At 53.6% G+C, this 115,343-nt stretch carries 110 protein-coding genes, 5 tRNA genes and 3 pseudogenes (2 of these 118 cut by a window edge); 67 read left to right on the plus strand and 51 right to left on the minus strand.

The features are described 5' to 3' along the window. The 3 genes from ldtD to FD737_RS00510 form a co-directional block, all read left to right on the plus strand. Positions 1-1,241: the 3' portion of a L,D-transpeptidase gene (gene ldtD / locus FD737_RS00500; RefSeq protein WP_370522984.1), read on the plus strand. Its footprint begins 550 nt before the window's first position; the window shows 1,241 of its 1,791 coding nt (coding positions 551-1,791); its start codon lies off the left edge, out of view; its stop codon occupies positions 1,239-1,241. Between the two features lie 188 nt (positions 1,242-1,429). Continuing rightward, positions 1,430-1,981: a YcbK family protein gene (locus tag FD737_RS00505; protein WP_034820522.1), complete on the plus strand. Its 552-nt coding sequence runs from the start codon at positions 1,430-1,432 to the stop codon at positions 1,979-1,981. Between the two features lie 36 nt (positions 1,982-2,017). After that, positions 2,018-2,647 (plus strand): MBL fold metallo-hydrolase, encoded by a 630-nt coding sequence (locus FD737_RS00510; RefSeq protein ID WP_097119313.1) that lies wholly within the window; start codon positions 2,018-2,020, stop codon positions 2,645-2,647. Between the two features lie 42 nt (positions 2,648-2,689). On the opposite strand, the gene FD737_RS00515 is transcribed toward FD737_RS00510, so the two are convergent. The 4 genes from FD737_RS00515 to pncB all read right to left on the minus strand — a co-directional run bounded on the left by FD737_RS00515 (position 2,690) and on the right by pncB (position 8,311). Beyond that, the gene (locus tag FD737_RS00515; RefSeq protein WP_160832436.1) at positions 2,690-3,880 is read right to left on the minus strand and encodes an amino acid aminotransferase; all 1,191 of its coding nucleotides are present in this window, start codon (positions 3,878-3,880) and stop codon (positions 2,690-2,692) included. Positions 3,881-4,079: 199 nt separating this feature from the next. Beyond that, entirely contained in the window at positions 4,080-5,255 is a 1,176-nt protein-coding gene (gene ompF, locus FD737_RS00520) for a porin OmpF (RefSeq protein WP_304622093.1), read from the minus strand. Positions 5,256-5,555: 300 nt separating this feature from the next. Beyond that, complete coding sequence (gene asnS / locus FD737_RS00525; RefSeq protein ID WP_160832437.1) at positions 5,556-6,956, minus strand: asparagine--tRNA ligase; 1,401 nt, start codon at positions 6,954-6,956, stop codon at positions 5,556-5,558. A 149-nt stretch (positions 6,957-7,105) separates the two neighbouring features. After that, positions 7,106-8,311, minus strand: a complete 1,206-nt coding sequence (gene pncB / locus FD737_RS00530; protein ID WP_202404429.1) for a nicotinate phosphoribosyltransferase — start codon at positions 8,309-8,311, stop codon at positions 7,106-7,108. A gap of 244 nt (positions 8,312-8,555) precedes the next feature. On the opposite strand from pncB, the gene pepN reads away from it, so the two are divergent. Then, entirely contained in the window at positions 8,556-11,171 is a 2,616-nt protein-coding gene (gene pepN / locus FD737_RS00535; protein WP_160832439.1) for an aminopeptidase N, read from the plus strand. A gap of 101 nt (positions 11,172-11,272) precedes the next feature. Here the strand turns inward: pepN and ssuB are convergent, their stop codons facing one another. The 5 genes from ssuB to ssuE are packed head-to-tail and all read right to left on the minus strand — an operon-like array spanning position 11,273 to position 15,538. Then, positions 11,273-12,064, minus strand: a complete 792-nt coding sequence (gene ssuB / locus FD737_RS00540; protein ID WP_058959672.1) for an aliphatic sulfonates ABC transporter ATP-binding protein — start codon at positions 12,062-12,064, stop codon at positions 11,273-11,275. Continuing rightward, positions 12,061-12,849 (minus strand): aliphatic sulfonate ABC transporter permease SsuC, encoded by a 789-nt coding sequence (gene ssuC / locus FD737_RS00545; RefSeq protein ID WP_034820490.1) that lies wholly within the window; start codon positions 12,847-12,849, stop codon positions 12,061-12,063. The genes ssuB and ssuC overlap by 4 nt, the downstream gene beginning before the upstream one ends. A gap of 10 nt (positions 12,850-12,859) precedes the next feature. Further along, positions 12,860-14,005: an FMNH2-dependent alkanesulfonate monooxygenase gene (gene ssuD / locus FD737_RS00550; RefSeq protein ID WP_160832440.1), complete on the minus strand. Its 1,146-nt coding sequence runs from the start codon at positions 14,003-14,005 to the stop codon at positions 12,860-12,862. A gap of 11 nt (positions 14,006-14,016) precedes the next feature. Then, complete coding sequence (locus FD737_RS00555; protein WP_160832441.1) at positions 14,017-14,976, minus strand: sulfonate ABC transporter substrate-binding protein; 960 nt, start codon at positions 14,974-14,976, stop codon at positions 14,017-14,019. 10 nt (positions 14,977-14,986) lie between these two features. Beyond that, entirely contained in the window at positions 14,987-15,538 is a 552-nt protein-coding gene (gene ssuE, locus FD737_RS00560; RefSeq protein WP_097119308.1) for an NADPH-dependent FMN reductase, read from the minus strand. 744 nt (positions 15,539-16,282) lie between these two features. Between ssuE and FD737_RS00565 the strand changes: the two genes are divergently transcribed. The 5 genes from FD737_RS00565 to FD737_RS00585 all read left to right on the plus strand — a co-directional run bounded on the left by FD737_RS00565 (position 16,283) and on the right by FD737_RS00585 (position 21,526). After that, positions 16,283-17,089, plus strand: coding sequence for a hypothetical protein (locus FD737_RS00565; protein ID WP_160832442.1), 807 nt, complete (start codon positions 16,283-16,285; stop codon positions 17,087-17,089). Positions 17,090-17,184: 95 nt separating this feature from the next. Next, positions 17,185-18,702, plus strand: a complete 1,518-nt coding sequence (locus FD737_RS00570) for a lipopolysaccharide biosynthesis protein (RefSeq protein ID WP_034820480.1) — start codon at positions 17,185-17,187, stop codon at positions 18,700-18,702. A gap of 2 nt (positions 18,703-18,704) precedes the next feature. Beyond that, positions 18,705-19,706, plus strand: a complete 1,002-nt coding sequence (locus FD737_RS00575; RefSeq protein ID WP_237448717.1) for a glycosyltransferase — start codon at positions 18,705-18,707, stop codon at positions 19,704-19,706. Positions 19,707-19,823: 117 nt separating this feature from the next. Next, entirely contained in the window at positions 19,824-20,834 is a 1,011-nt protein-coding gene (gene pyrD, locus FD737_RS00580) for a quinone-dependent dihydroorotate dehydrogenase (RefSeq protein WP_160832444.1), read from the plus strand. A gap of 149 nt (positions 20,835-20,983) precedes the next feature. After that, positions 20,984-21,526, plus strand: a complete 543-nt coding sequence (locus tag FD737_RS00585) for a cell division protein ZapC (RefSeq protein ID WP_034820471.1) — start codon at positions 20,984-20,986, stop codon at positions 21,524-21,526. Positions 21,527-21,530: 4 nt separating this feature from the next. On the opposite strand, the gene FD737_RS00590 is transcribed toward FD737_RS00585, so the two are convergent. Continuing rightward, entirely contained in the window at positions 21,531-22,640 is a 1,110-nt protein-coding gene (locus FD737_RS00590) for a YcbX family protein (protein ID WP_160832445.1), read from the minus strand. 97 nt (positions 22,641-22,737) lie between these two features. Here FD737_RS00590 and rlmKL point away from each other — a divergent pair, with 97 nt between their 5' ends. From rlmKL to rmf, 6 genes are all read left to right on the plus strand, one after another. Then, entirely contained in the window at positions 22,738-24,855 is a 2,118-nt protein-coding gene (rlmKL, locus tag FD737_RS00595; protein WP_160832446.1) for a bifunctional 23S rRNA (guanine(2069)-N(7))-methyltransferase RlmK/23S rRNA (guanine(2445)-N(2))-methyltransferase RlmL, read from the plus strand. Between the two features lie 5 nt (positions 24,856-24,860). Further along, the gene (locus tag FD737_RS00600; RefSeq protein WP_160832447.1) at positions 24,861-26,774 is read left to right on the plus strand and encodes an ABC transporter ATP-binding protein; all 1,914 of its coding nucleotides are present in this window, start codon (positions 24,861-24,863) and stop codon (positions 26,772-26,774) included. A gap of 16 nt (positions 26,775-26,790) precedes the next feature. After that, complete coding sequence (pqiA, locus tag FD737_RS00605; protein ID WP_034820456.1) at positions 26,791-28,074, plus strand: membrane integrity-associated transporter subunit PqiA; 1,284 nt, start codon at positions 26,791-26,793, stop codon at positions 28,072-28,074. Further along, positions 28,046-29,689, plus strand: coding sequence for an intermembrane transport protein PqiB (gene pqiB, locus FD737_RS00610; protein ID WP_160832448.1), 1,644 nt, complete (start codon positions 28,046-28,048; stop codon positions 29,687-29,689). The genes pqiA and pqiB overlap by 29 nt, the downstream gene beginning before the upstream one ends. Further along, a complete protein-coding gene (gene pqiC / locus FD737_RS00615; RefSeq protein ID WP_034820450.1) occupies positions 29,686-30,252 on the plus strand; it encodes a membrane integrity-associated transporter subunit PqiC in 567 nt (188 codons plus the stop codon). The genes pqiB and pqiC overlap by 4 nt, the downstream gene beginning before the upstream one ends. Positions 30,253-30,521: 269 nt before the next feature. Next, positions 30,522-30,689: a ribosome modulation factor gene (gene rmf, locus FD737_RS00620; protein WP_007887362.1), complete on the plus strand. Its 168-nt coding sequence runs from the start codon at positions 30,522-30,524 to the stop codon at positions 30,687-30,689. A gap of 66 nt (positions 30,690-30,755) precedes the next feature. Here the strand turns inward: rmf and fabA are convergent, their stop codons facing one another. Beyond that, the gene (fabA, locus tag FD737_RS00625; protein WP_034820448.1) at positions 30,756-31,274 is read right to left on the minus strand and encodes a bifunctional 3-hydroxydecanoyl-ACP dehydratase/trans-2-decenoyl-ACP isomerase; all 519 of its coding nucleotides are present in this window, start codon (positions 31,272-31,274) and stop codon (positions 30,756-30,758) included. Between the two features lie 67 nt (positions 31,275-31,341). Further along, a complete protein-coding gene (locus FD737_RS00630) occupies positions 31,342-33,204 on the minus strand; it encodes a Lon protease family protein (protein ID WP_160832449.1) in 1,863 nt (620 codons plus the stop codon). Between the two features lie 53 nt (positions 33,205-33,257). Between FD737_RS00630 and matP the strand changes: the two genes are divergently transcribed. Next, positions 33,258-33,725, plus strand: a complete 468-nt coding sequence (gene matP / locus FD737_RS00635; RefSeq protein ID WP_141399037.1) for a macrodomain Ter protein MatP — start codon at positions 33,258-33,260, stop codon at positions 33,723-33,725. Between the two features lie 91 nt (positions 33,726-33,816). On the opposite strand, the gene ompA is transcribed toward matP, so the two are convergent. Beyond that, positions 33,817-34,890, minus strand: coding sequence for a porin OmpA (ompA, locus tag FD737_RS00640; RefSeq protein ID WP_160832450.1), 1,074 nt, complete (start codon positions 34,888-34,890; stop codon positions 33,817-33,819). Positions 34,891-35,239: 349 nt separating this feature from the next. After that, the gene (gene sulA / locus FD737_RS00645) at positions 35,240-35,731 is read right to left on the minus strand and encodes an SOS-induced cell division inhibitor SulA (protein WP_097119300.1); all 492 of its coding nucleotides are present in this window, start codon (positions 35,729-35,731) and stop codon (positions 35,240-35,242) included. A 221-nt stretch (positions 35,732-35,952) separates the two neighbouring features. On the opposite strand from sulA, the gene FD737_RS00650 reads away from it, so the two are divergent. Then, on the plus strand, positions 35,953-36,576 hold the full coding sequence (locus FD737_RS00650) for a TfoX/Sxy family DNA transformation protein (RefSeq protein WP_097119299.1): 624 nt from the start codon (positions 35,953-35,955) through the stop codon (positions 36,574-36,576). 1 nt (position 36,577) lies between these two features. On the opposite strand, the gene yccS is transcribed toward FD737_RS00650, so the two are convergent. After that, complete coding sequence (gene yccS, locus FD737_RS00655; protein WP_160832541.1) at positions 36,578-38,716, minus strand: YccS family putative transporter; 2,139 nt, start codon at positions 38,714-38,716, stop codon at positions 36,578-36,580. Positions 38,717-38,728: 12 nt separating this feature from the next. Beyond that, a complete protein-coding gene (locus FD737_RS00660; RefSeq protein ID WP_034820431.1) occupies positions 38,729-39,172 on the minus strand; it encodes a YccF domain-containing protein in 444 nt (147 codons plus the stop codon). Positions 39,173-39,295: 123 nt separating this feature from the next. Here FD737_RS00660 and helD point away from each other — a divergent pair, with 123 nt between their 5' ends. Next, the gene (gene helD / locus FD737_RS00665; protein ID WP_160832451.1) at positions 39,296-41,350 is read left to right on the plus strand and encodes a DNA helicase IV; all 2,055 of its coding nucleotides are present in this window, start codon (positions 39,296-39,298) and stop codon (positions 41,348-41,350) included. Between the two features lie 3 nt (positions 41,351-41,353). Here the strand turns inward: helD and FD737_RS00670 are convergent, their stop codons facing one another. Together FD737_RS00670 and FD737_RS00675 are read right to left on the minus strand one after the other, a co-directional pair. Then, complete coding sequence (locus FD737_RS00670; protein ID WP_034820416.1) at positions 41,354-41,815, minus strand: methylglyoxal synthase; 462 nt, start codon at positions 41,813-41,815, stop codon at positions 41,354-41,356. Between the two features lie 67 nt (positions 41,816-41,882). Then, positions 41,883-42,509, minus strand: coding sequence for a DUF2057 family protein (locus tag FD737_RS00675; protein WP_160832452.1), 627 nt, complete (start codon positions 42,507-42,509; stop codon positions 41,883-41,885). 175 nt (positions 42,510-42,684) lie between these two features. Between FD737_RS00675 and FD737_RS00680 the strand changes: the two genes are divergently transcribed. Beyond that, positions 42,685-43,107 carry a CoA-binding protein gene (locus FD737_RS00680; protein ID WP_160832453.1) on the plus strand — a complete coding sequence of 141 codons (423 nt, stop codon included), beginning with the start codon at positions 42,685-42,687 and terminating at the stop codon, positions 43,105-43,107. 32 nt (positions 43,108-43,139) lie between these two features. On the opposite strand, the gene hspQ is transcribed toward FD737_RS00680, so the two are convergent. Together hspQ and rlmI are read right to left on the minus strand one after the other, a co-directional pair. After that, positions 43,140-43,457 carry a heat shock protein HspQ gene (hspQ, locus tag FD737_RS00685; protein WP_034820407.1) on the minus strand — a complete coding sequence of 106 codons (318 nt, stop codon included), beginning with the start codon at positions 43,455-43,457 and terminating at the stop codon, positions 43,140-43,142. A gap of 58 nt (positions 43,458-43,515) precedes the next feature. Continuing rightward, entirely contained in the window at positions 43,516-44,706 is a 1,191-nt protein-coding gene (gene rlmI, locus FD737_RS00690; protein WP_160832454.1) for a 23S rRNA (cytosine(1962)-C(5))-methyltransferase RlmI, read from the minus strand. 82 nt (positions 44,707-44,788) lie between these two features. On the opposite strand from rlmI, the gene yccX reads away from it, so the two are divergent. Further along, a complete protein-coding gene (gene yccX, locus FD737_RS00695) occupies positions 44,789-45,067 on the plus strand; it encodes an acylphosphatase (protein WP_160832455.1) in 279 nt (92 codons plus the stop codon). Here yccX and tusE read toward each other — a convergent pair whose 3' ends face one another. Further along, positions 45,068-45,394, minus strand: coding sequence for a sulfurtransferase TusE (gene tusE / locus FD737_RS00700; protein WP_038647738.1), 327 nt, complete (start codon positions 45,392-45,394; stop codon positions 45,068-45,070). Between the two features lie 100 nt (positions 45,395-45,494). Then, positions 45,495-46,151: an FtsH protease modulator YccA gene (gene yccA, locus FD737_RS00705; protein WP_160832456.1), complete on the minus strand. Its 657-nt coding sequence runs from the start codon at positions 46,149-46,151 to the stop codon at positions 45,495-45,497. Between the two features lie 224 nt (positions 46,152-46,375). On the opposite strand from yccA, the gene FD737_RS00710 reads away from it, so the two are divergent. From FD737_RS00710 to agp, 3 genes are all read left to right on the plus strand, one after another. Continuing rightward, positions 46,376-46,463: transfer RNA gene (locus FD737_RS00710), tRNA-Ser, on the plus strand. Between the two features lie 35 nt (positions 46,464-46,498). Beyond that, positions 46,499-46,586 (plus strand) — tRNA-Ser (locus FD737_RS00715). Positions 46,587-46,842: 256 nt separating this feature from the next. Then, positions 46,843-48,465, plus strand: coding sequence for a bifunctional glucose-1-phosphatase/inositol phosphatase (gene agp, locus FD737_RS00720; RefSeq protein WP_160832457.1), 1,623 nt, complete (start codon positions 46,843-46,845; stop codon positions 48,463-48,465). Between the two features lie 48 nt (positions 48,466-48,513). On the opposite strand, the gene FD737_RS00725 is transcribed toward agp, so the two are convergent. The 3 genes from FD737_RS00725 to wrbA are packed head-to-tail and all read right to left on the minus strand — an operon-like array spanning position 48,514 to position 50,791. Next, on the minus strand, positions 48,514-49,887 hold the full coding sequence (locus FD737_RS00725; protein ID WP_160832458.1) for an NAD-dependent succinate-semialdehyde dehydrogenase: 1,374 nt from the start codon (positions 49,885-49,887) through the stop codon (positions 48,514-48,516). A 53-nt stretch (positions 49,888-49,940) separates the two neighbouring features. Next, complete coding sequence (locus tag FD737_RS00730; RefSeq protein WP_038647733.1) at positions 49,941-50,171, minus strand: YccJ family protein; 231 nt, start codon at positions 50,169-50,171, stop codon at positions 49,941-49,943. A gap of 20 nt (positions 50,172-50,191) precedes the next feature. Beyond that, complete coding sequence (gene wrbA, locus FD737_RS00735; RefSeq protein ID WP_034820354.1) at positions 50,192-50,791, minus strand: NAD(P)H:quinone oxidoreductase; 600 nt, start codon at positions 50,789-50,791, stop codon at positions 50,192-50,194. A gap of 311 nt (positions 50,792-51,102) precedes the next feature. Here wrbA and FD737_RS00740 point away from each other — a divergent pair, with 311 nt between their 5' ends. Beyond that, a complete protein-coding gene (locus tag FD737_RS00740) occupies positions 51,103-51,267 on the plus strand; it encodes a general stress protein (protein ID WP_071845623.1) in 165 nt (54 codons plus the stop codon). A 110-nt stretch (positions 51,268-51,377) separates the two neighbouring features. Beyond that, positions 51,378-52,292, plus strand: coding sequence for a DMT family transporter (locus FD737_RS00745; protein ID WP_160832459.1), 915 nt, complete (start codon positions 51,378-51,380; stop codon positions 52,290-52,292). Here FD737_RS00745 and rutG read toward each other — a convergent pair. From rutG to rutA, 6 genes are read right to left on the minus strand one after another with little or no spacing between them, the layout of a single operon-like run. Further along, positions 52,289-53,614, minus strand: coding sequence for a pyrimidine utilization transport protein G (gene rutG / locus FD737_RS00750; RefSeq protein ID WP_160832460.1), 1,326 nt, complete (start codon positions 53,612-53,614; stop codon positions 52,289-52,291). The two genes, FD737_RS00745 and rutG, sit on opposite strands and share 4 nt — an antisense overlap. Positions 53,615-53,659: 45 nt before the next feature. Continuing rightward, positions 53,660-54,181, minus strand: coding sequence for an NADH-dependent FMN reductase RutF (gene rutF / locus FD737_RS00755; protein ID WP_160832461.1), 522 nt, complete (start codon positions 54,179-54,181; stop codon positions 53,660-53,662). A gap of 16 nt (positions 54,182-54,197) precedes the next feature. After that, positions 54,198-55,001, minus strand: coding sequence for a pyrimidine utilization protein D (rutD, locus tag FD737_RS00760; RefSeq protein ID WP_097119572.1), 804 nt, complete (start codon positions 54,999-55,001; stop codon positions 54,198-54,200). Then, the gene (gene rutC, locus FD737_RS00765) at positions 55,001-55,396 is read right to left on the minus strand and encodes a pyrimidine utilization protein C (RefSeq protein WP_058959636.1); all 396 of its coding nucleotides are present in this window, start codon (positions 55,394-55,396) and stop codon (positions 55,001-55,003) included. Before rutC ends, rutD begins: the two co-directional genes overlap by 1 nt. A gap of 44 nt (positions 55,397-55,440) precedes the next feature. After that, positions 55,441-56,151, minus strand: coding sequence for a pyrimidine utilization protein B (gene rutB / locus FD737_RS00770; protein WP_160832462.1), 711 nt, complete (start codon positions 56,149-56,151; stop codon positions 55,441-55,443). Next, a complete protein-coding gene (rutA, locus tag FD737_RS00775; protein WP_160832463.1) occupies positions 56,151-57,242 on the minus strand; it encodes a pyrimidine utilization protein A in 1,092 nt (363 codons plus the stop codon). The genes rutB and rutA overlap by 1 nt, the downstream gene beginning before the upstream one ends. Before the next feature lie 308 nt (positions 57,243-57,550). On the opposite strand from rutA, the gene rutR reads away from it, so the two are divergent. Continuing rightward, positions 57,551-58,186, plus strand: a complete 636-nt coding sequence (rutR, locus tag FD737_RS00780; protein WP_034820328.1) for an HTH-type transcriptional regulator RutR — start codon at positions 57,551-57,553, stop codon at positions 58,184-58,186. A 23-nt stretch (positions 58,187-58,209) separates the two neighbouring features. Further along, positions 58,210-59,184: a metal-dependent hydrolase gene (locus FD737_RS00785; RefSeq protein ID WP_160832464.1), complete on the plus strand. Its 975-nt coding sequence runs from the start codon at positions 58,210-58,212 to the stop codon at positions 59,182-59,184. A 42-nt stretch (positions 59,185-59,226) separates the two neighbouring features. Here FD737_RS00785 and cycA read toward each other — a convergent pair whose 3' ends face one another. Continuing rightward, a complete protein-coding gene (gene cycA, locus FD737_RS00790) occupies positions 59,227-60,618 on the minus strand; it encodes a D-serine/D-alanine/glycine transporter (RefSeq protein ID WP_058959632.1) in 1,392 nt (463 codons plus the stop codon). Between the two features lie 284 nt (positions 60,619-60,902). On the opposite strand from cycA, the gene FD737_RS00795 reads away from it, so the two are divergent. Next, positions 60,903-61,601, plus strand: a complete 699-nt coding sequence (locus tag FD737_RS00795; RefSeq protein WP_160832465.1) for an extensin family protein — start codon at positions 60,903-60,905, stop codon at positions 61,599-61,601. Here FD737_RS00795 and FD737_RS00800 read toward each other — a convergent pair whose 3' ends face one another. Beyond that, entirely contained in the window at positions 61,602-62,276 is a 675-nt protein-coding gene (locus FD737_RS00800) for a DUF4396 domain-containing protein (RefSeq protein WP_160832466.1), read from the minus strand. Between the two features lie 551 nt (positions 62,277-62,827). On the opposite strand from FD737_RS00800, the gene sdiA reads away from it, so the two are divergent. Both sdiA and FD737_RS00810 read left to right on the plus strand, forming a co-directional pair. Further along, a complete protein-coding gene (gene sdiA / locus FD737_RS00805) occupies positions 62,828-63,550 on the plus strand; it encodes a transcriptional regulator SdiA (protein ID WP_034820310.1) in 723 nt (240 codons plus the stop codon). Positions 63,551-63,672: 122 nt separating this feature from the next. Beyond that, a complete protein-coding gene (locus tag FD737_RS00810; protein ID WP_034820307.1) occupies positions 63,673-64,284 on the plus strand; it encodes an acyl-homoserine-lactone synthase in 612 nt (203 codons plus the stop codon). Positions 64,285-64,315: 31 nt separating this feature from the next. Here the strand turns inward: FD737_RS00810 and FD737_RS00815 are convergent, their stop codons facing one another. Further along, positions 64,316-64,543 (minus strand): DUF2594 family protein, encoded by a 228-nt coding sequence (locus FD737_RS00815; protein WP_034820303.1) that lies wholly within the window; start codon positions 64,541-64,543, stop codon positions 64,316-64,318. A 429-nt stretch (positions 64,544-64,972) separates the two neighbouring features. On the opposite strand from FD737_RS00815, the gene uvrY reads away from it, so the two are divergent. The 6 genes from uvrY (at position 64,973) to FD737_RS00845 (ending at position 68,504) form a co-directional block, all read left to right on the plus strand. After that, the gene (gene uvrY, locus FD737_RS00820) at positions 64,973-65,632 is read left to right on the plus strand and encodes a UvrY/SirA/GacA family response regulator transcription factor (RefSeq protein ID WP_034820300.1); all 660 of its coding nucleotides are present in this window, start codon (positions 64,973-64,975) and stop codon (positions 65,630-65,632) included. After that, positions 65,625-67,457 (plus strand): excinuclease ABC subunit UvrC, encoded by a 1,833-nt coding sequence (gene uvrC / locus FD737_RS00825; RefSeq protein ID WP_034820298.1) that lies wholly within the window; start codon positions 65,625-65,627, stop codon positions 67,455-67,457. The genes uvrY and uvrC overlap by 8 nt, the downstream gene beginning before the upstream one ends. 68 nt (positions 67,458-67,525) lie before the next feature. Then, the gene (pgsA, locus tag FD737_RS00830; RefSeq protein ID WP_034820295.1) at positions 67,526-68,074 is read left to right on the plus strand and encodes a CDP-diacylglycerol--glycerol-3-phosphate 3-phosphatidyltransferase; all 549 of its coding nucleotides are present in this window, start codon (positions 67,526-67,528) and stop codon (positions 68,072-68,074) included. A gap of 141 nt (positions 68,075-68,215) precedes the next feature. Further along, positions 68,216-68,291 (plus strand) — tRNA-Gly (locus FD737_RS00835). 42 nt (positions 68,292-68,333) lie between these two features. Next, positions 68,334-68,407, plus strand: a tRNA-Cys gene (locus tag FD737_RS00840). An 11-nt stretch (positions 68,408-68,418) separates the two neighbouring features. Next, positions 68,419-68,504, plus strand: a tRNA-Leu gene (locus FD737_RS00845). Between the two features lie 522 nt (positions 68,505-69,026). On the opposite strand, the pseudogene FD737_RS00850 reads toward FD737_RS00845, so the two are convergent. Together FD737_RS00850 and FD737_RS00855 are read right to left on the minus strand one after the other, a co-directional pair. Continuing rightward, a pseudogene (locus tag FD737_RS00850) lies at positions 69,027-70,523 on the minus strand (SulP family inorganic anion transporter). 151 nt (positions 70,524-70,674) lie between these two features. Then, on the minus strand, positions 70,675-70,932 hold the full coding sequence (locus FD737_RS00855) for a biofilm/acid-resistance regulator YmgB/AriR (protein ID WP_097119577.1): 258 nt from the start codon (positions 70,930-70,932) through the stop codon (positions 70,675-70,677). Between the two features lie 486 nt (positions 70,933-71,418). Here FD737_RS00855 and FD737_RS00860 point away from each other — a divergent pair, with 486 nt between their 5' ends. The 23 genes and pseudogenes from FD737_RS00860 to FD737_RS23660 all read left to right on the plus strand — a co-directional run bounded on the left by FD737_RS00860 (position 71,419) and on the right by FD737_RS23660 (position 93,269). Beyond that, on the plus strand, positions 71,419-71,850 hold the full coding sequence (locus tag FD737_RS00860) for a MarR family winged helix-turn-helix transcriptional regulator (protein ID WP_034820286.1): 432 nt from the start codon (positions 71,419-71,421) through the stop codon (positions 71,848-71,850). Between the two features lie 2 nt (positions 71,851-71,852). Further along, positions 71,853-73,532: an MFS transporter gene (locus FD737_RS00865; protein WP_160832467.1), complete on the plus strand. Its 1,680-nt coding sequence runs from the start codon at positions 71,853-71,855 to the stop codon at positions 73,530-73,532. After that, positions 73,529-74,617, plus strand: a complete 1,089-nt coding sequence (locus FD737_RS00870) for an HlyD family secretion protein (protein WP_160832468.1) — start codon at positions 73,529-73,531, stop codon at positions 74,615-74,617. The genes FD737_RS00865 and FD737_RS00870 overlap by 4 nt, the downstream gene beginning before the upstream one ends. Beyond that, entirely contained in the window at positions 74,614-75,984 is a 1,371-nt protein-coding gene (locus tag FD737_RS00875) for an efflux transporter outer membrane subunit (RefSeq protein WP_160832469.1), read from the plus strand. The genes FD737_RS00870 and FD737_RS00875 overlap by 4 nt, the downstream gene beginning before the upstream one ends. A gap of 231 nt (positions 75,985-76,215) precedes the next feature. Next, positions 76,216-76,608 carry a hypothetical protein gene (locus tag FD737_RS00880; protein ID WP_097119582.1) on the plus strand — a complete coding sequence of 131 codons (393 nt, stop codon included), beginning with the start codon at positions 76,216-76,218 and terminating at the stop codon, positions 76,606-76,608. A 197-nt stretch (positions 76,609-76,805) separates the two neighbouring features. Further along, entirely contained in the window at positions 76,806-77,537 is a 732-nt protein-coding gene (locus FD737_RS00885) for a beta-ketoacyl synthase chain length factor (RefSeq protein WP_097119583.1), read from the plus strand. After that, positions 77,527-78,327, plus strand: a complete 801-nt coding sequence (locus FD737_RS00890; protein WP_160832470.1) for a 1-acyl-sn-glycerol-3-phosphate acyltransferase — start codon at positions 77,527-77,529, stop codon at positions 78,325-78,327. The genes FD737_RS00885 and FD737_RS00890 overlap by 11 nt, the downstream gene beginning before the upstream one ends. A gap of 3 nt (positions 78,328-78,330) precedes the next feature. Next, positions 78,331-78,588: a phosphopantetheine-binding protein gene (locus FD737_RS00895; RefSeq protein WP_034820252.1), complete on the plus strand. Its 258-nt coding sequence runs from the start codon at positions 78,331-78,333 to the stop codon at positions 78,586-78,588. 11 nt (positions 78,589-78,599) lie between these two features. Next, positions 78,600-78,854 carry an acyl carrier protein gene (locus FD737_RS00900; protein WP_034820249.1) on the plus strand — a complete coding sequence of 85 codons (255 nt, stop codon included), beginning with the start codon at positions 78,600-78,602 and terminating at the stop codon, positions 78,852-78,854. An 8-nt stretch (positions 78,855-78,862) separates the two neighbouring features. Continuing rightward, on the plus strand, positions 78,863-79,423 hold the full coding sequence (locus tag FD737_RS00905; RefSeq protein ID WP_160832471.1) for a hypothetical protein: 561 nt from the start codon (positions 78,863-78,865) through the stop codon (positions 79,421-79,423). After that, positions 79,420-80,745, plus strand: coding sequence for an AMP-binding protein (locus FD737_RS00910; protein WP_160832472.1), 1,326 nt, complete (start codon positions 79,420-79,422; stop codon positions 80,743-80,745). The genes FD737_RS00905 and FD737_RS00910 overlap by 4 nt, the downstream gene beginning before the upstream one ends. Continuing rightward, positions 80,732-81,079 (plus strand): hydroxymyristoyl-ACP dehydratase, encoded by a 348-nt coding sequence (locus tag FD737_RS00915; protein ID WP_160832473.1) that lies wholly within the window; start codon positions 80,732-80,734, stop codon positions 81,077-81,079. Before FD737_RS00910 ends, FD737_RS00915 begins: the two co-directional genes overlap by 14 nt. Beyond that, complete coding sequence (locus FD737_RS00920) at positions 81,073-82,767, plus strand: glycosyltransferase family 2 protein (RefSeq protein ID WP_160832474.1); 1,695 nt, start codon at positions 81,073-81,075, stop codon at positions 82,765-82,767. Before FD737_RS00915 ends, FD737_RS00920 begins: the two co-directional genes overlap by 7 nt. Beyond that, complete coding sequence (locus tag FD737_RS00925) at positions 82,760-83,176, plus strand: thioesterase family protein (RefSeq protein ID WP_097119589.1); 417 nt, start codon at positions 82,760-82,762, stop codon at positions 83,174-83,176. The genes FD737_RS00920 and FD737_RS00925 overlap by 8 nt, the downstream gene beginning before the upstream one ends. Next, positions 83,173-83,784: an outer membrane lipoprotein carrier protein LolA gene (locus tag FD737_RS00930; RefSeq protein WP_097119590.1), complete on the plus strand. Its 612-nt coding sequence runs from the start codon at positions 83,173-83,175 to the stop codon at positions 83,782-83,784. The genes FD737_RS00925 and FD737_RS00930 overlap by 4 nt, the downstream gene beginning before the upstream one ends. Then, the gene (locus tag FD737_RS00935; protein WP_160832475.1) at positions 83,750-86,071 is read left to right on the plus strand and encodes an MMPL family transporter; all 2,322 of its coding nucleotides are present in this window, start codon (positions 83,750-83,752) and stop codon (positions 86,069-86,071) included. Before FD737_RS00930 ends, FD737_RS00935 begins: the two co-directional genes overlap by 35 nt. Then, complete coding sequence (locus FD737_RS00940; protein WP_097119592.1) at positions 86,068-86,643, plus strand: DUF3261 domain-containing protein; 576 nt, start codon at positions 86,068-86,070, stop codon at positions 86,641-86,643. Before FD737_RS00935 ends, FD737_RS00940 begins: the two co-directional genes overlap by 4 nt. Further along, complete coding sequence (locus tag FD737_RS00945) at positions 86,640-87,797, plus strand: beta-ketoacyl-[acyl-carrier-protein] synthase family protein (protein ID WP_160832476.1); 1,158 nt, start codon at positions 86,640-86,642, stop codon at positions 87,795-87,797. Before FD737_RS00940 ends, FD737_RS00945 begins: the two co-directional genes overlap by 4 nt. Beyond that, on the plus strand, positions 87,790-88,263 hold the full coding sequence (locus FD737_RS00950) for a hotdog family protein (RefSeq protein ID WP_160832477.1): 474 nt from the start codon (positions 87,790-87,792) through the stop codon (positions 88,261-88,263). The genes FD737_RS00945 and FD737_RS00950 overlap by 8 nt, the downstream gene beginning before the upstream one ends. Next, positions 88,260-88,991, plus strand: a complete 732-nt coding sequence (locus FD737_RS00955; protein WP_034820202.1) for a 3-ketoacyl-ACP reductase FabG2 — start codon at positions 88,260-88,262, stop codon at positions 88,989-88,991. Before FD737_RS00950 ends, FD737_RS00955 begins: the two co-directional genes overlap by 4 nt. Beyond that, positions 88,991-90,223: a beta-ketoacyl-ACP synthase gene (locus tag FD737_RS00960; RefSeq protein WP_058959612.1), complete on the plus strand. Its 1,233-nt coding sequence runs from the start codon at positions 88,991-88,993 to the stop codon at positions 90,221-90,223. The genes FD737_RS00955 and FD737_RS00960 overlap by 1 nt, the downstream gene beginning before the upstream one ends. A 486-nt stretch (positions 90,224-90,709) precedes the next feature. Beyond that, positions 90,710-92,779 (plus strand): annotated as a pseudogene (locus FD737_RS00965) (TonB-dependent receptor); the annotation flags it as partial. Positions 92,780-93,095: 316 nt separating this feature from the next. Continuing rightward, the gene (locus FD737_RS23660) at positions 93,096-93,269 is read left to right on the plus strand and encodes a hypothetical protein (RefSeq protein WP_166931874.1); all 174 of its coding nucleotides are present in this window, start codon (positions 93,096-93,098) and stop codon (positions 93,267-93,269) included. Here FD737_RS23660 and FD737_RS00970 read toward each other — a convergent pair. Beyond that, complete coding sequence (locus FD737_RS00970; protein ID WP_160832478.1) at positions 93,266-94,414, minus strand: beta-glucosidase; 1,149 nt, start codon at positions 94,412-94,414, stop codon at positions 93,266-93,268. The two genes, FD737_RS23660 and FD737_RS00970, sit on opposite strands and share 4 nt — an antisense overlap. A 155-nt stretch (positions 94,415-94,569) precedes the next feature. Here FD737_RS00970 and FD737_RS00975 point away from each other — a divergent pair, with 155 nt between their 5' ends. Further along, complete coding sequence (locus FD737_RS00975; protein ID WP_160832479.1) at positions 94,570-96,027, plus strand: phosphatidylserine/phosphatidylglycerophosphate/cardiolipin synthase family protein; 1,458 nt, start codon at positions 94,570-94,572, stop codon at positions 96,025-96,027. A gap of 64 nt (positions 96,028-96,091) precedes the next feature. Here FD737_RS00975 and mdoC read toward each other — a convergent pair whose 3' ends face one another. Next, entirely contained in the window at positions 96,092-97,243 is a 1,152-nt protein-coding gene (mdoC, locus tag FD737_RS00980) for a glucans biosynthesis protein MdoC (RefSeq protein ID WP_160832480.1), read from the minus strand. Between the two features lie 279 nt (positions 97,244-97,522). On the opposite strand from mdoC, the gene FD737_RS00985 reads away from it, so the two are divergent. From FD737_RS00985 to FD737_RS00995, 3 genes are all read left to right on the plus strand, one after another. Continuing rightward, positions 97,523-99,058 carry a glucan biosynthesis protein G gene (locus FD737_RS00985; RefSeq protein ID WP_202404433.1) on the plus strand — a complete coding sequence of 512 codons (1,536 nt, stop codon included), beginning with the start codon at positions 97,523-97,525 and terminating at the stop codon, positions 99,056-99,058. Further along, positions 99,051-101,600 (plus strand): glucans biosynthesis glucosyltransferase MdoH, encoded by a 2,550-nt coding sequence (mdoH, locus tag FD737_RS00990; RefSeq protein ID WP_160832482.1) that lies wholly within the window; start codon positions 99,051-99,053, stop codon positions 101,598-101,600. Before FD737_RS00985 ends, mdoH begins: the two co-directional genes overlap by 8 nt. Positions 101,601-101,738: 138 nt before the next feature. After that, positions 101,739-101,978: a YceK/YidQ family lipoprotein gene (locus FD737_RS00995; RefSeq protein WP_058959606.1), complete on the plus strand. Its 240-nt coding sequence runs from the start codon at positions 101,739-101,741 to the stop codon at positions 101,976-101,978. A gap of 3 nt (positions 101,979-101,981) precedes the next feature. Here the strand turns inward: FD737_RS00995 and FD737_RS01000 are convergent, their stop codons facing one another. The 3 genes from FD737_RS01000 to FD737_RS01010 form a co-directional block, all read right to left on the minus strand. Continuing rightward, the gene (locus FD737_RS01000; protein ID WP_034820175.1) at positions 101,982-102,380 is read right to left on the minus strand and encodes a MysB family protein; all 399 of its coding nucleotides are present in this window, start codon (positions 102,378-102,380) and stop codon (positions 101,982-101,984) included. A 118-nt stretch (positions 102,381-102,498) separates the two neighbouring features. Beyond that, the gene (locus FD737_RS01005) at positions 102,499-102,765 is read right to left on the minus strand and encodes a hypothetical protein (RefSeq protein WP_034820172.1); all 267 of its coding nucleotides are present in this window, start codon (positions 102,763-102,765) and stop codon (positions 102,499-102,501) included. 558 nt (positions 102,766-103,323) lie between these two features. Further along, positions 103,324-104,247: a Kdo(2)-lipid IV(A) acyltransferase gene (locus tag FD737_RS01010; protein WP_034820169.1), complete on the minus strand. Its 924-nt coding sequence runs from the start codon at positions 104,245-104,247 to the stop codon at positions 103,324-103,326. Positions 104,248-104,515: 268 nt separating this feature from the next. Here FD737_RS01010 and FD737_RS01015 point away from each other — a divergent pair, with 268 nt between their 5' ends. Further along, complete coding sequence (locus FD737_RS01015) at positions 104,516-105,571, plus strand: rhodanese-related sulfurtransferase (RefSeq protein WP_160832483.1); 1,056 nt, start codon at positions 104,516-104,518, stop codon at positions 105,569-105,571. Positions 105,572-105,615: 44 nt separating this feature from the next. Here the strand turns inward: FD737_RS01015 and FD737_RS01020 are convergent, their stop codons facing one another. From FD737_RS01020 to mdtH, 10 genes and pseudogenes are all read right to left on the minus strand, one after another. Next, positions 105,616-106,191 carry a YceI family protein gene (locus FD737_RS01020; RefSeq protein WP_097119600.1) on the minus strand — a complete coding sequence of 192 codons (576 nt, stop codon included), beginning with the start codon at positions 106,189-106,191 and terminating at the stop codon, positions 105,616-105,618. Between the two features lies 1 nt (position 106,192). Then, on the minus strand, positions 106,193-106,765 hold the full coding sequence (locus tag FD737_RS01025) for a cytochrome b (RefSeq protein ID WP_160832484.1): 573 nt from the start codon (positions 106,763-106,765) through the stop codon (positions 106,193-106,195). A 294-nt stretch (positions 106,766-107,059) separates the two neighbouring features. Next, positions 107,060-108,175 (minus strand): N-methyl-L-tryptophan oxidase, encoded by a 1,116-nt coding sequence (gene solA, locus FD737_RS01030; protein WP_160832485.1) that lies wholly within the window; start codon positions 108,173-108,175, stop codon positions 107,060-107,062. A gap of 107 nt (positions 108,176-108,282) precedes the next feature. Next, entirely contained in the window at positions 108,283-108,537 is a 255-nt protein-coding gene (gene bssS, locus FD737_RS01035) for a biofilm formation regulator BssS (RefSeq protein ID WP_013508627.1), read from the minus strand. Between the two features lie 288 nt (positions 108,538-108,825). Continuing rightward, the gene (locus FD737_RS01040) at positions 108,826-109,095 is read right to left on the minus strand and encodes a hypothetical protein (RefSeq protein ID WP_034820140.1); all 270 of its coding nucleotides are present in this window, start codon (positions 109,093-109,095) and stop codon (positions 108,826-108,828) included. A gap of 143 nt (positions 109,096-109,238) precedes the next feature. Further along, positions 109,239-109,484, minus strand: a complete 246-nt coding sequence (dinI, locus tag FD737_RS01045; protein ID WP_097119603.1) for a DNA damage-inducible protein I — start codon at positions 109,482-109,484, stop codon at positions 109,239-109,241. Positions 109,485-109,552: 68 nt separating this feature from the next. Beyond that, complete coding sequence (gene pyrC, locus FD737_RS01050; RefSeq protein ID WP_097119604.1) at positions 109,553-110,599, minus strand: dihydroorotase; 1,047 nt, start codon at positions 110,597-110,599, stop codon at positions 109,553-109,555. 135 nt (positions 110,600-110,734) lie between these two features. Further along, positions 110,735-111,298, minus strand: a complete 564-nt coding sequence (locus tag FD737_RS01055) for a lipoprotein (RefSeq protein WP_038647632.1) — start codon at positions 111,296-111,298, stop codon at positions 110,735-110,737. A 110-nt stretch (positions 111,299-111,408) separates the two neighbouring features. Continuing rightward, positions 111,409-112,056: pseudogene (gene grxB / locus FD737_RS01060) on the minus strand (glutaredoxin 2). A 91-nt stretch (positions 112,057-112,147) separates the two neighbouring features. After that, a complete protein-coding gene (gene mdtH / locus FD737_RS01065; RefSeq protein ID WP_034820128.1) occupies positions 112,148-113,350 on the minus strand; it encodes a multidrug efflux MFS transporter MdtH in 1,203 nt (400 codons plus the stop codon). A 244-nt stretch (positions 113,351-113,594) separates the two neighbouring features. On the opposite strand from mdtH, the gene rimJ reads away from it, so the two are divergent. The 3 genes in view from rimJ to FD737_RS01080 are tightly spaced (at most 12 nt apart) and all read left to right on the plus strand, a layout consistent with a single transcriptional unit that may run on beyond the window. Beyond that, a complete protein-coding gene (gene rimJ, locus FD737_RS01070) occupies positions 113,595-114,188 on the plus strand; it encodes a ribosomal protein S5-alanine N-acetyltransferase (RefSeq protein ID WP_034820126.1) in 594 nt (197 codons plus the stop codon). A 12-nt stretch (positions 114,189-114,200) separates the two neighbouring features. Beyond that, positions 114,201-114,842: a DUF480 domain-containing protein gene (locus FD737_RS01075; protein ID WP_034820121.1), complete on the plus strand. Its 642-nt coding sequence runs from the start codon at positions 114,201-114,203 to the stop codon at positions 114,840-114,842. Between the two features lies 1 nt (position 114,843). After that, a protein-coding gene (locus FD737_RS01080; RefSeq protein ID WP_160832486.1) for a Gfo/Idh/MocA family protein crosses the window boundary here: on the plus strand, positions 114,844-115,343 show its 5' portion. Its footprint extends 421 nt past the window's final position; the window shows 500 of its 921 coding nt (coding positions 1-500); the start codon lies at positions 114,844-114,846; the stop codon falls past the right edge of the window.

Here is a 115,343-nt window from a genome sequence, read left to right on the forward strand (position 1 = left end):
ATGCGCCGATGCACAGTGCGCTCAAAGCGCTGCTGACCGATAACCGTCCATGGCCACAACTGCGCGACAGCGGGACGCTCCGCCCCGGCCAAATTAGCAACGATGTGCCTGCGCTCAGAGAGATTTTGCAGCGGACCGGCATGCTGACTGCCGCAATGCACAGCAGCACACCGACGCCAGCTGATGATGCCGTGCCGACAGCACCTGTGCCGGTCAGCCAGAGCAATCAGCCGATCGCGGTGAGTCCATCGGCGGCCAGCGTCAATGATTTGTCTGCACAGGCACCTGCGGCAACCGGCAACGTGGTGGCGAATACCACGCCTGCTGGTGATAATGTGTATGACGCCGCGCTGGTGGAAGGGGTAAAACGCTTCCAGCACTGGCAAGGTCTGGCAGATGATGGGGCGATAGGCCCTCGCACGCGTGAGTGGTTGAATGTGTCACCGCAGATGCGCGCATCGTTACTGGCACTGAATATCCAGCGCCTGCGTCTGCTGCCGGATGATATGCATAACGGCATTATGGTGAACATTCCCAACTATTCACTCACCTATTACAACAACGGAGCCACGATTTTGTCATCGCGGGTGATTGTCGGTCGTCCCGATCGTAAAACGCCACTGATGCGCAGTGCGTTGAACAATGTGGTGCTCAATCCACCGTGGAATGTACCTACCACTTTGGTGCGTCAGGATATCGTGCCGAAGGTCAAACAGGATCCCGGATACCTCTACAAGCACGGCTATACCTTACTGTCGGGCTGGAGTGCGGATGCCGAAGTGATCGATCCGTCGATGATTGACTGGCATATGGTTTCTGCAGCCAGTTTCCCGTATCGCATTCGTCAGGCGCCGGGCGCGATGAACTCGCTGGGTCGATATAAGTTTAATATGCCGAGTTCCGATGCCATCTATTTGCACGACACGCCTAACCATGGCTTGTTCCAGCGCGATATTCGCGCACTGAGCTCTGGTTGTGTGCGCGTGAATAAGGCCTCTGAACTGGCCGACCTGCTGCTGCAGGATGTGGGTTGGAATGACAGCCGCATCACCGACACGCTGAAACAGGGCGACACGCGCTATGTGCCGATTCGCCACCGCATCCCGGTTAATCTCTATTATTTAACCGCATGGGTCGCGGCGGATGGACAGCCGCAATATCGTACAGATATTTACAATTATGATAACCCTGCGCGCTCCGGTAGCCAGGTTCTGTCAAAAGCAGGAAAACTTCTCCTCTAGTCATTGATTTGCCGGATTTCACCTCTCTTCGAAAAGATCAGGGCCCGTCGCAAAATTTCGGTTTTGCGCGGGTTTTGGTCATTCTGTGACACATTGCGGGTTGACTGACCTCCAGGCTGCGGTTACTGTTCGGCCTTGTGTACTTTTTACACATTTTTTTATCGCTTTAGATTAGGTAACCCCGCTACATGGCTAATTTTGATTCTCAACGTCGTCGATTGCTCCTGATTGGAGGCGCAGCGGCAGGTTTGTCTCTGCTTCCTGGTTCAGCGCTGGCTTCGCTTTCCACCTCGCGCCCCCGAGTATTGACGCTTAATAACCTTCACACCGGTGAAACCCTTAAAACGGAGTTTTTTAACGGCAAGAGTTATGACAAGGATGAGTTAGCCCGCTTAAATCACTTCTTCCGTGATTACCGCGCCAATCAAGTGAAACACATCGATCCGCATCTGTTTGATCAGCTCTATCGCTTACAGATGGTGCTCAACACCCGCAAACCGGTGCAGCTTATCTCAGGCTACCGTACGCTGGCCACTAACAATATGCTGCGTGAATCGGGTCCTGGCGTGGCCAAACACAGTTATCACACCAAAGGGCAGGCGATGGATTTCCATATCGAGGGAATTTCATTGAGCAATGTTCGCAAAGCGGCGTTATCTATGCGCGCCGGTGGTGTAGGATATTACCCGCGCAGCAACTTCGTACACATAGATACCGGGCCTGCAAGGCACTGGTCCTGATACCGGCAGCGCTGCGTGTGTCGGTCATGGAGCGCTATGAATTACCACATTATTCCGGTTACGGCCTTTTCTCAAAACTGCTCGGTCATCTGGGATGACGAAACTCAGCAGGCGGCGCTGGTGGATCCCGGCGGCGATGCCGAGACGATTATTGCCGTATTAGCTGAGCGGGGATTAACCCCCGCGCAAATTCTGCTGACGCATGGTCATCTTGATCATGTGGGGGCCGCTGCTGAACTCGCCGCACACTATCAAATTCCTATTGTTGGCCCTCACAAGCTGGATGCGTTCTGGCTGGATAATTTGCCGACGCAAAGCCGTATGTTTGGCCTGCCGGAATGTGCGCCACTGGCGCCGGATCGCTGGCTGGAAGAGGGCGAAACGGTTCAGGTTGGCAATGTCACGCTGGAAGTGCTGCTGTGCCCGGGTCATACGCCGGGACACATTGTTTTCTTTGACCGGGCTGGGCGCTTATTGATATCGGGTGATGTGATTTTCAATGGCGGTGTCGGACGTACCGATTTCCCGCAGGGCAGCCACAGCGATTTAATCAATGCGATTAACACTAAGCTGTTACCGCTGGGTGATGATGTGACCTTTGTGCCGGGCCACGGTCCGATTTCCACCTTGGGTCGGGAGCGTATCAGTAATCCGTTCCTGCAATAAAAAATGGGCCATTAAGGCCCATTTCTCATTCTACTGACTTGTTTAAAGTACAGCGACAATCGCTTCACAGAGCGCAGACATATTGTCTGGCGTCATCCCGGCCACGTTCACACGACCAGAGTTAACGGCATATACGCCGAACTCGTCACGCAGGCGCACAACCTGATCTTTGGTCAGGCCGCTAAACGAAAACATGCCATTCTGCTTAATGATAAAGCTGAAGTCCTGTTTCGCGCCTTTCTCTGCCAGGGTATTCACGAACAGCTGACGCATGCGCTGGATGCGCTGACGCATGTCTGTCAGCTCCTGCACCCAGATGGTACGCAACGCGTCGTTACCGAGGATGGTGGCGACCACAGCGGCACCGTGTGAAGGTGGGTTAGAGTAGTTAGCACGGATGCTGTATTTCACCTGGCTAAAGGCGGTTTTCGCGACATCGCTGTTGGCGGCAACCAGCGTCAGTGCACCGACACGCTCGTTGTACAGGCCAAAGTTCTTGGAGTAAGAGCTGGCAACAATCAGCTCCTGATGAGACGCGGCGAAAATACGCAGACCTTCTGCATCCTCATCCAGGCCACGTGCAAAGCCCTGGTAAGCGAAGTCGAACAGTGGCAGCCAGCCTTTTTCCTGCGATAGCTTCGCCAGCTGTTGCCACTGGTCCGCGGAAGGATCGACGCCAGTCGGGTTGTGGCAGCAGCCGTGGAAAAGAACCACGTCGCCGGCTTTGGCTTCCTGCAACGAAGCGATCATGCCTGCGAAATTGAGGCTATGGTTGGCCGCGTCGTAATACTGGTAATCACAAACTTCCAGACCCGCCGCGTTGAATACGTTTTTGTGGTTCGGCCAGCTAGGGTTGCTTACCCACACACGCTTCACATTGGTCTGCGTCGCGAGGAAATCCGCAGCGACGCGCAATGCACCGGTGCCGCCTGGAGTTTGTGCTGTGCACGCGCGGCCCGCTGAAATCAGCGCGCTCTCTTTGCCGAACAGCAATTCCTGAGTGCAGCGAGCAAAGTCGGCCAGACCATCAATGCTCAGATAATTTTTGGTGGTTTCATTTTCCAGCAGATACTGCTCAGCTTTTTTAACACTGGTGAGTACCGGTGTTTTACCGGTTTCATCTTTATAGACACCAATGCCAAGGTTGATTTTATTCGGGCGGTCGTCGGCGCGAAACAGGTCAGCCAGTCCCAGAATAGGATCGGCGGGTGCGGCAGAGATCGATTCAAACATGAGTCAGTTCCGTTTGGGTGAACTTTAGCGAAATGAGCTATCAGGTTAGCGTCAGATGATACGCTTGCCAACCGCTGACATAAAAAAGAAATAAGCCGCGTGTATAAAGTAGAGGCGCTAATTGAGAAGCTGATCACTGAAAAGCAAAACGGAGCCCGAAGGCTCCGTTTTTAGGCGATACACATATCTAATCGAGAGATTAGAACTGGTATACCAGGCCTACAGCAACTACGTCGTCGGTAGCCAGACCCAGAGGGTTGTTGTCATCCAACTGGTTGATTTTGTAATCAACGTAGGTAGCCATGTTTTTGTTGAAGTAGTAGGTTGCGCCCACATCGATATATTTAACCAGGTCAGCATCGCCGATACCTTCGATGTCCTTGCCTTTAGACTGGACATAAGCGATGGATGGACGCAGACCGAAGTCGAACTGGTACTGTGCAACAACTTCGAAGTTCTGTGCTTTGTTAGCAAAGCCAGTGATAGAAGCATTGGAGTAGGTGTTACCGTTCTGAGCAACAAAAGTACCAGAGCCTGAAGCTGAAATTGGTGTGGAGTTACGGGTTTCACCGTACATCGCTGCTAAGTAGATGTTGTTCGCATCATACTTCAGTGCAGCAGCCCAGTTTTCAGCACGCTTACCAGCGCCTTCACCTGTTACATCAGTAACTGTAGCTCCGCCAGTTGTGCTGTTGGTGTAAGTAGTCTGAGCACCAGCTGACTGCGCATTAGTACGATCACTGCTGCTATATGCTGCAGCTACACCCAAACCAATTGGTGAGGTGTAAGAGGTGGAGATACCGTAGCCGTCACCGTTGGCACGACGAGTATCAGTACGATCATTTTTGCCCTGATACTGTAATGCGAAGTTCCAACCGTCGACCAGACCGAAGAAGTTGGTGTTACGGTAAGTCAGCAAACCGGTGCTACGACCGTTCATGAAGTTATCTGAGTAACCAGAGTCACCACCGAATTCTGGCAGAACGTCAGTCCAGCCGATTGCGTCGTATACAACGCCGTAGTTACGACCGTAGTCGATTGAACCTGCATCACCGAATTTCAGACCCGCGAAGCCCAGACGGGTTTTGTTACCGTCTTGCGCGTCAGAACCTTCAGAGTTGTTCGCCTGAACGTTGTATTCCCACTGGCCGTAACCGGTCAGCTGGTCGTTAATCTGGGTTTCACCCTTGAAGCCAAAGCGAACATAAGTCTGATCGCCGTCATCGCCAGCGTTGTCAGAGAAGTAGTGCAGACCAACAGCTTTACCGTACAGATCCAGTTTGTTGCCGTCTTTGTTATAGATTTCTGCTGCGTTTGCTGCGCCTGCAGCTAACAGAGCAGGGATAACCACTGCAAGAATGTTGCGCTTCATCATTTTTTATTACCCTCATTGGAGTTATTTGGACATCTGCCACTGCCGTCAAGAAACCTTTACGGGAACCTTGAAAGAAGTTTGATGTCTCCTGTGTCTGCACGCATCTTTCCATCACAGGGTTGCTATTTCTAGCCCGAAAATGATTCAAATCTCGCAATTACGTATCAAAAAGAAATTTTGTATTACAATTTGTAAAATATCGGGAACTTTGTGAGAGAACTCAAAATTTACAAAAATAAAAAAAGGCCGGCTAGGCCGACCTCGTTATATATATGAATTACTTATATTTAATCGCGAATTTTAGAAATTAGCGTTACGTGGAGTACGTGGGAAGGGGATAACATCCCTTACATTTTGTACGCCGGTGACATAGGCAATTAATCGTTCAAAACCCAATCCAAAGCCAGCATGTGGCACGGTGCCGTAACGACGAAGGTCACGATACCACCAATAATCTTCTTTATTCAGACCCATTTCAGCCAGACGCGCATCCAGTACATCCAGACGCTCTTCACGCTGTGAACCACCGATGATCTCGCCAATGCCCGGCGCCAGGACATCCATCGCTGCAACGGTTTTGCCATCTTCATTCATGCGCATGTAGAACGCTTTGATGTCTTTCGGATAGTTCTTCACCACCACCGGCGCTTTGAAGTGTTTCTCCGCCAGATAACGTTCGTGCTCGGAGGAGAGATCCACACCCCATGACACTGAGTTCTCAAACGTCTGACCGCTTTTCAGCAGAATGTCGACGGCATCGGTGTAGTCTACCTGGGCGAAATCGGTTGTGACAAAACGTTCTAAGCGCGCAATCGCATCTTTGTCTACGCGTTCAGCAAAGAACGCCATGTCGTCAGCACGCTCTTCAAGCACCGCCTTGAACACATACTTCAGCATGGCCTCAGCCAGTGCAGCAGCGTCGTCAAGGTTAGCGAAAGCGACTTCCGGTTCCAGCATCCAGAATTCCGCTAAGTGACGGCTGGTGTTGGAGTTTTCTGCGCGGAAGGTCGGGCCAAAGGTATAGACTTTTGACAATGCACAGGCATAAGTCTCAGCATTCAGCTGGCCAGAAACGGTCAGGAAGGCTTCTTTACCAAAGAAATCTTTGTCGTAGTCAACTTTGCCCTGCGGATCGCGCGGCAGGTTTTCCATGTCCAGCGTAGAGACGCGGAACATCTCGCCCGCACCTTCTGTATCCGATGCGGTGATCAGCGGGGTAGAAACCCAGAAATAGCCATTTTCGTGGAAGAAGCGATGCAGCGCCTGCGCCAGAGTATGACGTGTACGCGCTACGGCACCGACCAGATTGGTGCGCGGACGCAAGTGTGCGACTTCACGCAGGTATTCGATACTGTGGCGTTTTGCCGCCATGGGATAGGTATCCGGATCGTCTACCCAGCCGGTGACTTCTACGTTGGTCGCCTGCAGTTCAAAGGCCTGGCCTTCGCCCGGTGATTCCACCACTTTACCGGTGACAATCACAGAACAGCCCGTGGTCAGACGCAGCACTTCATCCTGATAATTATTCAGAGAATTATTGACGACGGCCTGAACGGGATTAAAGCAGGAACCGTCATAAACGGCGATAAAGGAAAGACCGGCTTTGGAATCTCTTCGGGTACGCACCCAACCACGTACGGTGACCTCACTGTCAACCGCGACACGGCCGTGCAGTACATCCGCTACAGGCACTACGCTCATAAATATCTCTCTATATATAGAAGTGGATAAAAGCCCCATTTCGGGGTTTTGCTATGTTACTTGCGAGCCATCAGGAAACAAGCAATTTTGCAGGGGAAAAAGGGAGATTTGTTGTGAAAGAGCAGGGTGCGGGCACCCTGCATCCATGATTAGCTGGCTCTTTTCACCAGCGGGAGGTCGAATGCTTTACGCAGGGCGCGCACGAAGGCTTTGTCCTGGCAGATAGTTTTGCCTGGGCTGTCAGAGAGTTTCGCCACCGGTTTGCCATTGCAGCTCACCAGTTTAATCACGATGTTCAGTGGTGTGACGCCAGTAATATCGCAGGTCAGGCGCGTACCAATGCCAAATACCACGTTGGCGCGTTGACCAAAGTGACGATATAACGCCAACGCTTTATCCAGATTGAGGTTATCTGAGAACACCAACGTTTTACTCTTCGGATCGATATCCAGACGCTGATAGTGCGCAATGGCTTTTTCACCCCATTCCACGGGATCCCCCGAGTCATGGCGCAAACCCTGATAGAGATGGGCAAAGCCCGGGCCGAAATCACGCAGGAAGGCATCCATGGTGATGCAGTCTGTCAACGCGATACCGAGTTGGTCATCATACTCATCCAGCCAGGATTGCAGCGCCGCGCGTTGGCTATTCGCCAGCACCGGGCTGATCTGTTGATGTGCCTGGAACCACTCGTGGGCCTGAGTGCCCACCGGATTGAGCTGTAAGCGCCGGGCGAGATCGTAATTGCTGGTGCCCACTAACCACGGGAACTCCGCTTTTAACGTACTGACGATCGCTTCCTGAACCGCTTTGGAGTAGCGGCGACGGGTGCCAAAATCCATCAGCTGGAAGCGGGACATATCGAGATCGCCCACCTGCTGACGGAAATCGACCAACTTCTGCTGTAACTGAGTGACCGCTTGTTCCACACCGATCTCCGGTGTGCGATGGCGATGCACCACTTCACTGATCAGCGCCAGCAGCGGCACTTCCCAAAGAATAACTTCGCGCCATGGCCCGCTGATCTGAATAGACAAACGGCCATTCTCATTGCGCACCCTGACCTGAGAGGGATCAAAGCGGAATTGACGCAGCCAGTTGAGGTAATCGGATTCAAAGAAAGGTAAGCCGCTGAGATAGTGATATTCGTTGTCGCTCAGGGCAAGAGAAGGCAGCGTATCGAGTTGCGCGCGAATTTCATCGGCATACTGGCCGAGCAATTCATCGCCGCGACAACGAAATTCTGCCGTTACCGGGACATCGTAGTAACGATGATAAACGGCCTGCTGCATATGAAGCTTATACGCATCGGTATCAAGCAGCGTGGTCAAAATCGGGGAAGCATGTCCAGTCATGGTGCGTTTCAGCATCCTCTTCCGCGGAGCAGAGCCCGGTGTCAACAAAGTCATAAAGACGCAGGAGTATAAAACAGTAATGACCACGATCACACCATAATTGCGGGTGGCAGGTCGAGGGTCATTTGTGCCATTGTTAATGAATTGTAGCCTTTTGCACGAAGGCACGCATTGTGCGTGGCAACGAAGGCACAACCCGCTTAGACTTTGACGGGTCAACATATTAACGATGCGAGAAGGACTTATGACGCAACAGCCGCAAATCAAATATCGCCACGACTACCGTGCGCCGGATTACACCATCACCGATATCGACCTGACTTTTGACCTCGATGCCGCCAGCACGCGCGTGACGGCGGTGAGCCAGGTGAAGCGTCTCGGTGCTGCGGATGCCGAACTGCGTCTGGATGGCGAAGACCTCACGCTGGTGTCGCTGGCGGTGGATGGCCATCCCTGGTCACACTATCGTGAAGAAGAGGGCGCGCTGGTCATCAGCCAACTGCCCGACAACTTTATCCTGACCATAATTAATGACATCCATCCGGATACCAACACCGCGCTGGAAGGGTTGTACAAGTCGGGTGATGCACTCTGTACCCAGTGTGAAGCTGAAGGCTTCCGCCATATCACCTGGTATCTGGATCGCCCGGACGTGCTGGCGCGCTTTACCACCACCATCATTGCCGATGCGGCAAAATATCCGTTCCTGCTCTCCAACGGCAATAAGTTAGAGAGCGGTCGTCATGAAGATGGTCGCCACTGGGTGAAGTGGCAGGATCCGTTCCCGAAACCGTGCTATCTGTTTGCGCTGGTGGCGGGCGATTTCGACGTGCTGCGCGACAGCTTTACCACGCGTTCCGGCCGTGATGTGGCGCTGGAGATCTTCGTCGATCGTGGCAATCTCGATCGTGCCGACTGGGCGATGACCTCTTTGAAAGCCAGCATGAAATGGGATGAAGAGCGCTTTAACCTCGAATATGACCTCGACATATTTATGATCGTCGCGGTGGATTTCTTCAATATGGGCGCAATGGAGAACAAAGGCCTCAACGTCTTCAACTCCAAATATGTGCTGGCGAAAGCCGAGACCGCCACTGATAAAGATTATCTCGGTATTGAGGCGGTGATTGGTCACGAATACTTTCATAACTGGACCGGTAACCGCGTCACCTGCCGTGACTGGTTCCAGCTCAGCCTGAAAGAGGGCCTAACCGTGTTCCGCGACCAGGAGTTTAGCTCTGACCTGGGCTCGCGTGCGGTTAACCGCATCGACAACGTACGCGTGATGCGCGGCGCACAGTTTGCCGAAGATGCCAGCCCAATGGCGCACCCGATCCGCCCGGATCAGGTGATCGAGATGAACAACTTCTATACCCTGACGGTGTACGAAAAAGGCTCTGAAGTGATTCGCATGCTGCATACCCTGCTCGGCGAAGCCAATTTCCAGAAAGGCATGCAGCTCTACTTTGAACGTCACGATGGCAGCGCAGCCACCTGCGACGATTTTGTGCAGGCGATGGAAGATGCCTCTAACGTTGATCTGTCACAGTTCCGCCGCTGGTACAGCCAGGCGGGTACGCCAGTGTTGACGGTACGTGACGACTACAATCCTGAGCTGGAACAGTACACGCTTCATGTCACGCAGCACACGCCACCGACGGCCGAACAGAAAGAGAAGCTGCCGCTGCATATCCCGCTGGATATCGAATTGTACGATAACGAAGGCAAGGTGATTCCGCTGCAGCATAACGGCCATCCGGTGCATCACGTGCTGAATGTCACCGAAGAGTTCCAGACTTTCATCTTCGATAACGTGCATTTCCAGCCGGTGCCTTCGCTGCTGCGTGAATTCTCGGCGCCGGTGAAGCTCGATTATAAATGGAGCGATGCGCAGCTCACCTTCCTGATGCGCCACGCCCGCAACGATTTCTCGCGCTGGGATGCGGCGCAAAGTTTGCTGGCGACTTATATCCGTCTGAATGTCGCGCGCCATCAGCAGGGACAACCGCTGTCGCTGCCGTTGCACGTGGCGGATGCCTTCCGCGCGGTGTTACTGGAAGAGCAGGGCGATCCGGCGTTAACCGCGTTGATTTTGTCACTGCCTGGCGAGAATGAAATCGCCGAGCTGTTTGACGTGATCGATCCGCTGGCGATTTCTGCGGTGCGTGCGGCGCTGGTGCATGCGCTGGCAACCGAACTGAGCGATGAATTGTATGCTGTGTATCTGGCGAATCAGAGTCACGAATACAAGGTTGAGCATGCGGAAATCGGCAAGCGTGCATTGAAAAATGTCTGCCTGAGCTATCTGGCGTTCGCCGATGTGGAGCAAGCAGATAAACTGGTACAGGCGCAGTATTATCAAGCCAACAACATGACGGATGCGCTGGCCGCGCTCTCGGCAGCGGTGTCAGCGCAGTTGCCGTGCCGTGAAGCCTTGCTGGCCGCCTACGACGAGCGCTGGCATCAGGATGGTCTGGTGATGGACAAATGGTTTGTGCTGCAGGCCACCAGCCCGGCGGACAACGTGTTGAGCAAGGTGCGTGAACTGCTGAACCACCGTTCCTTTACCATGGGTAACCCGAACCGCATCCGCTCGCTGATTGGGGCTTTTGCTGCCGGCAATCCTGCGGCGTTCCACGCCAAAGACGGCAGCGGCTATCAGTTCCTGGTGGAGATGCTGACCGATCTCAACACGCGTAATCCGCAGGTGGCGGCGCGCATGATCGAGCCATTGATCCGTCTGAAGCGTTACGATGCCGATCGTCAGGCGTTGATGCGCAAGGCGCTGGAAACCCTGAAAGGGCTGGATAAGCTGTCGGGCGATCTGTACGAGAAGATCACCAAAGCGTTGAATGCCTGATAAGGTGTAAGCCGCATCACGATGATGCGGCTTTTACTGAATTCACCGCCACTTCCTCTGGTTGCGTGGAGTAACAGTGGCAATATCCCGCTCGACTTCGACTAACGCTGCTGGGCGAATTTCAGCGGCTGATCTGCCGGACTGCGCTTCATCACGCGATCCAGCACTTCTGCTTCCAGCTCCGCCAGACGCGCCGATCCGCGGCGACGTGGTCGCGCGAGATCCACGGTTAAATCCAGCCCAATCTGTCCCTCTTCAATCAGCAATACACGATCGGCCATCGCCACCGCTTCACTGACATCGTGGGTGACCAGCAGCACGGTAAAGTTATGCTGTTGCCATAATGATTCGATTAATCCCTGCATCTCAATACGCGTCAGTGCATCCAGCGCTCCGAGGGGTTCATCCAGCAGCAACAAACCGGGTCGATGAATCAACGCGCGAGCCAGCGCCACACGCTGCTTTTGCCCACCCGATAGTGCCGCTGGCCACTCGTTAGCGCGATCGGCTAAACCCACCGCCTCCAGAGCTTCCAGTGCGGCAGCCCGCCATTCACGCCCCTTTAAACCTAGGCCCACATTATCGATAACTTTTTTCCACGGCAGCAGACGTGCATCCTGGAACATGAGACGTGTGTCTTCGCGTGCTTGCGCTAACGGCGCAGTGCCTGCCAGCAGCTCGCCACGCGAGGTAGATTCCAGTCCTGCCAGCAGGCGCAGCAGGGTACTTTTTCCGCATCCGCTGCGGCCCACCACGGCAACAAACTGCCCGGCAGGGATATGCAGATTGATATTGTTGAGGATGGTGCGGTCGCCATACTGCTTACTGACGCCGTTAACGCCAACGGGGGTGCCGCTGTTCAGACGCGACGGGCTCAAAGTTGCGTTGCTCATGCGTTCTCCTTCAATTGATAAGCCGGATGCCAGCGCAGCCATACGCGCTCCAGCAGTTGAGCGGCGACATCGGCCAGTTTGCCGAGCAGCGCATAGAGAATGATGGCGACCACCACCACATCGGTTTGCAGGAATTCGCGTGCGTTCATCGCCAGATAGCCAATGCCAGAGTTGGCCGAGATTGTTTCAGCCACAATCAGCGTCAGCCACATCAGGCCGAGGGCAAAGCGTACGCCGACCATGATCGAAGGCAGCGCACCTGGCAGAATCACCTGAATAAACAGACTCCAGCCAGAAAGACCATAACTGCGCGCCATCTCCACCAGACCACGATCGATATTACGGATACCGTGATAAGTGTTGAGGTAAATCGGGAATAAGGTGCCGAGTGCTACCAGGAAAATCTTGGCCGACTCATCAATGCCGAACCACAGAATCACCAGCGGGATCAGTGCCAGATGCGGCACGTTGCGCAGCATCTGCACCGAAGTATCCAGCAAGCGCTCACCCACGCGTGAGGTGCCGGTGATCAAGCCGAGCACCAAACCGATCGAGCCGCCAATGGCAAAACCAATCGCTGCGCGCCAGCCACTGATGGCGAGGTTTTGCCACAGTTCACCACTCACCGTCAGCTTCCAGAACGTAATAATGATGTTTTCCGGTGATGGCAGAATGCGTGTTGAGAGCCAGCCCACCTGAGAGGCAAGCTGCCACACCGCAACCAGCAGCACCGGTAAAGCCCAGGGCAGTAGGGCATTACTCAGCTGTTTTTGAAACTTTGCCATCCTGAACTCCTTAGCTCTGAGACACTTTCTGCGGGGTGAAATCATTGGCTACCGCTTCACCGTGCGCTTGCACCACACGAGGTTTCGGCACTTCTGGGATGGCCAAATCAAGGTGTGGGAACAGTAGCTCACCGACACGATAGGCTTCTTCAAGATGCGGATAACCTGAGAGAATAAAGGTCTCGATGCCGAGGTCGCTGTACTCCTGCATACGTGCAGCCACGGTTGGGCCATCGCCCACCAGCGCAGTACCGGCACCGCCACGCACCAAACCCACGCCTGCCCACAGGTTCGGGCTGATCTCCAGCTTGTCACGGCGGCCACCATGCAGCGCAGCCATGCGCTGTTGTCCGACAGAATCGGTACGGGCAAAGGCCGCCTGCGCTTTGGCAATAGTGGCATCGTCAAGATGAGCAATCAGGCGATCCGCTGCCTGCCAGGCTTCTTCATTGGTTTCACGCACGATGACGTGCAGACGAATGCCAAAGCGCACTTTACGGCCCTGTGCCGCCGCTTTGGCACGCACTTGATCAATTTTCTCTTTGACTAATGCCGGAGGCTCGCCCCAGGTGAGATAAACATCGACCTGCTCAGCGGCGAGATCCTGCGCGGCATCGGATGAACCGCCAAACCACAGCGGTGGACGTGGCTGTTGTACCGGTTTAAACATCAGGCGTGCACCGCGCACTTTGACGTGTTTACCCTCGTAATCCACGGTTTCACCTTCTGAAACGCGACGCCATACGCGGGTGAACTCCGCTGATTCTTCATAACGCTCCCGATGATCGAGGAACACGCCGTCCCCCGCCAGCTCTTCAGGGTCGCCGCCTGTGACCAGGTTAAACAGCGCGCGCCCGTTGGACAGACGATCCAGCGTCGCGGCCTGGCGCGCTGCCTGCGTCGGTGAAATCACGCCCGGACGCAGCGCCACCAGAAAGCGCAAACGTTGCGTCACCGGAATCAGTGACGCGGCCACCAGCCAGGCATCTTCGCAGGAGCGGCCGGTGGGGATCAGCACGCCGCCAAAGCCAAGGCGATCGGCGGCCTGAGCAATCTGCTGCAGATAACCGTGATCGACAGGACGCGAACCTTCGGCGGTGCCAAGATAGTGCCCATCACCGTGGGTGGGAAGAAACCAAAATAGGGATATGCTCATGATTCAATTCCTTATGGCTGGGCGGACTGTGGATGCCAGATGCGGTCAGTGATGTTCACTTTTACCGGCATCAAATGATTGGCATAAAACAGGTCGGCCGTTTGCTGTTGGGCCTGCGCAGTATGTGCGCTGACCGGCGTAATCGTGGTGGGTGGACGATGGTCGAGATAGCTGGCAATCACCGGCTTGGGTAAGCCCATCGCTTGTGCCAGCAGATCAATACTTTGCTCGCGTTGGCTGCGGGTGAGCGCGTCAGCATCGCTGAAGGTTTGCAGCACTTGCTGGATAAATGGACCGTTGGCTTCGGCATATTTGCGTGTGGCTAAATAGAAGGAACCGGTCTGGTTGAGCTTGCTGCCATCAGCCAGTACGCGCACGTTGCCTTGCAGTAAGGCGGCAGAGTAGTAGGGATCCCAAATAGCCCAGGCATCGACATCGCCCTGCTGGAAAGCGGCTCGCGCATCGGCGGGGGTCAGATAGGTGGGCTGGATATCTTTAAAGCTCAGGCCAGCCTGCTCCAGCGCACGCAACAATAAGTTGTGTGAACTGGAGCCCTTCTGAAAGGCCACTTTATGACCTTTCAAATCGGCAACACGCTTAATCGGGCTGTCTTTGGGCACCAGAATCACCTCAGCCTGAGGTTTCGGTGGTTCGGAACCGACATACAGCAGATCCGCGCCTGCTGCCTGTGCAAACAGCGGTGGAATATCACCGGTGCTGCCTAAATCAATGCTATCGACATTCAGCGCCTCCAGCATCTGCGGGCCCGCGGGAAATTCAATCCATTTGATCTGGGTATGGGGGAAACGTTGTTCCAGCATCTGGTGAGATTTTGCTAACACCATGCTCACCGAACCTTTTTGATACCCCACACGCAATTGCGCCGGGGCATCAGCGGCAACGGCGTTGGCACTCAGGGCAAATAGCGCAGCAAAGGCTGGCAGCAGTAAACCCGTAAACATCCTTTTCATGATTCTTCCTTTATACCGCTTGAGCGTAAGGTTGATGGCGACGATGCAGTGCATGCCAGAAGGTGTCGAGCGCATCATCAATGCGATCGGCCAGTTGTTGATCCAGCTCTGGCTGGCGGTCGTAATTCACAATTTGCGTATCGGTGGCAAACACCCCATGCAGCACTTCCTGGGCTTTCAGCGCATTCAATACCGGCTTGAGCGCGTAATCCACGGCCAGTAAATGGGATGCACTACCGCCGCTGGCCAATGGCAACACCACTTTGTGTTCCAGGGCACGTTCTGGCAGTAAATCAAGCAGGGTTTTCAGCGCACCCGAAAATGAAGCTTTATAAATAGGGGTGGCAACAATCAGTCCGTCTGCCAGCGCCAGGTCGGCTTTCAACGCGTTGAGGGCTGGGGAGTCAAAGCGCGCATAGAGCAGATCGTCCGCCTGAAAGTTGTGAATATTCCAGGGAATGACTTCAACACCGCGTGCTTCCAACGCGTGTTGGCAAAGGCTGAGCAGTGCAGTAGAGCGCGATGGGAAGCGAGGGCTGCCCGCCAGCGTAATAACTCGCATGGTCACTCCTTATAACTGAAAGTTATTGATTATCTGAAATTGAGAACTGATACGTTCAATACTGGCAGAGCGCGTGCGCGGGTATAAATGATTTATCTGGCAAACTTAAGCCGAAATATGGGATTGGCGGGGGAGGAGATGTTAGTGAAAGGCATGCCGTGTTCTGGGCTAAGGATATTCTGAAAACTCAGTGAGGTGAATGCTTCTCACTTAAGCACGGGCGTGAGTATCACTCAGGGGAATGATTAATTTGGATGAAGTTTCTTATTAATAGAGTGTTTGAGAGAGAAAATGAAGGATGAATCAACCTTTCAAACGATAAAAGAATATTTTTCTTTTACGAATGAAAGGGTAGTGGGGGAGCGAACACACCGAAGTGTTTTTTTGAGCGGCAAGTCATTTCAGGAGGGGGGGGGGGCACTCTCGTAAATAATGGATTGATTCGTGATTAAGTGTTTCCAAAAGCGTGCAAACATTAAAAACAAGGCATGCCTTACTTCTGTTCTGGCTAAAAATTGTTATCTTTATTCTCGATGCTTTAGCCCTGGTTCAGAAAGTTTTAACAATTAAGATTAGGGTGACGTCTGGAAGGCCGATAAAAAATGAATTCTCTGCCCTTAGCCTGTTTATAATCTGTTGAGATTAATTGCGCTAAAAATCTTCATCAGCTTGTCTGTTATTTTTTTACTTGAGCATTTCATTGGGAAAGGTTCAGGTTTTCATCTTTTATTGGGGATATAAAATATGGAACGCTTTTCTCCGGATCACGATGTGTCTGGCCCAGCGATGAACGCAGGGCAAGAAGATCGACTGCTATCAGATTCAACCCTTCGCTGCTATGAGCTCCAATCGGTTATCACCTCTCAACGCTTTAATTTGGTCAATACAGACCCTGACAGGATTGCAGGTTTGAATGAGGATGACTTCTTACTGTTTGCACCCGCTGGCTTTACGCCTGCAGACGCACTGTTGCTGGAGGTCGCTAAATGCAACGATCAGCGTCCTGAGCTAAACTGTTTTATCCAACCTCTGTCCCCTCAGCACACCCTTAAAACGGGATTGCAGTCTTCATTACAACTCTTTCAGCAGTTACAGACCGGGCAGCATTGGTGCCAACATTACCTCGTCATCCTGCGTGTTGCGCTTGTTTACGCCGCAACACCTTTGAATCGCATGCGGGATGTGATGCTTGCTGGGTTGATTAATACGGAGTCCGTCTGGGTACTGGATACCTTAAATAGCGCCAGTGACGAGAAAGAGTGTGCCACGTTAAGCTATCAACAGTTTATGCAAGAGTATGAAAAATTGACCCGAATGACGCATTATCTGCCTGAAAGGAATGCTTATCGGCAAAGTTATTTAAGGGGCGGATTATTGAACCTGATTCAGCAGGACTTAAATCATACAGACAAACTCTCTGATAATGTGCGGCACGCCATTCACTATTTCTCAGAGCAGTTTCCTGCACAGGGTGTCATGGAAAAACTCATGTTGAAACAACCGGACATCTATTTCAATCTGATGAAAGTCAGAAAAACCTCTGTTGTATGAGACCAACGTTGGTTTTAAGAATTAGTCCCGTGTGCGCCGAGCTTTTTTTATGCCACGCTAATTCTCCTTGAGAAAAAACTGACACCAAAACACTTATGTCGATTAAACGTAACGCGATTGCCAACTATGTTGGCCAAATCTATCTGACGCTGTCAGGTATTTTGGTGGTACCACTTTATATTCAACATTTAGGAATGGAAGCCTACGGTCTGGTCGGCTTCTTTTCTATTTTATTGACGTGGTTACAACTGCTGGATGCCGGGGTTTCTACTACCTTGATGCGTGAAGCTGCGCGCTATCGTGCCAATCAAGCCGAATTTGTCTGGTTCCCGGCGCTGTTTGCCACCTTGACGCGATTCTTTCTGATTTCAACGCTGATCCTTGTGGTACTGGGTTGGATTGCCACGCCGTGGATTGCCGCTCATTGGCTAAATGCGCAACATCTGCCAGCCAGGGATGTGGTGATTGCGGTTGGCATTATGGTCATTACCGCGGCCATACGCTGGCGTACCAGCCCGTATCGTAGCGTGATTGTCGGATTTGAACATCAGGTCTGGCTAAATGGCGTTAACCTGATCATCACCACATTGCGTACTTTTGGTGCCGTGGTGGTGATTCAGTTTTTCCCTAACCCTGTGCTGACCTTCTTTATCTGGCAATTGCTGGTATCGATTGCCGAAGCGGCATGCTGTATCTACAAATCCTGCCAACTGGTCCCACGTTCCGCGCGCAAAGAGAAGCGTGATGACCTGAAAGGAGTATTGCGGCCCTTTATTCGTTTTGCGCTCAGCGCGGCCTACTCCAGTGCGGTCTGGACCTTTATTTCACAGATTGACCGACTGGTCCTGTCCAAAACCCTGCCGCTGAGCCAATACGGTTCGTTTACCGTGGTGGCGACCGCGGCTACCGGCATCCTGCTGCTCAGCAGCCCGATCATGCAGGCGATTGTGCCGCGCATGACCGGCATGAAAACCCGTAATGAAGGCGATGCGGAAGCGCTCAAACTCTATCGCTATACTACTCAGGCCGTCGCGATATTTATGGCGCCGCTCAGTATCACCATTGCCTGCTATGCCGGACCGCTGCTTTGGGCCTGGACCCAGAAAACCCAGATTGTTGATGAGATGTCATTTGTGCTCAGTCTTTACGCGCTGGGCAGCGGCATTCAGGCCATCTGTGGCCTGCTGTATCACCTGCAATACATCAACGGCAATCTCAAATTGCATATGCAAGGCTTCAGCGTGTTCGCATTGATTTTGGTACCGCTCAACATCTGGTGCGCGATGCATTTTGGCGCGCTGGGTACCGGATGGTTGTGGCTGGGGCAAAACATCTTCTATTTAGTGGGTTGGGCATGGCTGGTACACCGCCGTTTCGCGCCCGGTCTGCATTTCACCTGGCTCACGCGTGATGTGATGTTGATTTGGGCGGCATCCGCGCTGATGGCCTGGTTAAGCACCTTCTTGCCTATCGACTGGAATCAAAACCGTTGGATCAACCTGCTGTGGTTAGGCCTGATTGGCGCAATCAATCTTGGTGTGTGCTGTTTGCTGCATAGCCTGGTGCTAAAGCGCCTGCGCTTGCCGTTATTCAATGTTGAGGAGAGAGGATGAGAATGTTGACATCTCGCCGCGTGCCGACCGTTTCTGTCATCGTGCCAAACTGGAACTGTGCCCCGTGGCTGCCAGAGGCGATGGGTTCGTTGTTACGTCAATCATCACCGCCCGATGAGATCATTATCATTGATGACGGATCAAGTGATAGCAGTGTGGCCTGGCTCACCGCTTTCGCTGCTGCGCATCCGCAGATCACTCTGCTGAGCGGTGAACGCGGCGGCGTCAGCGCCGCGCGTATGAAAGGACTCGCCGCAGCCACCGGTGATTTTGTCTATTTCATGGATGCGGATGATTTCGTTTCGACTGAACTGTTTGCTGATTTTCGACGGGTACAGGCCAGGCATCAGGAGATTGATCTGTTCTGTTTTGGCGCGAAGATGTTTCTTGATCTGCCTGTGGCGCAGCGCCAGTATCAACGTATTCATCAACGTCATGTCAGTGGTTTATTGCCCGGGGGCAGGGCAAGTCTGCACATTTTGCTGCAACACCAGTCGGCACATCGCGTGGTGTGGAGCTCGATCATGTCGCGACGTTTAATCGATCAGCTGGCGTTGCAGTTCCTTCCCATTCAGAACCATGAAGATGCGCCCTGGATGTTTGCGCTCTATATGGCCGCGCGTCAAATCTACTGCACCAGCCAAAGCTACTACTACAAGCGCTTCATGCGCAGTTCATTGTCACAGAGCACGCGTGACTTTTCGTGGGTAAAAAATTACTTCATTGCGCGACAAAGCAGCGAGCAGTTTTTACGCGACCAGCAGCAACCCGTTGATGAGTTGTTGTTGGATGATTACTACCAGACGGTGATGAAGGGCTGTCTCGCGCAAATCCGTAAAAATCACATGACCGTGCCCAATGAATGGCAGGCTCCGGTGAATCAAGTGGTAAGTAAGATGCTGCAACAGGATGCGCGCCTGAAGCTGCTGTGGTATTGCCCGTCGATTTACCTCGGATTGCAAAATGTTCGTGAACAAGTCGGGCGCTATTCTGCACGTCGCTGACCGTGATCAATTCTCCCGCTGCTGATTAAATTTACTTTTGCGCCAGAGGCCTTTACCATTCTGGCGCACAAATTTCCGTGCACCCGACTTCTTCGCTTCCGCCATTCAGGAGAGTGCATGTTATATCCTATCGTCCGGCCGGCGCTGTTTAAGCTCGATCCAGAGCGTGCGCACGAACTCACCTTTCAACAATTACGTTTTATCAGCGGAACGCCGCTGGAAGGACTGATTCGCCAGTCGCTGCCGTCACGCCCGGTGACCTGCATGGGATTGACTTTCCCTAACGCGCTGGGGCTTGCTGCAGGCCTCGATAAAAACGCAGAGTGCATTGATGCCTTTGGTGCGATGGGTTTCGGCTTCGTGGAAGTCGGGACGGTGACGCCACGTCCACAGCCTGGCAATGATAAGCCGCGCATGTTCCGTCTGGTGGAAGCGGAAGGGATTATTAATCGCATGGGCTTTAATAATCACGGCGTCGATCACTTAGTCGAGAACGTTAAAAAAGCGCGTTTCAAAGGTGTCCTCGGTATCAATATTGGCAAAAATAAAGAAACGCCAGTGGAGCAAGGCAAAGACGATTATCTGATCTGCATGGAAAAGGTGTATGCCCATGCCGGTTATATCGCCATCAATATTTCATCGCCAAACACACCTGGATTACGCACGCTGCAATATGGCGAAGCGCTGGACGATCTGCTTTCGGCGATCAAATTAAAACAAAAAGAGCTGCAGGAACGGCACCTTAAATATGTGCCGGTCGCGGTGAAGATCGCGCCGGATCTTTCTGAAGAAGAATTGATCCAGGTTGCCGACAGTTTGGTGCGCCATGAAATTGACGGTGTCATTGCCACGAATACCACGCTCGATCGTGCTTTAGTTGCTGGACTTAAATATGCCGATGAGATGGGTGGATTAAGTGGCCGTCCGGTACAGTCACGCAGCACTGAAGTGATTCGCCGCTTGTCGCAAGAGCTGCAAGGTCGCTTACCTATTATTGGCGTCGGTGGTATTGATTCACTGGTTTCCGCTCGTGAAAAAATGGCCGCAGGGGCCACATTGGTGCAGATATACTCTGGCTTTATTTATAAAGGCCCAGGTTTAATTAAAGATATCGTGACCCATCTCTAAGACATTTCCCACTTTCCCGCGCCGGGGGGTTTATTTATCCCTTCGGCTCGTTTATATTTTGTCCTGCTGATGTTTTTTTCAGCTTTTCCTTAGAGCTTTATTTTTTCATTGAGCGCCATTTAGCGCAGCGATTAACCACAGGGCACATCATGAAAATCAAACCTGATGATAACTGGCGTTGGTATTTTGACGCAGAACACGATCGTATGATGCTGGATTTGGCCGATGGCATGCTATTTCGTTCGCGCTTCTCGCGTAAAATGCTGACACCGGATGCCTTTAATGTCAGTGGTTTTTGTGTCGATGACGCTGCCCTGTATTTTACGTTTGAAGAGCGTTGCCGACAGAGTGGATTAAAAGGCGATCAGCGCGCTGAATTAGTCTTAAACGCATTAGTGGCGAGTCGTTTTTTAAAACCGCTGATGCCAAAAAGCTGGCATTTCACCAGCCATACCCAGAGCTGGCAACCCGCATCAGGCGATATGGTAGCCGTGACGCTGGCCGATAGCGGCGAACAGGCGCAATTGCTGGTGGTCGAGAGCGGCGAAAATGCGGCGTTGTGCCTGCTGGCGCAAAATACATTATCGGTAGCCGGTAAAGGTATGCAGTTAGGCGATGCCATTAAGATCATGAACGATCGTTTGCGGCCGCATCAGCAGGAACAAAACGCCCACTTTGCGCGGGCGGTTTAAGCGTTTAAGCCAAAACAATATCGCCTGCGGGAATACAGCTACAACTGAGAATCGTTCCGTCTGCGCGCACTGCGCTCTGTTTCAGCGCTTTCACTTCGCCCGATACCAGCGTCACCTTGCAGCTACCACATATCCCGGCACGACACGAGTAGGGAATGCGAAAGCCCTGCATCTCCAGTTGTTCGAGTAGCACTTGCTGGTTGTCGCCGGTAAATTCACTGCCCTGATAGCCAATGATCACTTCTGCCTGTTGGCTGGCAGCCGGTTTGAGGGTTTCCACCACCGCGCCCGCTCCGTAAGCTCGCGGTGTCTGACGAGCCAAAACCGTGAGCTCATCGCCGACGCGGATCACGCCGCTGTTGCGGGCGATCAGATTCAGACCGAAATCGATATCTCCGCTGCCGTCCTGACCGCTGCGGAAACGTTGTAACGTGGCCAGGGGTTCACCTTCGGGATGTTTGCGCCCGCTTTCGGTACCCACGGTGGTGAATACACAGCGGCTGCAGGGCTTGGGCATATCAAAAACAATCTCGCCGATTTTAACTTGCTTCCAGCTGTCTTCATCCCATGCGGCTGCGCCGCTGACCACCAGGTTAGGGCGGAATTGCTCAACGCGAACGCTGGCCGGGCAACGCTGCTGCAGATCCTGCAGTGACGACATATTCACCAGCAGGAAGGGAAAACCATCCGCGAAACTCAGCGATACCTTATCAAATTTTTTCACCCGTCGCGTGGGAGCCACACCGGTCCAGCGCAATTGCACCGGACGCGGAAAGAATTCACTCAGCCAATCATTGATTTCGGCGGGCGCAATATGCGAGGTGAAATGATTCCCCCACACTTCAGTGGGTGACAATTGTGCCGTGAAATCGCTGAAGCGAATTAACGCCTGGCTGCCATCCGGGGCATTTAAAAATAAGCCATCGGGTAACAGCGCAGGAGTAAAACGCACCATGTCCGGATACTGTCGCGCAGTAATAAAAGTGCCGTCCAGTTCGGTCACCATGAAGATGCGATCAAACGCCAGACCACTCTCCAGCACCTGTGCATGAGACAGTTGCAAACCGCGCATCGATTTGACCGGATGAATATAGAGGCGAGAAAGCGTAATCATCGAAACTCCAACAGGACAAAAAGAAGCTAACTTTATGACATAGGACGCTGATTCGCTATAATGCGCAACAATTTTAGCAAGAGTAAAAAGTGACGATATGAATTCTCTGTTTGCCAGTACGGCGCGTGGGCTCGAAGAGCTGTTAAAAACTGAGCTGGACGCGCTGGGTGCGCAGGATTTGCAGGTGGTGCAGGGCGGCGTCCACTTCCGTGCCGATGACCGTGTGATGTACCAAAGCCTGCTGTGGAGCCGACTGGCTTCGCGTATTTTGCTGCCGCTGGGAGAATTTGGCGTCTGGAGCGATCTCGACCTGTATGTGGGCGCGCAGAGCATTCCCTGGACCGAGATGTTCGACAGCAGCACCAGCTTTGCGATTCACTTTAGCGGCACCAATGAGGTGATCCGTAACAGCCAGTTCGGCGCGTTGCGTATTAAAGATGCGATCGTTGACAGCTTTACGCGTCAGAATCTGGAGCGTCCGAGCGTGGACCGTGAACAGCCTGGCATTCGCATTAATGCGTGGCTGAATAAAGATCGTGTCAGCATCGCACTGGATCTGAGTGGCGATGCGCTGCATCAGCGTGGCTATCGTCAGCAAACCGGCCAGGCACCGCTGAAAGAGACGCTGGCGGCCGCGATTGTGATGCGTTCTGGTTGGCAGAGCACCACGCCATTGATCGATCCGATGTGCGGTTCTGGTACTTTACTGCTGGAAGCGGCGCTGATCGCTACCGATCGCGCGCCGGGCTTGCTGCGTACTCATTGGGGTTTCAACCGCTGGAAAAACCATAATCAGGCGGTCTGGCAGGAAGTACTGGCTGAGGCGAAAGAGCGTGCCCGTGTGGGGACGGCGGCCACAACCGCGCGCTTCTTCGGTTACGACAATGACAGCCGCGTGCTGGAATCCGCGCGAGCCAATGCGCGTCGTGCTGGCGTGTTCGAGCTGTTCACTTTTGCCCAGCAGGATGTGATTAAGCTGAAGAACCCGCTGGCGGGCCAGGAGATCACCGGCACCGTGCTGAGCAACCCGCCTTACGGTGAACGTCTGGAAAGCGAACCCGCGTTGATTGCGTTGCACAGCCTGCTGGGACGCATTATGAAACAGCAGTTCGGCGGCTGGAATCTGTCTCTGTTTAGTGCGTCGCCGGAATTGCTAAGCTGCCTGCAACTGCGCGCCGACCGCCAGTTCAAAGCCAAAAATGGCCCACTGGAATGTGTGCAGAAAAACTATCAGCTGGCCGCAACCAGCGGTGAAGGTAGCGCGCAAATTGCCGAAGACTTTGCCAACCGTCTGCGTAAGAACATCAAGAAGCTGGAAAAGTGGGCGAAGCAGTCCAACATTGAATGCTATCGCTTGTACGATGCCGACTTGCCGGAATACAACGTCGCGGTAGACCGCTACGGCGACTGGGTGGTGATTCAGGAATATGCACCACCGAAAACCGTGGATGCCAATAAAGCACGTCAGCGTCTGTTTGATGTGATCAGCGCGACGCTGAGCGTGCTGGAGATTCCGGCCAATCGACTGGTGATGAAAACCCGTGAGCGTCAGAAGGGTAAAAATCAGTATCAGAAGCTGGGAGAAAAGGGCGACTTCTTCGAAGTACAGGAGTTTGACGCGCGTCTGCTGGTGAATCTGACCGATTATCTTGACACCGGTTTGTTCCTGGATCACCGTCTGGCCCGCCAAATGCTGGGCAAAATGAGCGCGGGTAAAGACTTCCTTAACCTGTTTGCCTACACCGGCACCGCCAGCGTGCACGCCGGGTTAGGCGGTGCGAAAACCACCACCACCGTGGATATGTCTCGCACTTATCTGGAGTGGGCCGAGCGCAACCTGCGTCTTAACGGTCTGACCGGACGTCAGCATCGACTGATGCACGCCGATTGCCTGAGCTGGTTGCGTGACAGTGACGAACAATTTGATTTGATCTTCATCGATCCGCCGACTTTCTCGAATTCCAAACGAATGGAAGACGATTTTGACGTGCAGCGTGACCACATGATGCTGATGCAGAATCTGAAACGTCTGCTGCGTCGCGGTGGCACCATTATGTTCTCGAATAACAAGCGCGGTTTCAAAATGGACCTGGACGGTTTAGCCGCTCTGGGCTTACAGGCGCAGGAAATTACCCAAAAAACGTTGTCGCAAGATTTCGCACGCAACCGTCAAATTCACAACTGCTGGCTGGTTAGCCACGCCGGTAAGGAATAAGTTTTATGTCACTGATCAGTATCCATGGCGCTTACCTCTCATTCAGCGATGCGCCGCTGTTGGATAACACCGAACTGCACATCGAAGAGGGCGAACGCGTCTGTCTGGTGGGCCGTAACGGTGCCGGTAAATCCACATTAATGAAAATCATCAATGGCGAACAACCGCTGGATGATGGCCGCATTATTTACGAACAAGATTTAGTGGTGGCGCGCCTGCAACAGGACCCACCTCGGAACATTACCGGTTCAGTCTACGATTTTGTGGCGGAGGGCGTTGCGGAGCAGGCTGAGCATCTGAAAGCTTATCACGCGATTTCTCATCTGGTGATGGAAGATCCGAGCGAGAAAAACCTAAACGAAATGGGTCGTTTGCAAACCATTCTGGATCATCAGAATTTGTGGCAGCTCGATAGCCGTATCAATGACGTATTGCAGCAGATTGGTCTGGAAGCTGACACTGAGCTTTCCTCACTCTCCGGTGGCTGGCTGCGTAAAGCCGCGCTGGGCCGTGCGCTGGTGAGCAATCCACGCGTGCTGATGCTTGATGAACCGACTAACCACCTCGATATTGAAACTATCAACTGGCTGGAAACCTTCCTCAAGACCTTTACCGGCAGCATCGTGTTTATCTCGCACGACCGTTCGTTTATCCGCAATATGGCGACGCGTATTGTCGATCTCGACCGCGGTAAACTGGTTTCCTGGCCGGGCGATTACGATCAATTCCTGCTGGGTAAAGAAGAAGCACTGCGCGTCGAAGAGATGCAGAACGCGGAGTTTGACCGCAAGCTGGCGCAGGAAGAAGTCTGGATTCGCCAGGGCATCAAAGCGCGCCGTACCCGTAATGAAGGCCGCATGCGCGCATTAAAAGCGCTGCGTCGTGAACGTTCAGAACGCCGTGATGTGATGGGCAAAGCCAACATGCAGGTCGGCGAAGCCGCTCGCTCAGGTAAGATTGTATTTGAGATGGAAAACGTCAATTACAGCGTGGATGGCAAAACGCTGGTGCGCGATTTCTCCACTCAGGTGCAGCGCGGCGATAAGATCGCCCTGATTGGCCCGAACGGCTGTGGTAAAACCACCTTACTGCGTCTGATGCTGGATGAGTTAAAAGCGGACAGTGGTCGCGTACACTGCGGGACTAAGCTGGAGATCGCGTACTTCGACCAGCACCGTGCTGAACTGGATCCGGATCGTACCGTGATGGATAACCTCGCGGAAGGTAAACAGGAAGTGATGGTCAACGGTAAGCCGCGCCATGTGCTGGGCTATCTGCAGGACTTCCTGTTCCATCCGAAGCGTGCGATGACGCCAGTGCGTGCGTTATCCGGTGGTGAGCGTAACCGCCTGCTGTTAGCGCGTTTGTTCCTGAAACCTAGCAACCTGTTGATTCTCGATGAACCGACCAACGACCTTGACGTGGAAACGCTGGAGCTGCTGGAAGAGCTGGTGGATGGTTATCAGGGCACCGTGATGCTGGTGAGCCACGATCGTCAATTCGTCGATAACACCGTGACCGAATGCTGGATCTTTGAAGGCAACGGTGAGATTGGTGCCTTTGTCGGCGGCTATCACGATGCGCAGTTGCAGCGTAGCGCCTATAAGCAAACCAAGTCCGCTACGGTGAAAACCGCATCCGCTGCGCCCAAAGCGGCAGAGAAAAATCAGGAGCCAAAACGTAGCGCGAACAAACTCAGCTATAACCTGACGCGTGAACTGGAACAGCTGCCGCAAAAACTGGAGCAACTGGAAACACGTATCGGCGAACTGCAGGCGAAAATGAGCCATCCGGACTTTTTCAGCCAGCCGCACGACAAAACTCAACCGGTTCTGGATGCGTTAGCGCAGACGGAAAAAGAGCTGGAAGTGGCGTTTGAGCGCTGGGAAGAGTTGGAAGCGCTGAAAAACGGCGCGTAACACAGAGGAAGTCAGTATGTGTGCAACGGATCAGGCGCACCAGTGGATGCTCTGTCCACAGTGTGATTTAACCGTAAAATTGCCTGCCGTGCCGGTGGGCAGTCGCGCGCGCTGCCCACGTTGTCATACCACGCTGACCGCTAACTGGCATGAGCCGCGAAAACGTCCTACCGGGTACGCTTTCGCGGCACTGTTTATGCTGGTGCTGGCGAATCTATTTCCCTTTATCAATATGCATGTGGCCGGGCTGAGCAGCCAAATCTCGCTGCTCGAAATTCCCGCGGTGATGGATCGTGAAGATTACCGCAGCCTGGCGACACTGTTTCTGCTGTTTGTACAGGGGATTCCCGCATTCTGCATGATCACCATTCTGCTGTTGGTGAATCGCGTGCGTATGCCGCACAGTCTGCGCCTTGGGCTGGCGCGTATTTTATTCCAGCTGCGCAGTTGGGGCATGGCCGAGATCTTTATGGCAGGCGTGCTGGTGAGCTTTGTGAAGCTGATGGCCTACGGCGAAATTGGCCTTGGAAGCAGTTTCTGGCCGTGGTGTCTATTCTGTGTATTACAGCTGCGCGCATTTCAGTGTGTGGATCGGCGATGGGTGTGGCAGAGCATGGGTCCACTCCCGGCATTGCCGATGGTGCCGCAAGCCGGAATCAGTGGGTTGAAGCAGGGATTGCGCAGTTGCCCTTGCTGTACCGCTATCTTATCTGTCGGGCAGGCTGAGTGTCCCCGCTGTGGCGTGGTCGCTGCACCGCGACGTAAGCACAGCTTGCAGTGGACGCTGGCACTCTTGATCACCTCGGTGATGCTCTACATTCCCTCAAACATCATGCCGATTATGGTCACCGAGACGCTTGGCTCGCAGTATCCCTCGAACATTATGGCCGGGGTGATTCTGCTGTGGAGCGATGGCTCCTGGCCAGTGGCGCTGGTGATCTTTATCGCCAGTATCATGGTGCCTTCACTCAAGATGCTGGCGATTGCCTGGCTTTGCTGGCACGCCAGTGGTCGCGGTCGACGTGATGATGAGAAAATGCACGTGGTGTATGAGGTGGTGGAATTTGTTGGCCGCTGGTCAATGATTGATGTGTTTGTCATCGCTGTGTTATCCGCGTTGGTGCGGATGGGGCAGCTAATGAGTGTTTACCCTGCGCCAGGCGCGCTGCTGTTTGCCATGGTAGTGATTCTTACCATGTTTGCAGCGATGACGTTTGATCCGCGCCTGATTTGGGATCGATTACGGGAAACTGAACGAAAGGAGCCGCGTCTTGACGGACAACCATCACGGGACTGCTAAGGTCGACCAGATTAAACGCTGGTCACCGGTCTGGATCGTACCCATCGTCACGCTATTCATTGGTGGCTGGATCTTATTTTATCATTTCAGCCATCAGGGTCCGGAGGTGACGTTGATCACCGAAAGCGCTGAGGGTATAGAAGCCGGAAAAACCACCATTAAGAGCCGCAGTGTCAATGTTGGCGTAGTGGAAAGTGCAGTATTAACTGACGATCTGCACCATGTGGAGATCAAAGCACGCCTCAATTCTGGGATGGAAAAACTGTTGCATGGCGACAGCGTATTCTGGGTGGTGAAACCGCAAATCGGGCGCGAAGGGATTACCGGTCTCGGCACATTACTCTCGGGTGCCTATATTGAATTGCAGCCAGGTACGAAGGGCGATCAACCGGAGCGCTATCAACTGCTGGATGCGCCACCTCTGGCACCGCCGGATGCCAAAGGCATTCGCATCACACTCGATAGTAAAAAAGCCGGACAGCTTAATGCGGGCGATCCGGTGCTGTTCCGTGGCTATCGCGTGGGTACGGTGGAATCCAGCACCTTTGATACCGATAAACGCATGATGACCTATCAACTGTTCATCGCCGCTCCGTACGATCGTCTGATCACGACCAATGTCCGTTTCTGGAAAGACAGCGGTATCGCCGTCGATATGTCTGCCTCGGGCATGCGGGTGGAAATGGGTTCACTGACGACGCTGTTTAGCGGTGGCGTTAGTTTTGATGTGCCAGATGGCGCGGAGCTGGGGCAGATCGCCGAAAATAAAGCGGAATACCATCTGTTTGACGATCAGCGCAGCATCCAGGATTCGTTATATACCACCCACACCGATTTCCTGCTGTTCTTTACCGATTCGATTCGTGGCTTGCAGGTAGGCGCACCGGTTGAGTTCCGCGGCATTCGTCTGGGTACCGTCTCGCAAGTGCCTTACACCATTCCAGGTGTCAATCAGGCGTTGAATAACGATTATCGTGTTCCGATATTGATTCGTATCGAACCGGATCGCTTTATCAGCCGTCTGGGCGGAGATTTCAATCTTGAGCAGCACCTGCAGGATGGCAAGAAGCGGGGTCTGCGCGCTACGCTGAAAACCGGTAACCTCTTATCGGGTGCGCTGTATATCGATCTGGACTTCTATGACAACGCACCGGCGTATAAAGGTCCAAATGAGATTGCGGGCCTGGAGGTGATTCCAACGGTCAGTGGTGGATTAAGTCAGATTCAGCAGAAGCTCACAGCAGCGCTGGATAAGATCAACGGTCTGCCATTGAACCCGATGATCACCGAAGCGACAAGCACCCTGAAAGAGAGCCAGCGTACGATGCAGCAATTGCAGAAAACCCTGGATAACCTCAATCACATCACTGCCAGCCCGGCGATGAAAACGCTGCCAGAAGATATGCAGCAGACGCTGCGCGAGTTGAATCGCAGCATGAAAGGCTTGCAGCCGGGTTCACCGGCTTATAACAAACTGGTGGGAGACATGCAGCGACTTGACCAGGTGCTGCGCGAATTGCAGCCGGTGCTGAAAACGCTCAATACCAAGAGCAATGCATTGGTGTTTGAAGCCAAACCGGGCCAGGATCCCCAGCCAAAGAGGGCGAAACAGTGAAAAAAGGGCTGATTATTGGTGCGATGCTGCTCCTGGCAGGTTGTAGCAGCACCATCGAAAACACCTATTATCAACTGCCTGCGGGCAGCAATGTCGCGCGTGTAGACAGCGCATCCAGCGGCAACCAGCCAATGATTTGGGTCGAGCAGGTATCGGTTCCGGATTATATGGCAGGGAATGGTTTGGTGTATCAAACCAGCGATGTAAAGTATGTGATTGCTGCCAATAACTTGTGGGCCAGTCCGCTGGATCAACAACTACAACAGACATTGATCAGCAACCTCAGCAAAGCACTGCCGGGCCGAATTGTTGCCAGTGCTCCGTTAGGTGAGAGCCACGATACTTTGACGGTAAATGTGACCGGTTTCCAGGGTCGCTATGATGGCCAGGTTGTGGTGAGCGGAGAATGGCTCCTGCAACATCAAGGGCGCTTAATCAAACATGGCTTTAATCTGACTCTGCCGCAAAATGAAGATGGCTATGATGCGCTGGTGCGAACTCTGGCTATCGGCTGGCAGCAAACAGCACAACAAATCGCAAAAAGTGTCATTTCGCTAAATTAAGATTTGTTCGATGCTTATGCTAAGTCCCTGATTTGCCGTTGTGTGACGGACATCAAATCAGGGGCTTTTTTTATCGTCTAATCAGCCAGATATACACGGAATTGACAATTATAAATGTCGTTTTAGCGTCAAAATGATGACATTGGCGTGAATTTTGCGCATTGATCTTTCTTCTGCCAGGAGTTAGAACATTACTGTGGTTGAACATTATATCGCCACTCTTTCTTTCCACCCAGAATCCACCAGACCTGAAATGAGGGAATCGAGGCATGAAGAGACAGAAAAGAGACCGCCTGGAACGTGCACACTCACGAGGCTATCAAGCGGGTATTACTGGCCGCTCAAAAGAGATATGCCCCTATCAAATGATCGATGCGCGGTCTTACTGGTTGGGAGGTTGGCGTCAAGCCATGGAGGACAGGTCGGCGGTGGCCTAGCACTGTCGGATGTCCATAATTGAAGGAAGAAACCTCCGCTGAATGCGGAGGTTTTCGTTTGGGGAATTAGAAAGCAGAGGTGTCTTTAAACAGACCCACTTTCAAATCTGTCGCGGTGTAAATCAGGTTACCGTCAACGAAGACTTCACCATCAGCCACGCCCATCACCAGCTTGCGGTTGATCACGCGCTTGAAGTGAATTTTATAAGTGACTTTCTTCGCGGTTGGCAGTACCTGACCGGTGAATTTCACTTCGCCCACACCCAGTGCGCGGCCTTTACCTTCAGCGCCTAACCAGCCGAGGTAGAAGCCAACCAACTGCCACATGGCGTCAAGGCCGAGGCAGCCTGGCATGACCGGATCGCCTTTAAAGTGGCAATCGAAGAACCACAGGTCAGGGCGGATATCCAGTTCGGCTTCCACAAAACCTTTGTCAAATTTACCGCCGTCTTCGGTCATCATGACCACGCGGTCCATCATCAACATGTTATCAGAGGGAAGCGGCGGTCCATTTTCGCCAAACAGTTCGCCGCGACCTGAGGCAACCAGGTCTTCTTTGCTATAGGATTCGCGTTTATCTACCATGTTCTCAATATGCCTTCTTTTAGTGAAGCCCGAATATTAGCGAACAGTTGTACGCTGGGCAAATCAATCAGCTGTGGTTAAACCAGTTGAGCCAGCGCAATGGCCACGGACGATGACGAATTTCCTGCTGGTTCAGCTGTGCAATACGTTCCTGAATGGTATTGAGCAGTGACTCGCCGCTCTCACTTTGCCATGCGATGCCGGTTAATAAGGGTAACGCTTCATCCACGCTTTCAATTGCCCAGATGTGGAATTGCTCTTGCTTCACCGCATCAACCACAGCTTCGCTGAGGCTCAAATGGCGCACATTACTGGCTGGCAGAATAACGCCTTGTTTACCGGTCAGCTCGCGTGACTGGCAAATGCTGAAGAAGCCTTCAATTTTTTCATTCAGGCCGCCAACAGGCTGCACATTACCAAATTGGTCCACGGAACCGGTCACCGCAATATGCTGGCTTAGTGGCTGATTGGCCAGTGCACTAATCAGCGCGCAGAGTTCGGCCAGTGAGGCGCTATCACCATCCACTTCGGAATAGGATTGTTCAAACACTAACGAGGCTGAGAAGGGCAGCTGTTGCTCGAGTTCAAGTTCAGCGATCAGATAAGCTTGCATAATCATCATGCCTTTCGCATGAATATTACCGCCCAGCTCGGCTTTACGCTCAACGTCAGTGAATTCGCCATCCCCCGGATGAACAACACAGGTGATACGTGACGGCTCGCCCCACGGACGCGGATGACCAGGAAACTCCACTACAGACAGACCGTTAATCTGTCCCACCACTTCACCTTCAGTTTCAATCATAATCTGATTGAGCAGAATTTCGTCACGCATGCGGTCGGCCAGGTAGCTTTCACGCCATTCGCGCGCTTCCAGTGCTTCTTTCAATGCTTCAGCATTGATGACGTCACCGTGCAGCGCGGTTTCCTGCAGCTGACGGCGTAACCAGCGCGGGCAGAGCGGTAAGGTTTCTTGATCACCCGTGAAGCGAACCGCCTCATTGATCAAGAGCGGCCAGAAATCGGCTGCAGGCTGGTCCAGGCCAGCTTGTTCAGCTTGTGTGAGCGTCCACTGGCACCAGAAGGTCATGTCCTCTTCATCAGTGATCTGCAGGTTCTCTTCGAACTCGCTGTAGAGTGCCATTTCATGCACTTCTGCATCCAATTCCTGGAAGCTGGCTAGCGCATCACGATCGCCACAAAGTACCAGGCGCAGTTGCAGCGGCAGGGAAGGGATGGCCACTGGCAACGGTTGGCGTTCGTCCTGCGAATACCAGTCAAAGCGGCCTTGCTCGATGCACTTACGCAGACGCAGCCATAGCAGTGGTTGAGCCAGTAGCGTATTCACGGACAGGATTAAAGTGCCGCCATTGGCTTGATGAATCAATCCCGGCTCGGGCTGAATACGATCTTTGTACTGACGCACACAACCGAACAGCTGTTCTGCTTCAATCCAGTCGGCAAAGTGAACACCGCCCTGACTGGTGAATGGCCGGTTAGCATCGCTGGGCGGCATCAGGCTGACCGTGTCGCCCATGACATGATAGTCACCGCCATACAGCGCAATCTCTTCGGGCTGGAAGCGCTGTGCGGCTTCGGCGATGCACGCGAGATAATCGCTGTTTTCCTGACTGCGTAATAGCAACAGAGGAAAACCTAAGGTTTGATGATGCAAATGCGCCAGCGCATTCAGCAGACGCGGCTGAACCGCGGCAAGACTATCGCTATCTTCCAGTGAGACGTTTGAGAAAATGGATTGGTAGCGGATGCTATCCGGCTGCAGGGCTTGCCACGTAATTTGAGTGCTGGTCAAAATATTCGCATTAGTCAGATTTAGGAAAAGCGCGATTATACAGGAATCAACCTTGTTAAGCACTGCGGAGTTCCAGCCCAAAATGTGATGACCGCTACATGTTTTTCCTTGCTGCATCCGGGAAAAAAGCTGTTATTCTTAGTTTGTTACGTGATCACGATGAGATTCCGATGAAATACCAGCAACTCGAAAATCTTGAAAGTGGATGGAAGTGGAAATACCTGGTGAAAAAGCATCGGGAGGGTGAATTGATCACCCGTCATCTTGAGCTCAGCGCCGCGCAGGCTGCGGTGGATGCCTTACTGGCGATGGAAAATAGTCCAGTAGAGGTAGCGGAATGGATAGCTCAGCACATTCACCCCGATCTCGAGAATCGGCTGAAGCAGACTATTCGTGCGCGCCGTAAGCGGCATTTTAATGCGGAACATCAGCATACGCGTAAGAAGTCGATCGATCTGGAATATCTGGTGTGGCAGCGTTTGGCAGGATTGGCACAGCGTCGCAGTAACACGCTATCAGAAACCATTGTGCAGTTGATTGAAGATGCCGAGCGCAAAGAGAAGTATGCCAGCCAGATGTCAACGCTTAAGCAGGATCTGCAGGCGATTCTGGGTAAAGGCGGATCAGAGAACGAATAGCGCTGATGTGTGCACTATGATGGTGTTGTTAGCCAGTTGAAAAGAGATAAAAAAAACCCCGCAAGAGCGGGGTTTTTTATTGCGTGATAACTTAAGCCTGTGGCTGAGTTACAACGTCTTTGATACCTTTCACGTCGATTTCAACGCGACGGTCTGGCGCCAGGCAGTCGATCAGGGCATTACGGCCTTTCACGCTGTCACAGGTGTTGCCAGTCACTGGGTTAGATTTGCCCATACCGCGTGCAGAGATCTTGTTAGAAGGGATACCTTTAGAGACCAGGTAATCAACTACAGACTGAGCACGCTTCTCAGACAGTTTCTGGTTGTACTGCTCTGAACCGATACGGTCAGTGAAGCCCAGAACAACAACAGAACCGTCTTTAGGATCCATTGAGCTCAGCTGGCTGTACAGCTGATCCAGAGCCTGCTGGCCTTCTGGTTTCAGAGTCGCTTTGTTGAAGTTGAACAGCACGTCAGACTTCAGAGTGAAACGCTTGGTTTCTACAACTGGCGCTGGAGCTGGTGCTGGAGCAACAACTGGTGCTGCTTCTTCATCCTGACCGAAACGGTAAGACACGCCGACGCTCAGCATGCTGTTGTCTGGACGCGCACCAACGGTACCTGCGTCACCGATGTTGTTAACCCACTGATAGTCCAGGCGAGTCGCCCAGTTTTTGGTCAGTGCGTATTCAACACCAACTGCAGCCAGCGGAGAAACGCCGGTGTCGTGGTTGCTGATGCGATTACCATCACGCAGATCAACTTGTTTAGAGTCTGCACGCCATACCATGCCGCCCAGACGGGTGTACACGTCCAGATCGTCAGTGATTGGGTAGCTCAGTTTAGCTGCCAGCTGAACGCCTTGTGCTTTGAATGCGCCGTTAACTTGGTCGCCTTTGTTAGGCATGCGGCCTAACCAGTCGTAGCCCAGCTCGAAGCCCAGGTATGGGTTAGCCTGGTAGCCCAGGAATGCACCAGCACCAAGCTGAGATTCGTGAGTTGGACCGTCGTTGTTCGCGTAACCGTTACCGTAGTAACCAGTATCGTGATACTGAGACCAGCCCAGTTTAGCACCGGTGTACCAGGTGTTATCTTTAGGAGCGGCCTGCGCTACGGTAGCGAAGCCAGCCAGTGCCACTGCAATTGCGATAGCTGTCTTTTTCATTTTTGCGCCTCGTTATCATCCAAATAGGCAATGAGCAAAAAGGTTGCTCTTTGTGTTAATCCTTCGCCGGGTCTAAACGCTCGCTTTTGACTCTACCGAAAAAACGGAGGTTATTGAGCACCCTGGCGAGATAAAGTCTACAACGAGATTGGAAAGTTACAAGTATGATGTGAGGCCAGCCAGCAAAAAAACAGGGATTTATACACACATTTTAACAAATCACATGGCAAAATCTTCGCCAGCGAATTGAGAAAATGCTGCTAAACCATTGTCAAAGCTAGCGGGAAAAGAATCAGTGGCTTAGCAGCATCCTTAAGAAAAAAAAGCGTGAGAAAATTCCTGGTTTTACTTAATGAAACAAATCCGACGGAATTTTTGGCGTATTTGGTTGTCTGGACAAGACGCGATCGTGACCTTGCGGACGCATAATTAAACCTAGTGCTTCACCTTCTGCCGCTGCCATTTCGAGTTCAAACCGCTCTTCATCATTCAATTCGTACGGTATCCAGGCCAAAACCACACTATAATTTCCCGTGCGCAGAGCCTTCACCATACTTTCCACTGTCGTGAGTCGTTCAGATTCGGTGATATGCATACTTTTCTCAAGCGGTAATCCTGACTGCTGCATCCAGTTGCGATTCAGCTTATGCGCAGGTGTTAACCACAGCTGCCAGCGGGACTGTTCGCTGAGTTGCTTTAACACCGGCAACAGCAGTAACTGCATCATGCCAGGTTGTTCGCTGTAACGTAGTTCAGTAATTCCACCCAGAGAAGGCTGCGTCAGGCTTGTAGAAGCAAAACGTTGAGAACGATCAGCAAGGCCAGAGAATTGAGTACGCATGTTTTAATCACTCAGTAATGAACTGTATGGATGTACAGTAATGTCTTCCTGGATAAAGATCAACCTCAATTTCTGAAAACACCTCGCAAATTGTGCACATCGCACACAGCAAATGCTTTTATTCATTGAACAGCTAATGGGTTTTTTCTATCTTCTAACCAGATGAAAACCCAGGATTTTAAGGAATTTTCTCGAATGAGAATTCACGGAAAGGAGCTGTAATGAAAACCAACAATCCACTCGTTAAACAATCCAAAACACAGCTGGCACCGCTGGGAAAGATCGAATCCCGAACGCAATTTGGTGGCTATGCTCTGACAGTAGAAAAGGTCATTTTTGCGTATATCAATGAAGACGCGCTTTACCTGCGTGCCAGTGAGGCATTGCAGACTTACCACACCCAACGTGCTCTTGAACCGCTGGTTTATCGCAAACGCGGCATCCCAGTGCAACTGAATTACTTCAAGGTGGATGCGAAGCTTTGGCAGGATACTGAGCAACTCTTGCGGTTGTCGGCCAGTGCACTGCACGCAGCACAGCATGAGTTAGCAAATCGGACAGTGACCCTACGGTTGAAGGATCTGCCTAACCTTAGCCTGCGCATGGAGATGATGCTGCATAAAGTTGGCATCAGTTCGGTGAAAGTGCTGCATGAAATGGGATCGCGCCAGAGCTGGCTCAAACTGCGTGCCGTTAACAAACATATCGGGCTGAAAACGTTAATGGCATTGGAAGGGGCGATTTCCGGACATCACCAAGCTGCATTGCCTGCGGCGATCAGAGAAGAACTGCATGCGTGGTATGTCAAAACGCTCCACCAAAAAAACATGGTGGAGCCGAGTTAACTTAATGACTGGATAGTGTGCGGCGCAGGCGGGCAATTTCCGGCAGCAGGGCAATCAGTAATCCTAGCTGCTGCATCACCAGCGGCGCCTGCACGTCCGAACTGTTTTTAACTTCACTTAATTGTTGCATTACCTGCTGCTGCATGGCTAATGCCTGCTGGTCGTCAACGCGTTCAATCTGCAGCACATCCTCAACAAAACAGACTGCATCATCTAAAACTTTGAGCAGTGCAGGGTCAGAGAGGCGTTCGCGATGAGCGCCCAGCGCCGAGATGTAGCTCAGGAAGGAGTGATTCAGGCACAGCAACCGGAACGCGTTTTCACGCAACGGTTGCTGAAGCTTGAGTTCGCTGCTCATATTCGAGACCACAGATGCTAATTCAGCATCGGCATTGTGAGCATCGCGGCGTGCCACGCGATAGGGCAGACGATTATCTTTGCCCTGATGATATTGCTCCAGAATGGCATCGAGATAGCGACAATTGGCATTCAGTGTGCGATCCGCAACGGCGCTAATCTTGCGGAATTGCCAGTCGGGCCAGACAAATGCCACGGCCAGCCAGGCCAGACCGCACCCTAGCAACGTATCAACAATACGCGGCAGCGCCACCTCAAAGCCTTCGCCCAGCAGGTTAAAGCAGAGCAGTACCAGTAAGGTGATAAACAGTGTGGCTTGCGCATACTGAATCTGGCGAAAGGCAAAAAACAGTACGCCGCTTAGCACGATTAAAATCAGCTGCCCTTCGATGGAGGGCACCAACCACAGCACTGGCAAGCCGATGGCGATACCGGCCAGCGTCCCGCCAATACGTAAGGCGAGTCGGCGGCGCGTGGCGTTGTAATTAGGCTGGCAGACAAACAGACTGGTGAGCAAAATCCAGTAGCCGCGATGAAGACCGGTAATTTGAATAAAAGCGTATCCGACACAAAGCACCAGAGACATACGCACAGCATGACGGAACAGCGCCGATCCGGGGCTCAGATGACGGCTCAGCCGTAGCCGAATGTCCGCCCATCCACTCAGCCCTTCACGAGAAAGATGGTTATCTGCGGAGGAAGTCGGTTCGGCCAGCGCTTGTTCAGACTCAATCGAGGCTAGTTGCGCATCAATCGCACGCAAATTGCGTAGCAGCCAAAACAGCGCGCGATTGTGAGGGTCCTGCGGGTCATTCTGCTGCAATCTCTCCAAAGCCGTTTCCAGCCGGGAAAAAGTGCGTTCAAAGCTGCTGTCATGATGCCACGGCTGTCTTAACAAGATGCTCTCAGCCAGCTTGCGACAGGCCTGAGCTTGCATATTCAACAGGCGCTGGAAGCGGAACAGCACTTCGTTATAGCGCCAGTTATCGCGCAGCAGGTGATATTGCAGATGGGATGAGCTGGCGCGTTCATGAATATCCTGCGCAACGAAATAGTAGTGCAAACTCCGACGTGTGCTGCGCGATCCACGGTCGCCGCGCAAGCGACTCTGAATGGTGGTTTTCGTCTGATTAAGTTGCGCCACCAACTGGCTGTTCACCATCGCCGTGGCAATGGTACTGGCATCATCCTGTTGACCGGCATCCGGATCGAACAGATTCGCCTTGGCCTCCAGATAACTTGCCAGCTGAGAAAAACTGGCTGCCAGTTGCTCCTGCACCGGTCGCACCGGGAAGATCAAATGCCCGATAAATGTCAGCAGGTTGTACCACAGAGCACCAATCAGCAGCAGGGCGGGTTGCATCCACCACTCAGGGAACAGGCCAATCCCCAACATGGTATAAACCGCAATCAGCAGCGCACCAAACGCGATGGTGGCATAACGCTGTCCCAGAGCGCCAAGCAGAATGAAGCCCCAGCTGGAGAGCGCCAAACCGATGGCAAATGCCCATGGGTAGGGAAATAACAATTCAACCGATACCGAAGCGATGCAAAAGCAGACCAGCGTAATCATCAGATTGCGCAAGCGCCCGGTCCATCGGTCATCCAGGTCGGCCAGCGCAGCCGCCACCACGCCGAGCGTTAAAGGTATTGTCCATTCTATCTGCTGCAACCACCACGGAACGGCGGCGCAGCCTGCCAGCGCGAAGAAGATGCGCAGTAAATAACGCAGACTGCTATTAAACAGATAACGTCGCCATCCCGGCATCGCGTTAAGAAGCATCAATCGTCCGCCTTAGTAACGACGGCGCGCATTCGCTTCACGCGCGGCCTGAGCCTCTTCCACCGAAACCACACGGCGACCCACTGGCCAGAGTGCAATAGCGGCAATTTTAAAGTTAGCGATACCGACGGGGATACCGATGATGGTCAGGCATTGGATGATGCCGGCAGAAATATGCATCAGACACAGCCACCAGCCGAAAAACACCAGCCAGAAAATGTTGAGGAAGGTTCCGCCAGCATTCAGCACATGGCTTTTACTGTCAGGTCGCAGCACATCGACATGCACCGCTTCATTACCAAAGGGCAGAAGTGAAAGTTTAGTGATTTCCCAGCAGGATCGCGTTAAAGGCAGGGTAAAGATAAGCACGATGCTGACAAGCGTGGCAAACAGCCAGCTTAGCGTGGTGAACACGCCACCCAAAACGAAGTTAAGAATATTCAATACGGTGCGCATAACACGATTTTCCTTTTGCAATCCGCAATATGTGTCGCCCAGTTTAGCCTGTTTTAAGGCTGGAGCGCCAAGAGTCTGACAGGTAAACTGCGCGATAATCGAATTCCACAAGACGGTGCGGACATGGAACTGAAAGCAACATCAATGGGCAAACGTCTGGCTCAGCATCCCTATAATCGGGTGCGTCTGCTGGCCGCTGGCGTGGAAGTCAGTGGCGATCGTCACGAATATCTTATCCCGTTCAATCAGTTAATCAGTATTGCTTGTAAACGCGGCATGGTTTGGGGAGAGCTGGAATTTCACTTGCCAGAAGATAAGGTTGTACGCCTGCACGGCACGGAATGGCAGGAGACGCAGCGTTTTTTCCATTACTTGCAGCATGCCTGGCAGCAGTGGAGCCAGGAAATGAGCGAAGTCAGTGCACAAGTCCTGATGGCTTTGGAACAGGAGATTATCGCCTACACGCAACAGGATCGCTGGTTAAAGCGCAGCGAACTGGCTACGGTAAAGGAGAGCATTCAACGCCAATTTTCCGCCTTACCGCTGCCACTTTCGCGTCTGAATGAGTTTGATAATTGCCGTGCGCGCTGGCAGTTTTGCCAGCAGTGGTTAGATCAAGGTGAAACCGCCATTCGCCAGCGCAACCGTGAATGGACGACGAAGGTCATCAAGGACTACCACGAGTTTTTCTCCACTGTCGAAACTACACCGCTTAATGCTTCCCAGTGCGAAGCGGTGGTCAACGGTGAAGACGCCTTACTGGTGCTGGCCGGTGCGGGAAGTGGTAAAACCTCGGTGCTGGTGGCACGTGCCGGTTGGTTGCTGAAACGCAAGCTGTCACAGCCGGAGCAGATTCTGCTGCTGGCATTTGGTCGCCAGGCGGCCGAAGAGATGAACGATCGTATTCAGCAACGCTTAGGTGAGAGTCCGATTCAGGCGCGAACGTTTCACGCGCTGGCATTGCACATCATCCGCGAAGGCAGCAATAAGCAGCCGGTGATCAGCAAGCTTGAAAGTGACAGCAAGGCGCGGCGGCAACTGCTGATCGACACCTGGCGCGAACAGTGCAACAGTAAAAAGGCGCAGGCGAGCGGTTGGCGTCAATGGTTGCAGGAGGAACTGGAGTGGGAGGTCGCTGAAGGCCCATTCTGGCAGGATGACAAGTTGGCGCAACGGCTGGCCTCACGCATGGAGCGCTGGCTGGGACTGATGCGCATGCACGGTGGTGCGCAGGCGGCGATGATTGCCGATGTACCTGAAGATTTCCGCGATAACTTCAGCAAACGCGTCAAACTGATGGCGCCGCTATTAAAAGCCTGGAAGAGTGCGTTGAAAGAAGAGGGGGCAGTCGATTTCTCCGGGCTGATCCATCAGGCGATTGCCATTCTCGAAAAAGGACGCTTTATCAGCCCGTGGAAGCATATTCTCGTGGATGAGTTTCAGGATATCTCGCCACAGCGTGCCGCTTTATTGACTGCGTTACGTCAGCAGAATAAGCGCACCAGTTTGTTCGCGGTGGGCGATGACTGGCAGGCAATATACCGTTTCAGCGGCGCCGAGATGAGTCTGACCACGGCTTTCCACCACTACTTTGGTGACGGCGATCGCTGTGTGCTGGACACCACCTATCGTTTCAACGATCGCATCGGTGAGATTGCCAACCGCTTTGTGCAGCAGAATCCACATCAGCTGCGCAAGCCGCTCAACAGTCTGAGCAAGGGGAATAAGAAGTCAGTCACGCTGCTGCCGCAGGAGCAACTGGAACCGTTGCTGGATAAATTAAGTGGCTATGCGAAACCGGAAGAGCGTGTGCTGTTGCTGGCGCGCTATCACCATTTGCGTCCTGCCATCCTCGATAAAGCCAAAACGCGCTGGCCGAAATTGCAGATCGATTTTATGACCATTCATGCCAGCAAAGGGCAGCAGGCAGATTTTGTCATTATGCTGGGCCTGCATGAGGGGCGTGATGGCTTCCCCGCTGAGGCGCGTGAATCGATTATGGAAGAGTGGTTATTACCCCAGCCGGAAGATTTCCCTGACGCTGAAGAGCGACGGTTGGCCTATGTGGCGATTACCCGCGCACGTCAGCAAGTGTGGATGCTGTTTGATAAAGATCGGCCTTCCGTTTTTGTCGAACACTTCCGCGAATTGGGCGTGCCGCAAAGTCGAAAGGCCTGAACATTACGCTTTCAGGCGGTCGGCAAGATAGCGCTGATAATCGGGGATTTGGATCTCAAACTGCTGGGCAAACATCGGTGCCTGAATAATGAAATCCGCGGTGGCGCGATTGGTCGCCACCGGGATATTCCACACGGTGGCCAGACGTAACAGGGCTTTGACATCGGGATCGTGCGGCACCGCATTTAACGGATCCCAAAAGAAGAACAGCACATCGATTTTCCCTTCGGAAATTAAAGCACCCACTTGCTGATCGCCACCCATCGGGCCGCTTAGCATGGCGTTGACGTCTAAACCGGTGTGGCGATTAATCAGATTACCTGTGGTGCCGGTGGCATAGAGCACATGCGGTTGCAGCGCGCTCTGGTTGGCTTTAACCCACTCCAGTAGCGTCGCTTTACAGTGATCGTGGGCAACGAGGGCAATGTGTTTCTGAACGTTAAGGGTACGAACGGTCTGCTCCATAGGGCTTCCTGTTTCTTCTCATGCATTAATTTTAAGGCATGAGTGGACCCCTGACATTTCAACACTATCAACTTGAGCGTAAGGTTTTCATCCAACTGATAAATCTCAGGCGTGTAGCAGCATCAAAACGCTGAAACCACTGTTGCAGATAAGGTAACTCTCCCGCATCCTGCCAGGCAAAATCGAGACTCGTCTGGGCATCCGGCGCACTCACCGATTGCAGCGCAAAGCGAGGAACCGATGCCGCCTGGGCAGTACGGTTATAATTCAGCATGGCCTTTTCCAGATCGCTATCGCTACCCTGTGGTAAGCGATCGCGCACGCTGGTGATTTCATTCCCTCGTTCATCAACGAGCTGGAAATTTAGCGCCTTATCGAACGTGCTGCGTTCTCGGCGGTTGGCCAGAACGGGTAAACGAATCGCGACTGAGGTGGCGCTGGCATTGAACGTGACGATCATCGGCACCGACTGAAAATGCGTGGCATCCGCACAAGGTTTTTCAACGCGAAACAGGAATTGATGCTGCCCACGCTCCAGCTCCAGGCTGTCCGCGCCTTTCAGCAACGAGCCTGAGATTTTGCGACCATCGAGCACCAGCAAGTCGATTTCAGGATCGAGTTTCAGGGTGATGGCATGGCAGGATGCCGATACGAGTAACACGAGTAAACTCGTAACAGCCAAAGACAGCTTCATTTCAACTCCCGGAGGATGGGGATTAAGGGTGATGTGTAGCAAATTATTACATTATGGCAGTAAATTTACATTTTCACATATTTATTCGTGCTGAGGCGCAAAGTTTTTATCTGAGGGGCTTGCACTGTGTCACGCAATGGCAACTACACTCAGGCGAACGAACAAGGAGAAAAAAATGAATGATCAAACGATTCGTGATGTATTGAGCCGCACCAAACGCATTGCATTGGTAGGGGCGAGCGATCGCACCGATCGCCCAAGCTATGGTGTGATGAAGTTTTTGCTTGATCAGGGTTATGAGGTTATTCCGGTGAGTCCAAAACTGGCGGGGCAGCAGTTGCTGGGGCAGACCGCTTACGCCACGCTGGCAGAAATTCCGGGTAAAGTGGATATGGTAGATGTGTTTCGCAATGCTGAGGCCGCGTGGGGTGTGGCGCAGGAAGCGATAGCCATTGGTGCCGATACACTGTGGCTGCAATTGGGCGTGATCAATGAGCAGGCGGCAGTGCTAGCGCGCGATGCGGGCATGACGGTGGTGATGGATCGTTGTCCTAAGATTGAAATTCCGCGTCTGGGTATTCCGCCCATCGCGTCGTAAAGCTGAAACGGCGACCGAGGTCGCCGTTGTCATTAATGGCGCAGGCTAGGTGCCTGCAACTGCTGCCGGATGGAAGCAGCAAGTTCATCCATCGAAGGTTGCTCAGGATGCTCATACGACGTTTCACCGGCGAGTTGAATTTCAGCAACATAGGTGTGAACCTGTTCGCCTTCTTCATCTTCCATCACTACGTGATACCAGGGTGCGGCGCGCAGCGTTTCACTGGCCGCCACATCATCCTGCTCGGGTTCATCGAGCGAAAACTCCGGATCGACATCCACAATAACGCCGAGCACCCCGGAGAGACGGTGACGGACCTGCTGTCCAATGCCAAATTTACTGGTAATCATGGTGCCTCCCAAAACTGTGCCCTGTCTCTAATATGGAGGCAGGGTACAGATTTTCAAGTCACAGCACGCGGCAGGCAAAACCTTTCAGATAAAGACCTTCAGGATAGCTGGCGATCACGGGGTGATCGGCTGCCTGACGGAACTGCTCTACAAATTGTACATCACGACCCGCATCCACTGCGGCATCGGCGATAATTTTCTGGAACAGTTCGGTGGCCATCAGTCCTGAGCAAGAGAATGTCAGAAGAATACCGTTAGGATTGAGCAACTGCATCGCCAGCATATTAATATCCTTATATCCGCGGCAGGCGCCCATCAGCTGATTCTTGTTCTCAACAAATTTCGGCGGATCCATCACGATCACGTCAAACTTTTCGCCGCTGTCACGGTAGCGACGCAGCAGTTTGAAGACATCATCACGCACGAACTGTGCACGAGACAGATCGAGGCCATTGAGCTCAACGTTCTGTTTCGCCACATCCAGCGCATCCTGTGACGTATCCACGCTAATCACTTCGCGGCAGCCACCCATCAGAGCCGACACGGCAAATCCGCCGGTGTAAGAGAAGCAGTTCAGCACGCGAGCGTTTTCAGCGTAGCGGCGCGTGGCAAAACGGCTGTCACGTTGATCAAGGTAGTAACCGGTTTTATGGCCACCCTGAATATCGACCAGCAATTTCATGCCATGTTCGGTAATCGGCAGTAACGGCGGCGGCAGTTCACCAGTGACTGGGCCTTGTGTCAGTTCCAGTCCTTCTTTTTTGCGCACGGCAACATCAGAACGATCGTAAATCGCGCAAGTTGGGAAGCACTGCTGTAAGGCAGAGAGAATCGCCGGGCGTTGATATTCAGCACCGGCGGACAGGAGCTGCAGGACCATAAAGTTGCCGAAACGGTCAATGGTCACGCCAGGCATACCATCCGACTCACCGGCAATCAGACGATAGCTATCAAGGCCATCACGTTGCGCCAACCATTTGCGCCACTGCTGTGCTTTTTCAAAAGCGCGGACAAAGAAGGCGATGTCGATTGACTCATCCTGCTGCCAGCTCCAGACGCGCGCGCGAATTTGTGACTGCGGAGAATAAGCGGCACGGGCCAGCCATTTACCATTGCTGTCGCAGACATCAATAGTTTCACCAGACTGGGCTTTACCTTCCATACGGGCAACGGCACCTGAGAACACCCACGGATGGCGGCGGAGCAGGGATTTTTCACGTCCCTTTGCGAGAATCAATCGAACGGTCATGTTTGCTATGCTTACCTGAAAAAATGAGGCGCCATTTTCCGGTGGATGGCGGCAAATTGCAACGCACAATGGGGAGATAGCCATGGCGAACACGTGCTACAAAATCTGGGTGCACGGTATAGTGCAAGGGGTGGGCTTTCGCTATTACACCCAGTCACAGGCCAATAAACTGGGTGTTACAGGTTATGCGCACAACCTGCGCGACGGCAGTGTTGAAGTACTGGCCGCTGGCGAGGAACAGAAAGTGGAGGCGCTCATCACCTGGCTGAAAGCAGGCGGGCCAACCAGTGCACGGGTTGATAAGGTGCTGGTGGAACCTCATCAACCCACGCCGATACCTACGCGATTTACCACTGGCTGATTACAGACACTTGGCGGGTTTTGGCAAACCAGCTATTTTAGTGGCTTGTTTTGCCGGACCTTCAGGGAACAGTCGGAACAGATAACGGCTATTCCCTTTTTCCTCGCCATATTTCTGCGCCATGGCTTTCACCAGCATGCGCACCGCAGGGGAAGTATTGAACTCCTGATAGAAGGCGCGCACAAAGTGTACCACTTCCCAGTGAGCCTCACTCATCACAATGGCTTCATTCTCAGCAATCACCGCAGCGAGTGCTTCGCTCCAGTCCGCACTATTTTTTAAGTAGCCTTCCGCATCGGTGGCGATCTCTTTACCGGCAAAAATCACAGTCATTCCTCACAGCATCAATCGGCGTATTGTAAGTTCGCCAACGGCTAAAAAGCAAAAACCCCGCCGAAGCGGGGTTTTGGACATTTATGTCTGCAGCTTAATCTTTGCTGGCGAAGCCTAACAGGCTCAGCAGGCTGACAAAGATGTTATACAGCGACACATACAAGCTCACGGTGGCGCGGATATAGTTGGTTTCGCCGCCATGAATGATGTTACTGGTTTCCCACAGAATCGCACCCGCTGAGAACAGGATAAACAGCGCACTGATCGCCAGATGCAGCGCTGGCAGTTGCAGGAAGATATTCGCCATGACCGCAACCAGCAGCACCACGAAGCCAGCCATCATCATACCGCCAAGGAAGGACATGTCACGACGCGTGGTCAGGACGTAGGCCGAACAGCAGAAGAACACCAGCGCCGTACCGCCCAGCGCCATGGCAATCACATCGCCCATGCCTGCCGCAAGGAAGGAACTTAGGATTGGGCCAAGGCAATAACCGAGGAAACCAGTAAAGGCGAAGGCCGCCAGAATACCTGCCGGGCTATTCGCCAGACGGTAGGTCAGGAACATCAGACCGTAAAAACCGACCAGCATCAAAATTAATCCGGGAGAGGGCAGAGCAAAAACGGTGCTGAGCGTGGCAGTGACCGCGGAGAACGCCAGCGTCAGGCCAAGTAAGAAGTAGGTATTGCGCAGCACTTTGTGGGTGCTGATCAGCGATTGCCGCTGTGACGAGCTAATTATTCTATCCATCATGCGCTCCATTATAGAGAGAGAACACCAAATATGGCCTGAGGATACGCAACGGCTACCAGACAGCAAAGTCGTTTTACCCATCTTTACGCGATAAATTGCTGTTTCACTGAGCAGAGTGGTGATTTTGACAGCGAAAAAATGGATTTTGGCTGTTTTTCAGGCGAACGATTCAATCCGCGCTTTACATCGTTCGGGGGGATGTTTATAGTGCGCCTCATTGCGGAGGGGTGGCCGAGTGGCTTAAGGCAACGGTCTTGAAAACCGTCGATGGGAAACCATCCGAGAGTTCGAATCTCTCCTCCTCCGCCATCACTCTTGCAGAGTGAAGTGACAAAAAGATTTCCGGAGGGATGGCCGAGTGGCTTAAGGCAACGGTCTTGAAAACCGTCGATGGGAAACCATCCCAGAGTTCGAATCTCTGTTCCTCCGCCATATTAAAGAAGCCCGCAGAAATGCGGGCTTTTTGCTTTTCTGCGTTCCGGAATTCCGAAAAACATCCCGTTGCTTTTCAATCTGCTGCCGTTACCCGACGGCACGCGCGTTTACTGCTATATTCCATTCACGGTTTTTGTAAACATCTGGCGATTTTCCGAGGCAAGCTGGGTTACACTGTGCGGTAATTCGCTCAATGGCGAGCTAATCGTTTGAATGCCAGAGTGTTTCACTGATGAATTATGGAATAGGCACAATGATCAAGAAACTGAGTCTTTGCGCGTTGTCAGTTATCGCTGCGCTCCCGATCGGTATGTCTGCTTACGCGGCAGATGGAGATATGCAGTTACAGCAAGTGCTGATGCTGAGCCGTCACAATCTGCGCGCACCGTTAGCCAACAACGGCAGCGTGCTGGAACAATCCACCAAGAAGAATTGGCCGCAGTGGGATGTGCCCGGCGGCGAGTTAACCACCAAAGGCGGCGTGCTGGAAGTCTACATGGGTAACTATACCCGTCAGTGGCTGGCACAGCAGGGCCTGGTGGAAAGCGGCACCTGCCCGGATAGCAGCAACATCTTTGTCTATGCCAACAGCCTGCAACGTACGGTCGCCACCGCGCAATACTTCATTACTGGCGCTTTCCCGGGTTGTGATATTTCCGTGACGCATCAGGATGCGATGGGCACCATGGATCCTATCTTTAATCCGGTGATCACTGACGGCAGCGACGAATTCAATAAGAAAGCGCTGGCGGCGATGACGGCTGCGAATGAGAAGCTGGCGCTGAAACCGGCTTTCCAGCAGTTAGAAAAAATTGTTGATTACAAATCGGCACCGGCCTGTAACGGTAAAAAACAGTGTGATCTGAGCGGCGGTGACAACACCTTCAGCGCAGAAAATGGCAAAGAGCCTAACGTGAATGGACCGTTGAAAATCGGCAATTCGCTGGTTGATGCCTTCACGCTGCAATATTACGAAGGTTTCCCGGCCGATCAGGTGGCCTGGGGCCAGATTAAAACTCCTGAGCAGTGGAAATCCCTCGCGGCAATCAAAAATGGTTATCAGGATGCGCTGTTCACTTCTCCCGATGTCGCGCGTGAAGTGGCCGCACCGCTGGTGGATTACATCCGCAGCCAGTTAGTGGACCAGGACAAAGCGAACGCACCGAAAGTCACGGTGATGGTGGGGCACGATTCGAATATTGCCTCACTGCTGAGCGCATTGCAGGTTAAGCCATACGAGCTGCCGGGTAACGATGAGAAGACGCCAATCGGTGGTCAGGTGGTGTTTGAGCGCTGGCACGATGCTAAAAACAACAAAGATCTGCTGAAAGTGGAATACGTTTATCAGACAGCGGAACAGCTGCGCAATGCTGATGTGCTGAGCCTGAAAAACCCGCCGAAGCGTGTCACGCTGCAACTGGCAGGCTGTGATGCCGATGCTAACGGCTACTGCAGCTGGGATCAGTTTGCTACCGCGTTGAATACTGCACTGCAGGGTACCCCGCTGCAGCCGGCTGCTCCGGCTCCAGCAGCACAGCCAGCGGCACAACCAGCGCCTGCTGCCGCCAATGACGACGCTAAAGCGAAAGCGGATCAAGCCGCTGCAGATAAAGCGGCCGCCGACAAAGCCGCAGCGGACAAAGCAGCTGCGCAGAAAGCGGCTGATGCTAAAGCCGCTGAAGAGAAAGTGAAGGCTGACAAAGCGGCTGCCCAAAAAGCAGCTGAGGATAAAGCGAAAGCTGAGAAAACCACTGCACAGAAAGCGGCGGAGGACAAAGCGAAAGCTGATGCCGCTGCAGCGCAGAAAGCGCAGTCAGATGCGACGCCAGCCAAGCCGGAAGGTGAGGCGGCAAAAGCCGCTCCCGCCAGCAACTAACGTCGCTGTAATGAAAAAACCCCGCCTCGACGGGGTTTTTTATTTCCGTTAACCGGCGACGACCACCAGTTTTTGATTCGCAAACTCCTTCAGGCCAAGATCGGACAACTCCCGTCCATAGCCTGAGCGTTTCACGCCACCAAACGGCAACTCCGCGGCGGTATCGCTTTGAGAGTTGATAAACACCATACCGGTCTCGATCTGCGATGCCATGTTGCGCCCACGCAAAATATCGCGCGTCCACACTGAACCGCCCAGACCGTAGTGCGAATCATTGGCCAGTGCGATGGCGGTGCGATCGTCAGCCACCACATAAACCTGTGCCACCGGTCCAAAGAACTCCTGGTAATAGGCGGGATTTTGCGGTGTGAGGCCAGTCAGTATCGTTGGCTGATAATAACAACCCACGCCTTCTATCACTTTTCCGCCCAGTTCAACATGCGCACCCTGCTTAACCGCATCCTCAACCTGTTTCACTAAACGGTCGCGAGCCTCTTTCGATGAAAGCGGACCCAGCGTGGTGCTTTCATCCAGTGGATCCCCCGGTTTGGCCGATTGCAGGGCCGCACTAAACTTCACCATAAACTCCGTCGCGATTTTTTCGTGCAGGATAAAGCGCTTCGCTGCGGTACATACCTGACCACAGTTACTTAATCGCGCCTGCGCGCCCTGGCGCACGGCTTCGTCAATATCGGCATCGTCCAGCACCACGAATACGTCATTGCCGCCTAACTCCAGCGTGGACTTTTTCAGATGCTTTACGGCCTGCTCCGCCACAGCGCTACCGGCACGTTCAGAGCCCGTTAGCGCGACACCTTGCACGCGCGGATCGGCAATCAGATCGGCGACTTGTTGATTAGAGATAAACAGATTGCTCCACGCACCCTTTGGCGCACCCGCTTCTTCAACCAGTTTTTCGAAGACATCCGCACAGTGCGGCACAATATTGGCATGTTTCGCCAGCACCGGATTTCCCAATGCCAGATTTGGCGCCAGCACGCGCATCAACTGGTAATAAGGGAAGTTCCAGGGCTCGACGGCGACCACCACGCCAATCGGGTGATACTCAAGCCAGGCATCGCCCACCGTGCTGGGATAAGGTTTTGCCTGTAATAAGTGAGCCGCATGTTCGGCATAGTACCGAGCGATCTGCGCGCAGATTTTTACTTCCCCCCGGCTTTGACCAATTAACTTGCCCATCTCACGACTGGCAATCTCAGCTAATTCGTCAACGCGCTGATCAATCAAATCGGCCAGTCGGTGCAGCACCTGCAGACGTGGCTGCATATCGCCTTTACACCACGTAGAGTGGTAGAGTTCGTCAGCCGCGCTGAGTGCCTGCTGCATATAGGTGTCATCGTGATAAGGCCAGGATTTCAGCAACTGATTATTGGCCGGGTTGATGCTTTGGTAGGCTGACATAAAGGGCTCCTTGGCAGAAAAAATGACAAAGGCGGGACATGCCCGCCTGCGTGTTAAACGTTTTTACGCTCGACTGTTTTGTCGTCCCACGTCAGAACGTCCTGATCGGTCTTATCAAAAGCGCGGAGCAGCACATCGTCGCTACCTTGCTGACGCCAGATTTCTTCCGCGAGTCGTTCGTCATAATTCGCCACCTCAAAAATGGCTTCAGCAATTTCAGGTGAGGTGTGGCGCAGCGTGGCCCATTCGCCCACGTGGTGAGCTTTCGACTGTTCTGTGGCCATAAAGGTCTCCTGTTGTGGATTTATCCTTGCAGTTTTACCGCCAGTCCGGCGACGTATTGGCCCTGATAGCGGGCAATTCCCAGTTCTTCTGCTGACGGTTGGCGTGAGCCGTCACCGCCCGCAATGGTGGTGGCGCCATAAGGCGTGCCGCCGCGTACCTGAGAAATATCGAAAAGTTCTTTGGTGCCATAACCGATGGGGACGATAACCATGCCGTGATGGGCGAGGGTGGTCCAAACGGAGGTGATGGTTTGTTCCTGGCCGCCACCGGTGCCGGTAGAGGCGAACACACTGGCGAGTTTGCCGTACAGCGCGCCTGAGGCCCATAATCCGCCTGTGCGATCCCAGAAATTACGCATCTGACCGGCCATATTGCCAAAGCGGGTTGGCGTACCCACGATGATGGCGTCGTACTGGGTTAAATCTTCAGGTTTTGCTTCAGCCGCCGCCTGATTCACCTTGCCGCCCACCTGCGCAAATCTCTCCGCATCCATGCTTTCCGGTACACGAAGAATGGTGACTTCCGCACCGCTCACACTCTTTGCGCCTTCAGCCACGGCTTGCGCCATGGTTTCGATATGACCATACATTGAGTAATAAAGCACCAAAACTTTTGCCATGGTTTTCTATCCTGCTGAGGGTGATGAGTATTCAGAAGTATAGAAGAGACTGCGTAAGGTGCCGGAAGGGAGGATAGATGGATACGTCTAGCGCTGCGCTTTTAACCCGGCTAACCGCTTGTAAGCTGGATGTTAATCTGGTTTATGATAGAAAAATAAGTGAATTATATGTTTCAAAGTATGAATATTAGCCGAATATCAGACTGGCCTGGCTATCCTTTTATCAGGTGGCGCGAATACTCCGCCGCCTTGCTTTTCACCACATTGGATGAAAAGGCCTAACCACAGATGCTCAATCCCTGGAGGAAATGATGGCACAACATCGTGGAGGATCAGGCAATTTCGCGGAAGATCGCGAGAGAGCCGCGGAAGCCGGTCGTAAAGGCGGAAAAAATAGCGGCGGTAATTTCAGGAACGACCCGCAACGCGCTTCCGAAGCAGGTGAAAAAGGGGGACGCAGTCGCAGCAAGAAGTAATGTGATTGTGTTTGATTCCCCCTCCGCCGGGTTCTCCCGGCGGTAACAAAGATTGCTTTTCCCCTCTTGACCAGGCAAAAATGATCGCCAATCGATTATTTTGGTGCGTTATGTCTGCTTCAAACTCCCGTCTCAGCCTGCGTATTACGCGTCAGGAACTCGTTCTCATCCTCATTACCATGGTTTGGGGTGGCACCTTTTTGGTGGTGCACCGGGCGATGGCACATTCCGGTCCCTTTTTCTTTGTGGGGCTGCGCTTTGCCACGGCAACGTTATTGCTGGCCTTCTTCTTTCGTCGCTACCTGAAACACATGACTTGGCTCGAAGTGAAAGCCGGTGCGCTGATTGGCCTGTCGATTGCGGGTGGCTACGGCTTACAAACCTGGGGGATGCAAACCATCTCCAGCAGCCAGTCGGCGTTTCTGACCGCGCTATATGTGCCGGTGGTACCGTTACTGCAATGGGTATTTCTGCGCCGTCCGCCAGGGTTAATGGCATGGATTGGCATTATGCTGGCGTTTACCGGTTTAGTGCTGGTGGCCGGGCCACAAGACGGTAGCCTGACGTTGAACGCGGGCGAGATAGCGACGTTACTCAGTACACTGGCGATTGCGGCTGAAATTATTCTGATCAGTCGCTTTGCAGGCCAGGTTGATGTGCGTCGCGTGACGCTGATCCAACTGATGGTCGCATCGGCTTGCGCTTTTGTCTTTATGATCCCTAATGGCGAATCGGTCCCAACGATCTCAACGCCATTGCTATTGAGTGCGCTGGGTCTGGGTGCGGCCAGTGCACTGATTCAGGTGACAATGAACTGGGCGCAGCGCAGCGTGTCACCGACGCGGGCTACGGTGATTTACGCCGGTGAACCGGTCTGGGCAGGGGTGGTTGGACGGATTGCGGGTGAACGTTTACCGGCCGCTGCCTTGTTGGGCGGTGTGCTGATCGTTTGTGGGGTGATCGTCAGTGAGCTACGACTTCGCCGCAAGAAAGCGGTGCCTGAGCAGGCACCGCTGGAGCCTTAAGGATGTTGTCGTGCCGCCTGGCTTGCCAGCGCGGCGCCCCGACGTTTAAGAATGGCGTTAAGAATGATGGCACCGAAAGTCGCGGTGCCAATCCCACCAATGGTAAAACTGCCGATCTTTAAAGCAAAATCACCAGCGCCCAACACTAACGTGGTGGCCACCATGATCAAATTGCCGTTCTGACTGAAATCAACGTTGTTTTGCACCCAGATCCGCGCACCTGCCACGGCAATTAAACCGAATACCACAATTGACGCGCCGCCAATCACCGGGCCGGGAATAGTATGAATCAAGGCACCAAACTTCGGTGAGAAACCGAGTATCAGCGCAATCACTGCGGCCGCGACAAACGCCAGTGTCGAATAGACTTTGGTCACCGCCATCACGCCAATATTCTCGGCGTACGTCGTTACACCGCTGCCACCCATCGATCCTGACAACATGGTGGCAAGGCCATCACCGACAAACGCGCGCCCCATCCAGGGATCAAGATTGCGTCCCGTCATACCGGCGACAGCTTTAATATGCCCAAGATTTTCAGCCACCAGAATGATGGCGACAGGGGCAATCATCACTATCGCCTGCATATCAAATACCGGCGCGGTGGTGTGTGGTAAACCAAACCAAGGCGCACTGGCGACACCGCTAAAATCGACTGGCTTACCGAGGCCAAACACATTGGTGAGCAAGGCGTAGATCGCCCAGGCGACAATCAGGCCAACCAGAATCAGCAAGCGCTGAACCAAACCGCGTGTGAAGACCGCGACCACGCCAATGCACAGCACGGTCATGACGGCCATCCAGCTATCGAACATTGATGCTGATACGCCATGGACAGCAATTGGTGCCAGGTTCAGGCCAATTGCCATCACCACTGCACCCGTGACGACAGGGGGCATGAGCCGCTCAATCCAATCCGTACCCACCTTCATAACGATCAGGCCAATGAAGGTATAAAGCGCGCCACAGGCAATGACGCCGCCTAGCGCCAGCGACAGATTAGGGTTCAATCCCTGGCCGTTGAATCCGGTCACCGCGATAATCACCCCGACAAAGGCGGCGCTGGATCCAAGATAACTCGGCACGCGTCCGCCAGTGACCACAAAGAACAGCAGTGTGCCGATACCGGAAACCAGAATCGCCAGGTTGGGGTCGAGTCCCATCAACAACGGCATTAGCACCGTCGCGCCAAACATTGCTACAGCATGCTGCAGGCCCATGACAAACGTCTGCCCGAACGGCAGGGTTTCATCCGGTGCAATCAGCCCATCTTCGGTCATGGCTGACTTTTTCTGCCAGCGGGGGAACCAGGAATTCGCCATCGTTTTCTCCAGGATATCGGTGGAACCGGACCGCGCAGAGCGGCGTTAGCGGGCGTCCTGCCGTAAAAGGTGATGATATCCACGGTCAAACCACGCCAGGCCATGGGAATCATCGTTACGTACCAGCGCAAGTGCTTCACACATCAAAACGTCGTGTGTGCCAACACTGACCACCTGGGTGATTTTGCAATCGAACGACACGGTGGCACCCTCCAGCAGCGGTGAACCGCTGGCCAGCGTGTGCCAGTTAGCCGCAGCAAAACGCTGATCCATCGGCGTTTTACCACCAAACAGTGTCGAAAGATCTTCATGACCGGCCGCCAGGGTGTTGACGCACAGATAGCCATTGTCCCGAAAGGTCGGCCAGACTGAGGCCGAACGATTCAGACACACCAGCAAAGTGGGCGGCGTATCCGTCACGCTGCAGACAGCAGATGCGGTGAATCCGGCGCGACCAGCCGGACCGTCGGTGGTGATAATATTGACCGCCGCCCCCAGTCGTGCCATGGCATGGCGGAAAGCATCGCGATCTACATTCGGTACCAGCGGCAGTTCATGCACACTCATGGTTTCACTCCTCTGTTCAACTGGCGGCGCGCTGTGCAGGTGCAGCCGTTTCGGCCAGCCACCCCAGCAGCAGAGCGTTAAACTTATCGGCATCGGTCACGCTCATCGCATGCCCGCCCCACGGCATCTCAATCAGACTGCCATTCGGCAGCGCCTGGGCCAGTTGTGGAGAGCAGCTCCACGGCACCAGCAGATCGTCCTGGCTACAAATGGCTAACACAGGCTGATGAATCCGCGCCGCATGCGTACGGAAATCACTGTTCATTAATGCATGCAAGCGGCGCAGCAGATTTTCCATGCCCTGAAAATGGGTCACGTGATGGGCATCTTCAGCGGTGATGCGCGCCTGATGGCGCGCCAGCCATTCAGCCGGATAGAGGAACAGTGGCTGCGCTCGCACGAAGGCTTCAACGCCTACGTTGAGCAGGAGATCCTGCCGCACCTGGAAGCAGCGTTGCGTATGAGGATCCAACGAGAGCCAGCCATTAATCACCACGACGCGGCCGACACGATCGGGACAATCCAGCGCCAGCTGCAGGCCAATCAGGCCACCCAGTGCGTGGCCAATAATGTCGTAATGGTGAATGTCATGCTGCGCCAGTAGCTCAGCCAGTTCGGCGGCCATCATCGCCATGCTGTAGCCTTCAGGCAGCGTATCGGCACTGCGACCGGTACCGCGCTGATCGTAAGTTACCACGCGATAATGGGGAGCGAGCGCCGCCAGCTGGGGTTGCCAAAAGCCCGCCACGCCACCCAGGCCGGACGACAGCACCAGTGTTGGCGCGTCGGCAGCGGTTAAACCATGAATCTCAAGGTGCATTACGCCTCCTGCGGCCCGATGTGCGCGACGCTGGCAATTTCAATCAGCGCATCTGGTTTAACCAATCCACACTGAATGCAAAAGCGCGCGGGTTTGTCGCCGGGGAAATACTCGGCGTAGACCTGGTTAATCGCGGCGTAATGGCTCCAGTCGGTGAGGAAAATAGAGTTGAAAGTGACGTCACTCATGCTGCCACCGGCGGTCTCGATCACCTTTTTGATGGTTTCCAGTACGTGTCGGGTTTGTGCCGCGGCATCGCCGACGTGGACGACATTGTTACTGGCATCGAACGGTAGCGTGCCTGACACGTACACCACGCCATCGGCCAGGGTTCCTGGCACAAAGGGCGCAATCGGGGTGCCGCTTCCGGCAGGAATAATCACACTTTTAGGCATCGTCGCAGTTCCTTATCGTTATGGTTTTGCAGGTGAGATGGACCCTAAGCTTTCAGAGCTTCACAAAAAGTGTCCGTGTCGCTAACCCAGCCAAAGAAGGTTTCGATGTTGAAAATCGCCGCTTGTTGGGCAAATGCCGGTCCGGCCTGATAAGTGGCGTCTTCCAGCACCACGCCAAAATATTCGAGGAAGAAGCCATCGCGCAGTGTCGACTCAACGCACACGTTGGTGGCAATGCCGGTGAACACCAGGTGGCGGATACCGCGGCTGCGCAGCATGCTATCGAGTGGCGTATTGAAGAAGCCACTGTAGCGCGGTTTGGGCAGCACGATGTCTCCTGCCTGCGGCACCAGTTCATCCACCAGCGCATAATCCCAGCCGCCTTTCGACAGGAGCGTGCCCTGTAACTCCGGGCGCTTACGCATGGTTTTCAGTGCATTCGATTTATGGAAGTTAGGCGAGCCGGCATCACCCGCTTCAACGTACTGGTCATCCCAGCCGTTCTGGAACCAGATAATCTGCATGCCAGCGGCGCGCGCCGCGGTTACCGCCTGATGAATTTTGGCGATCACTGGCTTTGTGGCGGAGACATCAAAACCAGCAAGATCCAGATAACCCCCTTCGGTGGCATAGGCATTCTGCATATCGACGACGATCAAGGCGCTTTGCGTCGGCGGCAGTGCAATCGCTTCTGGTCGGGCGGGCAGGGTGATATTGGGCAAACTCGACGTATGGGCGCAAGTCACGGTACTCATCAGGCAACCTCCTTCTGCGAAGTGATAACGTCTTGACGACACTGCATTAATGGCTGGATACGCTCACCGAAATCTTCAATGCCTTGCAGGAAGTCATCGAAGGTCAGAAGCACGCCCTGTGTGCCGTCAACCTCGGCAACTTCATCCAACATTCGTGCCACATTGGCGTATGAACCCACCAGGGTGCCCATATTGATGTTCACGGCTGATGTGGGATCGGCCATCTGACGCACGTTGGTGTCGCTGCCGGACTTGGTATCCTGCTGACTTTGTGTGGTGAGCCAGGCGAGCGCTTCTTCATCAGCACCCGCTTTGTAATGCTCCCATTTGGCGCGTGCGGCTTCGTCGCTTTCGGCAGCAATGATCATAAACAGCACATAGGAACCGACATCCCGTCCGGCTTTATCTGCTGCGACTTTCATGCGGCTGGCGGTCGGGGCGAAGGCGGTAGGCGTGTTGACCCCTTTACCGAAACAGAAGTTGTAATCGGCATGCTGCGCGGAGAATGCCATGCCGGCATCGCTCTGACCGGCGCAGATCACCTTCATCGGTTTCTGCGGTTGCGGGCTCACGCGGCAGTCGTTCATGGTGAAAAATTCACCCTTGAAGTCACTCTGACCGGTGCCCCATAAATCGCGCAGCACGGTGACGTACTCGGTGAGGTATTGGTAACGGCTGGAGAAGTATTCATCACCCGGCCACAATCCCATCTGTTCGTATTCGGGTTTCTGCCAGCCGGTGACCAGATTGACACCGAAACGACCATTGGAAATCGAATCGATGGTGGCGGCCATGCGCGCCACAATTGCTGGGGGCAGCGTCAGAGTGGCTGCCGTGGCATAGATTTCAATTCTTGAGGTCACCGCCGCGAGCCCCGCCATCAATGTGAAGGATTCGAGATTGTGATCCCAGAATTCGGTTTTACCCCCGAAGCCGCGCAGTTTGATCATCGAGAGCGCAAAGTCGAAGTGATAATGCTCGGCCTTCAGCACAATCTCTTTATTCAGTTCAAAAGTCGGTTTGTACTGCGGCGCATGGGTGGAGATGAGCCAGCCATTATTGCCAATCGGGATAAATACGCCAATTTTCATGTGAAACCTCTCTGAATTGAACGGGCATTGCTCTACGCGCTGCACTGCTTCCTGCACGCATCCTGCGAGCGGCGCTCAGTCACAAAACTGCAAAGCCTGTGCCACATTTTTAAATACCTTGTACAACAATGTGTTAAAACCCATGGAAGGATGAAAGTGGAGTGGTTGGTCTAAATCAGACCGTTTGGTCAAAACTTTTTGCACGTTTTTCATGCGCACGGTGGTCAAAAAGGGTGCAGGGAGAGCGATTAGGCAGGAAAGAGGGGCTTTGTTATGATGCGGACAGGCAGGATTGAAGAGGTAACAGTGTGAAAAGCGATGAAAAACAACCGGGCCGACGTTCACGTGCCGTTGCCGCAAAACGGGCTGCGATACTGGAAGCGGCGTTAAGCTTCTTCTCGCAGTTCGGTATTCACGGTACCAGCCTCGATAAAGTGGCAGAGCGTGCCGACGTCTCCAAGACCAATTTGCTTTACTACTATCCCTCAAAAGAGGTGCTGTATATCGCGGTTCTGAAGGAGATCCTTGATGTCTGGCTGGCTCCACTGCGCGCACTGCGCCACGATCAGGACCCACTGACCGCCATTCGGAAATATATCCGTCTTAAGCTGGAGGTGTCGCGCGATCACCCGCAGGCCTCGCGCTTGTTCTGTCTGGAAATGCTCCAGGGTGCGCCGTTACTCAAAGGTGAACTGGCCGGGGATTTAAAAGCGCTGGTGGATGAGAAGGCGGCGATCATCGAGCAGTGGATTGCGGAAGGGCGGTTAGCCGGGGTGCAGCCGCAGCATCTGTTTTTCCTGCTGTGGGCCACCACGCAACATTACGCGGATTTTGCGTCACAGGTTGAGGCGATCACCGGCCAGACCCTGAGTGACCCGGAATTTTTCGAGCAAACGCTGGAGAATGTACAGCGCATGATTATTGAAGGGATCCGCGTGCGTTGATCCCGCTTTAACCAGGAGAGTGCATGGATTCGCTATCACAACTGACGTTGGGCGCGGCGGTCACCGTCGCGGTGATGGGCAAGCGCGTGCCGCTATGGCAATCGGCGCTGGTGGGTGCGATTGCCGGCACCTTGCCCGATCTGGATGTGTTTATCGATCATGGCGATGCGATTCGCAATATGACGCTGCATCGAACTGAGAGTCATGCGCTGATATGGCTCACGCTAGCTGCGCCTCTGCTGGCCTGGCTGATCGCAGGTGCAACACGCAGTCGCTCCCACTGGCGCGGCTGGTGCCTGGCAATTTGGCTGGCCCTGATCACGCATCCGTTGCTTGATCTGACCACGGTGTACGGCACGCAGCTGGGGTTGCCGTTTACCGATTTCCCCTACGCGATTGGCAGCATGTACATCATCGATCCGTTGTATACCTTGCCGTTGCTGATCACGCTGGGGGTGGCGCTATGGCGGCGTGATGGAGTCGGACTGCGCTGGAATCAGGCGGGTTTGCTGATCAGTACGCTGTATCTTGGCTGGAGCATGGTGGTGCAGGGCGTGGCGACGCAGCATATCGATCGTGATTTAACTGATCAATCCATCAAGCCGCAGCAGGTGCTGGTGACGCCAACGGCATTTAATACCCTGGTGTGGCGAACCGTGATTATGACCCCCGATCGTTACGGTGAGGCCTATTGGTCACTGTTGTCACCCGATCGAGCACTGGAAATTCATTGGCACCCGCGCAACCCGCAACTGTTCGATGCGTTTAAAGGTGACTGGTATGCCGAGCGGGTGGCGTGGTTCAGCCATGGTTTTTACGCCATGCGCCAGCAGGGTGAAGAGACCTTGATTTCGGATTTAAGGATGGGGGAAGCACCCAATTACACCTTCACCTTCAATCTGGGATCGGCACATGTTCCCGAACCGGCACCAGAAAGGGAGCCTTCTGTGCGACCTTCACTGGCGCAGGCATGGCATAAATTACGCGAAAGGTTATAAAAAAAAGCCCCGAGCATTCGGGGCTTTTTGTCGGCAGTGCTATCAGGCTTTACGACGACGTAACAACCAGCCCATGGTGAGAATGACGAACCACAGCGGCGTGACCATCAACGCCTGACGAGTATCATCCTGCAAGGTCAGCAAGACAATTACAAAGGCGAAGAACGCCATGCACACCCAGCACATCAGCTTGCCCAGCGGCATCTTGAACTTCGACTCAGCGTGACGTTGCGGATGCTGTTTGCGGTAAGCCAGGTAGCTGCACAGGATGATGGTCCAGACGAACATAAACAGAATCGCCGATACCGTGGTGACCATGGTGAATACCGTCATCACATCGGGGATCAGGTAAATCAGCGCAACGCCGCACAGTAGGCAGAAGCAGGAGAAAAACAGCCCGGTGGTGGGAACCGCGCGTGCCGACAGGCGGCCAAATGCTTTGTGTGCCACGCCTTGTTCTGCCAAACCGTACAACATACGGCTGGTGGAGAAAATGCCACTGTTAGCGGATGATGCAGCAGAAGTCAGCACCACGAAGTTAACGATGCTGGCGGCGGCGGGTAATCCGATCAGCACAAACATCTCAACGAAGGGGCTGCGGTCCGGCATGACCTGATTCCACGGCGTCACCGCCATGATCACCAGCAGTGCCAGAACGTAAAACATAATGATACGCACCGGAATAGCGTTAATCGCACGTGGCAGCACCTTGTGCGGATCTTTGGTTTCCGCTGCGGCCGTGCCGACTAACTCAATGCCGACGAAGGCAAACACCGCAATCTGGAAGCCAGCAAAGAAGCCGCTCAATCCTTTCGGGAACATACCACCGTGATCCCAGATATTGCTCAGGGCTGCCGCGCTGCCGCTGGGCGAAGGATAATGCATGCTCACCAGCACGATGCCAGTCACGATCAGGGCAACAATCGCCACGATTTTAATAATCGCGAACCAGAACTCCATCTCACCAAACAATTTCACCGTCGCAATATTGAGTGCCAGGAACACAAATATACACAGCAGTGCACTCATCCAGATGGAGAAGTCGGGGAACCAGAGTTGGAAATAGGCACTAATGGCCACCACATCGGCAATGCCCGTCACCACCCAACAGAACCAGTAAGTCCAGCCGGTAAAATAGCCCGCCCACGGGCCGAGTAAATCGGCGGCAAAATCGCTGAAGGATTTATATTCGAGATTAGAGAGCAGCAATTCGCCCATTGCGCGCATCACGAAGAACAGCATAAAGCCGATGATCATATAAACGAAAATGATCGAGGGGCCGGCCAGGCTGATAGTTTTACCTGAGCCCATAAACAACCCGGTGCCGATCGCGCCACCGATGGCAATCAGTTGGATATGGCGGTTATGTAGATTACGCTGGAGCTTATCGGGCTGCTCGGCCTCGATAAGCGCCTCTTTGGATTGATCAACCATAAATATATCTTTCCTGTTTTGATGTTGTGTCAGCTCTACTGGCTGTTAGATAACGTGCCGTTTGATAGGGCAAGTGGCATAAGATAGTGGAAAGGTTGCAACTCTCGGTAATTGTTTTTTTACAATTGTGACCTTTTGCGGGGTTTACTCTGTCAGTAAATATTTACATGGCATAATCCACGGTGAATTTGCGTAAATCTTCAGCAATTAAGCCTTTTCTGCGTTATCTCTCCATTTTGCCACCTACACTTACGTCTTCTTTTTATGAGTAAACGTGAGGTGTGATGCGCGCATTATTAGCGATTGCTCTGTTGGCATTATGTGGCTGGTGGAGTTTGCCGTGGCTGAAAACGCATCTGCCGCCACAGTGGAATCCATTTACACCGCTGTCGGTGACTGACCCTCCGGGATGGATGATGCGCTACAAATTGCAGCGCCTGGGTCACGATCCTGCGGCATGTATGGCGGTGATGCATCGAGCCAGTCAGCAGGGATGGGTAGAATTTCGCGCCGTGCCAGCACTGCAAGGTGATTGCCCTATTGAACAACCTTTGCGCGTGAGTGGTTTTGGTGAAGTGAAATTGAGCAGCAGCTTTCTTGCCAGTTGCCCGATGGCGGTGAGTAGCACAATGTTTGTCGTCAACAGCACTCACGCCCTTCAGCAGGCAGGTATCAACAGCCCGATTCGGCGAATCACCCACGTCGGCAGTTACGCCTGTCGAAATATCTATCATCGCCAGCAGGGGCGTTTAAGCGAGCATGCAACAGCAGATGCATGGGATGTGACTGGGTTTCAGCTTGCAGATGGACGCTGGCTGCAGGTGGCAAAAAACTGGCATCAACCTGAGGATGCGGCTGCAGGGCTTCGCGCTTTATGGCACAACGGCTGTGCGACCTTTGGTAATGCGTTAGGACCGGATTACAACGCCGCGCATGCCGGACATTTTCACCTGGGGATGCGCGGCGCCGGATACTGTCGTTAGTCAGACGGCGGGATTAAGCCCTCGTTTTATCAGGAAATGATTAGCGGGCCAGGAGAATAGAAAACCGATGATCATGGCCAGTTGTAACATAAACCAGAAAGCCACCAGCAATGGATTGATTTGTTGGTTGAGAACAAATTTTAGTGCCAGTGCCATAAAGATAAAAATAGCTAATTGATAAATCAGCAGGGGAAACGTTTCGGTTTTAAACGCTAATAATAACGCCCGGCCAAATGAACGTTTTTCACGTTGACGGATAGCCAGGAACTGGAAAAATAAACCCACCACCAGAGAAACTATCAAGCAAATAATTGCCTGCATCCAGAGCGTTGGCATAATGGCGAACTGATTTAGCAAGGTGATTATTGGTAGGGTCATTATGTCGCCAAATATACAGGCCGCGGCAGATAATGAGGTGGAAATAAATATTGTTTGCCAGCTGGCATTACTCTGAATTTTTTGTGGAACCAGCAGCGCAAGTTTTACCTGACGTGAAGGTTTACGACCCAGATACCACCAGGCTAACCATCCGATGAACGGCATATAGAGGCCGGTCAGCGGCCAGATGATATTCATGATTGCCACCGGATGCGGGTGACGGAAAAGATCTTTTAAGATCATCAGCGCTGTACAACCGCCCAGTACAAGGAAAGGTAATGCCAGTTGGTTCATCATAGTCAGCCCCGTTATGATGCTCGAATACGCATGACAATGCGCCAGTATGGGTGAGGGCGCAACGTCTTCCCCTGAAAAGTCCACAGCGTCATCCCCCGCAAATCCTTTAAGCGTAGCTGGAAAAGAGGGTGATGGAAATCACGTTATACCGCTCACTACAGAAATCACTGGGATTAAGAATGAACCGAATAGCCGTCGTCCCACAAATACCGCTATTACTCTCAGTAACCGCTTTCAAAGTGAGTGATTTTAGTTAATGACGATGCTAAAAATTTATCAATCTAATGATGATTTTCGATGAATAGGGTGATTGAAACTCCTTCGGAAAAATCCTATTCTAATAAGGGAGGAGGATTAAAGTTGTGAAGCTGTTGGCAAAATGTATCTGTTTTCAGTTCCCCATAATGGTAACGCATTGACAACAGGATGGTTATGATTGTTACCCCGCGGGCTGCTCTCATTTCAATCAATATTTTTTCTCAAGTTAATTTATTTTTTGTGTTAATCAGAACGAATAACAAGTTAAAGCGTGAAACAACGCTGAGGCAATAATGACGACCGATAATTATTTCGTCTGGCGTGGCGAAACTGAAAATGAATTTCAGGCGCTGACGGAAGTGATTCAAGTAAAAACGCTATTACAAAAACACATTGAAGCGATGGGTTTCGATTCATTCGCTTTCCTGGTTCAACATCCCGTGCCTTTTACCCGGCCGCGCGTGTTTTTGTTCAGTACTTACCCGGAAAGCTGGGTTAAGCGCTATGAAAGCGAAAATTATTATGCTGTCGATCCGGTGCTGTTGCTTTGTCAGCGGCCGGGACGAGGCGTGGAATGGACGCGGGATTTATTTACCGGTGCCGGTAATTTATGGGCTGAAGCGAATGCGGCAGGGCTCAACAGCGGCTTTTCTTGTTCGGCAATGGCGCCAAATCGTGCCATTGGTATATTATCTATAGCATCATCGCTTCACAGTCAGACTCAACACTTACGCGTTCAGCTAGAGGTGAAACTGCACCTTCTGGCGGAACTGAGTTTGCGCGTGCTGGAGCGGCTAAATGATAGTTCAATGGCGGTTTTATCTAACGATTTTAGTCAACGCGAACTGGAAATTTTGAAATGGACAGCGGAAGGAAAAACTTCTGCGGAAATTTCACTGATTTTAGCGATTTCAGAACATACGGTGAATTTTCACCAAAAGAATATGCAAAAGCGTTTTAATGTTTCCAATAAAACGCAGATTGCGTGTTATGCGGCGGCAATTGGCCTGATATAGCAAAAAGGCAACTACTAATTTTAGTAGTTCCCACTCTTTAGTCAGTTGTCTACCCTGCGCCGGAACTTTGCCAGGCTGGCGCAAAGAAATCATTGCAAACATGGGGATGTCAGGGGCGCATGATGAAAGTAATTCAAACACAGCTTAAGGATATGCCGTCCTCTCTGTTGGCAGAATTAGGAACGTATCGCTATAGCGTTTTTGCGCGGGGTGAAGGTTGGTCTATCCCGCCGCGCTTAAGTACGCCCGGACAGGAGTATGATCGCTTTGATCGCTCCGATGTCACCTGGATGATCGCCTGGAATGCGCGCCAGGGGATTTGCGGCTGTGCACGTTTGTTGCCCTGGCATGAACCAGAAGTGCCTGAAGGCATGGTGCTGCCGTTCGATCAGGAAAAAGTCTGGGAAATGTCACGCTTTTCAGCACGCCTTGAGGTGGATGCAGAACTGCCACTGACGATTTTGTGGCATGCGGTGCAGTTGGCGGAACTCAGCGGTATGGAGTACCTGATCAGCTCAGCAACGCCGATGCTGGAAAAAATGTTTGAGCAGCACCACGTCGTGTACGAACCTTTATCACCCGGGTTGATTCAATCTGAGGATAATCTGTTTGCCATTCGTATTCCGGTTCATCAACCGGCACTGGCGGACAAGTATCGTGGCACACGCCGGTTTAGTCCGGAAGAGGTGCTGCCGTCACTGGGTGTTTCAGTGAACTGGCAGTCGCACAGTTGACCACCCCGCGCATTGCGCGGGGCTTCACCGCTTACTGACGGTAGGCGGTTTTAATCTGACGAATGGTGTTGCTGAACACTTCCGCCTGCGGCTTATCCGCTAACGCGCTTTGCACATAGCGCTCCATGTTAATGATCACCTTACCGGCATCCGCCTGACCCATCCCTTTCAGAATCAGCGTCACCATCATTTTCAGGCAAGCGACTTCATCGGCCAATGCCTGGGTATCCCGCGATGTTGAAAAGTCTTCATCACTCATCTTTGACTCCTTGGTGGTGTTACTGAATGTAGACACAATATCTGTGTGTAAAAAACAGAGTATATCATATGGTTGAATGAGGAATTTATCCCAGGCGAAGCGGTGGAGATTAAACCCACATTAAATGGATGTTTGTGTTATTAACAGGCAGGAAGAATCAGGCGTTGAAGTTATTTTTATTAAGCAAAGCTCAGCGGTCAATGAAAAGAGCATAAATTATAACATAATGATATTAGTCACAATTTCACATTTTAATTCTTGCATGCTAAACGTTTCACTCAAAAGATATCTGGGATTGAGCTCAACTTGATGTGTATCATTTCATTTGAGATTTATCTGCGTAGCCAGATGTTTTTTCCCCGGCAAACCCGGTAAGATGGCCCTCCTGAAATATATTTTTCCCCTCACTAACCTGCGGAGTAAGTCCCGTTGATCAGTCTGCTTCTTGTTGATGACCATGAACTGGTACGCGCCGGTATTCGCCGCATACTGGAAGATATGAAGGGATTGGTAATTGCCGGGGAAGTGGCTTGTGGTGAAGACGCGGTGAAATGGTGCCGCAGCAATCCGGTCGACGTGGTGCTGATGGACATGAATATGCCGGGCATCGGCGGTCTGGAGGCCACGCGAAAAATTGTGCGCTTCAATCCTGACATCCGCATTATTATGCTGACCATCCATACCGAAAATCCGCTGCCGGCAAAAGTAATGCAAGCCGGTGCGGCGGGTTATCTGAGCAAAGGTGCGGCCCCGCAGGAAGTGGTGAGTGCGATTCGTTCGGTGCACTCAGGCCAGCGCTATATCGCATCAGATATTGCGCAGCAAATGGCGCTTAGCCAAATCGAGCCGCAAAAAGCCGAATCGCCCTTTAGCTGTTTGTCGGAAAGGGAATTGCAGATTATGCTGATGATCACCCGAGGGCAAAAGGTGACGGAAATTTCCGAGCAGCTTAATCTCAGCCCGAAAACCGTTAACAGTTACCGTTATCGCATGTTCAGTAAGTTGAACATCAGTGGCGACGTAGAGTTAACGCATCTGGCCATTCGACATGGTCTCTATAATGCGGAGCCGTTAATCAGTAGTGAGTGACGTTTTCAATTCCAAAGCCTTTCTAAGCACCGTGACCAGTCAGCCCGGCGTCTACCGCATGTATGACGCGACAGGCACGGTGATCTATGTCGGTAAAGCGAAAGACCTCAAAAAGCGCCTGACCAGTTATTTCCGCACTCAGGTGGGCAGCCGAAAAACCGAAGTCCTGGTCAGTAACATCCAAAACATCGACGTGACGGTGACGCATACCGAAACCGAAGCGTTGCTGCTTGAACACAATTACATCAAGCTCTATCAGCCTCGCTATAACGTGCTGCTGCGTGATGATAAATCCTATCCCTATATATTTCTGAGTGCAGACGCGCATCCGCGACTGGCGATGCATCGTGGTGCCAAACACGCGAAAGGGGAATACTTTGGGCCTTTCCCTAATGGCTATGCGGTGCGTGAAACCCTGGCGCTGTTGCAGAAAGTGTTCCCGATTCGACAGTGTGAAAACAGTGTTTATCGCAACCGCTCTCGCCCCTGTTTGCAATATCAGATTGGCCGTTGCCTTGGGCCGTGTGTAGCGGGTTTGGTCAGCGAAGATGAGTATGCGCAGCAAACCGATTACGTGCGGCTGTTTCTCGCCGGTAAAGATGATCAAGTAATCAACCAGCTGGTCAAACGCATGGAAGAGGCCAGCTATGGATTGCGCTTCGAAGAAGCGGCGCGTCTGCGCGATCAGATTCAGGCGGTACGACGCGTCACAGAGAAGCAGTTTGTCTCCAATCAGGGGGATGACCTTGATGTGATGGGGGTGGCATTCGACGCCGGTATGGCTTGTCTGCACGTGCTGTTTATTCGGCAGGGCAAAGTGCTGGGTAGCCGCAGTTATTTCCCGAAAGTACCTGCTGATACCGATCTCACCGAAGTGGTGCAAACCTTTGTCGGCCAGTTTTATCTGCAGGGGAGCGAAGCACGCACTTTGCCAGCTGATATTCTGCTGGACTTCAGTCTGCCCGAACGTGAGTTGCTGGCCGATTCCTTAAGTGAATTGGCCGGCCGCAAGGTCAATATTCAAAGCAAACCGCGCGGCGATCGGGCACGCTACCTTAAACTGGCGCGCACCAATGCTGCCACCGCTTTGACAACTAAACTGTCTCAGCACTCCACTATTCAGCAGCGACTAGCGGCGCTGGCCGTCTTTCTCGAACTCGACAGCATCAAGCGCATGGAGTGTTTCGACATCAGTCACACCATGGGTGAGCAGACGATAGCTTCGTGTGTGGTCTTTAACCGCGATGGACCGCTGCGTTCGGATTACCGCCGCTATAACATTGAAGGCATCACGCCCGGCGACGATTACGCCGCGATGAACCAGGTATTACGTCGTCGTTATGGTAAAGCGCTGGAGGAGGACAAAATCCCTGATGTGATTATCATCGATGGCGGTAAAGGCCAGCTGGCACAGGCGAAACAGGTGTTCGCAGAGCTGGATGTGCCCTGGGATAAAGATCATCCCATTCTGCTGGGCGTGGCAAAAGGCACTGACCGTAAAGCGGGCCTGGAAACGCTGTTCTTTGAAGCGGAAGGCGAGGGCGTTTCGTTGCCGCCGGACTCGCCTGCACTGCATGTGATTCAACATATTCGTGATGACTCTCACAATCATGCAATTTCGGGGCACCGGAAAAAACGCGCCAAAGTGAAGAACACCAGTGCGCTGGAAAGCATTGAAGGGGTAGGGCCAAAACGGCGTCAACAGCTACTTAAGTACATGGGGGGCCTGCAACCCCTGATGAATGCCAGCGTGGATGAGATTGCTAAAGTGCCGGGGATTTCCTTCGCGCTGGCGGAAAAAATCTACTACTCGCTGAAACACTAGCATTGAAACAGGGGGGGCAATGTAGGAACATACGTTAAATTCTACTCACACCAGACAGTTACTGGCATATGCAATTTAACATTCCGACGTGTCTTACCCTGTTTCGAGTTGTACTGATTCCATTCTTTGTGCTGGCATTTTATCTGCCTTTTCAATGGGCACCATTTGCCACTGCATTGATCTTTGTCGTTGCCGCCGTGACTGACTGGTTTGATGGTTTTCTTGCCCGCCGCTGGAAGCAAACTACGCGTTTTGGCGCTTTCCTCGATCCCGTGGCTGACAAAGTGATGGTGGCCATTGCGTTGGTACTGGTCGCCGAGTATTTCCACGCCTGGTGGATTACCTTACCGGCAGCGACCATGATTGCGCGCGAAATTATTATCTCAGCCTTACGTGAGTGGATGGCGGAGATTGGTAAGCGCAGCAGCGTGGCGGTTTCCTGGATTGGCAAAGTGAAAACCACGGCGCAGATGTTCTCCCTGTTCGCCTTGCTGTGGCGTCCAGACGCAACCGTAGTGGGCGTGGGCGTGGTGGCACTTTATATCGCCGCGGTGCTGACCTTCTGGTCAATGTTCCAATATTTAAGCGCCGCACGCGGTGATCTGCTCGATAGCTGATCGATGCGATTTAAAAAGCAGCAAACGGACGCGCTGTGTGGATAATTCTATTGACTCATTGCGTCAGATAAGTAGAATGCATCGCATCGAACGGCAGCGAGTCTGCAAGAAGCTGAATAAAATCAGCGAGTTCGGTGAATTGCGGGAATAGCTCAGTTGGTAGAGCACGACCTTGCCAAGGTCGGGGTCGCGAGTTCGAGTCTCGTTTCCCGCTCCAAATTTAGTCCTCCGTTGTTAACGGATGACACATCAGAATAAAGGCGCGTTGGCAGAGTGGCCATGCAACGGATTGCAAATCCGTCTACCTCGGTTCGACTCCGGGACGCGCCTCCAATTTACACCCTGCCCGGGTGGTGAAATCGGTAGACACAAGGGATTTAAAATCCCTCGGCTTATGGCTGTGCGGGTTCAAGTCCCGCCCCGGGTACCATATTTAGTAGTCGCTAAAACCAAATAAAATCAAAGCAATATGCAGTAATGTCGTGACCGCCCAAGGGCGGTTTTTTTGTGCCTGTAATTCACTTCCGAATACCCATTTCAGTATCAATCCACGATATTAACGGCTCAACGGCTCAACGGCTCAACGGCTCAACGGCTCAACGGCTCTCGGGCACGATTAACCTTAAGCTTGCGGTTGCCCCACAGGCCCTTTGCTCATCGGCCCGCCCGGAATAGGCTGCTCGGTGGGCACGTTGGGGCGTCCATCTGGCCCAATTGGCCTGTCGGATTGCTGGCAGCCTATTAACGTTGCCAGACAAGTGATAATCATCATCCCAGCGAAAAAATGCTTCATCAATAACGTCCTTTCTTCGGGCAACCCAGCGTTGCCTCCTAAGCGTAGTTGATCTCTCGCTGACTCAAGCACATAAAAAAGCTGTCAGCTCGTTGGAGATGACAGCTCAGAGAATCATCATTCTGGATGAAGTGACTCAGACTCACCTCATTAAAATCATCACCCCAGATTACCGCTCAGGCGATCGCGGAAATCGCTACTGCGGTTATCCAGTCCGATGACGGTGACTGTTGCACCGTGACGTTGATAGCGGTATTCAATGGCATCCAGTGCCGCGACGCTGGATGCATCCCAGATTTGTGCATGCGTCAGGTCAATGGTGACGACTTTCGGATCGTGGCCGTAAACGAAATGTTCGAATAAATCATTGCTGCTGCCAAAGAACAGCGGGCCGCGCACCGTGTAATAGACCTGTTCACCGTCATCGCTTAACTTGCGTTAAGCATGGATAACATGGGCAATACGACGTGCAAACAGCATCATGGCGAGGATGACGCCAATCAATACGCCCAGCGCCAGGTTGCCAATCCAAACGGTGACCACAACCGTCAGGGCCATCACCGAGGTTTCTGACCACGGCATACGTTTTAGCGTGGCGGGTTGCAGGCTGTGCCAGTTAACAGTTTTCACTGCGACCACCATCATGATGGCCGCGAGGACCACCATAGGAATCTGCGCCATGATCTGACTCAGTCCGGTGACCAGCAGCAACAGCACAATACCTGCCGCAATGGTTGAGATGCGCGTGCGTGCTTTGCCCAGCTCAACGTTAACAATGGTCTGACCGATCATGGCACAGCCAGCGATACCGCCATAAAAACCGGCCAAAATATTACCGACACCCAGTGCCCAGGACTCGCGGCGCTTACCTGAAGGCGTATCGGTAATATCGTCCACCAGTTTGGCGGTGAGCAGAGATTCCATCAAACCCACGAAGGCGATACTCAGCGCGGTAGGCCAGACAATCTGTAACGTCTGTAAATTAAACGGCACCAGCAGCGTGGTAAATCCGGGCAAGCCTGAACTCATTGGCCCTTCATCGCCAACGTTAGGCACGCGATAACCCAGCAACAACGCCACCCCGGTGACGACGACAATGGCGACCAGCGGTGACGGGACGCTTTTCAGGATTTTGGGTAACAGCAGCACAATCGCCAGGGTCACGGCAAACAGCACCCATACCAATCCCGATTGCCCCCAGACGTGGGGAACCTGCGCGAAGAAAATCAGAATGCCCAACGCATTCACAAAGCCCAGCATCACTGAACGCGGAATATAGCGCATCATGCGGGACAGCCCGGCAAGACCAAAAATAATCTGAATGATACCGCCGAGGATTACCGCAGGAAGAATGTATTCAACCCCATGCGCGTGCACCATCGGTCCAATCACCAGTGCCACCGATCCCGCTGCTGCCGTGACCATGGCTGGGCGGCCACCTAAAATCGACAAGGTCAGACACAGCACCACCGAGGCGACAAGGCTCACTTTGGGATCGACACCCGCAATAACAGAAAAGGAGATCACTTCCGGGATCAGTGCCAGTGCGGTAATCACTCCCGCCAGACACTCACGGGTAAGCAGCGCAGGCGAGCGTAAAACGCTGCCCACGGTAATATCGTTCGCCGCAGGGGCGTGTTCTGTAGATCGGCTCATAAATGTGCAGGCTCTTTTATTATTTTGCGCATACCGTCACGGCATGGCAGCAACCAGTTGGACACTAAACGCGGATGATGTTAGCGGGCATTGAGGGATGAAGCTAGCGGGAGAGCGAAGAAGAGAGTGAGTCCGTCCCTGGAATCCGGTATTACACCGAGAGATCGTCAGGCGTTTTGTTAACCACCAGTTCGAGAAGATGACGATAAATATCCAGTTGGATCACATCATTTTCCATCTCAAGGCGATTAATCAGCGAAGCGATGATGGCTTTATTGGTGACCGGCATGCCGGCTTGCAGGATTTCAGCGATGATCTGCCCGAAAACTTCCATCTCGGTGCTGTCGCTGTTACCGGCGAGTTTAAAGTAGTCAGCGATAGCGTCACTGCTGGTGGCGGCGTTTTGCATGTATGAAGCCCTTCAGATCGGTCTGATGGCAACCTGGCCTTCAGTTCCATGATGAAAAAACTTACGCGCGGACAGGCGCGTAAGACCCAAACTCATCAACCAACGCAAAAAAGACACCTCTGAAGGTGGAAATCCAAAAACACCTTCAGAGGCGACGCAAAGTGCATCATTCGTTACGGAGCCAGTCGCTGGCTCACGGGAAATAAACTTATACAATGAACCCTAACTTGTACAATGATATTTTTGAGGGATTTGTGCTTATTATTATTTATCAGTGATTTAAATAATTTGATTTACGCGAAACTTATACAAAATAGCTGTACAGGGATAGGCTTTGTGGCAGGCCGTATCTATTTGAGAACTGAGTGGAAGGGCAGAGGCGCACGAACTACAGTGCTAATTTAAGCAAACTTTTCATCAGGCTGACACTTTGTTTATAATAACGCACTTGTTTAGTTAGGTCTCTAATCATTAGGCTACTACGTTTTGAGTGACTATCCGCAACCTTTTTCGCGTTTATTACATCTTACGGCACATGCATGGCGGCTGGCAGTCGATCGTCGCCTTAAAGAGAGTGGCTTAAGTATGAGCAGCTGGATGGCCATCGCGACAGTGGCCACGGCCACGGAGCCGCCGACCCAGAAAGCGCTGGCCCAACTGTTGGGATTAGAAGAAGCGAGCGTGGTGCCACTGGTAGATCGACTGGTAAAACAGCAGTTACTGGCGCGCGTGCAGCCGAAAGAGGATCGCCGTAAACGCCTGCTGGTGTTGACCGAGCAGGGCAGCGTCGCATTTGCTGAAGTGAAAACCCAGGCAGACAGCTTGCGCGCACAGTTGCTGGCAGACATCGATCCTGAAGCGCTGGCAGTGACCGAGAAGGTTTTGCAACAGCTGCTGGCTCGACTGGGAAGTATCTAATCGTGGCAAAACGCAATCCTTATGCACAACGTGAATGGCTGCCTCATGAAAAACCGATGCTGCCGGGTTCACCTTCCACCCCAATCCACTCGCCCTCAAAGCGCGTGGCGTTTGGCATTATTGGACTGCTGATCTCCATCACCGGCGCGCTCAGTAATGCGCTGGTGACGGCCAATCTCACCAATCTTCAGGGCACCTTTGGCGCTTACAGCAATGAGATTGCCTGGCTGCCGGCTGTCTACGTGATGGGCAACATTTCCATCAACCTGCTGCTGGTTAAATTTCGTCAGCAGTTTGGCCTGCGGCTGTTTACCGAAGCTTTTCTCGTGCTTTACGTCATCGTGGCGTTCTTCCATATCCTGGCCAACGATCTCAGTTCCGCCATTATTGTGCGCACCGCTCACGGGATGGTGGGCGCGGCGCTAAGCTCCCTTGGTATCTATTACCAAATTCAGGCCTGGCCGGCGAAACACCGACTCAAAGCCCTGGTGATCGGCATCACCGCATCGCAGTTGGCGATCCCGCTCGCCCGTTTGTTCTCTACCGAATTGCTCCAGCTGGAAGAGTGGCGCGGTCTTTATCTGTTTGAGTTAGGGCTGGCGATGATAGCGCTCGGTTGTGTTTTGGTGGTGAAGTTGCCGCCGGGCGATCGTATCAAGACCTTTGAAAAGATGGATTTTGTCACCTTTATCCTGCTGGCACCCGGCATGGCACTGCTGTGCGGCGTGCTATCGCTGGGCCGCATCGAGTGGTGGTTTACCACGCCGTGGTTGGGTATTTCATTAGCCCTTTCGTTGGTGCTGATTGTTGCGGCAGTGGTGGTGGAACATAACCGCACGAATCCGCTGATTAACACCCGATGGCTGAGTAACGGCATGATTGTGCGATTGGGCATTGTGATGATCATGATGCGCATTGTGTTGGCCGAGCAAAACACCGGCGCGGTGGGCTTCCTGCAACAGCTTGGGCTGCTGAATGACCAGATGCGTGGCCTGGCTTTAGCGATTATCGCTGGGGTGATTTTTGGCATGATCGCCAGTGCATTGACCATCAAACCGACGCATCTCAGTTGGCCCATCGTCACCTCGCTGGTGGTGATGATCATCGCCTCGTACATGGATGCACAATCCAGCCCAGTGACACGCGGCAACAATTTGTATGTCAGTCAGTTTTTACTCGGCTTTAGCAGCGCGTTCTTCCTCGCGCCCGCGATGCTGTTAGGGATTGGCGGTGTGGTGACGCAGCCGAAAAATCTGGTGAGTTTTGTGGTGCTGTTTGGCATGAGCCAAAATCTGGGCGGGCTGATTGGCTCGGCTATACTCGGCACCTTCCAGACGTGGCGGGAGAAGTACCACTCCAGCCTGCTGGGCGATCAGCTGTCACAGCTTGATCCCAATGTCATCGAGCGCCTCAGCCAATACAGTTCACTGTTTAGCAGCCAGTTGCCCGACAACGTTCTGCTCAGCGCGCAGAGCAGCAGCCAGCTACAAGCTGTGGCCACACTCCAGGCTAACGTGCTGGCCTACAACGACACCTATTTATTGACTGCCGCGATGGCGCTGATCACCCTGATGTGGGTGCTGTGGCGATTGACGCGGCTGCGTTATATCAACTGGCGTCAGGCACGCCATAATTTGACGGAACAGCGTCAGCAAGCTTCAAACCCGACGGAGAATTCATGAGCCAACAGGACGATATTCAGGCTGCGGAGCGCGAACGCGCCAACCGCCGACGCATTCTTTCCATCGCTTTCGGCAGCGGCATCGTGATCGTTGGCGTATTGGTGATTTTATACGCCTGGCAGCTGTGGCCGTTTACCAGCACGATTCAGTCAACGGAGAACGCCTATGTGCGCGGGCAGGTCACCTTTATCAGCCCGCAGGTCAGCGGCTATCTGACCGACGTGAATGTGGTGGATTTACAACCGGTCACCAAAGGGCAGTTACTGATGACCATTGACGATCGTATCTATCGCCAGCGCGTGCATCAGGCGCAAGCGCAGCTGGATATGAAAATCGCTGCGCAAAACAATAACCAACAGCAACGCCGCAGTGCGGAAGCCAATATTCTCAGCAATAAAGCTGCGCTGGAGAATGCCAAAGCCCAGGCGCTGAAAAGCAGCCTTGACCTGAAGCGTGTAGAAAATCTGGCGGCCGATGGGTCGCTCTCCGTGCGTGAACGTGACGCGGCGCGTGCCGCTAACGCGCAGGCGCAAGCGCAACTTCGCCAGACAGATGCGCAGGTTGCGGTATCGCAGCAGAGTTTACAAACGGTCATCGTGAATCGCGGTTCCCTGGAAGGCGATGTAGCCAGTGCCAAAGCCGCGCTGGAACTGGCCAATATCGATCTGGCCAATACACGTATTATCGCGCCCGACAGCGGACAGCTGGGACAATTGTCGGTGCGTAAAGGGACCTATGTCACGGCGGGCACGCGCCTGACATCAGTGGTGCCGGATAACAAATGGGTGATCGCCAATCTGAAAGAAACACAGCTGGCACGTGTGCGTCCAGGATTACCCGTGACGATTCGGGTTGATGCACTGGACGGCAAGCGTTTTGACGGCCGGGTTGAATTTATTTCCCCCGCCGCCGGTTCGGAATTCAGTGCCATTTCACCGGACAATGCCACCGGTAACTTTGTGAAGATCGCACAGCGTATTCCGGTACGTATTCAAATCCTCGGCGATACTGAAGAATTGCGTCCCGGCATGTCGGTTGAAGTCAATATTGATACTGCAGCAGAGCCGCACAAGGATGCGCCATGAAGCGGTTAATCCTCGCCTCGCTGATGACGTTGATGGTCAGCGGCTGCGCGACAGAAGTGGAAAAGGCCCCATCATCCTTACCGATCCCGGACAGTTGGCGCCAGCAGGTTGGCCCATCGGCAGCACCCGAAGCACAGTGGTGGCAACGCTTTGGCGACGATAACCTTAACCGCTTAGTGAACCAGGCGTTGCAACATAACAGCGATATCCTGATTGCCCGTTCACGGGTCGATCAGTACCGCGCGCAATTGCGTGCTGCGCAGGGGGATAATTTCCCCACGCTATCCGCCGGGGTTGCCGCCACACACCAGCGCGCATTGTCGGCAGTAACCGGGCAACCGTATGAGAATGCCGTCTTCCAGGGACTGCTGCAGGCAAACTATGACGTGGACCTCTGGGGCAGTCGCAGCAACAGCATTCTTGCCTCGCAAGCGTCTCTGGATGCCCAGCGTGCTGCAGCTTCCGCGGCTGAATTAACGGTGGCCAGTTCGGTGGCCTCCGGTTACCTCAGTTTGTGCGCGCTGGACGAACAATTGCGTGTCACCGAAGCGACGCTGGCCACGCGTGAAAACTCGTTAAATCTGGCGCAGCGCCAGTTTGAAACCGGCTATACCTCACGACTGGAGTGGATGCAGGCGGCATCGGAATATCAGACCGCCAAAGCGCAGGTGCCGCAGTTACTGCATCAAATCGAACAACAAGAGAATGCACTCAGCGTGCTGGTGGGCATGAATCCGCGCGAGATTGCCCGTACCCGCAACTTCGACCATATCAAACCGCAGACGCTGCCGGCGTTGTTGCCGTCTCAGCTGCTCAACCGCCGCCCGGATATCGTGCAGGCACAGCGTCAGTTGATTGCCGCGGATGCCTCGCTGGCTTCGGCGCAGGCCGATTTATTGCCTTCACTTAATCTGACGGCGACCGGCACGCTGCAAAGTTTTCAACTGCATCAGTTACTCGACAATCCCTTCCGCCTGTGGAGCATTGGCGGCAGCATTCTCGCACCGCTATTAAACCGCGAAGCACTGACGGCGCAGGTGGATGTGGCGATGGCCGCACGTAACCAGGCGCTTTATGGCTATGAGAAAGTGGTACGCGGTGCCTTTTCGGATGTGGATAACGCGTTGGATGCCATTCGCCGCAGTGAGGAACAGCTGACGGAATTGCAGAAGCAAGAAGGCTATGTGACAGAAGCATACCGCATCGCACGTAATCGTTATCAGAACGGTTATGCCTCTTATCTGGATGAACTGGACGCGCAGCGCACCTTGTTTAACACTCAGCTCAATATTGTCTCAGTGAAAAACACTCTGTTGCTCGCACAAATCGATCTTTACCAATCGCTCGGCGGCGGCTGGCAGGGCTAAACATCATGCCACAAGCCGGTTTTGTGGCAGATTTTACGCTGTAAACCCGGCAATTTCTGCTTTTGCTATGAAATGAGGCGCTGCTTAAGTCATTCGTGCTTTTTTTTACTTGTCTTTACATATAGTGGTATTATTCGCGCGCTTTACAAAGTCTGAACGGATCAGTGCAAGTTCAATTACGCACACGGTCGCCATTAGTGGTGATTGGCTACGACAGGGGAAAAAAAGGAAATGATGAATAAAAAAGCGGCGCTTGCCTTAATCGTGACAGCGGCATTAATGACGGGTTGCGCACCGCGCACCGCGCCCATTCAGAACGTGAGCCAGACCGTTGGGCAGAGCTACACGGATAGTCAAATGCAGCGCGCCATTGTTGAAGCCGGTGCGGCCAACCACTGGGTGATTTCCCCGGCAGGCCCAGGCGTGATGAACGGTAAGCTGTCCGAGCGCGGTCATACGGCCGACATTCGCATCACTTATGCTGCAAACAGCTACCGCATTGATTACGTGAGCAGTACCAATCTGAAAGCGGGCAGTGGCCAGATCCATCGTAACTACAACCGCTGGATTCAGAATCTGAACCAGGGTATTCAGACGCGTCTTGCGGTTCAGGCCGTAAAATAAGCGCCATGCGTGATCGCTGACATAATGTTTTAAAGAAAGCGCTAACGCTGCCGAAAGAGAAAACAGGCGGGCCACGTGCCCGCCTTGTTAATCGGCGACATTCGCATGAGACGGATGACGGACTCGAACGCAAGCAGGGAAGGGATGCCGCACAGCGAAAATCTGACCATCCCTGAGGCTGAAGAAAGAATACAGGTATGAAACTCGCTTACACCCTGGTTGACTGGCACGCGATTGCACCAGGTCACAGCACTGCCGATGAGTGGCAGCACTGGGCCGGACAGCAAACCGCGTTGGACGCCACCCTACCGATCGCCAAACCCCAATTTTTGCCGATGATGACTGCACGCCGCCTGAGTGCGGGCAGCCGTGCGGCTGTGGAAAGCGGGCTGGCGCTACTGGCACGTCAAACGGTGGATGCCATTGTGTTTACCAGCCGCCACGGTGAGCTGGAACGTAATCTGCGCATACTCACGGCGTTAAAAGATCAGCAGGCGCTCTCTCCGACCGATTTTGCCATGTCCGTACACAACTCTGCGGTGGGGAGTTTAACCATTGCGGCGCGACAGCCGCTGGTCTCTTCGTCAATTTCAGCGGGCATGGACAGTTTTCAACAGGGTTTGCTTGAGGTCGCGGCTTTGCATCAGGCGGGCTACGCGCAGGTGCTGCTGGTGGATTTTGACGGCGTTGTACCTGCCTATTATCAGCCGTGGCTACCCGAAATTGACCGCTTCAACGCCCCTTACGCGGTGGCTTTGTTGCTGCAATCTGGCAATGAGTGGCGCTGCACAGCAGAGCCCGCGCGCCCCGCAGCCGAGACTTTGCCGCAAAGTCTGCAATTCCTGCAGGCGATGTTGCAAGGTGACGAACGAATGACGATTGCCGGTAAACGTCACCTGTGGCACTGGGAGCGTCATCATGGCGGATAATTCGTTAGCCCTGCGCTGGCGTGCTGGCTGCAACTTTTACTGGCGACTGGTGATGACTGCCGTGAGTTTTACGCTGTTCAGCGTGGGCGGTCTGCTGCTGTCTGTGACCTGGTTTAACCTGCTGTTGCTGATTCAGCGCGATGGCCTGCGTCGTCGTCAGATTGCACGCAGCAGCATTGCCTGGAGCTTCCGCTGTTTCCTGCGCTTTTGTCGCTTTGTCGGTGTCTACGATTATCGGATCATTGGTGCGGAGCTACTGCGCCAGGATCGCGGCTGTCTGATTGTCGCCAATCATCCTTCGTTAATTGATTATGTGATGATTGCTTCGGTGCTTCCGGAAATGGATTGTCTGGTAAAAGCCGAACTGCAGCACAATATTTTTTTTAATGGCGTCATCAAATGTGCCGATTACCTGATTAACAGCGAAGCCGATACCTTGTTGCCCGATAGCCAGCAGCGTTTAGCGCGCGGCGATACCATCCTGATTTTTCCTGAAGGGACGCGTACCCGTTATGGTGAACCGTTAAAGCTGCAACGCGGTGCCGCCAATATCGCGGTGCGTGCCGGATGCGATCTGCGCGTGGTACATATTAGCTGCACCCAGCGTATGCTCGATAAGCAAAGTCGCTGGTATCAGATTCCGCTGGTTAAACCCGTTTTTACTGTACGCATACAATCGCGTATTGATAGCCAGGCCTTTAGTGAAGCCGAAGAAGATGCGCAGCCGCTCGCCGCGCGTCGCCTGACGCGTCACCTGCAACAGGCGCTGGTCCCTGAAGAGACAAAGTAAGTTATGCAAGCACTGATTGACGACATCAAACTGATGATTATCGACACGCTGAATCTGGAAGATATCAGCCCGGACGATATAGAAACCGACGCCCCCTTGTTTGGCGAAGGGTTGGGACTCGATTCAATCGATGCCCTTGAGCTGGGACTGGCGGTGAAAAATCGCTTCGGCGTACAGCTTTCTGCAGAAAGCGAAACCTTACGCGCGCACTTTTTTTCCGTGGCCACGCTGGCCGCGTTTGTTGAACAACAGCAAGCCTGAGAACAGTCAAAATGATGAATAAAGACGAAATTTACCAGGAAGTGGCCTCGCTGCTCACCTCGCTGTTTGAAATTGATGCCGATGATATCCGCCCGGATGCCCGTCTGTATGAAGATCTCGAACTCGACAGCATTGATGCGGTGGACATGGTGGTGCACCTGCAAAAGCGTACCGGCCGAAAAATCAAACCTGAAGCCTTCCGTGCGGTTCGCACCGTGCAGGATGTGGTGGATGCCGTCGATCAACTGATGCGCGACGAAGCCTGATTTCCGGCATGCCAGCCTTTCTGCGCCTGATAAATGGTCTGGCCCTGCTGGCCTGGCCGTTTCTGGTGTGGCTTGCCGTCACCCATCCGCAATGGCGCGGCGTGATTGCTCTGTTAGCCCTGCTGTTTGGTTGGCGCATCTGGCAGTTACGTCATGCGCAGGGCGCGATGGGGCGAGTGATGCTGTCGCTGGCGCTGGTGGGGACCTTACTGTGCCTCGCCAGCATGCTGTTGCGCAGTCAGCATTTGTTGCTGTGGTATCCGGTGGTGGTGAATGGGCTGATGCTGCTGCTGTTTGGCACATCTTTGTGGAGCCCGATGCCGCTGGTCGAGCGTTTAGCGCGGCTGCGTGAAGCGGATTTGCCCGCGCGAGCCGTGCGCTATACGCGGCGCGTGACACAGGTATGGTGTGGATTTTTCATTATTAATGGCAGCGTGGCGTTGGTCACTTGCCTGCTCAATGATCTCTCGCTGTGGACACTCTGGAATGGGTGCATCAGCTATCTGCTGATGGGCACGCTGATGGGCGGCGAATGGTTGCTGCGTCAGCGTATGAGGAACAAGGCATGAAGGTGGTGAGTATCCGCGACTGGCTGGCTGCGCCGGATCGCGTGGTGGCCTGGCAAGGGCAGCAACAGCATTGGTTATCGGAGATGCGTCAGCAGGTGCTGGCGTTAATGGAAAAACTCCAAAGCCAGCCGGGTCAGCACTGGGCGTTGTGCTTCGATAACAGTTATCACTTCACGGCGGCGCTGCTGGCGTTATGGCACGCCGGTAAAACCCCGGTGATCCCCGGACATTGTCGGGCCGCGCAGCTGGAAGAGATGGCAGAACAATTGGATGGCGTGATCAGCGATATGCCGCTGGCGGTGTCCCTGCCACAATTGCGCTGGGACGGTGCACTGGCGCTGGGCGAACTGCCTGCCATCGCCGAAGATGCCGAACTGGTGCTATTCACCTCCGGTTCCACCGGGACGCCGCGTCGCGTGGTGAAATCACTGCGTGCACTCGATCTTGAAGCGCAATGGCTGGCAGCGTTATGGGCCGACCGTCTGCAGCAATGCCACGTGATTGCGTCAGTGAGCCATCAACATCTGTATGGCCTGACGTTTCGCATTGTGTTGCCGATGGCGCTGAGCTTGCCACTAGCCGCTCAGCAAATTTTTTACGGTGAACAGCTCGCCGATCAGCGTCGCGATCGTCGCTATGCCTTTATCAGTAGCCCGGCTTTTTTGCGTCGCCTGGATTCTGCCCTGGATGCACCTTCATGTGCGCTGATTGTTTCGGCTGGCGGGGCATTGCCCTGGGCTGATGCACAGCACGCTCAGCGCGCCTTTGAGTGTGCGGTGGATGAGATTTACGGCAGCACCGAAACCGGCGTGATCGGCTGGCGCTGTGCGCAGGAAGAAAACGCCCCGTGGCACTGTTTCCCCCAAGTTAAGCTGGTACAGCAGGAAGCCGGCTGGCGGGTGTTTTCAGCGCTGCTGGAAACCCCTGAAGGTTGGCCGCTCGACGATCGCATCGTGCAACAGCCCTCCGGTGTATTTCAGCTGGCGGGGCGTCAGGATCGGGTGGTGAAGATAGAAGATAAGCGCGTTTCACTCAGTGAGATCGAGCGAAGACTGCTGGCCTTACCCGGCGTAGAAGACGCGGCCGCTCTGGCGATTCAGCGTCACGGACGCCAGTCGATTGGCGTGGTGCTGGCTTTGCCGGACACGCTGGATGCCGCAACGCTGACCCAACGCAAGAAACAATGGAAAATCGCGCTACAACCCTGGCTGGAGCCAGTCGCCATGCCGCGTTACTGGCGTGTCGTCAACGCGATTCCGGTTACGGCGCAGAGTAAACGCGCCTGGCCCCAAATTGAGGAACTGTTTGATGTTGCCGGTTGAACTCAACGCCCTGCAGCAGGGCGCAACACTGACGCTGCGCCTGCATGCTGCCGCGGATCTGTTTTGGTTCCGCGGCCACTTCCCGACCTTACCGATTTTACCCGGCGTGGCGCAGCTCGACTGGGCTTTACATTACGGCCTGTCACGCCTGGCCATCGGTAAACAGTTCCGTTCAATTGAGAACATCAAGTTTCAGCAGCCGGTGCCGCCTGATGCGGAGCTAGAGCTGCAGCTGAGCTGGCAGGAAGACAAATCACTGCTGAGCTTCAGCTACAGCCTGATTTACGCGGACAGCATTGAGATTGCCAGCAGCGGGAAGATTCGCCTGTGCTGAATGCGCCTTTCAAACCCTGTGTGCTGATTCCCTGCTACAACCACGGCGCCATGCTGGCCTCGGTGCTGGCGCGGCTGGCTCCCTTTAATCTGCCGGTGATTATCGTCGATGACGGCAGTGATACGCAGACTCAGCAGCAGATCGCTGACCTTGAGGCTCCACAGCTGGATATCCTCACCTTACCGGTTAATCAGGGCAAAGGTGCGGCGGTAATCGCCGGGATGCGCCGGGCCGCCGCAGCAGGATACAGCCACGCGCTACAACTCGACGCGGATGGTCAGCATCAGGTGGAAGACACGCCGCGCATGCTGGCGGAAGCGGAAAGCCATCCCGATTGCCTGATCTCCGGCCAGCCTGTTTACGATGATTCCATTCCGAAATCCCGCTTGTATGGCCGTTACATCACCCATTTTTGGGTGTGGATTGAAACGCTCTCCTTCTCGCTAAAAGACAGCATGTGCGGTTTTCGCGTCTACCCGCTGCAACCTTCATTGGCACTCTGCGATCGCCACCCGATTGGCCAGCGCATGGATTTCGACACCGAAATCATGGTGCGACTCTACTGGCAGGGCACGCCGAGCCGCTTTATCAGCACGCGCGTCACCTATCCGGAAAGTGGCCTGTCACATTTTGATGCCTTGCACGACAACCTGCGTATCTCATGGATGCACACGCGCCTGTTCTTTGGCATGGTGCCGCGCATCCCACAGTTACTGAGCCGGGGTAAAACGGCGCAGCACTGGGCCGCCACGCCAGAACGTCGGGGTCAGAGCGGGTTGCGTTTTATGCTGTGGTTGTATCGTCGCGCCGGGCGGCTGCCGTTTGTGCTGTTGCTATGGCCGGTGGTGGCGGTTTACTGGTTGAGCGGACGTGAGGCGCGTACCGCTTCTCAGCAATGGCTGACGCGGGTGCAGGCAGAAGCCAGTAAAAAGCAGATTGCCCTGCGGACGCCGATCAATAGCTATCGCCACTTTCTGCGCTTTGGTTACAGCATGCTGGACAAAGTAGCCAGCTGGCGCGGAGAGGTGCAGTGGGGACGCGATATTGATTTTGCGCCGGGTGCCGAAGCGGTCATCCGTGCTGCGGAGGGCAAAGGACATTTGATCCTCGCGTCGCATCTGGGTGATATCGAGGCCTGCCGCGCCATGGCAAAGCAGGTCAGTGGGCTGGTGATCAATGCGCTGGTGTTTACCGATAACGCCCAGCGCTTTCGCGAGGTGCTGGAGAGCATTGCACCGCAGGCCGGGGTGAATCTGATGCCGGTCACCGATATCGGCCCGGATACGGCCATCCTGCTGCAGCAAAAACTGGATGCCGGGGAATGGGTGGCGATTGTCGGCGATCGTACCGCCGTGCATCGTCAGCGCGGGGGCGAACGCCGCGTGGTGTGGAGTGCATTTATGGGCCGTCCGGCACCGTTTCCGCAGGGGCCTTTTGTCCTGGCCGCCGCCTTACGCTGTCCGGTGCTGTTGATGTTTGCCTTACGGGAACAGGGCAGACTGCGAGTGCATTGTGAACCCTTTGCCGATCCGATCCTGCTGCCGCGCGCCCAACGACAGGCGGCGCTGCAGGCCACGGTGGATCGCTATGCCGAACGACTGCAGCAGCATGCGCTGATGGCGCCGCTGGACTGGTTTAACTTTTACGATTTCTGGACGTTACCAGAGGAGAAGAGCCGCGATGAGTGAACATATCTGGCGCGCTGAGGTTGAATTAACCGTGTCGTTCCACGACTGCGACCCGATGGGCGTGGTGTGGCACGGCAACTATTTCCGCTTTTTTGAAGTGGCGCGTGAAGCGCTGCTGCGCAGCATCAACTACAGCTACGGTGAGATGACCGCCAGCGGTTTTGTCTGGCCAGTGGTAGATACGCGTGTCAAATATCGCCAGCCGTTACGCTGTGAAGAGGTGATCCGCGTGGAAGCCCGCATTACCGAATACGAAAACCGCCTGCGTATCGATTATGTCATCCGCAATGTGGCGGGCCAGATCACCACCAAAGCACACACGCTGCAGGTGGCGGTTGATGCGGCAAGTCAGGAAATGAATTTCGTTTCACCCGATATTTTATTTGAACGCCTGGGAGTCAAACCGTGATCAGAACTCTTTGTCTGATGCTGACGTTGCTGTGTGCCAGCGCACAGGCCATCACGTTGGATCAGCTGCAGCAGCGTTTTGCCAGCCAGCCGGTGATCCGCGCCAACTTCGAGCAGGTGCGTACCATTTCTGGTATGTCGCAGCCGCTGGTGTCGCGTGGCCAGTTATTAATCGCCCAGCAACAAGGTTTGTGGTGGCATCAGGCCACGCCGTTTGTGATGACCTTGATTCTCGATGATAAGCGCATGGTGCAGAGCATGAGCGGTCAGCTGCCGCAGGTGATCACCGCCGACAGCAATCCGCAGATGTTTCAGTTCAATCATCTGCTGCGCGCCTTGTTTCAGGCCGACGAAAAGGTGCTGCGCGAGAATTTTGAACTCGATTTCCATGATAAAGGGAATGACCAGTGGCAGCTCAGCCTGACGCCTAAGGCGGCACCGCTGAACAAAATCTTCAATCGCATCGATCTACAAGGTGCAGCCTTCCTTAACAGCATTACGCTGGATGATAAGCAGGGCGATAAAACCGCCATCACCTTAAGTGATACCCGCACCAAGCCGAAACAACTGACTGATGAAGAGCGAGCGCGTTTTGCCCCAGCGCAGTGAGAAAACCGCTGCGCTGCTGTGGCTGGCGGTTTGTCTGGCATTGGCGGTGGCCCTGGCCATCCTGTTGCCGCGCAGCCAGCTGAACAGCAGCGTGCTGGCTTTACTGCCGCAACAAAATCTGGGGCAGGCACCCGCTGAAATCCAGCAAGGCTTTATGCAGCGGCTGGATCGTCAGCTGGTGTGGCTGGTGAGCGCCGATAACGATCACGGCGATGAAGCGGCAGAGTGGTGGCAAGCGCAGCTGCAGGCGCTGCCGATGCTGAAACAGGTGAGCGGTGCGCTGGATGATGACCAGATGCAGCGTTGGGGCACCTACGCCTTCCAGCATCGTAACGGCCTGATCGATCCGTTAACGCGCGCCCGTCTGCAAAACGGCGGTACGGCACAAGCCGACTGGATTCTGGCGCAACTGTTTTCAGCGTTTGCCGGTGTGAGCAGTAAAGAAATTCAAAACGATCCGCTGATGCTGGTGCGTGGCGCGCAGCTGGCACTGCAGCAGAATGCCAGCAAAATGGTACTGCATAACGGCTGGTTAACCGTGAATGACGCCCAGCAGCGCCGCTGGTATTTCCTGCACGGTGAACTGGCGAGCAATGCCTTTAGCATTCAGCAAAGTCATCAGTTGGTGACCGCCCTCAACCAGCTTGAACAGCAGTTAAAAACGCGCTGGCCAGATGCGCAGCTGTTAACGCGTGGCACAGTGCTGTTTAGCGATGATGCCAGCCAGCGCGCGCAGCATGATGTCGAGACGCTCGGCAGCGTCACACTGGCCGGCTTGCTGCTGCTGGTGTGGCTGGTGTTCCGCTCGCTGCGGCCCCTGGCGCTGTGTGCGCTCTCGGTGGCGATAGGCGCGATGGCGGGTACGGTGCTGACCTTGATCTGTTTTGGTGAGCTGCATCTCACGACTTTAGTGATGAGCCTCAGCATTGTCGGCATCTCTGCCGATTATACCTTGTACTATCTGACGGAACGCATGGTACATGGCGAACAAAACACGCCGTGGCAAAGCCTGCATAAAGTGCGCGCCACGTTACTGCTGGCACTGGGCACCACGGCGATTGCCTGGTTGCTGATGCTGCTGGCACCGTTCCCCGGTTTGCGCCAACTGGCGGTGTTCGCCGCCAGCGGGTTAAGTGCATCTTGCCTGACGGTGATCTGTTTTTATCCATGGCTGGTGCGTGGCCTGCCGGTGCGACCGATTCCCGGTATGGTGTGGCTGGCGCGCTGGTTAGCGGCATGGCGCCGCAACACGCTGTTGAAAGTCGGATTGCCACTGCTGGTGGCGCTCTATGCATTGAGCGGCATGATTCAGCTGCGCGTCGATGACGATATTGCTCATCTGCAGAGCGCTCCGGCTAAATTGCTGGCTCAGGATCGGCAACTGGCACAGCTCACGGGACAACAGGCCGACCAAACCTGGTTCGTGGTGTGGGGGGATAACGAGCAGCAGGCATTGCAGCGTCTCATTGCACTGACACCCAAGCTACAACTGGCGCAGCAGCAGGGCTGGATGGCGGGTTATCGCGTATTGCCGCTTAATTCGCTGGATCAGCAACAGCAGGATCTGCAGCTGTTGCAGCAGGCTGCGCCGAATATCCTGACGCGGTTAAAACAGGCGGGAATCACGTTAGCCAATGCCGATCTTGCGGCGATGCCAGTCAATGCCGATGACTGGCTGGCAAGTCCGCTGAGTGAGGGCTGGCGTTTGCTGTGGCTCTCGCTGCCGGATGGACGCAGCAGTGTGCTGGTGCCGGTCAATGGCGTGAAAAACAGTGTGGCGTTATTGGACTTAGCTACGCAGCAGGCGGGCGTGAGCTGGGTCGATCGCAAAGCCAGCTACGATGAACTGTTCCGTTTCTGGCGTACGCTGCTGAGTGGCCTGTTGGCGCTGGCGTTGTTGCTGATCACCGTCAGTTACATCGTGCGCCTTGGCCTGCAAGCGGGTTTACGCAGCGCCTTGCCTTCCTGGCTGTCGCTGGCGGCAGCGCTGGCAACGTTAGGCTGGATTGGCGCCAGCCTGAACTTATTTGCCTTGCTGGCGCTGATTCTGGTGCTGGGCATCGGCATCAATTACACGCTGTTCTTCAGTAATCCGCGCGGTACGCCGCTGACCTCTATGCTGGCCGTCACGCTGGCGATGATGACCACACTGCTGACGCTGGGCATGCTGGTGTTCAGCAGCACAGCGGCGATCAGTGGTTTTGGTACGGTACTGTGCAGCGGGATCTTTTGTGCATTCTTGTTAGCGCCGCTGGCGCTGGCACCAGGGAAAAGGAAGCAACGATGAAAACAGGTGCTTTGTTGTTGATGCTGAGCCTGCTGTTAAGCGGTTGTGCGCAGCATGACAGCCCATCCGAACGGCCCACCGCGTGGCTGAAACCGGGCGTGCGCGTCACGTTGCCTGCGCCGGGCATTTCACCCGCGTTTCAGCAGCAGCAACTGCTGACCGGCCACGCCAAAGGTAAAACCCAGTCACTGCTGGTGCTGCTGAGCGCCGATTCACAGCAAATCAGCCTGGCGGGTTTGTCCTCGCTGGGCATTCGCTTGTTCCGTGTGACCTATGATAAAAACGGGATTCATACGCAGCAGATGATGGCGCTGCCCGAAATGCCGCCAGCCAGCCAGGTGCTGGCAGATGTCATGCTGAGCCACTGGCCGCTGAGTGCGTGGCAGCCGCAGTTGCCGCCAGGCTGGCAGTTGATCGACAAGGGCGATCGTCGTGAGTTGCGCGATCCTGCCGGTAACGTAGTGACGTTGATTCGCTACCTGCAACGGGGAACCGTACGTGAACCGATCAGCATCGATCAGCGCGCCTTCGGTTATCAAATTCAAATCCAGCATCTGGACGCATCGTCATGATCTACATTTCGGCGTTTGGCATGGTGAATGCGCTTGGCAACTCATTGGAGCAGATTGCCGCGCAGTTAACCTCAGGCCACGCACCCGGCATGCAGCCGCGCGAAGGCTGGTTGCAGCAAGGTAAAACCTGCTGGCTGGGCGAGGTGCCGGGCGAACTGCCAGCTGTGCCCGCCGCATTTGCCACGCATAACACGCGCAATAATCAGCTGCTGCTGGCGGCGCTGGCGCAGATCCGTCCGGCCGTGGATGCGGCGATTGCCCGCTTTGGTGGTGAACGTGTCGCGGTGGTGCTGGGCACCAGCACCTCGGGCGTGGACGAAGGCGATCGTCAGGTTGACAGAGGCTTACCGGGTTACGATTACCGCATGCAGGAGTTGGGCGATCCGTCGCGTTTCCTGGCGCACTACCTTGAACTGGACGGCCCGGCGTACACCATTTCTACTGCCTGTTCCTCCAGTGCACGCGCGTTGATCAGTGGACAGCGCTTGATTGAGGCCGGTCTGGTGGATGTGGCGCTGGTGGGCGGTGCGGATTCATTGAGCCGCATGCCAATAAACGGTTTTGCCAGCCTGGATTCGTTATCCGAACGCCAGTGTGCACCGTTCAGCGCAGAACGTGACGGTATTTCTATCGGTGAAGCGGGGGCGCTGCTGCTGCTGACGCGTGAGCCGCAGTCGCTGGCGCTGCTTGGTGCGGGTGAGTCATCAGACGCCTGGCATATGTCGGCTCCGCATCCAGAAGGCATTGGCGCCGAGCAAGCGATGAAGATGGCGCTGAAGCAGGCCCAATTGCAGCCGCAGGATATCGGCTACATTAATTTGCACGGCACCGCGACACCACTCAACGATCAGGTCGAGTCGGGCGTGGTTCATCGTTTGTTTGGCGATAGCGTGCCCTGTAGTTCCACTAAGCACCTAACGGGCCACACGCTCGGCGCGGCGGGTGCGACCGAGGCGGCGCTGGCGGCACTCATCGTGCAGCAGAATCTGGCGTTACCGGCGCAGGATTTTAGCGCCACTACCCTGGATAGCACGCTGCCGGTTTGCGGACTGCTGACTTTGCCACAGCCGCTGGCGCGTCCCATCATCGCCTCAAACTCTTTTGCCTTTGGCGGGAACAACACCTGCCTGATTGTAGGAAAGCCTCATGACTGATTTTCTGCCGGTGGGCGACTATCTGCCGCACCGTGCACCGATGCTGCTGCTGGATCGCGTGATTCAGGTCAGCGACGAGCGTGTGGTGTGTGAAGTGACCATCAACCACCAGGGCGTACTCGCGCCGTTTCTTAATGCGCAGGGCGAGCTGCCCGCGTGGTTTGGCGTCGAGATCATGGCGCAGACCGTTGGCGTCTGGTCTGGCTTTCATGCCCGACAGCGCGGCGATCGGAATATCCGCCCCGGCATGTTACTGGGGGGACGCGGCTATCGTGCCGCTGCTGCCACCTTTGCCGCAGACAGCACGCTGCGGGTGGAAATGCATCTGCTGATGCGTGGCGACAAGCTCGGTAGCTTTGAAGGCGAGATCCGCAGTCAGGATACGGTCCTTGCCAGCGGTCGGCTGAATACCTATCAGCCGGATGAACAGGAACTTAACCAATTACAACAAGGGATGCAGGCATGACGCGCAGCGTATTAGTGACCGGCGCCAGTAAAGGGATTGGCCGCGCCATTGCGCTTCGCCTGGCGCAGGATGGTTTCAACGTGGTGGTGCATTACCACCGTGATGCAGCGGGTGCACAACAGACGCTGGCGGACATCACGAATGCGGGCGGAGTGGGGCGCACTCTGCAGTTTGACGTGGCCGATCGCGAAGCCACACGCACGGCAATTGAAAACGATATCGCCGAACACGGCGCCTATTACGGCGTAGTGAACAATGCCGGTATTACGCGTGACGGCGCTTTCCCGGCCCTGACCGAAGATGAGTGGGACAGCGTGATCCACACCAACCTCGACAGCTTCTACAACGTGATTCATCCCTGTGTGATGCCGATGATTGGTCTGCGTAAAGGCGGCCGAATCGTCACCCTATCCTCGGTGTCCGGTATCATGGGCAATCGCGGTCAGGTGAATTACAGCGCGGCCAAGGCAGGGATTATTGGTGCCACCAAAGCGCTGGCCATCGAGTTAGCAAAACGCAAAATCACCGTGAACTGTATCGCGCCAGGTTTGATTGACACCGGCATGACGGATCTGGAGCCGATGGTGATCGACGAAGCGCTGAAAATCATCCCGATGAAACGAATGGGCGCGGCTGAGGAAGTCGCCGGGCTCGCCAGCTATTTGATGTCGGATATTGCGGGCTACGTAACGCGTCAGGTGATTTCAATTAATGGAGGTATGCTGTGATGCAGCGGGTCGTGGTAACCGGAATGGGGGGCGTCACTGCCTTTGGTGAAAACTGGCCAGCGGTGGCTGCGCGCATTAAGCAGGGGCAAAATGCAGTGCGTAAAATGCCGGAATGGCAGATTTACGACGGCTTACACACCTTGCTCGGTGCCCCGGTCGATAACTTCGAACTGCCTGCGCACTACACGCGCAAACGCATTCGTTCGATGGGGCGAGTGTCGCTAATGGCGACGCGCGCCACCGAGTTGGCGCTGGAACAGGCCGGCTTGATCGATCACCCGGTGCTGACCAGCGGGGAAACCGGTATTGCCTATGGTTCATCTACTGGCAGCACCGGCCCGGTCAGTGAATTTGCCACCATGCTGACAGAAAAACATACCAACAACATTACCGGCACCACCTATGTGCAGATGATGCCGCATACCACGGCGGTGAACGCCGGGCTGTTCTTTGGCCTGCGCGGCCGGGTGATCCCGACTTCCAGCGCCTGCACCTCGGGCAGCCAGGCGATTGGCTATGCGTGGGAAGCGATCCGCCATGGATATCAAACCGTGATGGTGGCGGGCGGTGCGGAAGAGTTGTGTCCTTCCGAAGCGGCGGTGTTTGACACGTTGTTTGCCACCAGCCAACGCAACGATGCACCGCATTCTTCACCGTCACCTTTTGATCAGCATCGCGATGGGTTGGTGATTGGCGAAGGCGCGGGAACCTTGATCCTCGAATCACTGGAGCATGCCCAGGCACGCGGCGCCACCATTTACGCCGAACTGGTGGGTTTCCACACCAACTGTGATGCGGCGCATATTACCCAGCCGCAGCGTGAAACCATGCAGATCTGCATCGAACGCGCGCTGAAAACGGCGGGTGTGACGCCGGAGCAGATTGGCTATATCAACGCCCATGGCACGGCCACCGATCGCGGCGACATCGCTGAAAGTCAGGCCACCGCGGCGATTTTTGGCAATGACACGCCAATCTCCTCGCTGAAAAGCTATTTTGGTCACACGCTCGGTGCTTGTGGTGCACTGGAAGCCTGGATGAGCATTGAGATGATGCGAGAAGGGTGGTTTGCGCCCACGCTGAATCTGACGCAGCCCGCCGCAGAGTGTGGCGATCTGGACTATATCATCGGCGAATCACGCTCGATCGATACCGATTATATTCAATCCAACAACTTTGCCTTCGGGGGTATCAATACCTCACTGGTGTTTAAACGTTGGCGCGACGCCTGAATTCCCGTCTGTCAGCGGCTTCAATAAGTGAAGCCGCGAAGCCTAAATTCCCACACAGTCAGCGGTTTCAATCAACGAAGTCACAACGCCTAAATCCCCCAGACTGACGGCGGTTTCAATAAACGAAGCCGCGGTACTCTTATTTTTACCGGCCTTAAATCCCCACATTTTCTGAGTGAAATTACAGTGGTCAGGGCAATTAGCGCAGGGTGTTTTCGTTTTCTTAACAAATAAGCGCATCTGACCACGCTGAGTTGAGGAAGTTCAGCGATTTTGCTTGCTTTCGTAATAACACTCCGCATAATCGCAAACCGTAATAAAAATGATTATCAATATATTTCGTATCAGGGGATATCCATGCGTACTTCGCCTTTCAATCCCGGACTGAAACCGACGCTGCTTGCTGTTCTGGTCAGTGCCGGTTGTTTGCCAGTGATGGCTGCTACCACCAACACCACAACGTCTTAAACCGCGGCCAAAAACGAGCAGCAGACGCTGACTGTGACCGCAACGCCACAAGCTGACTTCAAATCCGGCGGCAATGATTTAGTACCCGCGTACCTCGACGGGCAAATCGCCCACGGCGGCCGCCTCGGCATGCTGGGTGAGCAGAATGCCATGGACGTGCCGTTTAACGTCATCGGCTTCACCTCGAAAATGATTCAGGATCAGCAGGCGAAAACCATCGCTGACGTGGTGCGTAATGACGCAGGCGTTCAAAATGTTAAAGGCTACGGTAACTTTGCCGAGGCTTATCGCATCCGTGGCTTTGAATTGGATGGCGACGACATGACCTTCGGTGGTCTGGCAGGCGTGGTGCCGCGTCAGGTGATGGACGCTTCCCTGATTGATCGCGTCGAAATTTTCAAAGGCGCTAACAGCCTGGTTAACGGCGCGGCGTCATCTGGCGTCGGTGGCATGATCAACCTTGAGCCGAAGCACGCGGAAGATACGCCGATTACCCGCGTTGGCGTGGATTACACCTCTTCTTCTCAGGTCGGCGGAACGCTGGACGTGGGTCGTCGTTTCGGTGATAACAACCAGTTTGGCGTACGTTTCAATGCAGTTCATCGCGAAGGTGAGACTGGCGTCGATGGCGAAAAGAAACGCACCACGGCAGCATCATTGGGCCTGGATTATCGTGGCGATCGTCTGCGCACCTCACTGGACGTGGGCTATCAGAAAAAGACCTATCATGATGCGCTGCAAGGCGTGAAATTCGGCGACTTCATTCCAGAAGTTCCCTCCAATTCGCATAACTACAGCCAGAAATGGGTGTATAGCGATATGGAATCCGAATTCGGAATGGCGAAAGCGGAATACGATATCACCGATAGCTGGACGGCCTATGCCGGACTGGGTGCGCAGCACGCCCACGAAACCGGTAACTATGGTTCGCCAACGGTTACCGACACTAATGGTGATGGCACTATCAGCAGCTTCTACTCCAACCGCATTCAGGACAACATGAGCGGTATGGTGGGTCTGCGCGGTGATTTCCACACCGGTTTCGTCAGTCATAAAGTCAATGTGGGCTATTCAGCATTAACCACCAATGCCAAAAACGCCTACAACATGTCGCTGGTCGGCACGCCGTTCAACATATACAACAGCGGTGATGTTGCAGAGCCGGCAGCGACCTTCGCCGGTGGTAAATTCTCAGATCCGCTGACGACAGCCCGCACACGTACGCAAGGTTATCTGCTGAGTGACACATTAGGCGTGTTTGACGATACGCTGCTGTTCACCGTGGGTGCGCGTCATCAGAAAGTGGTGGTGCGTAATTATGCTTACGGAACAGGCGCGGAAGATGTCAGTTCTCGTTATACCAATGATCGCTGGATGCCAACTTACGGCGTGGTTTATAAGCCGTGGAAACAGGTGTCCTTCTACGCGAACCACACCGAAGCGTTACAGCCAGGCAGCGTGGCACCTAACACCGCGACTAACTATGGCAGCGTAACGGGTGTTGCACACTCCAAGCAAAACGAAATCGGGGTGAAAACCGACTTCGGTCGTATGGGCGGATCGTTAGGTCTTTTTGAAATCAAGAAACCATCAGGCCTGTTAAACAGCGACGGCGCTTATGTGATGGATGGCGAGCAGCGTCACCGTGGGCTGGAAGCCAACGTCTTTGATGAGCCGGTTCTGGGTCTGCGCTTGAATGCCAGTGCGACCTGGATCGATCCAGTGATGACGAAAACCTCCGGCGGCACCTATGATGGCAAACAGGCTATCGGTGTGCCTCGTTACAACTATGTGCTGGGTGCTGAGTACGACATCAAGCCTGTTGATGGTTTGACCGCGACAGCCATGCTGAATCACTCCGGTTCGCAGTATGCTAACTCAGCCAATACGTTGAAACTGGGTAGCTATACCACGCTCGATTTGGGTGTGCGTTACCGCATGAAGGTCAGCCAGAACGATCTGGTCTGGCGCGTGGGTGTGGATAACGTGACTAATGAGAAATACTGGGCCAACGTAGATGGTACTGGCACCTATCTGGTGCAGGGCGACCCTCGCACCTTGAAAGTCTCCATGAGCTACGATTTCTAATCCGGCTCTTAACAGGGACGCCATTGCGTCCCTGTTGTCATTTCATACTGAAATAATTCTGTACCTTGCCACGCATTCCATTACACTCAGTGCGGCAATCCCGCGCACAAAAGTCTTTTGTTATTGAGTCGACATGAGTTCACCCGCGCCACCTGACGATCACGACGAGCCTTTACGACAATCTCTGGATGATGCGCACTTCGCTATTGTGGTACTTGCAGTGACCTCTGTTACCCTTATAATCTTCGTCCTGATGGTGACGTTATGGATGAGCTAGGGTCAGCAACAGTTCATGGAAGCCTGCAAGGAGATGTCGATGGAAGCCCGAGATGACAAACTGATTGCCATAATTGGCCTGCTCTCCGCCTGTTTAATTGGCGTGGTGTTCCTGTTCACCATGACATGGCTGACCGATGTGCGCCATCCCGCCGATCCCACGCTTGATGTACAAACCTGTCCGCCAAAAGTTCATCCGACGCAACACTCTTAATTCAGTTTTTCCCGGTTGTGCCACTTAATTTGCTGACTGCGTAGCTCTAACGCCAGGGCTTCGTGTAGCGTGCGATTGCCATTGGGATCGCCCAAGCCAAACAGCGCGCCAGGTGAACGTCGATCGTCTGCCCAGGCCGGATATTCGACTACCGGATAGAGCGAAATGCCTTCCAGCGCCACCCCTTCGTCCAGCGCTAACAGCGCCTGTTCCGTGACATGCCGCAGCCAGGGCGCGCGCGCGTCTCCTTCGGCACCGGTTTCTGCCAGCAGCAATGGACGTTGATAGCGCTGCCAGCATTGCAACAACAGGCGATGCAGCGGTTGATAAGTGGCGTGTTCAGCAGGGATGGTGTCGCCGGAAAAGAACCAGTGGTTATCGGGATAGTAATTCAGGCCGAGAATATCGAGGAAGTCTTCACGCCCGCCCAGCTCTGGCGCATCACGCCCGGCAATCCAGTCCCAGGCTTCAAACTGGGCCTGATGCTGTGCATCTGCGTAGGGTTTGCTGTCGGGGTTGTCGGGGTCGGCGGCGATTTGCACTAGCGGATCGGTGAGTACAAAGCGCGCATCAGGATAAACCTCGCGAACCGCATGCATCGCCGCCAGCGAGGCGCGTACCAGCTGACGTTTTAGCTCGCGGCCGCGCTCGCTGGCATAGGGATCAAGCCAGGAAACATCTGCCCCGGCCCATGACCAAAAGGAGATTTGGTTGATTGGGGTGAAAAAAGGGTGTTCAACGCCTTCATCACGCATCAACTGCGCCATGGCACGTGCGAAACGCTCAAAATGATCGACAAAGGCGCTACGCCAGATATCGAGATGTTCCGGGTAGCCAAAATGCGCCAGCTCCCAGATGATTTGCATATCGTGACGTGCGGCGGCATGGACCATCGGTAAAAAGCTGCGCCAGTCATATTCACCAGGCGTGGCTTCGATTAAGTGCCAGCGTGCACCGTCGCGGGCAGTGTGTAATCCTTCCTGCGCCAGCGCAGCGTAATCTTTCTCCAGTAACATATCGTGACCACTACTGATCACCATATCCATACGACGGCCCCCGCTGCGGCAGGCGGTGGAGCAGGGGAAGCTACCCTGGAAGAAACTGCGGAAAAGCTGCGGGTGATGGCGCGGGGATTGCTGAGTCATCATCCTCTCCTCACGGTAAACGTCGGATGCAGAACGCACGCCTAAGTCTAGACTGTAAACTAGAGACGCGTCAGCGAGCGGTAGCAGATATCTCTGATGGCCATCCGATGCGGTAAGACTAACAATAATAGATCCAGTGAATTCAGGGATTCGGTATGAGTGAAGCAGCATCCGTTCAGCAGCCGCCAGCGGGCGAAGGGTTACGAGAGATTGTTGATGCACGTTGTGCGCTGCATCCCGAGATGAGTGGCATCCATCCCCTCAACGATGGTTTAGACGCCTTTGCCGCGCGCTACCTGCTGATGGGCATGGCGCAACACACTATTGATGTGCAGTACTACATCTGGCACAACGACATGTCTGGCCGTCTGTTATTTAGCGCATTGCTGGATGCCGCCGAACGGGGCGTCAAAGTTCGCTTGCTATTAGATGACAATAATACGCCGGGCCTGGATGACACGCTGGCCGAACTCGATCGTCATCCCAATATTGCGGTGCGCTTATTCAATCCCTTTTCCTTTCGCACCCTGCGCGCGCTCGGTTATCTGACTGATTTCGCCCGACTTAATCGACGCATGCACAACAAGAGCCTGACGGTGGATGGGGCCGTGACACTGGTCGGTGGGCGCAATATCGGCGACGAATATTTCGGGACTGGCGATGAGCCGCTGTTTACCGATTTGGATGTGCTGGCGATTGGTCCGGTGGTACACCAAGTCGCGCACGATTTCGAGCGCTACTGGCAGAGCAAAGCGGTTTCCCCCTTGCGCGCGGTGGTATATGTCTCGGGCGATGCCCATCAGGCAGTGCGTTTACCGGCAGAGTGGCAGCAGAGTGAAGCCGTTCAGCGTTATCTGGCGCGGCTGGAGCACTCTTCTTTTGTCAGCCAAATGGAACAGGGATCAATGCAGATGACGTGGGCCGAATCGCGTCTGCTGAGTGATGATCCGCGCAAGGGACTTGGCAAAGCGAAACGTTCCAGCCTGTTGCCGCAACGCATGCTGGAGGTGATTGGCACACCGCAACAGCAGTTCGATATCATTTCGGCGTATTTTGTGCCCACGCGTGCCGGCGTGGCTCATCTGGTCGCACTGAAGCGGCGGGGTGTCAAAATCGCCATACTCACCAATTCACTGGCGGCCAATGATGTGTCCGTGGTGCACGCAGGTTATGCGCGCTGGCGTAAAAAGCTGCTGCGTCATGGAATTGCGCTGTATGAGATGAAGCCACAAGCGAATGCCAGTGAAGCCCCACATGACCGTGGGTTAACCGGTAATTCCGGCTCAAGCTTGCATGCGAAAACCTTCACCGTCGATAACCGAAAGGTGTTTATCGGCTCGTTTAATTTTGATCCCCGCTCTGCGGTGCTGAATACCGAAATGGGACTGGTGATTGAGAGTGAAGCCCTGGCGCAGCAAACCCATCAGCGCTTTATTGCCGGGATGCGCGATCGCGCCTGGGCACTGCGTCTGGACAACTGGGGGCGGGTGAACTGGGTTGAATATCCCGGTGAAGCAGGTGAGGTGGTGCACAAGCATGAGCCGCAGTGTACGTGGATACAACGACTGTTGGTGCGATTGGTGTGGCGCTTACCGGTGGAGTGGTTGTTGTAAATGCCGCAGGACATGCTGGCGCACCGGACAACAATCGCCCCCACATTGTGGGGGCTGATGCCGATTACCGTGGAGCAGAGGGCGTTTTAACTTCATTGCGCTGTGGTTTACCTGAGAACAGGAAACGCAACAGCGGAATGCGCAGATGGATTTCGTACAGCGTAAAAGCAATCCCAAACACCATCAGCAAGCCCACAAAAAAGCCCAGCGTGTTGCTGCTAATGTGTGGGGTGACGTAGATGCCATACAAAATGGTCAGCGGATGGTGCACCAGATAGATAAACAGTGAGGCATTGACTAAATACATGATGCGCGGGGAATGGCTGTTCAGCAGCTTGTGACCAAAGCTAAAGCAGACATTCAGCATACAAAGTCCCATCAGGGTTGAGATCACCTCATCGATTTCATACAGCCAGCCATCGCCGCTGCTGTAGCGTTGATTCAGGCTATAGGCGATAAACACCGCAATGGCGCCAAAGCACATCACCGGATTGAAGCGCACAAACAAGGCTTTCAGCGCCTGATGTTTCCATGCCAGCGCACCGAGCATAAAGAACGGCAGGAACGTCAGGGTTTGCATCACGGCCACGCTGAACAGACCGTCGGCGAACACGGCCGGTACGGCATAAAACAGCGCGCGGCGGAACAGACACCAGACCAATGCATAAGCCAGAAGTGCCAGCGTCAGTTTCCCCCAGCCTACCTGCTGATAATCAATCTTCCGCTGCTGAGTGCTCAGCCAGCGGAAGGTCAGCATGCCGAATGCCGTCAGAATCACTAAAACCAGTAAAAACCACAGGTGAGAAATCAGTTCCCACGCCAGCGTGTTGTACTTGTCATACCAAGAAAAGCTATCCCAATGACCCACTTTGTCGGTCAGATTTTTTAGCATAAAAAACTGCGGCAGGGTAATGAGCGGAATGGCGGTTAACAGCGGGATACCTACACGCTCCATGCGGACCTTCAGCCAGTGTTGTGGCTGATAGCGCAGGTAAAGCATGTAGGAAAAATAACCAGAAATAACAAAGAACACCTGCATGCGGAAGGCGTGGATGAAGTCATTCAAAACGGTTAACCACATTGAGGCATCGTGGCTATTCACGGCCCAGCGCTGTGTGGAGTAAATCAACGAGACGTGAAAGGGCACGCCTAATAACATTAAGTACGCTCGAATGGAGTCGAGAAAATATTCGCGTTCGGGTTTTGCTGAACTCATAAGCTTCCAATTTGTCAGTTTACTTGCCGGTTTCACCCTGAAACCGGATTATGCTGGCTGAAAATTCTACCGCCTGTAAACAGCGTATACTATCAGGTGATTCTGTATCTTAACCTGAAGGGTTTAATTATCCGAAAAGCACACTTTCAGCTTACAAATCAGCGGAACAATCTTGTGCATAAGCTGTCGGAAAACCGAATAATCCTTTAAGATAAACGGGTTTGATCTGAGCACACGAAAGGGGGGGATGTGCTAAATAAAGTGAATAAAAAAGTGGGACTGGTAAAAATGCGCTGGGTAGGCGCGGCAGTTCTGCTGGCGTTGTACGCCAACAATAGCTGGGCGTTCAACATTGATGATGTAGCAAAACAAGCCAAGGCGCTGGCAGGGAAGGGTTACGAAGCGCCGAAGAGCAATTTACCCTCTCAGTTTCGTGATATGAAATTTGCGGATTATCAGCAGATCCAGTTTAACCACGACAAAGCATACTGGGGCAAACTGCGCACGCCGTTTAAGCTCGAGTTTTACCATCAGGGCATGTATTTTGATACGCCGGTGAAAATTAATGAAGTCACCGCCTCATCAGTACGCGAAATCAAATATAACCCTGACTATTTCAACTTCGGCAACGTGAAACACGATGCTGATTCCGTCAAGAACCTCGGGTTTGCCGGATTCAAAGTACTGTATCCTTTAAACAAAAAGGGTAAAGACGACGAAATCACCAGTTTCCTGGGCGCCAGCTATTTCCGCGTGATTGGCGAAGGTCAGGTGTATGGTCTTTCAGCGCGCGGCTTAGCGATTGATACTGCACTGCCATCAGGTGAAGAGTTCCCGCGCTTTAAAGAGTTCTGGATTGAACGTCCAAAACCTCAGGACAAGCAGCTGGTGATCTATGCACTGCTGGATTCACCACGTGCGTCCGGTGCTTATCGCTTCATTATCAAGCCGGGCAAAGAGTCGACGGTGGATGTGCAGTCTAAGGTTTACCTGCGTGATAACGTCGGCAAGCTGGGTGTTGCGCCACTCACCAGCATGTTCCTGTTTGGTGCTAACCAGCCTTCACCGGTGACCAACTTCCGTAACGAATTGCACGATTCTAACGGATTGTCGATTCATGCTGGCAACGGCGAGTGGATCTGGCGTCCGCTGAACAACCCGAAACATCTGGCGGTGAGCACGTTCACCGTGGAAAACCCTAAAGGGTTCGGTTTGCTGCAGCGTGGCCGTGATTTCAGCCATTATCAGGATCTCGACGATCGCTACGACCTGCGTCCAAGCGGTTGGGTTGAGCCACAGGGCGACTGGGGTAAAGGCCGAGTTGAACTGGTCGAAATCCCAACGGCCGATGAAACCAACGACAACATCGTGGCCTTCTGGACGCCAGAGTCATTGCCTGAGCCGGGCAAAGAGATGAACTTCCAGTATCGTCTGCACTTCACGCGTGATGAAAACCAACTGCATCAGGATGATGTGGCGTGGGTGAAAAACACGCTGCGTTCTGCGGGTGATGTGAAGCAGTCTAACCTGGTACGTCAGCCGGATGGCTCCATTGCCTTTACCATCGACTTCGTCGGTAAAGCGATGAGCAAATTACCGGACAATACCCAGGTCGCGCCTCAGGTCAGTGTGGGCAACAACGCCGAGGTGGTTGAGCAGAGTGTGCGCTACAACCCGGTGACCAAAGGCTGGCGTTTGGTATTGCGTCTGCGCGTGAAAGATAACAAGCAGCCGACTGAAATGCGTGCGGCGCTGGTGAGCGGCGACAAGACATTGACGGAAACCTGGAGCTATCAGCTACCTGCCAATGAATAAATCGACTTTTTTACCTCAATCTTACGTGGAGGCCCTGCCGCTTGATGCGGCGGGGCGCGCTCGTCTGAGTGATTCGTTACAGAATGCCCAGGCGTTCCACGCTATTCATACGGCGCTGGGGCAAGATGTTGCCGCCAGCGATCGCCCGGATGATGCGCCGCTAAAATCGGTGTCATCACGCATACAGATGGCCTGGCCGGATTCACTGGCCGAGGGTCAACAACTCAGTAAGGATTATCTCGACCGCACCACGCTGAAGGCGATGCCTAAAGTGAAGCGCTCGCTGATGTTCCCTGAGATCTGGCGCACCAACCCGATCGCGCGTGCATGGGATTCTGTGCGTGGGAAAAAATCCACGCCGCGTTATGCCACAGCGGAAGAGCAAAAGACCGAAGATAAGTGGCGTCATGTCGGTTCTATGCGCCGTTATGTCCTGCTGATTCTGACGATTTTACAGACGGTAGTGGCGACCTGGTACATGAAAACCATTCTGCCATATCAGGGCTGGACGCTGCTCGATCCTATCGAGTTGTTTAACCAGAACTGGCTGCAGTCGGTAGAGCTGATCCTGCCTTACATTTTGCAAACCGGGATATTGTTCCTGTTTGCCATTCTGTTCTGCTGGGTGTCCGCTGGTTTCTGGACCGCGTTGATGGGCTTCCTGCAGTTGATGATGGGTCGCGACAAATACAGCATTTCGTATTCGACCACGGGTGATGAGCCGCTCAATCCGGAGCATCGTACTGCGCTGATCATGCCGATCTGTAACGAAGACGTTGAACGCGTATTCGCCGGTCTGCGTGCCACCTGGGAATCGGTGCAGCGCACAGGTAATGCCGAGCACTTCGATGTCTATATCCTGAGCGACAGCTACGATGCCGATATCGCCATCGCTGAGCAGAAAGCCTGGATGGAGCTGGTGCGTGATGTCGGAGGCGCAGGCAAGATTTTCTATCGCCGTCGCCGTCGTCGTGTGAAGCGTAAAAGCGGTAACATCGATGACTTCTGCCGTCGCTGGGGCAGCAATTACAGCTACATGGTGGTGCTGGATGCTGACAGCGTGATGAGCGGTGAGTGTCTCACCGGACTGGTGCGCATGATGGAAGCCAATCCGAACGCCGGTATTATCCAGTCGTCGCCAAAAGCGTCAGGCATGGACACCCTGTATGCGCGTTGTCAGCAGTTCGCGACCCGCGTCTATGGCCCGCTGTTTACCGCCGGTCTGCACTTCTGGCAGTTGGGTGAATCGCACTACTGGGGCCATAACGCCATCATCCGTGTTCAGCCGTTCATCGAGCACTGTGCGTTAGCACCGCTGCCTGGTGAAGGTTCTTTTGCCGGTTCAATTCTGTCACATGACTTCGTTGAAGCCGCGCTGATGCGCCGTGCCGGTTGGGGGGTGTGGATCGCCTATGATCTGCCGGGCTCTTACGAGGAGCTGCCGCCGAACCTGCTGGATGAACTGAAGCGAGACCGTCGCTGGTGCCACGGTAACCTGATGAATTTCCGACTGTTCCTGGTGAAGGGGATGCACCCGGTTCACCGTGCGGTGTTCCTGACCGGTGTGATGTCTTATCTGTCAGCACCGTTGTGGTTTATGTTCCTCGCCTTGTCCACCGCGTTGCAGGTGGTACATACGCTGATGGAACCGACCTACTTCCTGCAACCCCGCCAGCTGTTCCCGGTGTGGCCGCAGTGGCGTCCTGATCTGGCGATCGCGCTGTTCTCTACCACGTTGGTACTGCTGTTCCTGCCGAAGCTGCTCAGTGTGGTGTTGATCTGGTTCAAAGGTGCCAAACCGTATGGTGGTGCCATTCGTCTGTTCTGCTCGCTGATTCTGGAAATGCTGTTCTCGGTGTTGCTGGCACCGGTGCGTATGCTTTTCCACACGGTATTCGTGGTCAGCGCGTTCCTCGGCTGGGAAGTGGTGTGGAACTCACCGCAGCGTGATGACGATGCTACACCATGGGGCGAAGCTTTCCGTCGTCATGGTTCTCAGATGCTGTTAGGTATCGTTTGGGCGACCGGTATGGGTGTGCTCGATCTGAGCTTCTTATGGTGGCTGGCGCCGATTGTGTTCTCACTGATTCTGTCGCCGTTTGTGTCGGTGATGTCGAGCCGTGCAACGGTGGGACAGAAGAGTAAGAATGCGAAGCTGTTCCTGATCCCGGAAGAGTATGAACCACCGAAAGAGCTGGTTGATACCGATCACTACCTGCAGTTGAACCGCGAGCGGGCGTTGAAGAATGGCTTTATGCATGCCTTGTTCAACCCGGCATTCAATGCACTGGCAACCGCAATGGCCACGTCGCGTCACAAACAGAGTGCGTTGCTGGATCATGCACGCGACCGCCGTGTCGATCAGGCACTGAGCGATGCGCCTGAGAAACTGAACCGCGAGCAGCGTTTGCAGCTCATCAGTGACCCGGTAGTGCTGGCGCGCGTGCACTCACGCCTGTGGGAAAGTGCAGAGAAATATCATCAATGGGTGGAGAGTTATCAGAAATTGACACTCAATCCTGAGGCGCTTCCACAGCGCTAACCTCGAAAACTTAAAAGCGGCAGCGATGCCGCTTTTTTTTTGCCAACATTCTGACTAACACAATCTTTACGCGCACAGGTGTAGTTATTCCACCCGTGACCCGGTTAAACTAACGCCAGTTCATTGTGAGTAAATGTTGTGAATTATTTCCTTAAATTAACCCTATTGTGTGCCACCACACTCGTGTTGAGCGGCTGCGGCAGTATTATCAGCCGAACCATCCCAGGACAGGGACATGGCAGCCAGTATTATCCCGGTGTGCAATGGGATGTGCGTGACGGGCCATGGCGCGTGCTGACCATCCTTGATCTGCCACTCTCGCTGGTGATGGACACGCTGTTGCTGCCCGTCGATGCCAGCCACGGCCCTTACGAGTAACGCTTACGCCCATTTATCCGATGGGCTATCGTCATCTTCCCATTCCTCTGCCGCAGCTTCACCCTCTTCGAGATCGCGTGGTGGCTCCAGCTGGAATTCCCCTTCATCCCACTCGTGCAGGGTGTTTTCCGACTGCCACTCCTGACGCAGTTCCACCTCGTCGAAATCGCCGTCAAATATCGCCTGGGCTGCTTCGCCGCTGCAGATCGGCAGGCATTCACCTTGCTCATCTTCACCGTCAAAGAATTCTGCCTGCCACATGATGTCACCATCCTGCATCACGTACTTTTGTAGCGAGAACTGGCTCACGCTGGCATCGTCCTCGTGCACATCCGTCTGGCTGGCGAGAAACTCCTCGCGTGCGGCGTCGATAGCTTCTTCAAGCGTGCTGTACAAGCTCATAATGAACTCCATGTCTGTTGAAAGGGATTTCACAGAAGAATAGACGAAAAATGGAAGTGTGCAGGGCAGGCATAGAATAACGGCGGGCGGATGAATGCAATTCAACCGCCCAAACCGTTTAGATCATCTTTTGCGGGAAATGCAGTACAGGACGTACTGACTCGCGAATAATAGGAGCAGAGTAACGAATGCAGCATTTAATACAGGGTTTCACCTTTTTAAAATTAATACGAGCGGTTGATAAAGCCTGATTTAAATTATAGAGCGTACCGATAAAAACCATATCCTCCTTAACGGGTAGACGTTTACACTCTTTCCGATGCAAGAGGTGGTAGCCCTCTTGATCGGTACTGATTGTCACGTAGTAATAGATGCCTTTATTCATATTATAGGTTCCTGCGATATATTTGCTGTGTGTAATCTTTTTATATTTTTATAAGGGCAGTTATTTGGCTAACTGTCACGGTTGAAATTAACTGGAATCGATTTCGCTAACAAATTCCAGAAAGGAATAAGCATAGCTCTTCTTTTGTAGAAACAGAATATAAAGGGGGTGGACTAAGACAATACCTTGTTATGTAAGTTAATTTTACTGGATTGATAAGCGGAGCAAAAGCATTCAGCAATATTAAATAGGAATAGGCCTGGAATGCGTGAAAATTAGATCCGTGACCACCTGTTTCAATTGATGAAGCTTTTTGATGCTGCTGGATGAGAATTCAAAGAGATGCGCATTTTGGTGTTTACATTTCGTTAACAAAGATTAATATTCTACATTTCTACAGGTTATTCTGCTCCATGGATTAAGTTAAAGCTGGACCGAACAATGCCATCAGCCTGAATTCAGACTGGTCCGGTTTGACTAAAATTGACAGACTATCGTCGTGAAATAACGCAAATTTCTTCAGGAAAGCGTGGAGCACAGACTGTGCTCCACATCACATTAATACAGCGATGGTTGACCTTCAGGGCGGGTTTTAAAACGGCGGTGCAACCACATGTACTGCTCTGGTGCCAACAGAACGGTTTCTTCAACCACTTTATTCATCACGATAGCGGTATCAAGTTCATTCTCGAGCGAGAACTTATGGCGAATGTCAGGCATCATTTTAAGCTCATAACCGCGTCCGTTGGGCAGGCGGCGGGCGAGAAACGGGATCACGCTGGGATTGCCCAATCGAATCAACATATGCGTGCCCGTGGTGGTTGCCGCATCCTGCACGGCAAAGAACGGGGCAAACACGCTACTGCGCGGGCCATAATCATGATCAGGCGCGTACCAGATGATGTCGTTGTTCTTCATGGCGCGAATCATGCCTTTGAGATCTTTGCGATCCAGCATGCTCTTATTTGAGCGCATGCGTCCCCAGGTTTGCAGCCAGTCGATGAGCTTATTGTCATTCGGCCGGTAAACGCCAATGCCTGGGTTGTGCATGCCAAACACGCGAGCACCCAGCTCCAGCGTCAGGAAATGCATGCCAATCAATAAAATGCCGCGTTTTTCCGCAAGCGCATGGCTGACATGTTCGAGCCCGGAAGTGGCCACCCATTTTTGAATACGCCAGTCAGGCCAGAACCAAGCCATACCGGTTTCAATCAGCCCCATGCCAACCGATTCAAAGTTGTGCTTCACCATGGCTTCACGTTCGCTAGTAGGCATATCCGGAAAACAGAGTTCCAGGTTACGTTGCGCGACTTCCACACGACGTTTTAAGAAGCGCATGGCAATGCGGCCCAGGCCACAGCCAATCGTATGCAGCACCGGGTAAGGAAGTAACACCAGCAGATAAAGAAAGCCGATACCTATCCAGGTCAGCCAGTAACGCGGGTGAAGAAGTTCACGGGAAAATTGGGGAAGTTGAGTCATGGAAATGTCAGTATCCTGCGTCTTGTGCCAGAGAATCCGGTTTCTGTTATTTGTCGTGATTATGCCATTTTTTCGTGCTGACTGAAATCAAGCATAGCCTGCAGGCGGGTGTAAGGCAGTCAGATTGCGCATTAATCTACCACTGCGGCGGAGAATTGCGTCGGTAATCACGCCATTCAGGATTATCTGACCAGGGGCTTTGCATCGAGCGGAATTCAGGTATCATGTGCGCGCTAAATTTCTCTGATTGCTAACAGGATCGAACACCATGCCAGTGTTACATAACCTTGTTTCCAATAAAGAGCTGAAAGAACGTATGCTGGCTGAAAACGAGCCGCGTACCACAGTCTCTTTTTACAAGTACTTCCAGATTGCCGACCCGAAAGTCTTCCGTGATGCCCTCTACATTGCGCTAACAAAGCTCAAGGTCTTTGGACGCGTCTACGTGGCAAAAGAGGGGATCAACGCGCAAATCAGCGTTCCTGCCAGCCAGTACGAAGTCATGAAAACTGCACTGTATGCGTTTGACCCGGCGTTAAATAACCTGCGAATGAACATTGCGCTGGACGATGATGGCAAATCTTTCTGGGTACTGCGCCTGAAAGTTCGTGAGCGCATTGTGGCCGATGGCATTGAAGATGAAAGCTTTGATGCCAGCGATGTCGGTGCCTATTTAAAAGCCGCAGACGTCAATGCGATGCTGGATGATCCCGATGCGGTGTTTGTCGACATGCGTAATCACTACGAATTCGAAGTGGGCCATTTCGATCAGGCGATGGAAGTCCCGGCCGACACCTTCCGCGATCAGCTGCCGATGGCCGTGGATATGCTGCAGGAGCATAAAGACAAAAAGATTGTCATGTACTGCACCGGCGGGATCCGCTGCGAAAAAGCCAGTGCGTGGATGAAACACAAAGGCTTCAATGATGTTTACCACATTGAAGGCGGCATCATTGAATATACCCGCCGTGCGCGTGAGCAAGGTTTGCCTGTCCGTTTCAAAGGTAAAAACTTTGTGTTTGATGAACGTATGGGCGAACGTATTTCTGACGATATTCTCTCGAGTTGCCACCAGTGCGGCGTGCCGTGCGATAGTCACACTAACTGCGTCAATGACGGATGCCATCTGCTGTTCATTCAGTGCCCGAGCTGTGCGGAGAAATACCACAACTGCTGCAGCCCGCTGTGCATGGAAGAGGCGACATTAACACCGGAAGAGCAGCGTTCACGCCGCGCAGGCCGTGAAAACGGTAATAAGGTGTTCAATAAGTCACGCGGTTTACTCAACATGACGATGGCGATCCCCGCGCCAGAGAAGAAGTAAACTGCATCCAGCCTGAGGCCGCATGACCTCAGGCTGGTTCTGCCTTACTGCCGCACGCCTTCCACTGAGATAATCAGCTCAGCTTTCTGCGATGCCGGTCCAAGATCTTTAGTGATATTAAAATCCTTCAGCACGATCTCACCGTTAGCTTCAAATCCGGCACGATAGCCGCCCCAGGGATCCTTGCCTTCGCCCAGCAGTCGGGCGTCCAGCGTGATCGGCTTTGTCACGCCGTTGAGCGTCAGGTCACCCGTGATCTTGTACTCTTTGCCCTCTTTTTTCACTGCGGTTGAGGCAAAGGTGGCTTGTGGGAATTTGGCGGTGTTAAGGAAATCCGCGCTGCGAATATGCTTGTCACGTTCGGCATGGTTAGTATCGAGGCTGGCGGTGTTCAGGGTCACGTTAACCTTATCGGCCGCTGGGTTGGCTTCGTCAAAAGTAAAAGTGCCGTCAAAATCTTTGAACGTCCCGTATAGCCAGCTGTAACCCAGGTGCTGAATGCGGAACTGAACAAAGGCGTGCTGGCCTTCTTTATCAAATTTATAGTCTGCTGCGCTGGCCAGCAAACTGGTGCCTAACAGGCTGGCGGCACTCAGTGTCAGTAGCGTCTTCTTGAGCATTTTACTTCTCCTTTTCAGAGGTTAACGGGATGCGGTAACCCAGCATCCTTTTCAATGTGACGTCTCGATCAATAAAATGGTGTTTTAATGCCGCCAGCCCATGCAGCGCGGAAAACAGCACTAATCCCCAGGCCAGCCACAAATGCAGATCGCCAGCCAAATCAGCCTGTTCACCTGCTCCACTTAACAGGGCGGGCACTTCGAACCATCCGAACACCGAGATAGCTTTGCCATCGGCGGTCGATATCAGGTAGCCGCTTACCAGTAGCAGCAACAACAAGCCATACAACAGCCCGTGAGCCAGGCTGGCGGAGCGGCTAATTAAGGGAGAATAGTGTGGTAAGAGTGCGGGTGGGGGAGAAATAACACGCCAGCCAAGGCGCAGCAGTAATGTGGCAAATAGGAGCATGCCAATGCCTTTGTGGATTTCCGGGGCGCTGTGATACCAGCCATCGTAATATCCCAATCCGACCATCCACAGACCCAGCGCAAACATGCCGTAAATGACCAGCGCCATTAGCCAATGCAACATAATGGTCATTAGCCCGAAATGTTGTCTGGAGTTACGCCACATAAAAGTGAATCCATATCTGGAAATAGGTGGTAATAAGCATCCATACTTTGAAATATGAAAGCAATTAAGCTTACCTTTCTATAAAATTTAAAAAGACATTCGGAAATTGTGCGTTTATATCGATGTCTGCGTCAGAAATATTGAAGATGGTTGTATAGGTGGCGGGGAAATAAAATTGAATTGAATAAAGCTACACCTAATGCGGCAATCTTAACGCTTAAATGTCAGGAAAGAACTATTAATGTAAGCTTGCGTCAATATAAGGCTGGCGCCTGAGGCGCCAGCGAGACAACTTTAAGCAAAGCGCGAAAGTGAAAACGGCTTCAGGTCAAAGGATAAGGGCTTATCCTGGGCAAATTCACTGGCAAGTTCACCTAATACGCTGGCAAATTTAAATCCGTGTCCACTCAAGCCGGTAATAATTAATCGATTTGGCTCGCCTGGAAGGGTATCTACAATAAAGTCTTCGTCAGGTGTGTTGTCATAACTGCAGGCCTCACCATGTAAGCAAACGCCAACCCCCGGTAAGAACTGACGCAGGAAACTGAAGGCTTCACTGCCGTCTGCAGCGATACTGCCGAAAGGTTTACGATCTTCGGGTTTCTGCATCAGCTGCCCGCCATCGTGACGTCCCACTTTTAATGCATTGTTGTCGGCAGGGAAGCCATAAAAGTGACTGCCATCAGGCATCTCCACCGTGAAGCCAGGAAATTGGTTGTTCTCGCTATAACGTCCATCTGCCTGATACCAGGCAAAGACTTTACGCACCGGTTGTACTGGCAAATCTTTTACCAGCTCACTCACCCAGGTTCCGGCACTGACCAATAATTTACGCGCGCGAAACACGCCGTCGCGGGTAGTGACTTGCTGCAAGTCACCATCGCGTGCGATCTCACTCACCGGGCAATTAAACAGTTGTGCGCAGCCCGCCTGTTCAGCCAGCTGTATCCAGCTACGAACCGCCTGCTCACATTTCAGGAAGCCGGAGTGAGGTTCGAATACCCCAACGTAGCCGTCGGGCACAGAGATCTGCGGCCAGCGCTTGCGCACTTCGTCTGCCTGCAGGATTTTTACTTCCAGTTGATAGGTTTTGGCGCTGTCGATGACATTTTGGATAAATGAGGAAGTGAGGGGGGCCAGATTGAGGATGCCGCTTCGATGCATAATGCGTTCACCGCTCTGACGTTCCAGCTCATCCCACAAGGTTTGTGCGCGCAGCACCAGCGGGACATAGCGTTCACCTTCGCCATAGGCATGGCGGATCAGGCGTGTTTCACCGTGGTGTGTGCCCTGGCTGTGCGGAGGATGGGCACTATCAATCATCAATACCGATAAGCCTGCCTGGGTTGCGTAAAAACCGGCGGCGGCTCCCACCGATCCGCTGCCCACCACAATCAGATCATAAACCATAACCACATCACTCCTGCCAAACGACGAAATTTTTCAACAGCATAGCAAAAAAATCGTGTCCATGAAAAAGGCACCCTATTGGGTGCCCTTTCACGCGAAGTAAGAAATTAGTGCTTTTGATTATCGCGTAGGTATTGCTCTGTGGACTCAATCTTTGCAATGCCAGCTTCGAGTATCGAGATGAACTGTCTGGCTACGTCGGTAGTCAGCCAGTAGGTGGGTCCCACGTCAGCTTCTTCTTCTTTCTGATCCTGCGATGATAGCGAGTGCAGGCGGATCATCATGGCGTCATAACTGTCTACGGTACTGATGTCCCATCCAACCAGCGGATGAGTCTGAATGACGTCTTTATTTCTGTCCATTATAACCTCCTTATTACTCGTTAAACGAAGTGCTTCTTGAGGTTCAATGCGGCTTTTCTTGCACTAGCGGAACAATTATAACATGAAACAGGCGGTACAATAGTTAAAACGTGTGGCGATTAAAAAGAGAACGATAATAAATGCGTTCAGAATGCGACTTTTGTCGAATAATAAAGTGCCCGCTGCTTCGGGCCTTTATTCGATAATCGTGACAGTGGCTACACCTTAGTTATCGGCGGCGTTAGGGGAAAACTTTACGCTGCAGCGACAAGTAAAAAAAGGCCAGTTTCAGGCCTGCGCTTCTGGAGGCAGCTGGCCATTACGCCGCTGAATCTCTTCAGCCAACCGAGTAAAGTGCTGCTGTAACTGTGCGTCGTGGTTCTGATTTTGCGCTTCGAGCGACAGATTATGCACCAGTAACTGACTGGCGCGATCGTCGAGGCAGAACGTCAAACTGGCAAAGGCATTTTCCAGCACCGTTAAACGTCGCTGCTGTTCAGCAATTAATGCCAGCAATTCACCGAAGGTCATCGCCTCTTCTGGTTTTTCAGTAGTCATGTAAAACACCTCCCGTAAGCATGACGAGGCAAGGATAGGGGATCGTTAAACATGAGTCTAGATGCAGCGACTTTATCTGGCGAGAGGGAAATTAAAACAAAAAAACCGGGTGGCGAAACCCGGCAAAAACGGCACAGTGGCAGTTAATCAGTAATAAACCAGTCGTCTGCGCTTTCCCACGTTTCTTGTAAAATATCGCTAATGCGTTCGCGTGACGCTTTACAGCCACCAAATACGCTCAATTGATTGCCGCCCGCATAACGGACTTTGACATGGTGATTATCTTCGGGAAAATCACGGGAAATACGACGGGTGAGTTCGGCACTGAGTGCATCCAGTGCACCTGCGGGAAGGGGCTGAGTTTTCGCTACGGTAATTTCAACACGCATAAAAGCCTCCGGGATAATATACTGGTTATTTGTACAGTAAAATTATCCCAAAGGCAAGCCATGCATTATTATTCTTTGATGCGCCAGTTCAGCGTCTCACCTGCAAGGAACGGCACCAGTGTGTCATCGGTCACATTGATGGTGTCCTGCACTGTCCATGACTCGCGGACCAGCGTCAGCGTGCCTTCATTCAGTGGCAGGCCATAGAAGTTCGGGCCGTTTTCTGAACAGAACGCTTCAAAATGTTCCAGCGCATTCAACTCTTCGAATACCGCGGCATAGGCAGGCAGAGAGGTCGGTGCGTTAAACACGCCGGCACAGCCGCAGCTGGCTTCTTTCAGATGACGCAGATGCGGTGCCGTGTCCGTGCCGAGGAACACGCGACGATTGCCACTCGCCACCAGGGCGCGCAGCGCTTCCTGATGAATATTGCGTTTCAGGATCGGCAGGCAATAGAGATGAGGGCGAACACCGCCCACCAGCATGTGGTTACGGTTAAACATCAAATGCTGTGGTGTAATGGTGGCACCCAGCAGGTCGTTGCCCGCAGCCAGATATTCTGCCGCTTCTTTAGTGGTGATGTGTTCCATCACCACTTTCAGGGCTGGGAAGCGCTGACGCAGCGGTTCCAGCACGGTTTCGATAAAGCGTGCTTCACGGTCAAATATATCGATGTGCGAATCCGTGACTTCACCGTGTACCAGCATCGGCATACCGATCTGCTGCATACGATCCAGCACGCTGGCGATGGAATCAACATTGGTGACGCCGTGGCTGGAGTTAGTGGTGGCATGCGCGGGATAGAGTTTTGCTGCCGTGAAGGTCCCGTCGCGGAAGCCACGCTCAATTTCATCCGCATCTAATGAATCGGTGAGGTAACAGGTCATCAGTGGCGTAAAAGCGTGTTCAGCGGGCAGCGCAGCCATAATGCGCTCGCGATAGGCAATGGCGGCCTCGACGCTGGTCACCGGTGGAACCAGGTTTGGCATGACAATCGCACGACCATTGACCGCACTGGTATAAGGCAGAACTGCATTAAGCATCGCGCCATCGCGCAGATGGATATGCCAATCGTCAGGGCGGCGAATCGTGATTTGCTGGGGTTGGGCTGTCATTCAAAAAGGCTCCGGCTGTGAAAAAACGAATGGGCACGTTTAGGCCGGGGAGTAATCATAAGGGTGTGAGCAACCGTTTGCACGGGATTTTATTGCCGGAAACAAAAACCGCACCCGAAGGTGCGGTGGTTGAGGTTAATCCGTAAACGGAATCACCAATTGTCCCGGCTTCACTTCAATACCCTTGGCAAATTTCTTCGCCAGTGCTTCCCCTTTACTACGGTCTTCGCTTAGCACATAGGCAGGCTTCTCATTGAAGTAGCGTTTGAGAGACTCATTAAGATAAGGCGTCAGTGTTTTCATGATGGACGCCATCTTTTCTGGTTGTACTTGCGCGTCGACAATTTCAATATCATGCAGATAAATTGCGCCTTCCTGCGCATTGAAAATCGGCTGCGCTTTCATCTTCAGCTGCATCTCAGCCTGCTGTGGACCAAACAGCGAGCTGACATTGATGTTTGCTTTGCCGGAGAGGGTAATCTTACCGGGTTCTTCACGACCAATCTGACTGGTGAGATCGCTGAGCACGATGTGTGCATTGACCAGCCCGGATACGCCGACGTCTTTTTCGAAGTTATTGCGCTTCTGCAGCGCTTGATTCACTTCCTGTTCGCTAATGGTGTATTGCGTCAATTGATTACAGCCGCTCAACAGCACGGCTAAAAACAGGGCTAATAGCCCAGACATCGCCTTTTTCATAGATCCTCATCCTGAACGATACGGCAAAACAGCCATAGCCTGCCTGAAACCGGGCCAGGTGTCACCAGGAGAGGGATGAGAAACGCCGCAGCGTTTCTCATCGGACGGGGCTATGCCGCGATGGAAGAGAGCAGGTTAATCTGGGTTTGCTTCGCCATATTGTCGCGGTAATCCGCTACGCGACTCGGCCATTCGATGCCAGCCACTAAGGTGAGCGAACGCAGGAGCGGAAACAGATTGATATCGTCTTCAGACAGTTCGCCATTCACGGCATTGGGTTTGACGATGAGCTTATCGAGTTGGCGCAGGTCATCACTGATGTTTTTTATCAGCCCGGGCGCGTGTTTACGCAGCTCAGTGAAATCTCCGACGCTGGCCTGTTTTTTCTCACGGAAGTAACTCCGCGCTTACGGCGTGGCAAATTCCGCAAACGAGGCATCAGCGATGCGCGGAATCAGCAGCTTATTGATATAGCCGTTAACGCGGCGCAGCCATTCGCTGATGGCGGGGTTGTTTTTGCCATTAAGCAGCGGCTCGCGATCCTGCTTATCCACCAATCGGACAATGTCCATACTCTCTGGCATCGCACTGCCATCGGCTTTTTGCAGAATGGGCGCCATCTTCTGCCCGATGAGTTTTTTTGGCATCTGCTCATCGTCATTGAGCATAACGATCAATTCAACCGGCAGGTTCTTTAAGCCAAAAATCATGCGTGCTTTCACGCAGAAAGGGCAGTGATCGTAGATGTAGAGTTTCATCCCGTTTCTCCTGTGTAAATCTAAGGGTGACAAAGGTCACCCTTTTTCCGGACGTGCGGGAAGTATGGAAGAGATCCTCCGAAGGGGCAAACTAGCTGCTGAAGATGATCGGTGCCACCGGGCGCGGCTGGAACTGCCACCACAATGCCAGCAGAGTGATGATGCCAACGCTGCTCAGCAACATCCAGGGCAGTTCAGGCAGAGCCAATTGCTGGCCCATGTCGAACATCCACCCACCACCGGAGTAACCAATCAGACCGCCGATAGCCAGACCTAAACGACTGAATCCCATGTAACTGCCCCGCGCGCGTGAACTGGCCAACGATGCGCTGAGCGTCTCGCGTGCCGGTTCGGCGATGATGGACCCCAGGTAGAACACGCCGATTAACAAAAACAGCGAAGGGAGAGATTGGGTCATGCCGACAGGCAGCAGGCTAAAGGTCATCAGGAATAAACCCGCCATAAGCCGGGTTTCCAGGCGGAAGCGTTTTTCGCTCCAGCGGGCCAGCGGATAGAGCAGGCTGAGCGACAGCATGGCTTCGATGGCGTACATCCATTTCACGGCGGCGGGCGCACCAGCCACCTGATTCACCATCACCGGCAGCATCAGCATGACCTGCACGGCCAGAATGTAGTAGCCGGTCAACGTCAGCACATAGAGGCGAAAACGTTTATCCTGCCAGACACGCTGCATACCTTCGCGCATCGCAATGCGTTCCGTTGAGATGCGCCACGCCGGTAGCCACACGGCGTTAAATATCGCCGCAGCGACAAACACCGCTGCACCCACCCAGCACACCAGGCGGAAATCCCACGCCAGCAACCAACTGCCAATCAGCGCCCCTAGCACCGCTCCCGCGCTGTCCTGCATCATCAGCAGCGAGAAGAAGCGACCGCGTTCACGAGCGCGCACCAGTTTTACCACCATGGCGCTGCGGGGCGGGTCAAACAAGGTGCCACCGAGGCCGGAAAGCAAACAGGCCAGCCACAGCATCCAGGGTTGATGCGCCAGCGCCATGCAGGCAAATCCGGCTGCGCGCATCAGCATGCCCGTCACAATCAGCGGACGTGCGCCAAAACGGTCCGCAATCGCGCCGCCGAAAATGCCTAGCCCCTGCTGTACAAATTGACGCAAACCCAGCGCGATACCCACCATTAACGCCGCCCAGCCCAGTTGCTCAACGAAATGGATAGAAATCAGTGGAAATACCACGAAAAAGCCTAACACTACCAACATGTTATCGACTAAGAGGAATGTTTTACCGAGGCGTCGTGCCCGCGCTACCCGAGACATGCTTAATCCTGAGCAAGAGAAGAGAAAAGTGACCAGTTGGTCTATTTTTCGCCTGCGCTGACGGGAAAGACAGCGTATCCAGGATGATATTTTTTCATCGAATCCGCAGAAAAATTAATCCTGGATAAGGATGAATTGCGTGGCAGGGGCTTGAGGGTTTTACCGTAGTGAAAGGGACGGTTATAGTGAGAAGTATCGCCTCAGGCGTACATCTTTCTTAAAGTTATGGATTTCAGGAGTCATGATGTTTGGCTATCGTTCTGCTGGACCCCGCGTGCGCCTGACTACCGATCGTTTGGTGGTCCGTTTAGTTCACGAGCGCGATGCCTGGCGATTGGCAGATTATTATGCAGAGAACCGCGTCTTTCTTAAACCCTGGGAGCCGGTGCGCGACGAGAGCCACTGCTATCCCTCGGGCTGGCAGGCACGCCTTGGACTGATCGCGGATATGCATAAACAGGGCTCTGCCTACTATTTTGTGCTGATGGACCCGGAAGAGCATGAAGTGCGCGGAGTGGCCAATTTTAGCAACGTGCTGCGCGGTTCATTTCACGCCTGTTACCTCGGTTATTCATTAGGCGAGAAGTGGCAGGGGCAAGGCATGATGTTTGAAGCGTTGCAGTCAGCGATTCGCTATATGCAACGACAGCAACGCATTCACCGCATTATGGCTAACTATATGCCGCATAATCAGCGCAGCGGTGATTTGCTGGCGCGTCTCGGATTCGAGAAAGAGGGTTATGCCAAAGATTACCTGCTGATTGATGGACGCTGGCAGGATCACGTGCTGACCGCGCTGACGTGGCAGGAGTGGACCGCGGATCGGCGTGGACAATAAAAGGAAAACCGCATGAAGATGGCTTTATCCGCGCAGGCGCTGCGTGTGATCGGTTGCCTGTTAGAGAAACAGGTCACCACTCCGGATCAATATCCGCTTTCCCTTAACGGCGTGGTCACCGCCTGTAATCAAAAATCCAACCGTGAACCGGTGATGAACCTGAGTGAAATGGAGGTGCAATCTCAGCTTGATGAACTGGTGAAAAAGCATCTTGCCACCTCCAATAACGGGTTCGGTCAACGCGTCAGTAAGTATGAACAGCGATTCTGTAACTCTGCATTCGGTAATTTGCAGCTTAACAGCGCAGAAGTGGCGGTGCTGACGCTACTGTTCTTACGCGGCGCACAGACGCCGGGTGAGCTGCGTACCCGCAGTGGACGTTTGCATGAGTTCAGCGATATGAATGAGGTCGAGCAAACGTTGAACGGCTTAATCACCCGTGATGACGGCCCGATGGTGGTGCGTCTGGCACGTGAGCCGGGTAAACGCGAAAGCCGTTATATGCATCTGTTCGGCGGCGATGTGGCTGAAGCACCCGCCGCGAGCACGGATGAGATGGACAGTGAAGATTTGGTCAGCCGGGTTGCGCAGTTGGAACAACAGGTGGCTCAGCTGCAATCCCAGCTGGAGCACCTGTTGCAGAAGGAGCAATAACATGACGCTACGTATCGGTATTGTTGGATTAGGCGGCATCGCGCAAAAAGCCTGGTTGCCCGTGTTGTCGCACGCCACCGACTGGCAGCTGGCAGGGGCGTTTTCGCCGAATCAGGCTAAAGCCCAGCCGATTTGCGACAGCTACCGCATGCCATATTTCCGTCAGCTGGACGCGCTGGCAGCCGCCAGTGATGCGGTCTTTGTGCACAGCAGCACCGCCAGTCATTTTGAAGTGGTGCAGGCGTTGCTGCTGGCGGGCAAAGATGTTTGCGTGGATAAACCATTAGCCGAAACCCTGCAGCAGGCGGAAGCGCTGGTGGCTTTAGCGGAGAAGCGCAAACGCAAACTGATGGTGGCGTTTAATCGTCGCTTTGCGCCACGCTATCAACAGTTGAAAGCGGAAATGCCGCGAGCGGCTTCACTGCGTATTGAGAAGCATCGTGCGGATAGCGTGGGTCCACAGGATCTGCGTTTCACTTTGTTGGATGACTACCTGCACGT

The organism is Pantoea sp. Seng (assembly GCF_009829935.1).
Lineage (GTDB): Bacteria > Pseudomonadota > Gammaproteobacteria > Enterobacterales > Enterobacteriaceae > Pantoea > Pantoea communis.

Bases quoted from the DNA above. Each gene is read 5' to 3' on its own strand.
- FD737_RS01075 (WP_034820121.1), top strand. From the start codon at position 114,201: ATGAAGATGGCTTTATCCGCGCAGGCGCTGCGTGTGATCGGTTGCCTG.
- FD737_RS00900 (WP_034820249.1), top strand. From the start codon at position 78,600: ATGATGAATAAAGACGAAATTTACCAGGAAGTGGCCTCGCTGCTCACC.
- FD737_RS00890 (WP_160832470.1), top strand. From the start codon at position 77,527: ATGGCGGATAATTCGTTAGCCCTGCGCTGGCGTGCTGGCTGCAACTTT.
- FD737_RS01020 (WP_097119600.1), bottom strand. From the start codon at position 106,191: ATGCTCAAGAAGACGCTACTGACACTGAGTGCCGCCAGCCTGTTAGGC.
- ompF (WP_304622093.1), bottom strand. From the start codon at position 5,255: ATGATGAAGCGCAACATTCTTGCAGTGGTTATCCCTGCTCTGTTAGCT.
- rmf (WP_007887362.1), top strand. From the start codon at position 30,522: ATGAAGAGACAGAAAAGAGACCGCCTGGAACGTGCACACTCACGAGGC.
- FD737_RS00555 (WP_160832441.1), bottom strand. From the start codon at position 14,976: ATGAAAAGGATGTTTACGGGTTTACTGCTGCCAGCCTTTGCTGCGCTA.
- pgsA (WP_034820295.1), top strand. From the start codon at position 67,526: ATGCAATTTAACATTCCGACGTGTCTTACCCTGTTTCGAGTTGTACTG.
- FD737_RS00725 (WP_160832458.1), bottom strand. From the start codon at position 49,887: ATGTCAGCCTACCAAAGCATCAACCCGGCCAATAATCAGTTGCTGAAA.
- rutB (WP_160832462.1), bottom strand. From the start codon at position 56,151: ATGAGTACCGTGACTTGCGCCCATACGTCGAGTTTGCCCAATATCACC.
- asnS (WP_160832437.1), bottom strand. From the start codon at position 6,956: ATGAGCGTAGTGCCTGTAGCGGATGTACTGCACGGCCGTGTCGCGGTT.
- sdiA (WP_034820310.1), top strand. From the start codon at position 62,828: ATGACGACCGATAATTATTTCGTCTGGCGTGGCGAAACTGAAAATGAA.
- FD737_RS00585 (WP_034820471.1), top strand. From the start codon at position 20,984: ATGAAAATCAAACCTGATGATAACTGGCGTTGGTATTTTGACGCAGAA.
- FD737_RS00885 (WP_097119583.1), top strand. From the start codon at position 76,806: ATGAAACTCGCTTACACCCTGGTTGACTGGCACGCGATTGCACCAGGT.
- FD737_RS00855 (WP_097119577.1), bottom strand. From the start codon at position 70,932: ATGCAAAACGCCGCCACCAGCAGTGACGCTATCGCTGACTACTTTAAA.
- FD737_RS01010 (WP_034820169.1), bottom strand. From the start codon at position 104,247: ATGACTCAACTTCCCCAATTTTCCCGTGAACTTCTTCACCCGCGTTAC.
- ssuD (WP_160832440.1), bottom strand. From the start codon at position 14,005: ATGAGCATATCCCTATTTTGGTTTCTTCCCACCCACGGTGATGGGCAC.
- rlmI (WP_160832454.1), bottom strand. From the start codon at position 44,706: ATGACCGTTCGATTGATTCTCGCAAAGGGACGTGAAAAATCCCTGCTC.
- matP (WP_141399037.1), top strand. From the start codon at position 33,258: ATGAAATACCAGCAACTCGAAAATCTTGAAAGTGGATGGAAGTGGAAA.
- FD737_RS00650 (WP_097119299.1), top strand. From the start codon at position 35,953: ATGAAAACCAACAATCCACTCGTTAAACAATCCAAAACACAGCTGGCA.
- rutF (WP_160832461.1), bottom strand. From the start codon at position 54,181: ATGAGTGTGCATGAACTGCCGCTGGTACCGAATGTAGATCGCGATGCT.
- FD737_RS00510 (WP_097119313.1), top strand. From the start codon at position 2,018: ATGAATTACCACATTATTCCGGTTACGGCCTTTTCTCAAAACTGCTCG.
- pepN (WP_160832439.1), top strand. From the start codon at position 8,556: ATGACGCAACAGCCGCAAATCAAATATCGCCACGACTACCGTGCGCCG.
- FD737_RS01015 (WP_160832483.1), top strand. From the start codon at position 104,516: ATGCCAGTGTTACATAACCTTGTTTCCAATAAAGAGCTGAAAGAACGT.
- rutA (WP_160832463.1), bottom strand. From the start codon at position 57,242: ATGAAAATTGGCGTATTTATCCCGATTGGCAATAATGGCTGGCTCATC.
- FD737_RS00570 (WP_034820480.1), top strand. From the start codon at position 17,185: ATGTCGATTAAACGTAACGCGATTGCCAACTATGTTGGCCAAATCTAT.
- FD737_RS00925 (WP_097119589.1), top strand. From the start codon at position 82,760: ATGAGTGAACATATCTGGCGCGCTGAGGTTGAATTAACCGTGTCGTTC.
- yccX (WP_160832455.1), top strand. From the start codon at position 44,789: ATGGCGAACACGTGCTACAAAATCTGGGTGCACGGTATAGTGCAAGGG.
- ompA (WP_160832450.1), bottom strand. From the start codon at position 34,890: ATGAAAAAGACAGCTATCGCAATTGCAGTGGCACTGGCTGGCTTCGCT.
- mdoC (WP_160832480.1), bottom strand. From the start codon at position 97,243: ATGAGTTCAGCAAAACCCGAACGCGAATATTTTCTCGACTCCATTCGA.
- cycA (WP_058959632.1), bottom strand. From the start codon at position 60,618: ATGGTTGATCAATCCAAAGAGGCGCTTATCGAGGCCGAGCAGCCCGAT.
- FD737_RS00795 (WP_160832465.1), top strand. From the start codon at position 60,903: ATGCGCGCATTATTAGCGATTGCTCTGTTGGCATTATGTGGCTGGTGG.
- rutC (WP_058959636.1), bottom strand. From the start codon at position 55,396: ATGCCTAAAAGTGTGATTATTCCTGCCGGAAGCGGCACCCCGATTGCG.
- mdoH (WP_160832482.1), top strand. From the start codon at position 99,051: ATGAATAAATCGACTTTTTTACCTCAATCTTACGTGGAGGCCCTGCCG.
- FD737_RS01040 (WP_034820140.1), bottom strand. From the start codon at position 109,095: ATGACTACTGAAAAACCAGAAGAGGCGATGACCTTCGGTGAATTGCTG.
- FD737_RS00810 (WP_034820307.1), top strand. From the start codon at position 63,673: ATGAAAGTAATTCAAACACAGCTTAAGGATATGCCGTCCTCTCTGTTG.
- FD737_RS23660 (WP_166931874.1), top strand. From the start codon at position 93,096: ATGGAAGCCCGAGATGACAAACTGATTGCCATAATTGGCCTGCTCTCC.
- FD737_RS00960 (WP_058959612.1), top strand. From the start codon at position 88,991: ATGCAGCGGGTCGTGGTAACCGGAATGGGGGGCGTCACTGCCTTTGGT.
- FD737_RS00945 (WP_160832476.1), top strand. From the start codon at position 86,640: ATGATCTACATTTCGGCGTTTGGCATGGTGAATGCGCTTGGCAACTCA.
- FD737_RS00590 (WP_160832445.1), bottom strand. From the start codon at position 22,640: ATGATTACGCTTTCTCGCCTCTATATTCATCCGGTCAAATCGATGCGC.
- FD737_RS00745 (WP_160832459.1), top strand. From the start codon at position 51,378: ATGTCTGCTTCAAACTCCCGTCTCAGCCTGCGTATTACGCGTCAGGAA.
- FD737_RS00730 (WP_038647733.1), bottom strand. From the start codon at position 50,171: ATGGCCACAGAACAGTCGAAAGCTCACCACGTGGGCGAATGGGCCACG.
- fabA (WP_034820448.1), bottom strand. From the start codon at position 31,274: ATGGTAGATAAACGCGAATCCTATAGCAAAGAAGACCTGGTTGCCTCA.
- FD737_RS00575 (WP_237448717.1), top strand. From the start codon at position 18,705: ATGTTGACATCTCGCCGCGTGCCGACCGTTTCTGTCATCGTGCCAAAC.
- solA (WP_160832485.1), bottom strand. From the start codon at position 108,175: ATGGTTTATGATCTGATTGTGGTGGGCAGCGGATCGGTGGGAGCCGCC.
- FD737_RS01005 (WP_034820172.1), bottom strand. From the start codon at position 102,765: ATGAATAAAGGCATCTATTACTACGTGACAATCAGTACCGATCAAGAG.
- FD737_RS00955 (WP_034820202.1), top strand. From the start codon at position 88,260: ATGACGCGCAGCGTATTAGTGACCGGCGCCAGTAAAGGGATTGGCCGC.
- FD737_RS00800 (WP_160832466.1), bottom strand. From the start codon at position 62,276: ATGATGAACCAACTGGCATTACCTTTCCTTGTACTGGGCGGTTGTACA.
- pyrC (WP_097119604.1), bottom strand. From the start codon at position 110,599: ATGACAGCCCAACCCCAGCAAATCACGATTCGCCGCCCTGACGATTGG.
- FD737_RS00660 (WP_034820431.1), bottom strand. From the start codon at position 39,172: ATGCGCACCGTATTGAATATTCTTAACTTCGTTTTGGGTGGCGTGTTC.
- FD737_RS01025 (WP_160832484.1), bottom strand. From the start codon at position 106,765: ATGTGGCGTAACTCCAGACAACATTTCGGGCTAATGACCATTATGTTG.
- pyrD (WP_160832444.1), top strand. From the start codon at position 19,824: ATGTTATATCCTATCGTCCGGCCGGCGCTGTTTAAGCTCGATCCAGAG.
- yccA (WP_160832456.1), bottom strand. From the start codon at position 46,151: ATGGATAGAATAATTAGCTCGTCACAGCGGCAATCGCTGATCAGCACC.
- FD737_RS00870 (WP_160832468.1), top strand. From the start codon at position 73,529: ATGAGCCAACAGGACGATATTCAGGCTGCGGAGCGCGAACGCGCCAAC.
- FD737_RS00935 (WP_160832475.1), top strand. From the start codon at position 83,750: ATGAAGAGCGAGCGCGTTTTGCCCCAGCGCAGTGAGAAAACCGCTGCG.
- agp (WP_160832457.1), top strand. From the start codon at position 46,843: ATGATCAAGAAACTGAGTCTTTGCGCGTTGTCAGTTATCGCTGCGCTC.
- FD737_RS00950 (WP_160832477.1), top strand. From the start codon at position 87,790: ATGACTGATTTTCTGCCGGTGGGCGACTATCTGCCGCACCGTGCACCG.
- dinI (WP_097119603.1), bottom strand. From the start codon at position 109,484: ATGCGTGTTGAAATTACCGTAGCGAAAACTCAGCCCCTTCCCGCAGGT.
- wrbA (WP_034820354.1), bottom strand. From the start codon at position 50,791: ATGGCAAAAGTTTTGGTGCTTTATTACTCAATGTATGGTCATATCGAA.
- ssuE (WP_097119308.1), bottom strand. From the start codon at position 15,538: ATGCGAGTTATTACGCTGGCGGGCAGCCCTCGCTTCCCATCGCGCTCT.
- FD737_RS00785 (WP_160832464.1), top strand. From the start codon at position 58,210: ATGGATTCGCTATCACAACTGACGTTGGGCGCGGCGGTCACCGTCGCG.
- FD737_RS00675 (WP_160832452.1), bottom strand. From the start codon at position 42,509: ATGAAGCTGTCTTTGGCTGTTACGAGTTTACTCGTGTTACTCGTATCG.
- FD737_RS00670 (WP_034820416.1), bottom strand. From the start codon at position 41,815: ATGGAGCAGACCGTTCGTACCCTTAACGTTCAGAAACACATTGCCCTC.
- FD737_RS00740 (WP_071845623.1), top strand. From the start codon at position 51,103: ATGGCACAACATCGTGGAGGATCAGGCAATTTCGCGGAAGATCGCGAG.
- FD737_RS00910 (WP_160832472.1), top strand. From the start codon at position 79,420: ATGAAGGTGGTGAGTATCCGCGACTGGCTGGCTGCGCCGGATCGCGTG.
- FD737_RS00680 (WP_160832453.1), top strand. From the start codon at position 42,685: ATGAATGATCAAACGATTCGTGATGTATTGAGCCGCACCAAACGCATT.
- FD737_RS00880 (WP_097119582.1), top strand. From the start codon at position 76,216: ATGATGAATAAAAAAGCGGCGCTTGCCTTAATCGTGACAGCGGCATTA.
- FD737_RS01000 (WP_034820175.1), bottom strand. From the start codon at position 102,380: ATGAGCTTGTACAGCACGCTTGAAGAAGCTATCGACGCCGCACGCGAG.
- FD737_RS01055 (WP_038647632.1), bottom strand. From the start codon at position 111,298: ATGAAAAAGGCGATGTCTGGGCTATTAGCCCTGTTTTTAGCCGTGCTG.
- helD (WP_160832451.1), top strand. From the start codon at position 39,296: ATGGAACTGAAAGCAACATCAATGGGCAAACGTCTGGCTCAGCATCCC.
- rutD (WP_097119572.1), bottom strand. From the start codon at position 55,001: ATGCACCTTGAGATTCATGGTTTAACCGCTGCCGACGCGCCAACACTG.
- mdtH (WP_034820128.1), bottom strand. From the start codon at position 113,350: ATGTCTCGGGTAGCGCGGGCACGACGCCTCGGTAAAACATTCCTCTTA.
- ssuC (WP_034820490.1), bottom strand. From the start codon at position 12,849: ATGGCAAAGTTTCAAAAACAGCTGAGTAATGCCCTACTGCCCTGGGCT.
- FD737_RS00815 (WP_034820303.1), bottom strand. From the start codon at position 64,543: ATGAGTGATGAAGACTTTTCAACATCGCGGGATACCCAGGCATTGGCC.
- FD737_RS00970 (WP_160832478.1), bottom strand. From the start codon at position 94,414: ATGACTCAGCAATCCCCGCGCCATCACCCGCAGCTTTTCCGCAGTTTC.
- FD737_RS00630 (WP_160832449.1), bottom strand. From the start codon at position 33,204: ATGCAGCAAGGAAAAACATGTAGCGGTCATCACATTTTGGGCTGGAAC.
- pncB (WP_202404429.1), bottom strand. From the start codon at position 8,311: ATGACTGGACATGCTTCCCCGATTTTGACCACGCTGCTTGATACCGAT.
- bssS (WP_013508627.1), bottom strand. From the start codon at position 108,537: ATGGACAGAAATAAAGACGTCATTCAGACTCATCCGCTGGTTGGATGG.
- FD737_RS00505 (WP_034820522.1), top strand. From the start codon at position 1,430: ATGGCTAATTTTGATTCTCAACGTCGTCGATTGCTCCTGATTGGAGGC.
- ssuB (WP_058959672.1), bottom strand. From the start codon at position 12,064: ATGAGCAACGCAACTTTGAGCCCGTCGCGTCTGAACAGCGGCACCCCC.
- FD737_RS00975 (WP_160832479.1), top strand. From the start codon at position 94,570: ATGAGTGAAGCAGCATCCGTTCAGCAGCCGCCAGCGGGCGAAGGGTTA.
- FD737_RS00915 (WP_160832473.1), top strand. From the start codon at position 80,732: ATGTTGCCGGTTGAACTCAACGCCCTGCAGCAGGGCGCAACACTGACG.
- sulA (WP_097119300.1), bottom strand. From the start codon at position 35,731: ATGCGTACTCAATTCTCTGGCCTTGCTGATCGTTCTCAACGTTTTGCT.
- FD737_RS00905 (WP_160832471.1), top strand. From the start codon at position 78,863: ATGCCAGCCTTTCTGCGCCTGATAAATGGTCTGGCCCTGCTGGCCTGG.
- FD737_RS00515 (WP_160832436.1), bottom strand. From the start codon at position 3,880: ATGTTTGAATCGATCTCTGCCGCACCCGCCGATCCTATTCTGGGACTG.
- pqiA (WP_034820456.1), top strand. From the start codon at position 26,791: ATGTGTGCAACGGATCAGGCGCACCAGTGGATGCTCTGTCCACAGTGT.
- yccS (WP_160832541.1), bottom strand. From the start codon at position 38,716: ATGCTTCTTAACGCGATGCCGGGATGGCGACGTTATCTGTTTAATAGC.
- rimJ (WP_034820126.1), top strand. From the start codon at position 113,595: ATGTTTGGCTATCGTTCTGCTGGACCCCGCGTGCGCCTGACTACCGAT.
- rlmKL (WP_160832446.1), top strand. From the start codon at position 22,738: ATGAATTCTCTGTTTGCCAGTACGGCGCGTGGGCTCGAAGAGCTGTTA.
- FD737_RS00875 (WP_160832469.1), top strand. From the start codon at position 74,614: ATGAAGCGGTTAATCCTCGCCTCGCTGATGACGTTGATGGTCAGCGGC.
- FD737_RS00940 (WP_097119592.1), top strand. From the start codon at position 86,068: ATGAAAACAGGTGCTTTGTTGTTGATGCTGAGCCTGCTGTTAAGCGGT.
- FD737_RS00895 (WP_034820252.1), top strand. From the start codon at position 78,331: ATGCAAGCACTGATTGACGACATCAAACTGATGATTATCGACACGCTG.
- rutG (WP_160832460.1), bottom strand. From the start codon at position 53,614: ATGGCGAATTCCTGGTTCCCCCGCTGGCAGAAAAAGTCAGCCATGACC.
- FD737_RS00600 (WP_160832447.1), top strand. From the start codon at position 24,861: ATGTCACTGATCAGTATCCATGGCGCTTACCTCTCATTCAGCGATGCG.
- hspQ (WP_034820407.1), bottom strand. From the start codon at position 43,457: ATGATTACCAGTAAATTTGGCATTGGACAGCAGGTCCGTCACCGTCTC.
- FD737_RS00565 (WP_160832442.1), top strand. From the start codon at position 16,283: ATGGAACGCTTTTCTCCGGATCACGATGTGTCTGGCCCAGCGATGAAC.